Here is a 109,542-nt window from a genome sequence, read left to right as displayed (position 1 = left end):
AGATAACCCAGCTCCCGGTCGGGGGTTACCAGTATAACCCCTCTGGCTCACGAGTCGCTGGCGCCGTCGTCGAGGACCGTCCCGGAGAGCAACCAGTCGAAGACGGTCCGCTGTGCCACCCGGAGGTGGCGGTTCACCGCCGGCTGCGAGATGTCGAGCGAGTCCGCGATGTCCTGGCCGGTGCTCTCGCGCGGCCGCTCGAAGTACCCGCTCAGGTGGGCGGTCGTCAGCACTTCCCGCTGGCGGTCCGTCAGGTCGCCGAGCACGTCGCCGCGAAGCTGTTCGGCGCTCTGTAGCTCGCGGGTCACGTCCTTGCGCGCGACGAGTTCCACCGTCGGGTACGTTCCGCGGATCGCCTCGATCAGCTCCCGGACCTGGATCTCGTGGGAGACGTCGACGACGAGTACCATGCCGTCGGCGTCGACGGTGAGGTCGCGCGGCTGGCCACCGTGTTCCAGCAGCGTGTTCAGGACGGTCTGGTCGGCGAACTCGATCTCGTAGACGCCGGCGGCCCGATCCGTGACGTGGCGGTAGCCGGCCACCGCGACGGCGTCGTCGAGCGCCGCATCCACGCGTTCGGGCGCGACGTCAGCGGTCTCGACGAAGGCGTGGAGTCCCTCGGCGGTCCAGGTGTTGACTCCCTCGAGGCTGATCGTGCAGTCGAGCGACCGGGCCAGCGCCACGAGCGGGCTGGTCTCGTCGTCCAGGCGGAGCTTCAGCCGGAGGACCTCGTCGCCCAGCAGCGACTGCTTGGTCTCGATGCCGTTGATGGCGTTCCCGATCGTATCGCCCAGTTCCGCGAAGACCGGACGCTCCGTCTCGCCGAAGGCCTCGCTCTCGTCTGCGTACACCGAGAGGACGCCGTAGGTGTAGTTCTCGTACACGAGGGGGACGGAGACGACCGATCGGAATCCGCGGAGCAGCGCCGCCTGGCGCCAGGACTCGTCGTGGAGGTCCGTCGACACCCTGGGGACGACGACGGGCTCACCGTTCCCGAGCGTCCGGTGACTCGGTTCGATCGAGTCCGCCCCGATCGCGTCGAGGTACTCCACGCCCTCGCCGGCCCACGTCCGTGACACGACCGCCTCGGTCGCGGCGTCGTACTGTCCGATCCAGGCGAACCGGTAGGCCCCCTCGGAGACGAGCTGTTCACAGACCGCCCGCTCGATCTCGGTGCGGGTCGTGCCGTCGACGAGCGCCTCGTCGACCCCGCGGATCACCTCGTTGATCTTGACCTGCCGTCGTAGCTGGCGGTTCTGGGACTCCAGTTCCGCGTCGCGGGCCCGGAGGTCGGCCTCGCCCTCGACCCGGTCGAGGGCCGCCTCCGCGGAGGTCGCGAACAGTTCGAGGACCCGCCGGAGTTCCCCGTCGAAGCCGGTCGCTTCGGTCGAGATGGCGACCAGCAGTGCGTGGTCGCCGAGGGGGACGACCATCCCGCTCCGGATGCCGTTGCGCGCGAGCGGCGTGGGTTCGGTCCCGTCGAAGACGACCGTCTCGTCGTCGAGGAACGCGGTCCAGACCACCGGATCGACGGTTTCCGGATCCGGGAGTCGGTCGGCGGGGAACAGGTCGGTGAAGCCGTCGGTCGCCCCGGCCCGGACCAGTTCGCCCGCCTCGGCGTCGAACCGGAAGACGCCGACGCTCGCGGTCTCGAGGACGTCCGAGACGGCGCCGACGACGCGCTCACACACCTCGACCTTCGAGTCCGCGCCGATCAGCTGTTCGGTCGACCCCTGGAGCGTGGTGAGCAACTGCTCGCGCTCCTCGCGCTCGATCGAGGCCAGCGCGTACCCGAGGGTCTCTCCGAGTTCGCCGAGCACGGCCTCCTCGCGCTCGTCGAAGGCGTCGGGTCGGTCCGCGAAGACGGTCAGGAGGCAGTAGGTGGTGTCCTCGAAGACGACTGGAATCACCGCCAAGGACCGGACGCCGCACCTGAAGGCCGCCGTTTCCCAGGCGCTGAGGCTGTCGCCGGCCCTGAGGTTCGCCACGACCTGCACCGAGCCGGTCCGGAGCGCCTCGCGCGCCGGTTCGTGCTCGCTGGCGCCGACGGTCGAGATCGTCTCGAGGCCGTCCCCGTCGCTAGCGCCGCTCCTGGGACGCAGCGAGTCGGTCGCCGGGTCGTACTGACTGACCGTCGCGAACCGGTAGGTGTCGGCTTCGGCCAGGCGGTCGCAGACGACGCGTTCGGCCTCCCGTCGACTCGTGGCCCGGATCAGCGACTGGTCGATCTCGCGGATGACGTCGTTGATCCGGTTCAGTTCGTCCAGTTCGTCGCGCTGGCGTTCGATCTCGGCCTCGCGAGCCACCCGCTCGGAGACGTTCCGTCCCATTCCGGCGACGCCGAACACGTCGCCGTCCTCGCCGACGATCGGCCCGCCGCTGAACTCGTGGGGGATCCGCCCGCCGTCGCTGGTCTCCAGTGTGGCCTCGAGGTGTTCGATCCGCCGATTCGCGATCACCTCACCGAGGGCCTCGCGGACCCGATCGCGGTCCTCCGGGGCGAGGAAATCCAGCGGGTTCATCCGTCCGATCTCCGCGTCGGAGTAGCCCGTCAGTTCCGGGACGCGGTCGTTCCACCGGATGAACTCGCCCGCCTCGTCGAACGCGTAGAGCACGTCCGGTACGGCCTCGAAGATCCCCTCGACGAGGGCGCGTTGCTCGCGGAGCCGTCGTTCGCGCTCGCGCTGGTCGCGCACGTCGCGGACGACGCCGACCGAACCCTCGAACCCGCCGTCCTGTGTCAGTATCGCGAGGCGGTTTTCGCAGGGGATCTCGGTTCCGTCGGCCGTCACGACCGTCTGTTCGAGGCTGCTCACCCCCTCGCCGTCGTCGTCCAGCAGTTCGCGGATCATCTTCCGCCCTTCCTCGACGTCGGCTTCGGGGAGTACGGTCGAGACGTGTCGCCCTTCCAGGTACGACCGGGGATAGCCCGTGAGGTCCTCGCTGGCGTCGTTGACGGCGACGAACCGACCGTCGGCGTCCATCAGGTAGATCGCGTCCTCGACGGTGTTGACGATCGTGTCGTATCGCTCCAGCGTCGCCGCCTTCGTCTGCGGGTCACGATCGAGCATGACGCCGTCCCCGTCGATCGCCCCGGTAGCAGCCTCCCGCGTCGGGGCGTCGTCCGCCCTCCCGGACGACGTCCCGTCGACCGCTGCCGCTTCGGCGGCCGCCGCCTCCCGTGTGGCCTGCTCGTCCAGTAGTTCCGGCCCCTCGTGTCCCAGCAGCCGGGGGACGCTCTCGGGGGTGACGATGCCCGTGGCGCCCGCGTCGAGCAGGGCGTCGTCCGTCGCCTGTCGGTCTTCGACGAGGGCGAGGACGGGCGCGTCGCCGGCGGCGGCAGCGAGGCGGTCGATCGTCGCCCGCCTCGCGGCGTCGGTCGGATCCGCGATCAGCACTCCGGCGACGTCGTCGCTGACGGCTTCGATGGCCGCCCGTTCGTCGGTCACCCGCCGGATCGAGAGTGGCGACTCCTCGTCGGCCTCCGGCGAGGGGAGCCACTCCGACGATCCGACCAGGACCAGTGTGTCTCGTTCGCTCATGCGATTGCGCTCGGCGCTCGCGGTCACCTCGCGGAGGGGCGGGGAAATCCTTGCCTGATTCGATAGCCATCGATCGAGCGACAGGCACCGACGCGGGTGCCATCCGGTAATTACCTGACGACGACGTGTGATCGAACAGTCACGCGTCGGGTACGCAACGGCCGTCCCGAGCGGGTAGCGGGGGGTACGGACGCGGGGCTGGACGTGGAACTTAACTGACTGGGCGGAGTCGGTCTACGTGTATGCCGAACCTGGATCTCGACGAGGAGACGATCGAGCGGCTGGACGGGCTCCGCGTCGAAGACGAGAGCTACGACGAGCTCATCAACGAACTCATCAACATCTACCAGGCCGAGGAGCTGACGCTGTTCCGCGGGAGCGACGAGGACTACTGATCGGCCTCGGCCGCCGCGGCCCGGACGGCGTCCCACTTGCCAGACTCCTCCAGATGCGTCTGGAGTTCGTCGGCGTACGCCTGGGTCAGTTCCTCGGCGGCCGCGAGGCGCTCCTCGTCGGTGTCCTCGTCGTCCTCCTCTGAGCCCATGCCCAGCGCGCGTTTGATCCCGTCGACCACGCCGCTCCCGCCGCCGTCGCCCCGACCGCCCGGGGCGCCCGGCCCCGCCATCTGCGCTTCGATCGAGTCGAGTTCGGAGATGATCGAGGGGAGGTCGCTCGTGTCCGAGACCAGGCGCGCTTCCTCTTCGTCTGCCGGGGATTCGATGTCGAACCTGACGGCGGTCATGACGAGACCCCACTGCTGGCGCGAGAACTGAGAGTCGGCGACGCGGTCGACGAACGCCTCGTCGACGGCCATCCGGTCACCGACGATCCTGTCGGTCCAGTGTTCCATGTCCGGGTGGTGGTCCGCGGGGGGCTTGAGCGTTGTCACGGCGCGGCCGCTGGAAGGTCGGTCGGCGTCGAGAAACGTGATCCGCGGCGGACGAGGCGAAGCGGTGCCACCCCCACGTGGCAACTGGGTCCCCACCCATGGTGCGTCGTCCGACGGCCGCGGGTCGTCACACGGTGCCCCCCGGTCGCTGGTCCCACCCCCCGACCGAAGTAGCACGTCAGTCAACCCGCCCATCCCCACTGATAGTATCGCCGGCTATGGACGGGCGTTTATACCAGTGCCCGTCGGTGACACACCACCGGGCGACCACGGGACCCGCGAGAAAACGCGACGGCGAAACTCAGAGGTCTTCCAGGGTGACCGACTCGTCGCCGTCGAGGACGTGGACCTCGGCGTCGCTGCCGGTGCCCGCGACCTCGTTGACGAACTCCTGGGTGTCGATCTCGATCGGCGGGAACGTGTCGTAGTGCATCGGGAAGGCGTGGTCGACGTCGAGCCAGTCGACGGCGATCGCTGCCTGCATCGGGCCCATCGTGAAGTGATCGCCCACGGGCAGGGCGGCCGCGTCGGGTTCGAGGTACGGGCCGATCACGTCGCGCATCTCGGTCATGAGGCCGGTGTCGCCGGCGTGGTAGAAGGTCGACGAGTCGGCGTCTTCGATCTGCGTGGGTTTCGTGTCGCTGATCACGTAGCCAGCACAGGAGCCGCCGCTGGGGGCGTTGAACCCGCCTTCGAGCCCGTTCGTGTGGTCGGCGCGGTGCATCGTCACGTAGGCGTCGCCGAACTCGACCGTGCCGCCGAGGTTGAACCCGGTGACGGCGTCCTCACCGAGACCGTGTTCCTCGGCGAGGTGGCCGACGACCTCGGGCGTGCCGGCGACGGTCGCGTCGGGGAACGCACCGACGTCGGCGACGTGGTCGTCGTGGCCGTGGGTCACCAGGACGACGTCGGGATCGTAGTCGTCCGGGTCGGCGTCGGTCTTCGGGTTGTCGAAGAACGGGTCGATCAGGAGGTCCGTGTCTCCGACCGATACGTGCCAGGTCGCGTGTCCGAGCCAGGTGAGTTCCATTGCACCTCGTCGGTTCGGGCGTAGCACACTTAATGCTACAGAAGCCCGCAGATGCGACCGACTCGTTCGGTCGTCCGCCGGACAGGGAGACGGCGCGAACGCGCAAGCGATGGCCGCTTGTAAACGCTTATCAGGCGGCGTTACGATTCGCGGGACATGAAACGCGTGCGCTTCCGGGACTCCGCGGGTAACGTACGTGGCGGCCGCTGGACCGTCGAGAACGGGGAAGAACTGGTGACGGCCGCGGCCGGTCCGTACGGGCGCATCTCCTTCGGCGACGAGACGTTCGCTCCGGACGACGTCGAGATCCTGCCGCCCTGCGAACCCACGAAGATCGTCTGCGTCGGTCTCAACTACGCCGATCACGCCGCCGAACGGGACTCGGAGATCCCGGATCGACCGCTACTCTTTCTGAAGCCGCCAAACACGGTCACCAGCCACAACAAGGAGGTGACGGTCCCGGCGAACAAGGAGCGCGTCGACTTCGAGGCCGAACTCGCCGTCGTCATCGGCGAGCGCTGCAAGGGCGTCTCGGCGAACGAGGCCCTGGACTACGTCTCCGGCTACACCTGCCTCAACGACCTCTCGAACCGGGACGATCAGGAGGTCGAACAGAACTGGGTCCGCGGGAAGGCCTTCGACGACGCCGCGCCGATCGGCCCGCTGGTCGCCACTCCCGAACACGTCCCCGAGGACGCCACCGTCGAGTGCCGGGTCAACGGCGAGGTCAGACAGCACTCCTCGCGCGACGAGTTCATCTTCTCCATCCCGGAACTGATCGAGGAGATCACGACCTACATGACCCTCGAACCCGGCGACGTCATCTCGACCGGGACGCCCGCCGGCGTCGGGCCGCTCTCCGACGGCGACACCGTCGAAGTCGAGGTCGAGGGCGTCGGAACCCTCCGGAACACCGTCCGCGTCCCCTGACGACGACACACGCTCGTTTTCCCGCTGCGTCCATCCTCGATCCGGAGCCGCCGGTGTCCGGCGTCCGACATCAGAACCCATAAGTTTAGGCTAACCTAATCTCCGTCGAGATGGAGCTGACGCGGCGGGACGCCCTGGCTGCGCTCGCGGGTGCCGGAGTCGTCGGCGCCAGCGGCGCGGCCGTCCTCCGCCGCGACGCCGACGGGGCGACGGGAGAGCCGCCGGCGGCGGAGACAGTCGAGACGGCGACGGCGGTGGCGGAGGTGATCTACCCCGCCGCGGTCTCGAACGTCCCCGAGTTCGTCGAGACCTACCTGTCCGGACGGCTGGAGGCCCGGCCTGAGCACCGGGCGGGAGTCGAGGGCGCTGTCGCCGAACTCGACAGGTTCGCAGACGCGTTCTACGACGTGCCGCGGTACGTCGACCTGGATGCGGACCGGCGACTCACCGTCCTCCACCGGGCGAACGTCGACGAGAACGACCCAGACCCGGACGGCGGCCCCGCGGAGCGCGTCCGCTACTACGTCGTCAACGACCTGCTGTTCGCACTGTACGCCTCCCCCACCGGGGGCGAACTGGTCGGCATCGAGAACCCGCAGGGCCACCCCGGCGGCGCCGACAGTTACCAGCGAGGGCCGAAATGAGCGGTGCGGAATCGGACCCCTCGAACGCCGAGCGGACGCCCGAACCGCGGGCCGACGTCTGCGTGATCGGCGCCGGCCCGGCGGGCGCGCTCGCCGCATACCGCCTCGCCAGCGAGGGCCACGACGTCGTGATCCTCGACGCCGGCCCGCGCTTCGACCCCGACTCGCGGATCGAACGGATGGAGCGGGCGATCAGGCCGGCCCACCCCGACCCGGAGGTCTGGGACATGGGCGGCGAGCGGGACGCCTACAGTTCGGGCGGCGAGCGGTTCTATCCGCTCAACAGCTCGCGCGTGAAGGGCATCGGTGGATCGACGCTGCACTGGCAGGGGATGGTGATGCGAAACCACGAGGCCGACTTCGAGCGCCGGACGCGGGACGGCGTCGCCGCCGACTGGCCCATCGGGTACGACGACCTCAGGCCCTACTACGCCGATGCCGAGGCGGAACTGGGGGTCGCGGGCGCGTCGGACAACCCCTTCGCGCCGCCACGGAACGAACCCTACCCGATGCCCGCGTTCGAGCCCTCCTACAGCGACTCGCTGTTCGCCGAGGCCTGCGAGCGCCTGGGCGTCTCGATGCACTCGGTCCCGAACGCACGCAACTCCGAGACCTACGACGGCCGGGGGAGTTGCGTCGGCTACGGTACCTGCAAACCGGTCTGTCCCTCCGGCGCGAAGTACAGCGCCGACGTCCACGTCCGGAAAGCCGAGGCCGAGGGCGCTCGCGTCATCGACCGCGCCCCGGTTCAGGCCCTGGAGACCGATCGGTCGGGACGGGTCGCCACCGCCCGCTACGCAACGCCAGGGGGATCGGAGTACCGCCAGGCCGCCCGCGAGTTCGTCGTAGCCTGCGGCGGCGTGGAGACGCCGCGGCTCCTCCTGCTCTCTGAATCCGCAGATCACCCCGACGGACTCGCAAACAGTTCGGGACTCGTGGGTCGGTACTTCACCGAACACCTCTTTTGCGGTGCCGGCGGGCTGCTCGACGCCGAGACTCGCCAGAACCACGTCGGCTTCCTCACGAGCGAGTGCCACCAGTTCTACGACGACCCCGGGCAGGCCACCGAGGGAACCGGCGGCTCGATTCCCGGCAGCGACGCCGACCTCGGGCCGATCAAACTGGAGTTCCTCAACTACGCCGGCCCCTCGCCCGTCGAACTCGCGATGGGCGCCGCGGAGTTCGGCGACGACCTGCTCGACTCGCTCCAGGACGCCTACGGCCACAACATCGCGATGGGCGGGCTGGTCGGGCAGTTGCCCAGGAAGGAAAACCGAGTCACGCTCGACACATCCCGGACGGACGACCACGGGAATCCCGTGCCCGATATCCACTGGTCGCTCGACGACCGCACCCGGCGGACGATCCGGCGTGCCAACGAGATCCAGCACGCGATCCTCGACGAACTCGGCGTCGACGTGGGCTGGACGGTCGGCCCGGAGAACACCGGCCCGGCCTTCCACCACATGGGCACGACCCGGATGGGGGCCGATCCGGCCGAGAGCGTGGTGAACCCCCGATTACGGACCCACGACGTATCGAACCTCTCGATCGCCTCTAGTAGCGTCTTCGTCACGCCGGGCGCGCTGAACCCCACCCTCACGATCGCGGCGCTGTCGCTGAAGTGCGCCGAGCACGTCGACGAGCGGCTGTGACGATTCCTCACCCCTCGTTCGCGACGGTTTCGCCGTCGACGAACGCCTCGAGGACACCGTCTGTGTCGCCGCTGCGGGAGAGGACCGTCACGATGTCGTCGGGCCGGATTTCGGTCGTCCCGTGGGGCGTCAACACGCGGTCGCCGCGTTCGATCGCGATGACGAGGGAATCGTCGTCGAGGACGCCCTCCCGGACCGCCGCTTCGAGCGTTCGGTCGACGATGGGTGCCCCCTCTTGCACGGTCACGTCGACGACGTTTGCGTCGCCGGCCAGACTGATGAAGTCCGTCGCCTCGGTCGTCGGCACCGCCTCGTCGGGACCGAACGACCCGTAGGGGCTGTCCGTCTCGGCCTCGACGAGCGTCTCGTCTTCGATCTCGATCCCGAGTTCCGAGAGGGCGCGCGTGATCCGGCGCAGCGCCTCGGTGTCTTCCCCGACGGCGAGGACGTGAAGGTTCCGTCGACCGGTCATCAGCTCCCTGACGTTGACGACGCCGGGGACGGCACAGGCGTCCCGCGCGAGCGACTTCCGCTCCGAGACCGGCGCGTTACAGACGTAGAGATTCGTCAGGTGGCCGTCGGCCCGCTCGAAGTCGACGCCGACCGTGTACCCGCGGATGATCCCGTTGGCTTCGAGCTGGGAGATCCGGTTCCGGATCGTCCCCGGCGAGACGTTCACCTGCTCCGCGATGGTCGGGGCCGACGTGTTCCGGGCGTCACGCATCAGTTCGAAGAGTATCCGACGGTCGATGTCGTCGAGCCGGTAGTCCATGCCCGACGTAGAACGGGGGTGTACTTTACACCGCTGCTGCTCGTGCCGCGAGAATACGCAATTTGTTCAGCTATCAGTAATTGCGGCCCGATATATTACTCATTCCTTAATTTGATCGGAATGGTTATACGTCGATCGGTCCAACCGTCGCCTATGACCGTCCGGATTCGCGCGTACTACGGAGGGACCTAGACCGATGTCCGTACTCGCACACCTCGTCGTGCCGGTCGCGAGCGAGGCCGACGCCGTCGCGACGTGCGAGGCGCTCGAGCCGTACCTCGACGATATCGAGCGGGTCACGGCCGTCCACGTGATCGAGAAGGGCGGCGGGTCGGTCGACAAGGCACCGCTGGAGAAGCGCCGCGAGGACGCCGCCGAGTTCCTCGCGGTCGTCGACACCCGACTGAGCAACGCCGTCGCTGTCGACGACCGGACCGCGTTCGGGACCGACATCGTCCAGACCATCTTCGAGGAGGCACGAGACGCGGGGGCGACCGCGGTCGCGATCCGCCCCCGGGGCGGCAGTCGGATCGTCCGGCTTCTGACTGGCGACACGGCCACGCGACTGGTCACGGACCCGGATCTGCCGGTCCTCGCGCTGCCGAAACCGCCAGAAGGAGAGGGCTAATCCGATGGTGACGAACTCGCGTCGACGGCTGGATCGGAGGGGCGACCGATGAGCGACGAGGAACTCGCGAAGGACCTCGGGCTCGTCTCGGCGATGACCATCGGGATCGGGACGATGATCGGGGCCGGGATCTTCGTCCTGCCCGGCGTCGCCGCGCGAGCGGCGGGGCCGATCGTCGTCGTCTCGTTCGTCGTCGGCGGCGTCGTGGCCATGGTCAACGCCTTCTCCGTCTCGGAGCTGGGGACGGCGATGCCGAAAGCCGGCGGCGGCTACTACTACGTCAACCGGGCGCTGGGACCGCTGTTCGGTTCGATCGCCGGGATGGGCGACTGGATGGGACTGGCCTTCGCCTCGGCGTTCTACAGCATCGGGTTCGGGCAGTACCTCACGACGCTGGTACCGATCCCCAACTTCTTCATTCTGACCGACATCCAGATCGGCGCCCTGCTGGCCGGTACCGCGTTCGTTCTCGTCAACTACGTCGGTGCGAAGGAGACCGGTGGCGTCCAGACCGTCATCGTGACGCTACTGATGGCGGTGCTGGGCCTGTTCGCGATCCAGGGCTGGCTCTCCTTCGACTACGCGACTCTGGTGGGCGACGGCGGCCTCGCGCCGATGGGGTACGGGGCGATCCTGCCCGGAACCGCGCTCGTGTTCGTCTCCTTCCTCGGGTACGCCAAGATCGCGACGGTCGCCGAGGAGCTGAAGAATCCGGGCCGGAACCTCCCCATCGCCGTCATCGGGAGCGTCGCCATCGTGACCGTGCTCTACGCCATCCTGGTGAGCATCATGCTCGGCGTCGTGCCGTGGCCGGAACTGAGCGAGAGCGCACCGCTGACGCAGGCCACGGAGATCGCGTTCCCCGGTGGATTCGCCGGGATCGCCGTCACGATCGTTACGGCGGGGGCACTGCTGGCGACCGCCTCCAGCGCCAACGCGTCCATCCTGGCATCGGCTCGGATCAACTTCGCGATGGGGCGGGACCGGATCGTCACCGACTGGCTCAACGAGATCCACCCGAACTTCGCGACCCCCTACCGCTCGATTCTCGTCACCGGTGGGATGATCGTCGTCTTCATCGCCGCCCTCGGGCAGGACGTCGAGGCGCTCTCGAAGGCTGCGAGCGTCCTCCACCTGGTCGTCTACGCGCTGATGAACGCGGCGCTGATCGTCTTCCGGGAGACCGATGCGCCGGGGTACGACCCCGACTTCACGGTCCCACTGTACCCGATCACCCCGATCCTCGGGATGGGGCTGTCGCTGGGGCTACTCGCGTTCGTCGGGAGCCGCGAACTCGCCCTCTCGGGGGTGTTCGTCGTCGGGGCAGTGATATGGTACTTCGCGTACGCCCGGAACCACGCGCCAGAGGAGGGCCTGCTCTCCGAGTACGTCCGGACGCGCGGGGACGCGATGCCGGATTCCGTGGTCGGCGCGGCCGAGACCGTCGCCCCCGACGGCGACACCGATTCTGAGGGACCGACGGTGATGGTCGCGCTCTCGAACCCGCGGACCGAGCGCGCCCTCACGACGCTCGCTGGCGCGATGGCCAGCGCCCAGGACGGGTCGGTCCTCGCCACCCACGTCGTCCAGGTGCCCGACCAGACCTCGCTCGCGGCCGCCGAGCGCGACGAGGACCTGCTTTCGACCTCCAGGGATCTGCTCGCCGACTCGCGGGCCGATGCCGAAGCCTTCGGCGTGCCCGTCGAGACGCGGACGATCCTCTCCCACCAGGGCGTCGCGGAGGTGTTCGACGCCGCCCGTCAGCACGACGTCGACACGCTCGTCATGGGCTACGGGGGCGCGCAGTTCGCCGGCGGGCGGGCCGAGGGGACCCTCGACGAACTCACGCACGACCTCCCCTGTGACGTGCTGGTGTTCGACGGCGACGAGTTCGACGCCACGGACGTGCTCCTCCCGACCGCCGGCGGCTACTCCTCGGACCTCTCGGCCGACGTGGCCCGCGCTCTCAGGGACACGGTCGACGCCGAGGTGACGGTGCTCTACGTCGCCGACGACGAGTCGACGGGCCGCGAGTTCATCGGCGAGTGGGCGAGCGAGCACGGACTCGACGACGCGTCCATCACTGTCGCGACCGGCGACGTGGAGTCGGCGATCGCGACGGCGGCATCGGACCGCTCGCTCGTCGTGATCGGCGCGACCGAGGAGGGGCTGCTCACCCGGGTCGTCCGCGGTTCGCTGGCGCTGTCCGTGCTCGAGTCGATCGACACGCCGGTGTTGCTGGCCGAACGCCCGCGGCCCCGGTCGCTCCGGGAGCGGCTGTTCGGCTGACCGGCGGTTCGAAAGCAGCGGAAGAGGCGCTCGTCCTCAGACCCCGCCCAGGAGCAGGCCGGCGACGACGAGCAGGCCGAGTGCGGCCACGGAAGCGCCGAGGAAGAAGGGACGGGCGTTCTGTGCGGGCTCGCGGAGTTTCCGCTCGGCCAGGCCCGAACTGATCTTGCTCGTACCGATCTCGACGAGCGCGGCCAGCGCCAGCCAGAGGACGATCATGGCGAGCACGAGGTAACCCCGCGTCGACCCCGTCAGCGTGCCGACGGTGTAGATCCGGCCGGCGAGGTGGCCGCCGGTGAGGAAGAGCGCGAGCGCACAGGCCCGCGAGAGCGTCAGCAGGCGACTCGTGATGTCGGCGAAGGGGTCGGTGTCGATGCTCCCCTCCCGGGCGACCGGGAGGACCCCGTAGGTCATGAACAGGACGCTGCCGGTCCACAGGCCGGCGAACAGCATGTGGAGTACGTACCCGATGGTCAGGTCGATAGACGCCATAGGTGTGGGGTGGTGGCAACGGCTCTTGAAACTGGTGAGTTCCGGCGCAGGCTCGCGTCATTCAAGCAGGCTTAAGAATCGCGGTCCGCTTTCCTCGCGTATGCAACCACGGGACCTGTCGGACCACGCCGTCTACCGGGCCGGCCGGGGGATCGAAGAAGTCGCCCGGGAACTGGGGCTGGATCCCGACGACCTGGTGAAACTCTCCTCGAACGAGAACGTACTGGGTCCCAGTCCGAAGGCCGCAGCCGCCCTCCGCGAGTACGCCGACCGGGCCCACCAGTACCCGAAGGCCTCCCACACGGACCTGACCGCGCGGCTGGCCGACGACTGGGACCTCTCGGCCGAGCAGGTCTGGCTCGCCAACGGCGGCGACGGCGTGCTGGACTGCCTCTCGCGCGCGCTCCTCCACCCCGGCGAGCGCGTGCTCGTCCCCGAACCCGGCTTCGCCTACTACGGCATGAGCGCCCGGAACCACCACGGCGAGGTCGGGACCTACGCGCTCTCGAAGGCCGACGACTTCGCCCAGACCGCCGACGTGGTGCTTTCCGACTACGACGGCGAACGGATCGTCTACGTCACCAGCCCCCACAACCCGTCGGGGTCGGTGATGCCGATCGACGAGGTCGAAGCCCTCGCCGAGGGGACCGACGAGGAGACCCTCGTGCTCGTCGACGAGGCCTACGCCGAGTTCTCGAAGATCCCGTCGGCGGTGTCGCTCGTCCGCGAGCGCGACGACGTGGCCGTCCTCCGGACGTTCTCGAAGGCCTACGGGCTGGCAGGGATGCGCCTCGGCTACGGCCTGATCCCGGTGGAGTGGGCCGACGCCTACGCCCGCGTCCACACGCCGTTCGATACGGGCGAGCTCACCTGCCGCGCCGGGCTGGCGGCACTGGACGACGACGAACACCTGGAGCGAACAGTGAAAATGGTCGAAGACGCCCGTGCGTACCTCGCCGACGAACTCGACGCGCCGACCTGGGAGAGCCACGGCAACTTCGTGCTGGCCGAGGTCGGCGACGGAACCGCGGTCTCCGAGGCCGCCCAGCGCGAGGGCGTCATCGTCCGCGACTGCTCCAGTTTCGGCCTGCCCGAGTGCGTCCGGATCACCTGCGGCACGGCCGAGCAGATGGAGCGGGCCGCGGCCGTGCTCAACGAGGTGAGCGCGGCGTGAGAGTGGTGGTCACCGGCACGCCCGGGACGGGCAAGACCACGGCGACCGAACTCGTCGAGACCGAACTCGAACTCGTCCACCTCAACGAGGTGATCCGCGAGGCTGACCTCTCGGCGGGCCACGACGAGGAGCGCGACAGCGTCGTCGCCGACATGGACGCCGTGGCCGACTGGCTCGGCGACCGCGACGACCTGCTGCTCGATTCGCACCTGGCCCACCGGCTGGACGTCGACCGGGTCGTCGTCCTCCGGTGTCACCCCGAGGAACTCGAAGCCCGGCTCATCGAACGGGGCGAACCGCGGGCGAAGGCCGAGGAGAACGCGGAGAGCGAGGCGCTGGACGTGATCCTCGCCGAGGCCGTCGAGCGCCACGGCGAGGGGTCGGTCTACGAGATCGACGCGACCGACCGCAGGCCGGAGGAAGTCGCCCGCGAGATCGAGCGGGCGATCGACGGCGAGCGCGAACCGAGCGCGGGCGACGTTTCGTACATCGAGTACCTATGACGCTGGATCGATTCAGACCCCTGGCCGATCGGGCCGTGACGCCGTTCGTGAACGCCTCGGCCCGCTTCGGGGTGACGCCCGACGCCGTGAGCGTGTTCGCCTTCCTGCTGGCGGGGGCCGCCGGTGGTGCCTTCTACCTCGGCGGTGGGGGAGGGACGGGCGCTGCGGAACCGCTCTGGTACCTGGCCGGTGCCCTGTTCGTGTTCTGTAACGGGTGGCTGGACCTCCTCGACGGCGCGCTCGCGCGGCGACTCGGGACGGACTCCCGGGCCGGCGACCTGCTGGATCACGTCCTCGATCGCTACGCCGACATCCTGATGATCGTCGGCCTCGCGGCGGGGGTCGACCGCTACCCCCTCGGGCTCGCGGCCATCACGGGCGTGCTGATGACCTCGTACCTCGGGACGCAGGGCCAGGCCGTCGGACTCGACCGCGTCTACGGCGGGCTCCTCGGTCGGGCCGACCGCCTCGTCCTGATCGGCCTGATCGGTCTGGTGGCGGTCTTCGTCACCGACCCCCTCGCCGGACTCACGCCCGTGGGCTGGCTGCTGGTCGTCTTCGCCGTCGTCGGGCACTTCACCGCGATCCAGCGGTTCGTCGGCGCCTACCAGGCGCTGTCCTGACGGGTCGGACGGCGGACCGGACCGGGCGCGTGTCGCCTGGCGTACGATTTATACGCAGGCATGGCTAACCCCTTCTCATGGTCCAGTGTGAGATGTGCGGCGCCGAGACGGGTTCGCCCAACACGGTGAAAGTCGAAGGCGCGGAGCTCGACGTCTGTGACGATTGTTCCGACTTCGGCACCGAGGTCCGCACGGAGAAAAGCTCCAGTTCGTCGACGAAGTACTCGACGAGCAGCTCCTCCGGGTCGGGGAGTTCGGGCTCCGGCAGCGGGTCGAGTTCGAGTTCGTCGGGCGGGTCCTCCGGTGGCGGTGGCGGCCGCCGGCGCGACATGTTCGACCAGATGGACGAGGTGGCCCAGGACTACGACCAGCGCATCCGGCAGGCCAGGGAGCGCGAGGGGCTGAGCCAGGAGGAACTGGCGAACCAGCTCAACGAGAAGGCGAGCCTCATCCGCAAGCTCGAACGCGGTGACACGCTCCCAGCCGACTCGGTCCAGAAGAAACTCGAAAAGGAACTTGACATCGTCCTGACGGAGGGGAGCGCCAGCGCGGACGACGAGGAGTGGGACGGCGGGTCGAGCGAGGGTGAGTACACGCTCGGCGACGTCGTACAGCGGAAGGACTAGATGTGACGCTGGAGGTCCTCGAAGGATAGGTCCGCACCGATCTCCGAGAGCTCGGATTCGAGCCCGTCGATCTCGTCGGTTAGCCGCTCGAAGCGCTCGCTGCGCTCCAGTTCCGCGGTGCTCTTCTCGACTTCGAGCACGTTTCGTTTCAGTTTCTTCGAGGTGAGTTGCTGGTGTTTCTCGCTGTACTCCGAGAGCTTCAACAGCCGCTCGACCACTTCGAGCAGGTCCTCGCGCGAGACGGGCTTGACGAGGTAGTCGTCACACCCCATGTCGATGATGTCGAACCCGGGGTTGACCGCGGTCACCATCGCGACCCGGCAGTCGTTCCCCTGTTCGTTGATGTCCGCGAGCACCTTGTCGCCAGAGAGGTCCGGCATCCGCCGGTCCAGCAAGGCCACGTCGACCGAGATCGTCGGGTCGTGGAGGACGTCGACGGCCTCCTCGCCGCCGTAGGCCGTCACGACGTCGTAGTCATCCGAGAGGTAGTCCGTGTAGAGGTCGGCGAGGTGCCGCTCGTCCTCCGCGACGAGCACCGTCGCCCGCGTGTGGGTCCCTGAAGACACGCCTATCACGCGTGCCTAGTTCCCCGGGGCTCTTAAAACGGACCTCCGGTTCACCGCGCCGAACTCCCACCCTTTAAGCCCGCCGCGGTCGGTCCCCCGCTATGTTCGTTCTCGTCAACCTGAAGGCGTATCCCTGTGACCCGGTCGCCGTCGCGACGGCGGCCCGCGACGTCAGCGAGGCCACGGGCGTCCGCATCGCCATCGCACCGCAGGCTGCACACCTCGACGCCGTCGCCGACACGGGCGTCGAGACCTGGGCCCAGCACGTCAGCCCCGTCGACCACGGCAGTCACACCGGGTCGACGCTCGCGGAGGCCGCCGCCGACGCCGGCGCGGTCGGCACGCTCTTGAATCACTCCGAACGTCGCCGCACGCTCGCCGACGTCGACGCCGGGCTGTCGGCGGCCGAGCGCGCCGATTTCGAGACCATCGTCTGCGCCAACAACCCCGACCAGATCGGCGCGGCCGCCGCCCTCGGTCCGGACGCGGTCGCCGTCGAACCGCCGGAACTCATCGGCACCGGAACCCCAGTCAGCAAGGCCGACCCGGACGTGGTCCGCGACGCCGTCGACGCGGCCGCCGCCGTCGACGACTCCGTGGACGTGCTCTGTGGCGCCGGCATCTCGACCGGCGAGGACCTCGCGGCGGCCCGGGAACTGGGCGCCGAGGGCGTCCTGCTCGCGAGCGGCGTCGCGAAGGCCGACGACCCGAAGGCGGCCCTGGAGGACCTGGTCGAACCCGTGGCCTGATCGGCTCTCGAGGGAACGGTTTTCCTACCGGGACCGCAAGTCTCCAACGAACGATGGTCAGTGGTGAGCGATGACGACGAGGGTCCCGTTCACGCCGCTCGAGGAGGCCGTCCACCACATCGAACGCAAACTCGGCTCCTGGAACGTCCAGTCCGAGGTCGAGACCGCGACCCGGATCGACGTCGACAGACTCCGGGAGGCCACCCTGACGGCCTGCAACGCGCATCCGCTCGCGAGAGCCCGCCAGCGGCCCAACTCCGGGACGGACACCCGGTTCGTCTGGGAGATCCCGACTGGAATCGGGAGGCTCCCGGACGGCGTGATCACCGTCATGGACGGTCCTATCGGGAACGTCTCCCCCTTTTACCGGCAACGGATCGACCTCACCGAGGAGTTGCCGTTTCGCCTGCTCGTGATCCGGGGCGGCGGCGCCGACGGCGGCGACGCGCTGCTCGTCTGCACGAGCCACGTCGCCGCCGACGGCATCGGCTCGCTACGGTTCGTCCGGTCGATCTGCGAGGCCTACCGCGGCGTCTCCCTCGACCCCGATCCGGTAGACACGGAGACCGCCCGGGACGCGATCTTCGACGGACCGGTCACGCCGTCGAGCGACGACCTCGAACTGGTGGGTGACGTCGTCTCCTACCTGGGGAACGCGATCGACCCGCCGACCCGGATCGCCGGGGACGACGGGAGCGGCACGGGTGGCAGCGGCGACCGTGGCGGCGACGATGGCTGGGTGTTCGACCGCCGCCGACTCGACGAGGCGCTGACGGCTCGGGTACTGAACGGGCGGCCGGAGCAGGCCTCGGTCAACGACGTCCTCCTCGCGGCGCTGCACCGCTGTATCGATGGGTGGAACCGCGATCACGGCGAGTCCTCGCGGAAGATCAGTTGTATGATGCCGGTGAACCTGCGCCCGAGCGACTGGTTCTACGACGTGGTGGGCATGTTCGCGGCCTTCGACAGCATCGCGACCCGGCCCTCGGATCGCCGGAAGCCGGCGGCGACGCTCGAGACGGTCGTCGAACAGACCCAGCGACTCAAGGACCGGGACAGATCGACGCTCTTCATCGAGGCGCTCAAACTGGTGCCGCCGGGCACCCCCGTCGCGCTCAAAGAGCAGTTCCCGCAACTGCTGCGCGGGCTCGGCAAACGCTTCCTCGACACGGCGGTGCTGTCGAACCTGGGGCGAGTTCCCGAGCCGGTGCCGCGGCTCGACGACGGGGACCCGGGGAACTTCTGGTTCTCGCCGCCCAGCACGCCGCCGGTGGCGGTCGGCATCGGGGTCGTCACCGTCAGCGGACGGATCTACCTCACCGGCCGCTACGATCGGGGGACGTTCGACGCCGACGCCGCCGCGGCGTTCACCGACCGCTATCTCGATTGCGTGGGAGAACTCGTGGCGTGACCGCCCGCTGCTTCGCTCACTTCACGAATGCGTCTTCGACGGCGGTCACGAGCGCGTTCAGTTCTTCGGCCTCGAACTCGCCGCCGGCCTCCTCCTCGATCAGGTCGGCCAGCCGGTAGGCGTAGTAGCCGCGGCCGGCGTGTTCGATGAAGCCGTGGGTGCGCAGGGTCCGGTTGTGCGCGTATGCCTTCGTCCGGTCGCCGTCGCCGCCGCCCGCGAAGTGGGCGTCCAGGGGCTTGGCCGGCCCCTCCTTCCGGTAGTAGCGCAACATCCCGCGGGTCTTCCCGGGCATGGCCTCGACGGCCCGTCGGAGGCCCTCGACGACTTCCCGGCGTTCCTCCGGGATCTCGCCCGGCCAGGGGTCCTCGGCGTCGAACGAGAAGGTGGCGCCGGATTCGCCGTCGATCACGTCGCCCTGGCCACCGACCGCCGCCATCGCGGCTGCCACGTCGCCGTCGTCGGCCGACTCGTCGGTTCCGTTCCGGTCCGGGTCTCCGGCCGGCCCGTCGAAGAAGTCCGTCGCCACCTGCTGCCCCATCGTCGCGTCGGCGGTTTCATCGTCGCCGGCGTCCGCAGTCGGGGCCTCGGCGTCGTTTGCGTCCGCAGTCGCGGCCTCGGCATCGTTCGCCTCTGCGGTCGGGGGTTCGCCGCCGGATCGCGGTTCGGCCGTCGAGTCCACGACCGTGCCGCCGTCACCGGCGGCGGCCGTCTCTTGCTGGACCTGTGCGGACTCAGCGCCGTCGGCGCCGTCCTCGCCGGCGGCCAGCCGTCGCTTCTGCCGCATCCGTTCCTGCTCGGTCCGGCCGGGGTTGACCCCCTTGACGGTGTCGAGTAGCGCGTCGACGAACTGATCGGCCATCCGCGACATGTCGCGGGCGTCCTGGAGTTCCTTCTCCAGTTCGGCGATCCGGGAGTTCTTCTCGTCCAGTTGCGTCCGCAGTTCCTCGATGCGGTCTTCGGTCCGTTTCTCCTCCTCGCTGATCTCCTCGAGTTCGGAGACGAGGTCGGAACTGACCGATTTGAGGTCCGGACGCTCCACGTCGTCGAGGCCGGGGGTCGCGCCGGCGTCGAAGGTCTTCTTGCGGTGGAACTGGACGCGCTGGATCGACTCGGACCAGTCGTTCATCATGAACGCCTCGCCGTCGTTCAGGTCCTCGACGGCCTCGGCGTACTCGTTGTCGAGGATGCGGCTGACGACCTTCGTGTCGTTGTTCCAGGTGAGCCGGTGCCAGACCAGCCAGTCGCATTGCGTGATGAAGTCCTTCTTCACGTCGGCCGGGCGCTGGCTGATGCCGACCATGCCCAGGCCGTGTTTGCGCCCGCGCTTGCCGATCTTGATGAGCATCTTCCCGCACTCGCCGACGGAGCCCTTCTCCGGGATCCACTCGTGGACCTCCTCGACGAGCATCAGGAAGGGCTGTTTCAGCTTCTTCTCCTTGGCGAACAGCCGCTTGGAGACGGCCGTCAGGAGCTCTCCGGCCTCGTCCTCGTCGAGGAACGAGGAGACGTCGAGGATGATGGGGACGTTCTTCTCCAGGGCCAGCGACGCGATCTTCTCGGCGTGATCGACGGTCACCTGAATGTCACACTCTTCGTCACCGCCGACGTGGAGGATCTCGTACTCCTCCTTGAGTCCGTAGTACTCGCCGTCGATGTCGACGATCATCACGGGGTAGCCCCCGTCGAGCAGCTTCTCGATGATGACGCTCGCCGTGTTCGACTTCCCGCCGCCCGACTTTCCGGTGACGAATCCGCGGCCCGTCAGGATCTCCACGACGGGCAACTCGACCGACTGGTCCGGCGTCTGGCCGATCGGCGGCCCGTCGCTCAACTCGGCGACCGTGATAGTCTCTTGTGCGTCTCCCATCGCTCGTCCGGAGGGAGTAGCTCCGACGACATAATCATCCGTCAGCCAGCCGTCAGACGCGCCCCGCCGGCGGACCCGGCGCAGCGGACCTCGAATGGCGGTTACAGCCGGTCGATCCGTTCGCTCCCGTCCAGACCGCGGCGGAGCGCCCGGTCGACGGCCGACTGATCGAGGCTGAGCGCCGCCAGTCGAGCGTCCGTCTCACCGAGCGCGAAGCCGTCGTTCCGTCCGAAATGGGCCGCCTCGTCTTCTGCCGGCAGTATTGTCCCCGGATCGGGGAGCGTCTGTCCGCCCGCGAGCCGGTCGAGCCGGTCCGCCCACGGGGGCAGCGGATCCGGCTGGACGCCCCCGGGTCCGAAGACGTCGTCCCGCCGGGCGAGCAGGCAGTGGTCGATCGCCTCGCGCGCGGCGGCGAGGTCCTCTGGCGAACGGCCGCCCTCCTTCTCGACGCCGTCGAAGCGCAGCCACTCCCGACCGGTGACCGTCAGCCCCCGGTCGTCGACGACGGTCACGGACAGTGGTTCGGCGAGTTCCTTTCCGAGTTCCGTGACGAGTTCGAGGCCGTCGTCGCGGACGGCGTACTCGACCTCGTGACCGTCGCCGACGATGACGGTTCCGGACCCGGCGAGGACGTGGCCGTCGAGCGACCACTCGACGGACCGGATCGGGTGGGCGAGCAGCGACGTCCGGGTCGTCGCGGTGATCTCCCGGGATACCTCGTCGATCGTGTACTCCCCGGAGCGGGACTCGGTGTGCACGCCGCCGCCGAACCGGCGGCCGTTGAACCCGAACCCGCCCGCACAGGTGACGTGGGGCCAGGAGTCCGTCCCGGATTCGAGGTATTCGCGCTCCCGGATCGAACTCAGCACGACCGGTTCCACGCCCGGCGTCGGCCGGTCGTAGGTGACGTACTCGAGGGTCAGCCGACCGTCCGCGCGGCGCCCGACGCGACACTTCGCGTAGCGGTTCTCGCTCGTCCGAACCGCGAAGACCAGTCGCGGACCGATCCCGCCCCAGAGCCAGCCAGGCCGCGGGACGAGCGCGGCCGGAAGCATCGTCGGATGTGAACTCCCCTCGAACTCCGCCTGTTCGAGGTCGACGACGGACAGCGACCGGTACGCCTGCCCGGCCAGCGGGGCGAAGATCGCACCGGACCGGGCGTAGACGCCCGCTCCCTGTGGACCAGTCGTCCAGGCGAGATCCGCCTCCGCGACGTCGCTGACAGCGCCGACGTCTCCCGTGTCGAGGTCGACGGCCGTGCCGCTGGTGATCGTGCGCTCACCGGACCTGGCGGCGACCGGTGCCCCGCTGTCGGTCACGGGGCGACCCCCGATGGCGAGCGCGTCGGTCGTCAGTTCGACCGCGCTGAGGGTCAGCCCCGACGCGGCCGGACCGAGCGGCACGTCGAGCCCGTCGGTCCCGAACTGGGCTGCCAGCGCACCGCCGCTCATCGGATCTGAGAGCGCGTCGACGAGGAGTTCGACGATCAGCACGAGCGTCGCGCCGATCGCCGCACCGCCGATCCCGCCCGTGAGGACGCCGATGCCCGTCGCGACGACGTACACCCAGGCCGGGAAGTCGATGTCGACCTCGGGATCGTCGGCCTCGACACGCACCGCCAGGTCGCCGTCGTCGAGTTCCAGATAGATCCGGACGCGGAACGAGCCTTCGACGGTAAACGGGAAGCCCTTGGCCGACCCCTCGCCGTCGAAGGTTCCGTCGACCCGGACGTGATCGCCGTCGATGCGAGCGCGCAAGGTGCGGAGGTCGAGGTCGTCCAGTTCAGAGATGCCAGAGGTGTCCAGGTCCACGCTCCGGTTCAGCCGACAGGGTCGATCGAACGCGTTCGGGGAGACGCCGAGGCCGCCGGCGAGTGCCGGTCGCACGATCTCTGCGAGCAGCGTGTCGGCGTCGAGCAGCGCGACCACCGGTTCGGACGCGTCGGCGCTGGGCGCCCCGAACGCGTCTGGATCGCCGGTCGTGTCCGGCTGGGTCGGTAGCGCCAGCGCGAGGCCGCGCACGCCGCTGCGGAGCAGGATCGGCTCGACAGTCGCCGGCGTCAGCGGATCGTCGTCGTCGGCGACAGCGATGGCGTCGGGAGCGAGTTCGACCCGTCCCACGTCCCGTTCGAGGAGCGTCGCGACTTCGCCCTGGAGCTTCCCGCGGAGGAGCGACGGGAGCAGCGCGTTCTCGGTTTCGAGGCGGGTGACGGTCTGGGGCGTGAATCCGACCTCGATGCGCTCGACGCCCGCGTCGAAGTCGAGACCCACCTGCCGTCGGTCGGACTGCCCGCGCGGCGACCAGACGGAGATCGGGTGCTGGACCATGACGCAGCCGTCCACGTCCGCGGCGCTCATTCCGCTCTCTATGTCGAGCGAGGCCTCGCTGAATGGGAGAAACAGCGTCAGCTGCTCCGGCTCGGCCACGGACAGCGAGTCGTCGGCGACGCGCCAGTCGTACCGGGAGACGGCCCGCCGGTGCTGGGGGTCGGTGCCCAGGTGGAGCCACGGCGTGTCGAACAGGAAGTTCACCGTCCCGGTCGAGGACAAAAGCGAGAACGTCTGTCGGACCTGGTGGGGGAACTGCGACGAGCCGGCGGCGTACAGCGCCGCGAGCTGGTCGTTGAACTCCCGCTCGCTGACCTGGACGACCAGATCGTACCCGCCGGTCTCGTACGGGGTTCGCATCAGCGCACCCCCTTGGCGGGCCGCACTGTGAGCGATCGCAACCCGACGCTCGACAGCCCGGTCCGGGCGGGTTCGGGGTCGACGGCGTCGAGAACCGACGCGGGCTCGACGCTCGCATCCTCTCTCGCCAGGGCCGCCTCGACGGCGCCCGCGCGATCCGTGAGGAGTCGCCGACCGCGATCCGCGTCGTCGGCGAGCCATCGTTCCACCGCCGCGCCGGCCCGAACGATGCGCTCGGCGTCTTCCGACGCGAAGCCCGCCGCGGCCAGCGCCGTCGTCCCCCGTTTCTCGAACGCGTCAGCCGGGGCGACGCCGAGGCGGACGTCGACGTCGAAGTCGCTCGCCCGCAGCGGCTCGCGTCCGATGCGGCCGTCGGCGTCGGCTTCGGCTGCGAGCAGCCGGCTCGCGGCCGCGGCGGCGCTCCCGTCACCACCGGTCGCCCGTTCGGGACGGTCTGGTCTCGGATCGGTTTCGGCCCGCTGCTCGGGGGTAGCATCGGTTTCCGAAGGGCTGGGCCGATCAGCGACCGTCGCGTCGATTCGGTACGGCTCCGCCAGGACGGGCGTGTAAACGTCGAAGACCGCGTCGCGATGGGTCTTCAGGAGTGACGTGGTGGGCCGGATCGCCGGGTCGCTCTCGTCGAGCAGGGCCGTCGCCGAGGCGACGATGTCCGTCGCCGTCGCGTCGCCGATGCCGTCGATGGCCGTCAGGTCGCCGAGATCCGCCCGCACCAGCTGCGCGAGCGATTCGAACCCCGCCTCCGCGAGCTGGCGGGCCCTGACCGAGCCCACGCCGTCGAGTCGCTCGAACTCCTCGGCCGTCACGGTCGGTCTCCGACGGTCGCGGCGTTCACGGTGTGGGACTCCGCACGGCACTGACGGTATCGGTGCATGCCGTTGATACGTCGGCAGAGACGATTAATATAGCTGAAACGAACGGTAAACCAATTTAGTCGAACGAGGGCGCGGGGACGGACGGTCGCGAGTCGACGACTGAAACGGGGAGAAGCGATTTACCTGATGGGGGGTAACCACCCCAACAGTGCCGGGCGTGACCGGGTGCACAGACCATGCGACGCCACGAAACCACCGTGGAGGACGACACCGTCTACGTCGAGACCGACGAGGGACTGCTGGAGGTCGGCGCGCTCGACCGGATCGTCGACGCGGTGGGCGGGCACGCCTGGACCATCGAGTACTCCGAGTGGGAGAAAGAGTACTACGAGGACCTCGACACGGGGGACGAGGGGATGATCGTGGACGTCGTCGACATGACGGAGGCGATGACCCACGGCGAATCGTTCGTCGAGATGTTACACACCCACCCCGCCGACCCACCGGCGGGGGTCGAAGATGCCCTCTCGCCGCGGATGGGCCTGTTCGTCGGAAAACTGCTCGAGAACCTCGAGAGCGGGCTCGACTAGTGCGCTCCTCGATGTACGGGTTGCCACCCCGGGTGATCACTATTGGCGGTTGACGGGCTCTTTCTGGGCTACGTCCTCGTGTTCGGTGCGGCGGCGATCGCCTGTATCGCGAGCGCCGGCCGCGCACGGCGTATCGACGACCCCGACACGCGACGCGGCGTCGTCTGGCTCCTCCTCCTGAGTGGCGCCTGGGCGGCCGCCCACGTCGGCTTCCTCCTCGCGCCCTCGCCGGCGCTGAAGACCGCATTTTACATGCTCGGTCTGGTCGTCGGCTTCGCGACCGTCGGGCCGTGGCTCTACTTCTGCTCGGCCTTCACCGGCCGCTCGCTGCACCGGAACGTGACGATCCGCCACACGGCCATCGCCGTCTTCCTGGCGATCGTCCTGGTGAAACTGACGAACCCGCTCCACGGCTACTACTTCACGACCCGGGCCGTCGCGACGCCGTTCCCACACCTCGCCGTCGAGACCGGGCTGTTTCACTGGCTGGTGATGGGCCTCTCCTACGCGCTGGCGCTCGTGGGCTACTTCATGCTCCTCGAGCTGTTCATGCAGATCAGTTACGACACGAAGCCGTTCGTCGCCCTGCTCGGGGTCACGGGCCTGCCGATCGTCCTCGACGTGCTCGGGTACGAGAGCACGTATCTGGTCGACATCACCTACGAGCCGCTCGGTGTGGCCATCTTCGCCGTCGGGTTTTCGTACGTCTACCTCGATCACTTCCGACTCATCCAGCTCGCGGCGGGACACGACGAGCCAGTTGTCCTCCTCAACGAGGACGACCGGATCCGCGACTACAACGAAAGCGCGGCCCAGTTGTTCCCCGTGCTACGGCTGCCGGAGACGACCGGCGAACCGCTCGCCGCGGTGTTGCCCGTCGTCGACGACTCGCTCGCGGACGGGACGGAGATCGTCGAGATGGAGCGTGACGGGAACACGCGCTACTTCCGCCTCACCGAGAACCCGTTCGGCGTCGATCAGGGGCAACTCGGCCGGCTGATCACACTGACCGACGTCACGCACCGCGAGCAGTACCGCCGGGAACTGGAACGCCAGAACGAGCGCCTGGATCAGTTCGCGAACATGGTCTCCCACGACCTGCGGAACCCCCTCAACGTGGCCACTTCGCGGCTCGAACTCGCCCGCGCCGCCGGGGACAACGAACACCTGACAGCGATCGCCGGTGCGCACGGCCGTATGGAGGCGCTCATCGACGACTTGCTCACGCTCGCTCGCCAGGGCCAGCCGATCGACGAAACCGAGCGCGTCGAGTTACGGTCGCTCGTGGAGGCGTGCTGGGACCTCGTCGAGACAGGCGACGCCGAACTCGTCGTCGACGGGGATCTCGTCCTGCAGGCCGATTCCGACCGCCTCCAGCAGCTCCTCGAGAACCTCTTTCGAAATGCGATCGAGCACGGCGGTGACGACCTCACGATCCGCGTCGGCCCCCTCGACGACGCGGCCGGGTTCTACGTCGAAGACGACGGTCGGGGCATCCCCGAAGACGTGCGAGAGCACGTGTTCGAGTCCGGGTTCACGACCAACGAGTCGGGGACCGGGTTCGGGCTGGCGATCGTGCAGGAGATCGCCGACGCCCACGACTGGTCGATCGCCGTGACCGAGAGCGAGGCGGGCGTCCCCGCGAGCGAAGCGAGTGGGGGCTCGGAAGACGACCAGAAGTCGTCTTCCGGCGGGGCGCGGTTCGAGGTGTCCGGCGTGCAGATCGAGCGGTGACCGACGGGGCTCCCCGCCGCTACTCGAACTCGCCCAGCGACGTCTGTCCGGCGCTCGGACCGTCGTCCCCGTCCGCCTCGGAGCCGGCGAACTCGCCGAGTGAGTGGTTCGACTGGTCCGCTGACGAACCGGTGTCGGCGCCCTCGAACCCCGTCAGGCTGGTCTGCTCCGAGTCCGAGAAGTCCAGGTTCGAGACGCGGACGCCGACCTTCCTGACCTCGTCGCCCCGGAACTCCTCTAACAGATCCAGCGCCACGTCCTCGACGAGGGCGCCGTCCTGAACGGGCCCGGGGAGCGATTCGGCCCGCGTGTGCACGTCGAACGGCGGCGTGACCACTTTGATACCGATCGTCTGGTAGAGGGCGTCCTTGCCGCGCGCTCGCTCGGCGACGTCGCCGGCCAGCGCGCGGACCCGGTCGCGTTTTCGCTCCGGATCCGCGGTCGCGTCGGTGAACGCCGACTCCCGCGAGAGGCTCTTCGGCTTCCCGACGGGTTCTACGGGTCGCTCGTCCTCCCCGCGGGCGTAGGACCAGATCTCGCGGCCGCGCTCGCCGAACCGATCGGCGAGCCGGTCCACGTCGGCCTCGGCCAGGTCGCCGGCAGTCTCGACGCCCATCGAGCGCAGTTCCCGGGCCGTCACGGGGCCGACGTTGTGGACCTCCTCGACGGGGAGCGGCGCGAGGAAGGATCGGACCTCGCCGGGTTCGACGACGACGAGGCCGTCCGGTTTGTCGTGGTCGCTCGCGATCTTGGCCGCGCTCATCGCCGGCGCGACGCCCACGCTGGCGGCCACGCCCACCTCGGATTCGATCCGCGATTTCAGGTCGTCGCCGAACTGCTCGGCCTCGTCCCAGTCCACGGTGTCGGTGACGTCGAGGTAGGCCTCGTCGACGCTGACTTCCCGGACCGTGTCGGCAGTGTCGTGGAGCACGTCTTTCACCTCGCTGGCGACCGACTCGTAGTACTCCAGGTCGACCGTGCGGTAGAAGCCCGACTCCTCGGGGTCGGGGATGTCCTCGTCGTCCGGGTCGGCGTCCGCTCTCCGGGGCAGCAGTTCGAGGGCCTGGGAGATGGCCATCGCGCTCTCGACGCCGAACTCGCGGGCCTCGTAGCTGGCGGTCGCGACGGCGCCGTGAGTGTCGCCGGACTCGTAGCCCATGCCGACGACGAGGGGCTCGCCTTCGAGGGCAGGTTCCCGGAGACGTTCGCAGGCGGCGTAGAAGCAGTCCATGTCGACGTGGCAGATCACCTGCTCGCGACGGTCCCGCGCCACGCCCGGCAGCCGCCCGTCCATGACCCGCGGTTCGGACCCGCCCCACCTAAGTCCCTCGCCCGACGTACCTGTCACTCCGACTCCAGCAACGCACCGGGGTTCATGATCCCCTCGGGATCCAGTCTCTCCTTCGCGGCGCGGAGGGCGTCGCGGAACTCGTCGGGGGACTCCGCCTCGTACCACTCGCGGTGGGTGCGCCCGACGGCGTGATGGTGGGTGATCGTGCCGCCGTACTCCTCGATCACGTCCGAAGCGGTGGCCTTGATCTCGCGCCACTGTTCGAGTTCCCGGCCGACATCGGCGGGCGCGAGCAGGGTGTAGTACGGCGCTGGCCCGTCGGGGTAGACGTGCGTGAACCGGCAGGAGAGAAAGCCCGCGCCGCACTCCTCTTGCATCGTCGCGGTGACCTGCTCGGTGATCTCGGCGTGGAGCCGATCGAACTGGTCCCAGGTGACCGCGGACTCGAACGTGTCGACGATCACGCCCATGCTCACCAGCGCGTTGAACTTGTAGGGCGCCTCGAAGAAGGCCGAACGCCACTCCCCGGCGTCGTCGTTCTCGTCGTCCTCGTCACCACCATCGCTCCCGCCGGCCTCGGCGTCGTCCCGGTGTGGCCCCTCGTAGCGCGGACCACTGGAGACGGTCCCGCCACGGGCCTCGGCGATTTCGATGGCCCGGTCCAGTTCGTCGTCGACGGGGTGGTCCACGGACTCGAAGCCCAGCACGAGGACGTGGCTGCCGTCCATCGCGACCTCGTTCATCATGGCCTCGCGGCTGTCCAGCAGGCGGCAGTTCGCCGGGTAGAGCCGGGCCTGGACGATCTCGCGGGTGGCGTCGACGGCCGCGTCGAAGTCAGCGAACCGCACCGAGGCCTTCGCCCGGTGGGACGGGCGAGGCTGGACGCGTACCCAGGACTCAGTGATGGCGCCGAGCGTCCCCTCGGAGCCCAGAACCAATCGGTTCGGGTCCGGGCCGGCGCCGGAGGCCGGGAGTCGCCGCGACTCGAACTCCCCGGAGGGCGTGAGCATCCGGACGCTCTCGACGAAGTCGTCGATATGGGTGTAGACGGTGGCGAAGTGGCCCCCTGCGCGGGTGGCGATCCAGCCACCCAGCGTCGAGAACTCGTAGGACTGGGGGTAATGTCGTAGCTGGAGGCCGTGCTCGCGCAACTGGTCGTTGATCTGGGGCCCCGTCGCGCCGGCCTGGATCCGCGCGGTCCGTGAGTGCTCGTCGACCTCCAGCACCCGGTCCATCGCCCGGAGGTCGAGCGAGCAGACGCCCGCGTACCCCGCGTCGTCGCCGTCCGGGTCACACTCGACGCCCGCGACGACGCTCGTCCCGCCGCCGTAGGGGACGACCGCGACCCGGTTCTCGGTCGCCCAGTCGAGGAGGGCGCGGACCTCATCTTCGGTCTCCGGTTCGGCCACCACGTCAGGCGCGCTCTCGAACTCGCCGCGAAACCCGCGGACGATGTCGCGGTACCCGCTGCCGTAGGCGTGCCTGATCCGGTCTTCGATGGCGGTGGAACAGACGCCGGCGAGGTCTTCGGGGACCGACACGGTCGAGTCGGGGATCGACACCTCGTCGAGGGCGGGCGGGTCCCGGAGTTCGCGTTCGGGGAACCCCAGCATGGTCTCCAGCCGGTCTTTGAGTTCGCGGCGCTCGTCCTCGTCGGGGAACTTCTCGGCGTAGCCCCACCCCCAGAAACTCAGGTCGCGGTCGGACATGGCTCCCGATGTGTCGCGTGGCGTGAAAACTGCACCGGGGACGCGACTGCGTCCTCTCTGGGTAGGGGTACCTGAAAAACCGGATCCCGGGCGTACGTCGGCTGGCCAGCCGTGTTCCGGGAGTCCTGCTCTGTCGCCGATGCCAATTCCCGAACGGATACGACGGTCGTTCCCGTCGGGAACCCCCAGCGTCGTGGGGCTCCACTTCCGTGTTAGTCAGTGCCACACATAACTCTTTCCCCGATCAGCGTTCGGACACGTACCGGTGGGTCAGCGTCGCGCCGCCGAGGCCGTAGAGGAAGCCCGCGGCGTGGGCGAACACGTCGGTGACGGCGCCGTCGTCGACGATGGTCGCGGGGAACAGGACCGAGACGAAACTCACGAGCAGGAGGACGACCAGGCCCACCTGCAGCAGGTGTGGGAGTTCGTCCTCGATCCGTCGCCGGAGCGATTCCGGTGGGCCCGCGAGCTCCCGCCTGAGCCCCCAGAGGCAGGCCGTCCAGCCGATAACGACGAGTCCGCCAACTGCCAGCGAGACGCGGCCGGCGTAGATGAGGTACACCTCGAGCAGCAGCAGCAGCCAGACGCCGAGGCCGACGAAGCCCACGATCCGAAAGCCGTACCGTCGACCGAGGACGGCCAGCAGGGCGACGAAGACGAAGCCGGCGAAGCCGGCGCCGACGCCGGAGAAGCCGCGGCTCACCGGGTCGATCCACGGGTAGAACGCCCCGAGTACTGCGTAACTCGTGAGGCTCACGGCCACGGGGAGGACGAGGAGGAAGCCGGCGAACGTGACCAGGAACCAGCGGCGACGGCCGGCCTGGACGCAGAGGCCGTAGGCCACGAGCGCCGCGGCGACGAACCCGCCGACGTTGCCGAGCAGGTGTGCCAGATCGAGGTGGACGAACGCCCCGGTGTACAGCGCCAGCGGGTCGACCGCGTCGTGGTGGAGGGCCAGCCCCGATCGCGCACTCGGCGGGACGACGACGTGGATCGCGACGAGTGCCACCGCGACGGCAGCGATCAGCGCCAGGTCGACGCCGCGGAGCCGAGTGCCACCGGGGGTATCGGCGTCCATCGCGTGCATCGAGGGACGCGAGGGGCGAAAACGTCCCGGTTCCGGCGACGGGCAGGCCCTCGGCGACGCCCACCAGGGGTGTGGGACCTGCCCGCGCGGGTCGGGCACGATTTTTGTCGCCGGGGAGACTGCCCTCTGTATGGGACTGGACGAGGACGCACTGGAGTACCACCGGGCCGATCCACCCGGGAAGATCGAGATCGACACCACGAAACCGACGAACACGCAGCGGGATCTCAGCCTCGCGTACTCACCGGGCGTCGCCGCCCCCTGCCGGGCCATCGACGACGACCCGACCGACGCCTACACCTACACCGCGAAGGGCAACCTCGTCGGCGTCGTCTCGAACGGCTCCGCCGTCCTGGGCCTGGGTGACATCGGCGCGCAGGCCTCCAAGCCTGTGATGGAGGGCAAGGGCGTCCTCTTCAAGCGCTTCGCCGACATCGACGTCTTCGACGTGGAGTACGACTTCGACGACCCCGACGCGTTCGTCGAAGCCGTCGCGGGGATGGAACCGACCTTCGGCGGCATCAATCTGGAGGACATCAAGGCCCCCGAGTGCTTCGAGATCGAGGAGCGCCTCCGCGAGCGCATGTCGATCCCGGTCTTCCACGACGACCAGCACGGCACCGCGATCATCACCGGTGCTGCCCTCCTGAACGCCAGCCACATCCTCGACAAGGACCTCGACGACCTCCAGATCACCTTCGCCGGAGCGGGCGCGGCCGCGACCGCCACGGCTCGCTTCTACGTCTCGCTGGGCGTCCCGCGCGAACAGATCACCATGTGCGACGAACACGGGATCATCACGACCGAGCGCGAGGCCCTCGACGAGTTCGTCGAGCCCTTCGCCAGTTCGCCAGGGGAGAGCGGCGACCTCGCGGACGCCATGGAGGGCGCTGACGTGTTCGTCGGCCTCTCGGTCGGCGGCATCGTCTCCCCGGAGATGGTCCGGTCGATGGCCGACGACCCCGTCGTGTTCGCCATGGCAAACCCCGAACCCGAGATCGGCTACGAGGAAGCCAAGAGCGCCCGCGAGGACACGGTCGTCGTCGCGACCGGTCGCTCGGACTACCCCAATCAGGTGAACAACGTCCTGGGGTTCCCCTTCATCTTCCGCGGGGCGCTGGACGCCCGCGCGACCGAGATCAACGAGGAGATGAAAGTCGCCGCCGCCGAGGCCATCGCCCGTCTCGCCCGGACCGACGTCCCCGACGCCGTGCGGAAGGCCTACGACGACGAACCGCTCCAGTTCGGCCCCGACTACATCATCCCCAAGCCACTCGACTCCAGAGTCCTGTTCGAGGTCGCCACCACCGTCGCCGAGGCGGCCATGGACAGCGGCGCGGCCCGCCGAGAACTCGACCTCGACGAATACCGCGAGCGACTGGAAGCCCGCCTCGGCAAATCGCGGGAGATGATGCGCGTCGTCCTCAACCGGGCCACGAACGAGCCAAAGCGGGTCGTGCTGGCCGAGGGCGACGACGAGAAGATCGTTCGCGCGGGCCACCAGTTCGTCGCCGAGGGCATCGCCGAGCCCATCCTGATCGGCGACCGCGAGGAGATCTGGCGGTCGATCGACGACCTCGGCCTGGACTTCGACCCCGTCGTCGTCGACCCGGAGGACGACCAGCTCGACCCCTACGCCGAGCGGCTGTACGAACTGCGAAAGCGCAACGGCATCACCCGGACGGAGGCCGAGGAGCTCGTCGAGGACGGCAACTACCTCGCCAGCGTCATGGTCGAGATGGGCGACGCCGACGTCATGCTGACGGGGTTGACCCACAACTATCCCTCCGCCCTCAAGCCGCCGCTGCAGGTCGTCGGCACCGCCGACGACGCCGAGTACGCGGCGGGGGTGTACATGCTGACGTTCAAGAACCGCGTCGTCTTCGTCGCCGACGCCACCGTCAACCAGAACCCCGACGCCGACGTCCTCGAAGAGGTCACGCGCCACACCGCCGAACTGGCCCGCCGGTTCGACGTCGAGCCCCGGGCCGCCCTGCTCTCCTACTCCGATTTCGGGAGCGTCGACAACGAAGGCACGCGCAAACCCCGCGTCGCCGCTGATCGCCTCCGTGCCGACCCCACTGTGGACTTCCCGGTCGACGGTGAGATGCAGGCCGACACCGCCGTCGTCGAGGATCTGCTGACCGACGATTACGAGTTCACGGACCTCGACGGCCCCGCGAACGTCCTCGTGTTCCCGAACCTCGAGGCCGGCAACATCGGCTACAAGCTCCTCCAGCGCCTCGGCGGCGCCGAGGCCATCGGCCCGATGCTCGTCGGCATGGACGAGCCAGTCCACGTGCTCCAGCGGGGCGACGAAGTGAACGACATCGTGAACCTGGCGGCCGTCGCGGTCGTCGACGCCCAGCAGAACGACGACGCGAACGACGGTGAGAGCCTATGAGCGACGACGACCGCAGCGCGACGGGCGCGTCCGACGAACGGAACGTCCTCGACATGGAACTGGAGCCCTGCAGCGAGGAGCCGACGACCGGCTTCGAGCGCGACGGCTGCTGTCGACCCCACCCGGCCGACGGCGGCCGACACGAGATCTGCGCCGTCGTGACCGAGACGTTCCTGGAGTTCAGCGCCCGCCGGGGCAACGACCTCGTCACGCCCCGGCCGGAACTGGACTTCCCCGGACTCGAACCCGGCGATCGGTGGTGTCTCTGCGTCGGCCGATGGCTCGAAGCCGAAGAAGCGGGCGTCGCGCCGCCCGTCGTCCTCGAGGCGACCAGCGACGCCGTACTGGAGGACGTCATGTTCACGACGCTCAACGAACACGAGTACGAGGGGTAGGCGGGGACTGCCTCCCATGGAACCCGCCGGACCGACGCTCGTGACCGCGTGGCATGGGACCAAAATTTTAGGCAGCACCCGTTAGGGCGTCTCCCTACAGGTATCGATATGGCACAGTCGGATACCAAATCGACGGTCGGCCTCGACGGGTTGTTCAGCGTGCTGAGCGACGAGACGCGGCGTCACGTCCTCACGACGATCGCAGAGTGCAGCCCCCGGGAGGCATCAGAGTTCACGCCCGACGAACTGCGAAGCGACGAGAACGCAGCCCAGCGGTTCGAATCGGAACTCTACCACCGCCATCTCCCCAGACTCGACGCCGCCGGGGTCGTCTCCTGGGATCGGGAGGCCGACGCGATCAGGCGCGGCCCCAACTTCGAGGAGATCCGACCCCTGATCGAACTCGTGTCCGAACGCGAGGACGAACCCGCGAGCGAGTGGCCCTGATTCGCGGGCCGAAGCCCGCGTCCGGCGACCGATCGAGGATTCGATCGTGACGAAGGAGGTTCCGATCTAATGTTTTAGGCACACCAGTAATCTGGGTTGCAGCCCAATGGCCGCCGTGCCAGAAAATATCCGCTGTAGCTCCTGTGGGAGCGTCGTTTTCGGGATCGTTTCGACGCTGGCACCGGTCGGCGGAGACGACTGTCCGAGCTGTGGAGGAACGACGTTCGAACTGATCGAGACCGACGACTGAGGCCGGTTCGGCCCCAGCGTCCCCGTTCGAGTATCTGAATCACCGCACGGTATGGGCGGTGCTCGGTGACGTCGGTTCGTCAGGAAGTGGGGTCGGAGAGATTTGAACTCCCGATCGACTGATATCTCCGGTCGCGCCTCGGAACTCCAGAGGGTCATCAGCGCGGTCGATGATCAGTCGGCCGCTCAGTATATCAGTCTGGAGTTTCGTCACCGGGCGCGGTGCCTCTGGAGTCAGTCGCCATGCCGGACTTGGCCACGACCCCGCAGTAGTCGCTTGGATCAGTCTCCCTAAAGGGATTTCGATTCGGTCAGTCCCGATCGGTACTCGCCCAGTCGCAGTCCTGGCACTTCTGGCCGGTGACGAACTCCGTCACCGAGGGCATGTAGCCCACTTCGAGGACGTTCCCGCCGCAGTCGGGGCAGTCCCTGTCTGCCTCGGCGATCGCCTCGGCGTCCATCACGCTCTCGCCTTCGATGATCTCGGCCAGCTTGCCGGGCGTGACCATCCGGCCCTGGACCACGCGGTTGTCGGCCATATCCTCACTCGCGCGGTCACCCCCCTAAGCCTTCCCTTCGACGCGACACTACAGCCAGGGGGCGCGATCCTCCTCCGAGACGGTGTCGGCGCTGGCGGGTCCGACCGAGTCGTACTCGTCGTCGCCGTCTGCGTCGTCGTCCCCGCCGCCGGGCGGCCAGACGTCCTCGACCGACCGCTGCGGGTCGAAGGCGAACAGGAAGGTCATCCCGAGCACGGCCAGCGCCAGCGGCGCGTCGCCGGGGACGAGGCCGAACAGGCCCAGGGGGAGGACCCCGAGCGCGACGGCGCTCCCGAACCGGAACCGGTCGATGTCGACCACGTCGCGGAGCCACGGGCCGAACAGCGCGAGGTGGAGCGCGAAGAGCACCGCCACGAGCGCCGCAGCGGCCGCGCGGACCATCAGCTCGGGGTCGACCTGGACTACGAGGCCGGTGCCCGACGGGTCGACGCTGGCGACGAGCCCCAGGCCGATGATGATCGCCGGCCGGGGGAGGAAGTCGCCGATGCGCGCGCTCGCGGTCTGGGCCGCGACGGCCAGGATCACGAGTGCGGCGAAGCGCTCGAACACCGCCAGATCGAGCACGCCGGCGATGGTCGGCGCCAGCGCTGCCTCGACGACGGCGCCGACGACGAGGACGCTCCCGACGAGCAAGACGGACTTGGCCTGCTCGGTCGGCGAGCCGTCAATGTCGGCGAGGATGACCGCGACGGTCGCGCTCCCGCCGAAGATCAGCAGGCCGACTTCGAGGATGCCCGCCGGATCGGACAGGGCACCGGCGAGGACGAGGGCCGGGAAGATCCCGTCGAGCAGCGGGAGGCACATGACGGTCGCGAGCAGGCGCGTCGCACCGCCCACGCGCTGCTCGATGCGGAGCGCGACCGGATGCTGAGATTTACTCATTCAGTGCGAGCGGCCCTCTCCCGTGGCCATCGGGTGGTGTCCACGATATACCGGGGCGGACCGACGTCGGCCGTCGGCCGCGTCCGTCGTGGCCGCGATCTCCGCCACGCCGAATGTGCGAGTGTCGCAGAATGTGTTGTCCCCACCCGTGACCACGGGCGGTTCGCACGCGACACGCACGTTCGATTGGCTGGCGGAGTGCATACTCGTATCAAGTATTGACGGAGCCATAAACGTTGTGTGGGATACCGCCTCATGCACCACGAATCGTCCAGCCTCGACTGCGACCATTCGGTGAATGGTCCACTATCGGCGCAGATACGGTTCAAACGACCAGTTTCTCGGGCACCAATCGAGAACCGGGGACGGGGCGGATTCGACCTGTGACCGGTCCCCGCGGACGGGGCGTCTCGCAACGTTTTTCCCCCGGCCGGTTCCACGATTTACATGGCGAACGACAACGAGTTCTTCTCGGAGAAACTCCGGGTTCCGGAGGCGCTGACGTTCGACGACGTCCTCCTGCGACCCAAGGAGAGTCGCGTCGAGCCCGACGACGCCGACACGACGACCCGCGTCTCGAAGACCGTCGATCTCAACGTGCCGGTGCTCTCGGCGGCGATGGACACCGTCACGGAGAGCGACATGTCCATCGCGATGGCACGCCAGGGTGGACTGGGCGTCCTCCATCGCAACATGACCATCGACCAGATGGTCACCGAGATCGAGCGGATCAAACGCGCCGACGAGCTCATCATCCGCGACGTGGTCACGGCCAGCCCCGGCCAGACCGTCCGCGAGGTCGACGAGATGATGGAGAAGGCGGGCGTCTCCGGCGCCCCGGTCGTCGACGACGACGACGAAGTGCTCGGCATCATCTCCGGCACCGACATCCGCCCGTACCTGGAGGTCGGCGAGCGCGACGAGGTGACCGAAGCGATGACCGACGAAGTCATCACGGCGCCCGAGGACGTCACCGCCCGCGAGGCCCTGGAGCTGATGTACGACAACAAGATCGAGCGCGTCCCCATCGTCGACGACGGGAACCGGCTCGTCGGGCTGGTGACGATGCAGGGCATCCTCCAGCGTCGCCAGTACGACGACGCCGCCCGCGACGAGGACGGGAAGCTCCGCGCCGGCGTCGCCGTCGGCCCGTTCGAGACCGACCGCGCGACCGCGGCCGACGAGGCCGGCGCGGACGTGCTGTTCATCGACTGTGCCCACGCCCACAACCGCAACGTGATCGACAGCGCCCGCGAGATCGAGTCCCTCGTCGACGCGGACGTGGTCGTCGGCAACATCGGGACCCGCGAGGCCGCGGAGGCCGTCGTCGACTTCGCCGACGGCGTCAAAGTCGGCATCGGCCCCGGTTCGATCTGTACGACCCGGGTCGTCACCGGCTCCGGGATGCCCCAGATCACGGCCGTCGCGCAGGTCGCCGACGTCGCCAGCGAGCACGACGTGCCCGTCATCGCCGACGGCGGCATCCGCTACTCCGGCGACGCGATCAAGGCCATCGCCGCAGGCGCCGACGCCGTGATGCTCGGTTCCTACTTCGCCGGGACCGCCGAGGCCCCCGGCCGGGTCATCACGATGAACGGCAAGAAGTACAAGCAGTACCGCGGGATGGGCTCGGTCGGCGCGATGAAGTCGGGTGGTGGCGACCGCTACCTCAAGGACGTCGAGGAGGACGAAGACGAGGACTTCGTCCCCGAGGGCGTCGAGGCCGCCACACCCTATCAGGGTCCGCTGGAGGACGAACTCCACCAGCTCGTCGGCGGTATGAAGAGCGGGATGGGCTACGTCGGCGCGGAGACGATCCCAGGCTTCAAGGAGCGCGCCGAGTTCGTCCGGGTCTCCTCGGCCGGCCAGCAGGAGAGCCACCCCCACGACGTCGTCATCACGGACGAGGCGCCCAACTACAGCCCCGGCGAGTAGACGCCCCGGCAGCCGTCTCTCAGTTAGAGTCCCTTCCCGTTCGTCTCACACGCCGGACTACAGTACGCGTTCGCCGCGGCGTTCGACGCCGGATGCGCGCTGTACTCCTCCGAACACGTGTCGCAGGTGTACCGCTGGAAGTCGGACATCGGGCGTGACTGCGCGTTATCGACCCAAGTAATTGTCGGCGAACTAGCCACCGAGCTACACCGCGACCAGCCGGTGTACCGCCCCGGAACTGCCCCGGGGCCCGCCCTCGTCGGTCGTCAGGACGTACAGTTCCCCGTCGGCGTCGCGACCGAACGCCAGCAGGAACTCCCCCGGCGGCTCACCCTCGCCGTCATCCAGCGCGACCCGCGAGAGATCCCACAGCCCGCCGTCGTCGGGTTCGCTGGCGGTGAAGATCGTCCCATCGGCCCGATAGTCGCCGAACACGTAGCGATCCGCGAGGGGCCCGATACCCCCGGTGTAGAAGTACCCGCCGATGACCGAGATGCCGCTGATCTCGTCGCCCTCGTGTGCGTACTCGACGATCGGCTCCCGGAGGGGTGACCCGTCGGGCGTCTCGGCCGGACAGTCCTCGGGCGGCGATCCCGGCGCGCCAGCGTCGAAGCAGTGGGCCCCCTCGCGGACGTTCCACCCGTAGTTGCCTCCCGATTCGACGATGCTGACTTCCTCGTACAGGTTCTGGCCCACGTCCGCGACGAAGAAGCGCCCGTCGGTGAACGAGAAGCGCCAGGGGTTGCGGAAGCCCCACGCGAAGTGCTCGTCCAACCCGTCGCGTCCCACGAGAGGGTTGTCGTCCGGAATGCCGTACGCGCGACTGTCGCCTGCCCCGCCGGCGCCCTCACGAACGTCGATGCGGAGGACGCTGCCGAGCAGGTTCTCGGACACGTCCTGCCCGTTCCCGCCCGGATTCCCGTCGTACCAGTCCTCGACGTGTCCCGTCCCGACGTCGTTGCCCCCACCGCCGTCCCCCACCCCGACGTAGAGGAACTCGTCCGGGCCGAACGTGATCGACCCGGCGTTGTGGTTCGCCTGTGGCTGCGGGATCTCCAGTACGATCCGTTCGCTGTCCGGATTCGACCGTCCTTCCGCGTCCACCGCGAACGACGACAGGACGAAGGTGTGACTGTAGTCCTCCGGCATCCCGGACCGCAGCGGCGCGCTGTAGCGGACGAACAGCCGTCTGCGCTCCGCGAAGTTCGGCCCCGTAGCGATGCCGAGCAGCCCCCGCTCGTCGTACCCCGGATTGAGGTCGACCATGCGGTCGGTCAGGTCCAGTACCGGCCGTTCGCGCCGGCCACTCGAACCCACCAGATGGATCTGGCCGGCCTGGTCCGCGACGAAGAACCCGTTACTGTCCGGTATCGGCTCCATCCCCAGCGGCGCCGTGAACCCGGTCGCGATCGCTTCGGTGCCGACGTTCGTTTCCGGCTGTGAGTTACTGTCGAGGAACGAACAGCCCGCGAGCGTGGCGCCCACCGTCACCGCGCCCACGCGGAGGAAGTCGCGTCTGCGTCTCATACCCCGACTTCGGGCGGCCGTCGGAAATCCCTTCGGCGGCCCTGTCGCTCAACGGAACTCAGGTACCGGTGCTCGCGAGTTGCGAGCGCCAGGAATTACGGGCCGAAAGGGAGTGCGCGACCACTGTCGCGCACGTCGACCGACTCCGTCGGTCGGAATTTGAACTACGCCTGGCTGCTTCCTCGCTACGCTCGGACTCCAGCCAGTCTCGTTCAAATCCTTTCTATCGAAATTCGGCGTCGCTCGTGAGTGAGCGACGCCAGGAATTACGGGCCGAAAGGGATTTGAACCCTTGACCGACGGCTTAAGAGGCCGTCGCTCTGCCGGACTGAGCTATCGGCCCTGGCGATTCAAGGTAACGGGGTCGTATTGAAATACGTTTCCTTTCCTGTGTCAGCCTCCCGTCGGCGTCACCCGATTTCAGACCCGAAGCGTGCTTCTATCCCGAGCGCCGTCCTCTCGACGCGAGAGGTGACGATCCGAACGATGAAACGAACGCGGCCGTCACCACAGGGAGCGGTTCGTCACTCGAATCGGCTCAGACTGACCGGGGAGAGGTCCGGGACCAGATCGGTCTCGCCGTCGAGGACGAGGTCCGAGACGATCTCCCCGACGGCCGGGCCGATCTGGAACCCCTTGCCGCTGAAGCCGGCGGCCAGGACGTAGCCGTCGATCGACGGGTGAGTGTCGATGATAGGCTGGGTGTCCGGCGTTATCGTGTAGAGGCCGCTCCAACCGTTCACCACCGAGAGGTCGGAAAAGGCCGGCGCACGGTGGTCGAGGAGGTCCGAAATCTCCAGGACGACCGATTCGTCGTAGTCCGTAGAGTATCTGTCCGGGTCCGAGGGCTCCTCGTCCGTGCCGACCTCCTGGTGGAGTCCGAGTAGCACCTGGTTCGCTCCTTCCCCGCGGAAGTACACGCCCGCCTTCGACCCACCGGGCACGTACTCCATCACAGTCGGGATCGTGTAGTCGGGGGCGTCCTCCTCGGGCGGCTCCGCGACGATGACCTGTCGACGGTACGGCGCTGCGGGTAGCTCCAGCCCGGTCTGGGCGGCGAGCCTCGGGGCCCACGGTCCAGCGGCGTTCACCACCGTCTCGCACTCGACCCGTCCCTCGCTCGTCTCGACGGCCCGCACCTCCCCGTCGTCGACGGCCACCGACTCGGCGGCGACCCCGGTGTGAACGGTCGCCCCGTTCGTCCGCGCGCGCTCGGCGAAAATCTGGGTCATCGTGTACGGGTCGGCGTACCCGTCGCTGGGGCCGTAGATCGCGCCGTGGACGTCCTCGACGTTCAGGTCCGGGACGACGGTAGCGACCTCGGACGGATCGAGAAAGCGAGCGTCGTCGACGCCGTGGCGACGCTGGATACGGATGCTCTCCCTGAACCGTTCTTCGTCGTCCGGGTCCATGAGCAACCGGACGTAGCCGACCTGTGGGAACTCCGCCCTGGTCTCGTCGGCGACCCGTTCGAACGCCCGCAGCGAGTACGCCCGGATGGCGACGTCGAAGTCCGTGAAGTACTGGGTCTCGATGACGCCTGCGGACCGCCCCGTCGACCCGGACGCGAGCGAGTCCTTCTCGAGCACCAGCACGTCCTCGACGCCCGCCTTCGTGAGCGCGTTCGCGATGCTGACCCCGATGATGCCGCCGCCGACGACGACGATGGACGCGTGGTCCTGCATCCTCAGTCGGACCCCGTGACGTCCTCGTCTCGCAGCAGGTGTCGAAACAGTTCCGCCTCGCGCGCTTCGAGCAGCGCGTCCGCGTCCCTGTCGGTCCAGTCGTAGATGCCCTGACCGCTCGACGGCCCGTCGTGGCCCGATTCGACCAGGTCACCGACCGCCTCCGGGGGATTCGGGTCGGCGTCGAGGTCGGGCTGGAGGTACTTCGCGAAGGAGTACATCGTCTCCAGCCCGGCGACGTCGGCGGACTCGATGGGGCCCGTGACCGCGAGACGTCGACCGAGCGAGAGTCGCGTGACCGCGTCGATGGCTTCCGCGGAAGCGACGCCCGACGTCCAGAGGGACCACGCCTCTCTGAGCATCGCGAACTGCAGACGGTTCCCGATGAAGCCGGGTATCTCCTGATCGATGACCACCGGCTCCTTCCCGACGTCGGACAGCACGTCGCACACCCACGGGACGACGTCGTCGTCGGTCTCCGGCCCGGCGCACACCTCGACGAGCGGGATGAGCTGGGGTGGGTACCAGAAGTGGGTCGCCACGACCTGTTGGGGGTTCGAGAACGGTCCGACAAGGTCGCTCACCGGCTGGCCGCTCCCGGACCCGATGACGGTGGGCGGCTCACAGATGTCGTCGAGTTGGGCGTACACCTCGTTTTGAATCTCGCGGTCGGCTGGGACGGCTTCGAGGACCAGTTCAGCCCCGGCGGCCTCGCCCATGTCGGTCGTGGTTCGGATGCGGTCGAGGGCCTCTGCGTGCTCGCCCTCGCTCACGACGCCTCGCCCGACGAACTGTTCGAGGCTCCGGTCGATACGGTCTATGGCCTCGGCGAGACTGTCCTCGTTCCGCCCGATCATCACCACTGGCGTCCCGGCGGTCGCGAACACCTGTGCCATACCGTGGCCGACGTTCCCGTTGCCGATCACGGCGACCGTCTCTATGTCGTCGGGGACGGTCAGCGTACCACCCCCAGGTGTCGAGCGACCCGCCCCGTCGAAACGGTCCGGGAATCGACTCGAGGAGTGCGTTCTCCTGAGACAATTTCTATCATGGACATTGCTATCATCTGCTACCATCTGAAGACGAGTGGCCTGTATAAATAGGTTGGCCTGACGGCGGGTAGATGCCGTCACACGGGCGTACGCGACGTCTCGGCGCGACGCGGCGGGATTTGTGAAAGAGAAAAGGGACGTGTTATAAGTGCTTCCCGACCTGAGCCTCAATTCAAATGAGCAGCGCCATTACGATGGCCTCGATGTCTACGTATGCGATTCTCGGGTGTGGGAGCGTGGGGCACGCGGTCGCGGAGGAACTCGAAACCGAAGGCAAAGACGTCCTCATCCTCGACAAGGACGAGGGCCGCGTCGAAGCCCTCCGCGACCAGGACCTCGACGCGCGCACCGCCGACATCCGCGAGGCCGCCACCGCCGACGACATTCAGGACCGCGACGTCCTCCTGATCCTCTCCTCGGACGTCGAGGCGAACCTGGAGGCCGTCCGCAACGTCCGCGAGCGCGGCGGCGAGCAGTTCATCGTCGCCCGCGCCTCCGACCCCGTCTCGGCGGACGAACTCACCGACGCCGGGGCCGACGTGGTCATCAACCCCTCGGCCGTCATCGCCGACTCCGCGCTCCGGGCGCTGGAGACGGGTGAACTCGAGTTCAAGGCCACCCAGCTCGCCGACGTCATCGAGGACACCGACGACCGGATGGCCATCCTGATCCACCGCAGTCCCGACCCCGACTCCATCGCGAGCGCGGCCGCCCTCCAGCTGATCGCCGACAGTCTCGACGTGACCGCGGACATCATCTATCAGGGCGAGATCGGCCACCAGGAGAACCGGGCGTTCGTCAACCTGCTGGGCATCGAACTCCGCTCCCGCAGTGACGTCGACCTCGAGGACTACGACACCTTCGCGATGGTCGACCACGCCAAGGGCGGCGAACCCGAGGTGGACCACCACGTCGACATCGTCGTCGACCACTTCGAGCCCGAACACGACCACGACGCCGCGTTCGTCGACGTCCGCCCCAACGTCTCCGCCACCTCCACCATCCTCACGAAGTATATCCAGGAACTCGACCTCGGCCTGGACCAGCACGTCGCGACCGCGCTGCTCTACGGCATCCGCGCCGAGACGCTCGACTTCAAGCGTGACACGACGCCCGCCGACCTGACCGCCGCGGCCTATCTCTATCCCTTCGCCGACCACGACACGCTCGAACAGGTTGAGTCGCCCTCGATGTCACCCGAGACGCTCGACGTCCTCGCCGAGGCCATCCGCAACCGCGAGGTCAAGGGCTCACATCTCATCTCCAACGCCGGCTTCATCCGCGACCGCGACGCGCTCTCGCAGGCCGCCCAGCACCTCCTCAACCTGGAGGGGATCACCACGACCGCCGTGTTCGCTATCGCCGACGAGACGATCTACCTGGCCGCCCGCTCGAAGGACATCCGCATGGACATCGGGAACGTCCTCGAGGACGCCTTCAGCGAGATGGGCGAGACGGCGGGCCACTCCACCGACGCGAGCGCGGAGATCCCGCTGGGCATCTTCACCGGCATCGAGACGAACGAGGACAACCGCGACACGCTCCTCCAGCTCACCGAGCAGGCAGTGAAGGGGAAACTCTTCCAGGCGATGGGCGTCGACGGCAGCGAGGGCGGCAGTAACGGGAGCTAGAACCGAGAGTCTCAGGCCGCCAGCTCTTCTTCCTGCTCTTCCTCGGGCTTGCGGAGCCGTTCGATGATGTCGCTGACGAGCACGACGTCGCCGACGGCCTGCACCCAGTCGTAGGGCAGGATGACGCCGCGGTTGCCCGAGACGCGCTCGCCGAAGAGGTCGCGGTTGATGTCGTGCAGCGCCAGGCCGGTGACCTGCACGTCGTCCAGGTCCAGTCGCACGTCCTCGACTTCGCCGACGAAGACGCCGTTGCTCGAGTACACTTCCCGCCCCACGAGGGCAGTAATTTCCTGCGTTGGTCCGTCCATACGAACCCCCAGCACAGCCTCCCTCTTAACTTTTGGCAGGCGTCTGACGGGCGTCAGTCGCCGAGACGCCGCAGTTCGCCGCTGGGGTCGCTCGACCTCGACACCGACCGGTGGAGATACGTCGCTCGCGAACGAGGTTCCCCAGTACGTGACCGACCGGCAGCGCTCACTCCGGGACCTGTACTACGCCGCGGAGACCGCCCTCGTCGCTCCCGGCATCGCCGCCCACGAGGCCGCCCACCTGTTGGCCTGTCGACTCGCCGGCGTCGAAGTCCTCGGAACGAGCGGGCTGAATCCCTTCGCCTCCGAGGCGTATCTGGATCACGAGCGCGTCGAGTCGTTCCCCGCCGACCTCCTCATCGCCGTCGCGCCCCTGCTCTGCAACACGCTCCTCGCGGTCGGTGCGTTCGCGCTCGCACCCGCAGTTTCCTCGCCGGTCGTCGCCGTTCCACTCTACTGGCTCGGTGCGTGCTTTGCACTGACGGCCTTCCCCAGCGTCGGCGATACCGAGACGCTCATGGAGACGGCCGGCAGTCTCCCCCGCACGGTCCGTCCCGCGGGCTACCTGCTGGCCGCGCCGCTGCGGCTGTTCACCGTGATCCCCGGCTCCGCCGGCGTCGCGGGCCTGGTGTTACTGCTGGTGCTCGTTCCCGTTTGACGATCGTGGGAGTCGACGAACAGACGGTACGCCTTCCGGGCCGAAGGTAGCGACCGATTCACTCGGCCGGTTCCGGCGTGGCCGCGGTCGACTCGGTGGCGACGACCGTCCGGTCTGGAAGTTCGGGATTCGGTTTCCGGCCCAGGGTGAGCAGTCGTTCGGTGAGCGTGAGTTCGTCCGTGCCCGGACTCGGCTTCTGGACCTCTTCGTACTCGACGGCGACCCCCTCCGGTGCCGCCGTGATGCGGACGGCACAGAGCTGGTAGGAGGGGTAGAACACCGGCGGGAGGACGCCGATCGGGCCGTCGCGGCGGTGGAGGCGCTTGAGCCACGTCCCGCTGTTGACCAGCAACCGACCGTCGATCTCGTGGGCCGCCGGTCGGTGCGTGTGGCCGTAGCAGAAGAGGGCCGTCTCCGGATTCTCCGAGAAGACCTCGCGAGCGGCCTCTGCGTACGGTCGCTCGGCGTCGACCGTGAGCGCCGTCTCGAAGACGCCGAAGCGGTCGATGGTCTTTCGCACGTCCCGTCTGAGGAAGTACAGCGGGATGCCCACGAGCAGGAGGAGGCCGGTGACGGCGACGTTCACGGCGAGAATGAACCAGAGCGCCGTCCCGGCCGTGCCGAACTGCCCGAGAAACGCCGTGCCCAGGTCGATGGGCGCCGACCAGACGCCCGTCAGCGACAGGCCCGCGAGCACCGCCCCCACGGCGCTGACGTTGAACAGGAGGAGGAAGGGGACCAGCGCGTACCGGATCAGCGGATTCATCTCCCGGTAGAAGTACTTCGAGAGGATCCAGACCGGCATCCGTTCGGTCGGGGTGACCGCCTGGACGTCCTTCAGCCAGTTGTACCGTCCCCGGTCCGATAGCTGGCCGGCCCGACTCGTCACGAGCGTGTTGTAGTAGTAACCAAGCGGCGAGGCGTTGGGGTTGCCCCAGTCCTCGATGCGATTGTTGGGGTCCTGCTGGTGGCCGTGCTCGAAGTAGACGACGCTGTCGCCGACCCGGCGGGTGAGGGACCCATCCTGGACCACGATCACGTTGTAGTCGGCGAACCGGTCGACGTACTCGTCGTAGGCGGCGAGTTCGTGGTCGTGATTGCCGGGCAACAGGGTGATTCGCACGTTCTCGCCGGTCTTGCGCAACTGCTCGAACAGGTCCGGGTACGTCTCCACCAGGTGGTCGAACTTCGCCGTCCCGTCGACGCTCGTGATCTCCCAGAGCCCGAAGGCGTCGCCGTTGATCACGAGTTCGGCGTTCTCGTCGGTCCGTTCGAGTCGTTCGAGGAACCTGAGCAACTCCGGCAGGAACTCCACCTCGCCCAGTTGCTCGTCGCCGCCGACGTGGAGGTCGCTGATCACGTAGTAGACGCGGTCGTCGTCCTCGTGCGACACTGCCACCCTGTGGTGAACGCATACGCAAAGGCCTTTTCGTTGGCCCGGGGGCCAAACCGCGCGCTAGCGCGGCGCGATCACTTCGATCGGGTGGGGGACCTCGCGCTCGTAGAGCGCGTCGAGCTGGTCCTGACAGGAGGTCCCGCTCGCGATCAGCTGTCGATCAGAGACGTCGCCGAGGTCGTCCCGGAGATGCTCGCCGACGTCGACGCTCACCTCGTAGTATTCGCGCTTGTAGCCGAAGCTGCCGGCCATGCCGCAGCACTCGACGTCGGAGGTTCGGAGGATGTACCCCAGGTCCGAGAGGACGGTCTCGGTGTACTCGTCCAGGTCCATCGTCCGCTGCTGACAGTGACTGTGGTAGGCGAGTTCACCGTCGCCGTCGGCTGGCGAGGAGAGCGCGTCGGCGTCGGCGCCGTTGTCGAGCAACCCGTAGACGTATTCCAGCACCTCGTAACTGTTCTCTGCCAGCCGGTCCGCCGACCGTTCGGGCAGGAGGTGCTCGTAGTCCCGGCGGAACATCGCCAGGTCGCTGGGCTCGATCACGACCACGTCCCGGCCGTCGTCGATGTGCGTCACGAGGGAAGCGTGGACCGCCTCGGCCTTCTCCCGGGCCGTCTCGACCATCCCCTGGGAGAGCGGCGCGCGACCGCTCTCGGGGACCGCGGGGATGTGGACGCGAACGCCGAGTGCCTCGAGCGTTCGCACGGCTGCCTTCCCGCGCTCGGGGTCGAAGTAGTCCGTGTACACGTCGGGGTACAGCACCACGTCCCGGTCGGGATCGGACACCTGCGCGCCGCGGGCGCCGTACCACTCCCGTAAGGTCTCGTCGGCGAACTCGGGGAGATCGCGACGCGGGTCGACGCCGAACGCCTGATCCAGCAGCCACTTCCCCGGCCGACTGCCCGCGACCGCGTTGGCGAGGCCGGGCGTGAGCGAGCCGACTTTCGCGAGGGTTCCGACGTTACCGAAGAGCCGCTTCTGGAGGTCCAGCCCGCCCGGTTCCTCGTCGGGGGCCAGTCCCTCGACGAGGAAGTCGAACTCGTCGCTTTCCGCGTCCCGGTTCAGCCGGTCGCGGACGACCGTGTTGATCCACGGGATGTCGATCTCGACCGGGCACTTCGGGACGCAGCGCGAACAGCCGGTACAGAGATCGTTCATGCCGCTCGCACTGTCGAGACCGTGGACGCCCGCCTCCCAACCGGTACCGATGCCGCCGGTGTAGGTCTCGCCGCCGAAGGCGTGCCCGCCGACCGACTGGAAGTTCGAGCAGGCGTTGCTGCAGGCGCCACAGCGGATGCAGTACAGCGTCTCCCGCAGGTCGTCGTCCTCGCGCATCCCCATCCGGCCGTTGTCGAGGAGGATCAGGTGGAACTCCCGTTCCTCGGCGTCGCGGAACTCGTCGGCCTCGAAGTCCGGGATGGGGGTGTCGACCGGCGGCGTCATGAGCGACACGTAAGAGGTGATGTCCTGGCCCGTCCCCGTCTTCCCGATCAGCTCCGTGAACGGCTGGAGGTCGGCGAGGCTCGGCACCAGTTTCTCCACCCCTGCGACGGCGATGTGGGTGTCGGGCGTCGACGCCGTCTTCCGGGCGTTGCCCTCGTTGGTCACGAGCATCAGGGTCCCCGACTCCGCCACGACGAAGTTCGCACCGGTCATGCCGACGTCGGCCTCCCGGATGTGTTCGCCGACGCGCTCGCGGGCGAATTCGGTGAGTTCGTTCGGGTCTCCCGAGAGGTCCGTCTCCAGATCGAAGGCGTGGTTGAACAGCGCGGCGATCTCGTCTGGCGACTTGTGGATCGCCGGCGCGATCAGGTGGGAGGGCGCTTCGTCGGCGATCTGGACCACGAACTCGCCGAGGTCCGTCTCGAAGACCTCGTAGCCCGCTTCTTCGAGGTGGTCGTTGACCTCGATCTCCTCGGTGGTCATCGACTTGCTCTTGACCAGTTTCTCTGCGTCGCGGTCGGCCATGATCCCCTCGACGATCCGGTTCGCGTCCGCGGCCGTCTGGGCGACGTGGACCTGGCCGCCGTTCTCCTCGACGGCTTCGTCCACGCGGTCGATCAGTTCCGGGAGGTTCTCGATGGCCGACTCCTTGATCCCGCGGGCAGCGCTCCGCGCCTCGTCGTAGTCGTCGAAGCGCTGGATGGCGTAGTCGGAGAGCTGGTTGACGTTCCGGGTGTTCCGGCCGACCGTCTCGCCCTCCGAGTTCATCAGCCGCCGCAGCGCGTCGGCCTTCTCGCGGCGGGAACTCATCGGTCCTCCAGGAGCACGACGTGCGTTTCGGAGGGGCCGTGGACGCCCTGTACCAGTGTGCCCATGTCGGCCGTCGCGCTCGGACCGGTCGAGAGGATCTGGGTGTCGGCGCCCGCAGCGAAGTCCTCGCTCAGGCGCTCGTAGGCCGCCGCCATGTCCGGGACGACGTCACTGGCCGCGACGACCGCGACGTGTCGGGGGGTATAGAGGCTGACCAGTTCGTCGCCCGCCGCGCCGGAGGGGATGGTCACGGTCCCGTACTCGGCGATTCCGAGCGCCGCCGGCGTGACGCCGGTGGCGGCCGACTCGAGGTCCGAAGGCGACAGGTCGGTCTCGACCGAGTCAGGGAGAGAGACGCCGTCGTGGGGGATCGCCGTCCCGATGGCGGGGGGTTCGATGGCCTCGGCGAGTGCCTCGCTCGCGTCGGCGGCCGCCGTCCGGTGGACCGTCCCGGGCACGGCGGTCTCGAACGTCGATAGCGAATCTGTACTCATATCCGTTCGTCTCTGGTGCCAGGCACCTAATTGCTTTTCCCCCGGCGGGCGCCCGAATCCGTCCGTTTATTCAGAGCCTGAAACTACTGTCGTATTTATATAAGCACGTGTGATGAAAGGAGGTCCATGGGCGCAAACGACGGCGAGGTGTACGTCCTCCGACCGGACGAGGCGGGCGACACCGACGACGAGGCGGCCTGGGTCAGTCCGCAACCGGTGAGCCGGGTCGTCCTGGGGGCAGTGGCGGACGCCGCGGACGCCGACGTCGACGACTTCGACGACCTCGACGCGTACGTCGACCGCGACGACCTGGCGGCCGTCCTCGACGGCGATGCCGACGAGATCACGTTCGCGGTCGAGGACCACGACGTGACCGTCGACGCCGACGGCGACGTGGACGTCGATCCCGCGGAGTGACGCGGCGGCGAACTGGTCCGCCTGCGCACAGCCAACGCGATTATACGGCACGCTTGCGTACGTATCCGTATGAGTGACGCGAGCGACCCGGAGGACATCGACGCGATCCGCGAACGGAAGAAAGAGGAGTTGAAGGCGGAGCTCTCGGGTGCAGCCGGCGGCGACGAACCGATTCACGTCGAGAGCCGCGACCACTTCGCCGACCTGACGGCCGACGGCGTGGTCCTCGTGGATTTCTACGCCGACTGGTGTGGCCCCTGTCAGATGCTCGAACCCACCGTCGAATCGGTGGCCGCGAACACTTCGGCGACCGTCGCGAAGGTCGACGTGGATCAGCACCAGGCCATCGCCCAGGATTTCGGCGTCCAGGGCGTGCCCACGCTCGTCCTCTTCGCCGACGGCGAGTCGGTCGAACAGGTCGTGGGCGTCCAGGACGAGGGGACGCTCGTGACCCTGATCGAGCAGTACGCCTGATTCGACGTCCAGCAACTCGCCGAGTGCGACCCGTTCGATAGCGACCGGTCTGCATCGCGACGAGACGGCCCATCGACCCGGAGCCACGGGGCCGAGCGACCCCCTGATTTATCACACCGTAAACCGTGACGGCTAGCGTGGTTTACGAGACTGGAAACCGGACGATCGACGACGCCGTCGAGCGGGTCCTCGCGGGCGAACGGCTCGACCGCCGCGACGGACTGGCCCTGCTGGCACAGCCGGTGGGGGACCTCGCGGCCGGTGCGGACTACGTGCGCTCACAGCTGGGCGACGACACCGTCGACGCCTGTTCCATCGTGAACGCGAAGGCGGGCGACTGCGCCGAGGACTGCGGCTTCTGCGCCCAGTCGGTCCACTTCGACACCGGCATCGAGACCTACGGCTTCCTCGATCCGGAAGCGATCCTCGAGGCGGCGAAACGCGCGGAACGGGACGGTGCCCAGCGGTTCGGCATCGTCGTCGCCGAGAAGGGCGTCTCGAAGGAGCACCGCCCCGAGGAGTGGCAGGAGGTGCTGCGCGCGATCAGGCTGGTCCGCGACGAGACCGACGTCGAGGTCGACGCCAGCCTCGGCATCCTCACTCGCGAGGAAGCCGAGATTCTCGCCGACGAAGGTATCAACCACTACAACCACAACATCGAGACCTCCCCTCGCTTCTTCCCGGAGATCGTCGACACCCACTCCTTCGAGGATCGGGTGGAGACGCTCGAACTCGCGAAGGACGTGGGGATGGACCTCTGTGCCGGCGTCATCCTCGGGATGGGCGAGACGCCGACCGATCGGGTCGACGCGGCGATCGCGCTGCAGGATATCGGCGTCTCCTCGCTCCCGGTGAACGTGCTCAACCCCGTCGCAGGGACGGCACTGGGCGAGAAACTGGGTGACTCGGCCGCCATCTCCACCGAAGGGATCGTGAAGACGGTCGCCGTCTACCGGTTCCTCCACCCGAACGCGCGCGTTCGACTCACGGGTGGGCGCGAAGTCAACCTCGACGCCGACGAACAGCACCTGCCCTTCGAGGCGGGCGCGGACGGCATCCTGACGGGCGACTACCTCACCACGGGCGGGCAGTCGCCCGGCGAGGACATCGAGGTGATGGAACGCGCCGGGATGGAGCCCAACATTGCGCAAAACGAGTTCGACGCGGAGGCGGTGAAGGCCCGCGCCGACGGGGACCCGGCCGACGGTGCCGAGAAACCGGAGACTGCAGCGGGAACCGCCACGAGCAACGCGGAACTGGACGATTGACGGGAGACACGACCGCAGGAGTGTCTCCGGAAGAGCGAACGGCGCCCTCGGCGCCGTGAGCACGGATTCGATACACGACAATGGATCACGTGAACTTCGCGGTACTGGGATGCGGTGGTATCGGCCGACGAACGCTCGAAGTCTCCGAAGAGAAGGACCATCTGACGCCGGTCGCGGCGTGTGACCGCCACGGCGTCGCCGTAGATCACGACGGTCTCGACGTCGACGAACTGCTGGCAGCGACGGAAGGTAACATCGACAGCGACCCGGCGGATCGGGCCCGGGCGAGCGACACTGAACCGCGAGCGGACGGTGGGACGGCGGCCTCCGCGACCGGCGACTCCGGCGTCAAACAGACCGGCGAAAACGCCGGCGTCGTGGCCTCCGCGCAGGCCGAGCCGACGGAGACGCCCATCGACGACGTGATCGCCGAGAGTGAGCGCGTGGACGCCGTCCTGATCGCGCTCCCGAACTTCGAGCACGACTTCGTTCCGCGGGTCGCCGACCGCTTCGCCGACGCCGGCTACCAGGGCGTCCTCGTCGACGTGCTCAAGCGCTCGCGGGTCATCGGGATGCTCGACGAGCGGACGGAGACGTTCCAGGAGCGAGGGATCACCTTCGTCTGCGGCGCGGGCGCGACGCCCGGCTTCCTGACCGGTGCGGCGACGGTCGCCGCCCAGTCGTTCGTCGAGGTCGAATCGGTCGAGATCCGGTGGGGCGTCGGGCTGAAGTCCGGCTACGAGGACAACCGCGGGACGGTCAGGGAGGACATCGCACACCTCGCCGAGTACGACATCGACGACGCCCGCGAGATGAGCGACGCTCAGATCGAAGCGGTCATCGACGAGCACGACGGCGTCATCGAGTTCGAGGACATGGAACACGCAGACGACGTGCTGCTCGAACGGGCCGGCGTCTGCGACGCCGAGGACGTGACCGTCGGCGGCGTGCTGGACCTGACCAGCGACGAGAAGCCGCGGACGACGACCGTCCGCGTCACCGGGATTACCTTCGACGGCGAACGGGGCACGAACACCTTCGAGCTGGACGACGACACGAGCATGGCGGCGAACGTCAACGGCCCGGGGCTGGGGTATCTGAAAGCCGGCGTCCGCCGCAACCGCGCGGGCGAGTACGGCGTGTTCGGCCCCGCGGACCTCATGCCAGGGTTCTGATGCGCGGTGACGCCTCCCTCGACGGTCCCGAGGGGTCCGACGCGGGCGGAGACCTTGACCGCGGGTTCGACCCGGTCGCTCGCCTCGGCGAACGTGAGACGAGTGGCCTCCGCCGTGATCTGACCCCGGCCGAGGCCGTACAGCCGCGGACCCGGATCGCCGAGGATCCCGGCGCCGATCGCGTTTCCTTCGAGGGCGACGAGCGGCTGCTGTTCGCGGCGAACGACTACCTGGGGCTGGCCGGCGACGACCGCGTCCAGCGGGCAGCGGCCGAGACGGCCCGCGAGGTCGGGACGGGGTCGGGCGCCAGCAGGCTCGTCACGGGGGACACCACCGCCCATCGCGCGCTGGAGCGTGACCTCGCCGACGCGAAGGGCACAGCGCGCGCGCTCGTCTTCTCGTCGGGCTACGCGACGAACGTGGGCGTGATCGACGCGCTCGGACCGGACGTGGTCTTCTCCGACGAACTGAACCACGCGAGCATCGTCGACGGCTGCCGACTGGCCGGCGCGGAGACCGTCGTCTACGATCACTGCGACCCGGCCGCCCTCCGGGCGCGGATGCGTGAGCGAGCGGAGACGGAGGACGGGGCCACCGGGGAGTCCTGGCTCGTCCTCACCGACTCGGTGTTCAGCATGGACGGCGACGTGGCACCGCTCGAATCGATCTGCGACGTGGTCGAGGCCTTCGGCGCGTGGCTCATGGTCGACGAGGCCCACGCCACGGGGCTCTACGAGGGCGGTGGCGGGATCGTCCAGCGCGAGGGACTGGCCGATCGCGTTCACGTCCAGATGGGGACGCTTTCGAAGGCGCTCGGCAGCCAGGGCGGCTACGTCGCCGGTAGCGAACCGCTGATCGAGCACGTCCTGAACGCCGCGCGCTCGTTCGTCTTCTCGACCGGACTGGCACCGCCGGCCGCCGGCGCCGCCCGTGAGGCCCTGCGGATCGCCCGCGAGGACGACGAACACAGGGACCGGCTCTGGGAGAACGTCGCCCGCCTCCGCGAGGGGCTTGCAGACGCCGGTTACGAGGTGTGGGGGGAGACGCAGATCCTCCCAGTCGTCGTCGACGACCGTGAGGACGCGATGGCGCTGGACGAGCAACTCCGGAAGCGCAACGTCGTCGCGCCCGGAATTCGACCGCCGACGGTCCCGGAGGGCACGAGCAGGATTCGCGTCGCGCCGATGGCGACCCATTCCGACTCGGCGATCGACCGCTGTCTGACGGCGTTTCGCGAGGCCGGTCGTGAGGTGGGCGTGATATGACGCGGGATTTCGCCGTCGTCGGCACCGACACCGGCGTCGGCAAGACCGTCGTCACCGCCGGGCTGGTCGGCCGGCTTCGCGAGGACGGCGTCGACGCCCGGGCGATCAAACCCTGCCAGACCGGGTACCCGGCGGACGACGATGCGGGATTCGTCGTCGAGGCCTGCGACGACGCGGCCGCCGCGAGTTGTCTCCGCCGGCTGGAACCCGCGCTCGCGCCCGCAGTGGCTGCCGACGAGGTGGGTGCCGCACTCTCTTACGACGAGATACTCCGGGGCTGTCGGGAGGAACTCGCCGAAGCCGAGGTCGGTGTTGTCGAGGGAATCGGCGGTCTGCGGGTACCGCTGGCCGACGAGCGGGAGGTCATCGACCTCGTGACGGACCTCGAGGTGCCCGCGCTCGTGGTCGCCCGGTCCGGGCTCGGGACGCTCAATCACACCGCGCTGACCGTCGAGGCCCTGCGACGGCGGGACGTGCCCGTCGCTGGGATCGTGTTAAACGAGTACGCGGGCGAGACCACCGCCGAGCGGTCGAACCCCGACGTGCTGGCACGGATGACGGATCTCCCTGTCGAGACGGTGCCGCCGCTATCGCTGGACGAACCCAGCGCGGCAGTGCGCGGGATCGGTGAGCACCTGCCGCGCTCTCTACTGCCGACAGCGTAGCGTCGTCGCTCGCCGGCGAGACCAGGGGGAAACCGGTGGTCGTGTGCCCCCGGGCGTGTGACACGACGGAGCCAACTGGCTCCGGACATCGGTCGGGTCCGATCCTGTATCCGTCTGCAACCCGCGAAATGGGTTAATTTCGGTCGCGTTCCGTCCCCACCCTTGACAGTAGTTACCATTTATAATCCCCACGCTGCTCTCGACGGAACATGCTCCGGAATCGCGGTCCGCTGTTGACGCTCGACCTGGATCGGCGGGCGGTCGAGGAGACGGACGTCGAATCGGTCCACGAACGGTACATCGGAGGGCGCGGCGTCGGAACACGGCTCGCACACGAGCGGATTCCCTTCGACGCCGACCCGTTCGGCCCCGAGAACAGCCTCTTCTTCTCGACCGGGCCGATGCAGGCCTCGACCATGAGTTTCACGGGGCGGATGAACTGCACAGGATTGTCGCCGCTGACCGACGGCCTGCTCTCCTCGAACGCCGGCGGGTTCATGTCCAGGAACTTCGCGGACACGGGGTACGGCGCGGTCGAGGTTACCGGCGCGAGCGACGACCTGCTCGCGATTCACGTCCGCGACGACGGCGTCGAGTTCGAGGACGTGTCCGAACTGGCGGGCGCGACCGTCTCCGAGACCGTCGAATACTTCGAGGACGAACGCGGGATCAGCGCCGACCAGACGGGCGTGATCGGGCCCGGGGGCGAGAACGAGGTCCGGTTCGCCTCGATCATGACCTCCGAGTCGCGGGCGTTCGGCCGGGGCGGACTGGGCGCCGTCCTGGGCGCGAAGAACGTCAAGGCGCTCACCGTCGGGGGCGACTCCGCACCCGAGATCGAGATCGACGGGATCCAGCGGGACGTCCACCGGGAGGCCGCGACCGACGACCACATCATGAAACGGCAGGGGACCGTCTCCGTGATGGATCTCGCCAACGAGGTGAACGGGCTGCCCTCCTACTACTTCAGCGAACAGCAGTTCGAGGGCGTGGAGGGGATCAACGGCGACGCGGTCGAGGACAAGAAATACAAGAAAGGGACCTGCTCGGCCTGCGCGTTCGCCTGCAAGCTCCCGACCCGGGACGAGGCGAGCGGCGTCGAGACGGAGGGCCCGGAGTTCGAGGTGGCGATGGCCTTCGGATCGAATTCGGGCGTCGACGACGTCGTGGAAGTGATGCAGTCCAACGAACTGTGCGACCAGTACGGGCTCGACGCAATCTCCGCCGGGAACACGGTGGCCGCCTACCTCGCCGCCGAGGACGAGTTCGGCAACACCGACTTGATCCACGAGACCGTCGAGAAGATCGCCCGTCGCGAGGGGATCGGCGACCGACTGGCCGAGGGCGTCGACCGCGTCCACGACGACCTGGGCGTCGAGAACTGGTCGGTCAAGGGGATGGACTTCGCCGCCCACGAGGGGCGTGTCCTCAACGGCCAGGGACTCTCCTACGCGGTCTCGAACCGGGGTGCGGATCACATGTACGCGACGTTTTACTCCGTGGAGTACCCGCTCGTCCCGGAGGAGGAGGCGCTGGACCCCGAGGGCACCCTCGGGAAGGCCGAGGAACTGGTCCATCGAGAGAACCTCATGGCGCTCAACGACTGCGGCGTCGTCTGCAAGTTCTCCCGGGACTTCATGAACCGCGAGCGCTACGAGGCGCTGTTCGATGCGTCGTTCGAGGAGCTGCTCGCGGTGGGCGCTCGCACCGTCACGCTGGAACGGCACTTCAACAATCAGCGGGGCTTCGACCGCGACGACGACCGGCTCCCCTACGACCTGCCGGACCTCGAGGCGGCGCTGGACGAGTACTACGACGAGCGCGGCTGGAACGACGGCGTCGTCCCGGACGACGCGCTCCCGGCCGACTGCGAGTCAGCCGGAGCCGGTTCCTGACCGCTCACGCCCCGAGCGCGAGCAGTCCCTCGACGTCGACGGCGTCCGCGAGGAGGTCACCCATCCGCTCGACCGTCTGCGGGTCGCGGGTGCGGCCGCTCCGGACGACCGCCTCGGCGCGGTCGATGGTCGTCCGGGTGTCACCCTGCACGAGCAGGATGGGCTTTCCGGCCTCCTCGGCGCGGCCCAGGACCGCACCGCTTGGCCGGTGGCCGCCGGTCAGGAGCAGGCACTTCACGCCGGGTGCGCCGAGGGCGGCCGTCTGGATCTCCGAGCGATCGCCCCCCGTGATGACCGCGGCCTCCCGTGCTCGCCGGAAGCCCGAGAGGGCTGCCTCCCGGCCCATCGCGCCGACGAGGAACCGCTCGACGTAGGCGTCGGTCGGCGCCTCGCCCGTGAGGACGTCCGCGCCGAGTTCGTCGGCGAGTTCGCCGACGGTGACGCCCGAGAGTTCCTGCACCTCCGGGATGGCACCGAAGACCGTCACGCCTCGCGCTTCGAGGAACGGGATGGCGTCCTCAGTGAGTTCGTCGAACTCGGCGTCGGAGACGGCGTTGAACAGGACGCCCCCGAGGCGGTCGCCGAAGGCCTCGGCGGCGGCCAGCACCTCGTCCAGGTCCGCCGGTTCGTCGTAGTTCGCGATGAGGAGGACCCGCGCGTCGAGCAGGTCGGCCATGTCCGGGTCGGTCAGGTCGATGATGCCGCCGGTGGTGTACTCGTCGGCGCCCTCGATCACGACCGCGTCCTTCCCGTCCGCGACGGTCGCGTAGTTGTCCGTGACGCTCTCGTGGAGCGCGTCGACGTCCTCCCGGCCCCGGACGGCCTCCTGGACGAAGGTCGGCGAGTAGACGATGGGCTCCATCTCGTGCATCTGCTCGTCCAGGTCCAGTAGTTCGCGGGCCAGCATCGGATCCTGGTCGAGGGTCTTCCCGACCGCGCTCTGCAGTCGGGTTCCCTTCGGCTTCATGTAGCCGACGGTTTTGCCGCCCTCGGCGGCGTGCCGTGCCAGCGCGAGCGCGACGGCCGTCTTCCCTGTGCTCTCCTCGGTCGAACTGACGAGTATCGGATTCATAGCTCCTCCTGGTCGATGGTGAGTCGCACGTCGACCGCCGAGACGCCGTCGGGCGTCGCGACGAGCGGGTTGACGTCCAGTTCCAGTATCATGGGGAAGTCCGTCATCAGCTGCGAGAGCCGCTGGATCGTCTCCACGACACCCGCTTCGTCGACGGGTTCGCGCCCCCGCGCCCCCCGCAACAGCGGCGCGGACTCGACGTCGTCGATCATACTCTTCGCCTCCGGTTCGCTGACCGGCGCGACCCTGACGGTGGTGTCCTCCAGAACCTCGACGAAGATGCCCCCCAGGCCGAAGAGGACGAGGGGCCCGAACTGCGGGTCGCGGTTCGTGCCGACGATGGTCTCGGTTGCATCTTCGAGGTCCAGCAACTCCTGGACCTGCACGCCCAGGATCGTCGCGTCGGACTGGTAGTTGCGCGCCCGCGTGATCAGGTCCTCGTAGGTGTCCTCGGCCTCGGCGGCCGACACGCCGACTTCGACGCCGCCGATGTCGGACTTGTGCAGGATGTCGGGGCTGACGATCTTCATCACGACGCCGTCGCCGTCGTCGAGCCGCTCGACCGCTTCGCGAGCCTCGGTCCGCCCGTCGACGATCTCGCCCGCCGGCGTCGGGATGCCGTAGGCCGAGAGCAGGTCCATCGCCTCGACGCCGAGGCTGTTGGTGTTCCGGCGCCGGGCGGATTCGAGGACCTCGCGGGCGCGCTCGCGGTCCACGTCGAACTCGGTCGGCTCGGTGTAGTCGCGGGCCCGGATCTCGCGGTACTCCCGCAGCGCGTCGAGACTCCGGACGGCCCGCGCGGGGTCGAAGTAGGTCGGGATGCCCGCCTCACTGAGGATTCCCTGGGCCTCCCGCGTGGAGTCGCCGCCCATCAGGGAGGCCGCGACGGGCAACTCGTGTTCGGCCTGGATTTCGACCGTCGCCTCGGCCAGTTCCTCGAACGAGAGGGTCGCCGTCGGACAGGCCAGCACGATGGCTGCGCCGACGTTCGGGTCGGCGAGCGTCACGTCGATGGCCTCCCGGAACCGCTCGACGTCGGCGTCACCGATCACGTCGATCGGGTTGTAGACGTTCGCGCCCCCGGGGAGCGCCTCGGTCAGCCGGTCGATCGTCTCGTCGTTAAAGGAGGCCAGGTCGAGGTCGGCGTCGCCGATGGCGTCGGTCGTCATCACCCCCGGACCGCCCGCGTTGGTGACGATGGCGACCCCGTCGCTCTCGGGCAACGGCTGGCCCGCCAGGATGCCGGCGTAGTCGAACAGTTCCTGGACCGTTTCGACCCGGAGGACGCCGGCCTGTTCGAGGCCGGCTTCGTAGGCGCGTTCGCTGCCGGCCATCGTCCCGGTGTGGGAGGCGGCCGCCGACGCCCCGGCCTCCGTCCGGCCCGATTTCACCATCAGGATCGGGGTCTCCTGGGTCACTTTGCGAGCGGTCCGAATGAACTCACCCCCGTTCTCGATCCCCTCCAGGTACGCCAGGACGACGTCAGTGTGGGGGTCGTCGCCCCACTCGGCGACGAAGTGGCGCTCGTCGAGGACGGCCTTGTTCCCGAGCGAGACCACGTCGCGAAAGCCCACGTCGCGGTCGTTGGCCCAGTCGAGCACGGCAGTCACGAACGCCCCGGACTGGCTCATGAAGGATATCGGCCCGGGCTGGGCGTTCTCCGGCCCGAACGTGGCGTTCATGTTCACGCCCGTGCTCATGATGCCCAGACTGTTGGGCCCGACCAGATTGAGGTCGTACTCGGCCGCGACCTCGCGGAGGCGGCGCTCGCGGCCGGCGCCCTCGCTGCCGGCTTCGCCGAACCCGGCCGTGATCACGACCACGTTCTCGATGCCCGTCTCGCCGCAGCCCTCGACCACGTCGACGGCGATGGCGGCCGGGACGACCACCACCGCCACGTCGACTTCGCCCGGGACCGACCCCACGTCGGGGTAACAGTGGATCCCGAGTACCGAGTCGGCGTTCGGGTTGACGGGGACCACCTCGCCCTCGAAGTCGGCGGCGAGGTTCGACGTGACGGCGCGGCCGACCGACCCCTCGCTCTCCGTCGCGCCGACGACCGCCACCCGGTCGGGCGCGAACATCGTAGCTAGCTCGCCCATCGTCCCCGGGTTCGCCGGCGCGCCTGATATAGTTCCGGAAACCGGTCACGCCGGGGTCCACGTTCCGGAGCGTCGGCTCAGCGATCGACCAGTCGAGTCTCGCCCGCGGTCACCGCGTCGCCTTTCTCGACGGCGAGATCGGCCCGCGTTACGTCAGCAGGCATCACTATGTCCACGCGGCTGGAGAAGGAGATGTGCCCGATCCGCTGTCCCCGGGCGACGGCGTCGCCGGGTTCGACGTAGGGGTGGATCCGGCGCGCGACCGCGCCGGCGATCTGGATCACGGCGTACTCCTCGAACTCGATCCGGACCTTCTCGTTGCGGTCGGACTCCTTGGTGAACGCCGGCCAGTGTTTGCCCGGCGAGTGGGTCACGTCGACGACCTCCCCGGACAGCGGCGCGCGGTTGACGTGGACGTCGGTGAGGTTCATGAACACGCCGACGCGGAGGCGTCCCTCCTCCTCGCGGATGACCGAGACCTTGCCGTCTGCGGGGGCGAGGAGGCCATCGGCGGGCGGGGACCGCTCGGGGTCGCGGTGGAAGCCCAGGGCAGCCCCGCCGGTCAGGAACGCGACGGCGGCGGCACCGAGCGAGAACGGCAACAGAAAGAGCCCGACGAGCGCCGGGGGCAGCGCGTAGCGCCAGGAGCCACGGGCGAAGCGAGCGCACATACCCTCCCGTTCGGTCCCGTGCGAATGAAGCTATCGGACGTCGCGAGGCTTTTGCCCCTCGCCGCCGACGTGGGAACGATGACCGACGACCGCCTCGAGCCGTTCGACGACGACCTGCTCGCGACCGTCGTGGGCCGACACGACCTCGACGAGGCACGGCTCCGGGAACTTCTCGACGCCCACCAGCGACAGGTCCGGGACAACCCGGGCGTCGAGGACATCGTCTACGAGTGGCGCTCGCAGTTCCACGAACAGCCCGTCCTCCAGCGGACCGACGACGCCTACTACCTCCGATTGCGCGCCCACGTCTGGGACGAGTTCGCCGAGGCGCTGGATCTCGCCGAAGTCGACCTCGACGCAGTCCTCGACGCCCACGAGGAACAGACCCGACGGGTGACGGGCGCTGCCTTCGAAGGCGACGAGCGCGCGATGGTCCTCCAACGTCCCGGATAACGCGACAGGATTTTCGGCAGCCCGAAATCGGGTTTTGAAATCGGAAAGATTGTTTTCCGATCGCAGATTTTATACCACATCCGAACCAAGGTAGAATCGAGATGAGCACTGAGAAGACAGTTCTGAAAGAGTTCGGAGAAGTCGAAGACAACAACCTGCGCCTGGAACGGGAGAAGGCCGAGCAGATCGTGGAGGCCCTGAACGACGACCTGGCGGACACGTTCGTCCTCTACCACCAGCTTCGCAAGCACCACTGGAACGTCGAGGGGGCGGAGTTCCGCGACCTTCACATCTTCCTCGGCGAGGCGGCCGAGAACGCCGAAGAAGCGGCCGACGTGATCGCGGAGCGTCTGCAGGCCATCGGCGGCACGCCGGTGTCCAGCATGCCCAACCTCTCGGAGCGGGCCGGCGTCCCCCACGAGGACGGTGACGTCTACCCGATCCGGTCCTCGCTGAAGAACGACCTCGAGATCTACGGCGACGTCATCGAGAGCCTCCGCGAGCACATCGAGCTGGCGACCGAACTCGGCGACCACGCGACGGCGGAGATCCTCCGGGAGATCCTGGTCCAGACCGAGGAAGACGCCCACCACATCGACCACTACCTCGAGGGCGACACGCTCGTCTTCGAGACCAGCGCAGAGTAAGAGACCGGCTCCGAAAAACCGAATCCGCTATTCTTCGCACTCGACGGTGAGATCGGTCGCGATCCAGCCGTCGGTGTTGCCCTCTTCCGTGAAGACGGTCCGCTCGTCGGTCGCCCTGTGGTGTTTGATGCCCGGGACGTCTTCGGTTGCCGCCACCTCGTCGACGGTATCCGGCGCGTGACTCATTACCGGAGCTTAGGCGGGCCTAAATCTAAAAGGGTTTTGGTTGGCCTAGACGTGCCGATCGATCGCGGCCGTCTCGGCGCCGGCGTCCGGTCGCGTGGGCTTAAGGCCCGAGGGCGTCAAGGAGACGTATGAGCGATTCGACCGGTGACGAGGACCTCGCGCGGCTGGCGGCGGACCTCGCGCGGTCCCTCCGGCGACTCCAGCGGGAACTGGAACCCGACCGCAGGGGGCCACCGCGACCGCCGACGCCGCGTGAACTCCTCCGGTTCACCGACGAAGTGGCGATTCCGGCCGCGATCCTCGTCCTGGAGACGAACGTCCGGGCACTCAGACTGCTCCAGCGGGCGATCCGCCTCGCCGATCCGGAGCGCGATCAGGTGGGCGAGGGCGCGAGCCAGGTGCGTGACCGCGCGGTCGACCTCAGTCGAACCACCGTCGAGAAACTGGACGACGTGCTTGCGGACGTCCAGGGGGCGCTCGAAGGCCGCCCATCGAACGACGAGGCCGAGCGCGTCCTCGCGGAGGCACGGTCGCTGCGCGACGAGATCGACGAGCGCCTGGCGGCCGCGGACTCGTCGCCGCCCGAGGGTGGCGCCGGTGCTGAGGAACTCGACGCGGGCGCCGACGTTCCCGTGGACGTGGACGCCGAACTCCGGTCGATCAGAGACGACCTCGACGACGAGGATGGCGACGGCGAAGACGACGACCCCGACTGACTGGCGCCACCAGTCTACGGACCGACGGGTCGGCTACCGAGGACTCGGGAGCACTACCTTGCCAATAATGCCGAACATAGCAGGTTTTATTTAACGCACTGTCGTACGGTAGAATAGCAATGCCCGGGAACGGGAGTACTGAGGGGACGCGGATCGAACTGTTCGCCCGATCGTCGCTGCCCGAGGTCGCGGCGCGGCGTCGCGACGAGGTGGCCGGCCGATTACAGCGCCTGGCCGACGACGGGCACGTGGACGACGTGGCGATTCACTCCTGGGAGAAGAAAGTGCCGCTGGCGGACGCGAGCGAGTCCGACGACCGCCACGACCGTTTCACCGCCTGGGCCGAGGAGACCGGCGTCTCCCTCGCGCCCTTCTTCGACGTCCGGTCCTGTTACTCGATGGAGACCGGCGAGCGCGGCGAGTGGCTGGTCCGCCCGGTGCTCTGTCTCGCCGTCTACCGCGAGGGCGACCTCGACGCGATCTACCCGCACTCGACCGGCGACGGCTCACGGTCCGTGCTCGACTGCCTGCGCGCGATCGAGGCCGCCCGGGGCCGCATCTCCGGGGCGGTGGACGCGGACCGCTCCGAGCCGCGGGACGCCGTCGAAGTCTCCGACTGAGCGGGGCGACCCTGGAGGGTCCGGACCGGCCACGGACTTCACCCCCTGCCATGTGACACGTTCCCAAACAGCTATGCCGATCGGGAGCGTCACGGACCCAATGACCCGAGCCACGCGAGCGGAGCTCTTTTGCCGGGACTCCGTGCCGATGGGGGCCGCAACCGAACAGTCGCGGGTGCTGGGACGCCTGCGGTCGCTCGCCGAGGCGGGCGTGCTGGCGGACCTGACGGTCCGGACCTGGCCCGACCGGGTGACCACGGGGGACGACCTCGCGCGGTGCGAGTTCGCCCTCTGCCGGGAGTTCCAGGCCTGGGCCGACGACCGCGACGTCCGCCTCGCGCCGGCGTTCGAGAGCCACGACTGCCACAACAGCTATACGAACACTCGCTACACGACGACCGTCCTGCCGGTCATCTGTCTGGCGCTCTACGACGAGGACGACCTGCTCGCGGTCTACCCCCACTCCGGCCCGCACGGCGTCAGGACGGTGCTCGACGGTATCTCGGTTCTCGAAGCAGAGAGCGAGCCGATCGCTGCGCCGCGGCCGGCCAGTAACCGGCCGCCTCGCGTCTGAGCGGACTCCCGAAACTACTCCGCGAGTTCGAAGCTCCGATACGAACTCTCTTCGAGCGGAGCTCTCACTGGGAGAGTTCGAACCTTCGCATCCGGCTCTCGGTTCGGACGGCGTCCTCACTGAGAGAGCCGGAAGCGATACCCGTCCCACTCCTGATCCGCATCCTCCGGCTTGAGCCCGACGCCTGGTTCACGTAGTTCCTCGACGTAGACCGGCTCGACCGTGTCGCCGGTCTCGACGTCGGCGTTGTCCGCGACCTGGCCCAGCGCGCGGACCGGCGTGCCGTCGACGTCGAACTCGACGAACGCCAGCACGTTCGGTTCGCGGACGCCGGGCGGCGTGGCCGTGCTCTTGGTCCAGGTGACGACCTCGCCCGTGCGGTCGCTGAGGTCGATCGTCTCGGTCGGTTCCTCGCCGCAGTCCGGACAGCGCGGGTGCGTCGGGTACGCCAGGTGTCCGTTCGGACAGCGCATCGCTTCCATCGTCATTGTCCAGCCTCCATGATCGTGGTGATGACGCAGTTGCCGAACCCGCCGACGTTGCAGGCCAGGCCCGTCTCGGCCTCGACCTGGCGGTCGCCGGCTTCGCCGACCAGCTGCTCGTAAATCTCGTAGCCCTGTGCGACGCCGCTGGCCCCCAGCGGGTGCCCCTTGGACTTCAGCCCGCCGGAGGTGTTGATCGGGAGTTCCCCGTCCATCTCCGTGCGCCCCTCCGCGACGTGCTGCCAGGCCTCGCCCTTCGGGGCGAAGTCCAGGCCCTCCATCTGGAGGAACTCGAGGATGGTGAACATGTCGTGCAGTTCCGCCACGTCGATGTCCTCGGGGCCGAGGCCGGCCATCTCGTAGGCCTCTTTCCCCGATTCGACGACGCCGCCCATCGTCGTCGGGTCGTCGCGCTCGTGGACGACGTGGGTGTCGGTCGCGCCGGCGACGCCGGAGACGACGACGTACTCGTCGGCGTACTCCTCGGCGACCTCGACCGGGCAGAACATGAGCGCCGAACTGCCGTCGGTGATCGGGCAGAAGTCGTACAGTCGGAGTGGGTCTGCGATGATCGGACTCTCCAGCGCGTCTTCCTCCGTGATCGTCTTCTGGAACTGCGCCTTCGGGTTCCGGGTGCCGTTCTCGTGGTTCTTCACCGCCACCTTCGCCAGGCTGTCCCGCGGCGCGTCGAACCGCTCGAGGTAGTGCCGCGCGGCCAACCCGGCGAAAGAGGGGAGCGTGATCCCGTGTTTGTACTCGGCCGGATGGGTACACGACGCGATGATGTCGGTCGCGCCGCCGGTTCCCTTGTGGGTCATCTTCTCACCGCCCACGAGCAGGGTCATGTCGCTGACGCCCGAGGCGACGGACTGCCAGGCGCCGTATATGCCGGCCCCGCCGCTCGAACTGGTCTGGTCGATCCGCTTCGTGTACGCCGGCATGAGGCCCAGGTCGTGTGCTAGAGCGTTCATGACGCCAGTCTGTCCCTCGAACTCCCCGCTGGCCATGTTCGACACGTAGACGTGCTCGACGTCGTCCGGGTGGACGCCCGCGTCCTCGAGACACGCCTCGCCCGCCTGGGAGAGCAACTCCCTGATCCAGGCGTCGCGCTGGCCGAACTTCGTCATCGACCCACCGATGATTGCAACCTCCCGTTCCATATCACCTGAAACTGCCACGGGCGGTATTGTAAATCTGGCTGAACGGGCGGTATTCGAGGTCGCTCCGGCGGTCCCGCCGTTACCGTCCCTGCCTAGAAGTCGCCGTTCACGACGTCGCTGACGGCCTGCCGGTCGAACAGCTCGCGATCCACGTCGTAGAGTTGCCCTGCGGCGCGTTCGGTCAGCACCATGTTCGTGATCGGGCCCTGGTAGAGCGAGCCGCCGCGGTAGACGTCGCCGCTCTCGACCGCACGCAGCTGACTCGCGGTGTCGTGGTTCTCCATGAACGAGACGACGATGTCCCGGAACTCGGCGGCGGTCTTGGCCTCGTTTCCGCGAATCAGCAGGACGTCGGGGTCGACCTGCAGGAGCGTCTCGTAGTCGATGCGACCGCGGTTCTCGTGGAAGTCCTTCACGTCGGTCGTGGCGAGGGCGTCCTCGACGCCGAGGTCGCGCCACTGCTTGAAACTGGTCCCGTCGCCGATCAGGTAGGGCGAGAACCGCTCTGGCTCGTCGACCGGCTGGGGCCAGAGAATGGCGACCGACGGTCGCTCGCTCTCGGCTGGCACGACGTCCTCGACCTCGGCCTGGAACTCCTCGTGCAGCGAGGCGAACGCCTCGTAGCGGTCCTCGCGCTGGAAGACCTGCGAGAGCTTCTCGAAGGCCTCGTAGAGAGTGTAGTAGCGGTAGTCCTCGTGGAAGTCGTAGCCCCGCGAGAAGATGCTGTTCCCGAAGAAGGGCGTCCCCGCGGCCTCGACTTCGTCGATCTTCTCCTGGTTCCAGTTGTCGCTCCGGCTGACGATGAAGTTCGGGTCCATCACGAACACGTCGGCGTCCTCGCCCATGGCCAGGAACTCCTCCTGGTCGAGTTCGCCCTCCCAGAGGGCGACCATGTCGCTCTCGTCGACGCTGACGCCCGGGATGTCGTCGTAGTACTGGGTGTGATACCGCGAGGTGAGGTAGACTCCTTCCGGCGGATCGACGCCGAGCGCGACGGCCATGTCGGCCCAGCTGCCGTTGTTGGCGACCCACGTCTCGGGCACGCCGTCGAACTCCACCTCACCCACCGGCTCCATGGAGACCGTATAGGGGTCGGTCTCCACGGATTCCTCGTCGTCGAACGCTGTACAGCCGGGGAGCAGACCGCCCCCGGCGATCGCCGCGCTCGTCTGGAGTACCGTCCGTCTCGTCTGCGTGTCGCTTGCCATATTTTTAGGCCAGCCTAAAATTACAAAACCGCTTCGGTTCGCTCCTCACAGCTCCCCCATCGAATCGCGTCGGCGCATCAGGTAGAGGAAGTAGGGCCCGCCGAGCAGGCCGGTGACGACGCCGACGGGGATCTGTGCGGGCTGGAGCGCGAGGCGGGCGCCGACGTCGGCGGCGACCATCAGCGCCGGCCCGGCGAACAGACAGCCGACCATCAGCTGGCGGTAGTCGGTGCCGACGACGTTGCGGACGACGTGCGGGACGACGAGGCCGAAGAAGCCCACGATCCCCGCCACGGCGATCGCGGCGCTGGCCGCGAGGATGCCCACGCCCGAGAGGAGGAGTCGGACGCGCTCGACGCGCATCCCGAGCGACCGCGCGGTCGTCTCCCCGAGCAACAGGACGTTCAACTGGCGGGCGGCGATCAGCGCCAGCGCGACCGAGGCGACGGTCGGGAGCAGCGCGATCCGGACCTGTGCCCACCCCACGCCGGTGAGTGACCCGGTGATCCACGCCATCGCCGACTGGACGGTGCCGATGTCGTCGGCGAAGAAGTACAGTCCGCGCTGCAGGGAGTGGAAGATCATGTTGACGACGACGCCCGCGAGGACGAGCCGAAGCGGGCTCGTGCCCCCTTTCCAGGCGATCGCGTAGACGAGCAGGAACGCGGTCGCCCCGCCCAGCACGGCGACGAACGGGAGGAAGGGCGCGAGGCCGCTGAAGACCACGAGGGTCAGGAGGACGGCGAAGCCCGCGCCGGAACTCACGCCGAGGACGAAGGGACTCGCGAGTTCGTTCCGCGTCACCGCCTGGAAGATGGCTCCCGAGACCGCGAGCGCCGCGCCCGCGAGAATCGCCACGATCACGCGGGGCATCCGGATGGTCCAGACGACCAGGCTCCGGGTGTCTAGCTCTGGAAGGTCCCCGTCCAGCAGGAAGGCGTTCCAGACCGCGGGGTCGAGGAGCACGTTCCGGTCGAACACCGCGGTGATCGTCTCCGACCAGGTCATCGGGTAGGAGCCGTAGCGCACCTGGAGCAGCGCCGCGACGGCCGTGACGAGCGTACAGGCGAGACAGAACCCGACGAGCGAGCGCGTCACCCAGGCACCGCCCACGCGGCTCTCCCCAGCAGATGCGACGCGATCCGACGTTCCCATTACTTTAGGTTGGCCTAAACCAACGCAAAGGGGTTACGATTTCCGGCGGGTCGTTCAGAGGGGTTGTTTCGGGAGGATCCGGACGTCGGCGTCGGTGGTCACGGCGGCGTCGACGTCGAACACGTCCGCGAGCAGTTCCTCGGTGACGACCTCCCGCGGCGGGCCCCAGTCGTAGACGCTCCCGTCCTCCAGCGCGACGACGTAGTCCGCGAAGCGGGCGGCCTGTTCGATGTCGTGGAGGACGACGCCGACGGTCACGTCCTCCCGCTCGTTCAGCGACCGGATCACTTCCAGAACCTGCAACTGGTGGTGCAGGTCCAGGAACGTCGTCGGCTCGTCGAGCAGGAGGACGTCCGTCTCCTGGGCGAGGACCATCGCGATCCAGACGAGCTGTTTCTGGCCGCCGCTGAGGCTCCCGACGTGCTGGTCGCGCAGGTGATCGATCCCGGTGAGGTCGATGGCGCGCTCGACCGCCGCCCGGTCGTCCTCGGAGACGGACTCGAAGAACCCGCGGTGCGGGTAGCGACCGTGGTATATCAGCTCCTCGACGCTGATGCTCTCGGGCGAGGCGTGCTCCTGGGAGAGGAAGCCCAGTTCCTGTGCGAGTTCCTTCTGGTCGTATTCGTGGATCGACGCCCCGTCGAGCACGACCGATCCGGCCGACGGGTCGAGGTGGTTCGAGAGGGACTTCAGCAGCGTGCTCTTCCCGCTCCCGTTGGGGCCGACGAGGGCTGTGATCTCCCCCCGCGGCAGGTCGATCCGGTCGCAGGTCACGACCGGTTCCTCGCCGCTCGAATACCCGACCTCGAGATCCTCGGCGAACAGGTGGCTGTCGGCCGCGGCCGCATCGTCCACCGACGATCGGATCTCTCGCGACCGATCGACCTGGCCGGCGTCGGTGTTAGCGCCCACCTCGGGTCACCTCGCCGTGCCGTGTCCGACCGACCGCCTCGTTCATTGCCAGCAGGTTTAGGGCGGCCTAACTTGAATCTTCCCACCCGGGACCGGAGAGGGGTTCAGAAGTCCACGTGGTTGGCTACGACGGCGCCCACGGCGTCGTCCAGCGACGGGGCGTCGTCGGCTTCGAGGGTCCAGTCGTAGACCGAGTCGACGTAGCGCATGGTCTCGATCCAGTGGGCCAACATCGCGTCGAAGGGTTCGTCCTCGGGCGCGTCGACGTCGGGGTAGTTGCGCCTGAGGACGACCGTCTGCTCCCGATGGGGTCTGGCGTCGAGGTAGCCGGCCTCCCACTCGTGCCCGCCGTCGCTGTGTTCGTAGACGCCCACGACGAGGTCGCTGTTGGCGACGAGGAGTTTGAACTTCGAGGTCCAGTAGGTCCAGACCTCGAGTACCTCGTCCATGATCACCGCCTCGATGTGGTCGTCGAGGCCCGCACGGACCTCGTCCAGGCGCTGGCGCTCGGCGTCGTCGTAACTGCCCAGGACGAGCGCGCTCGGTCGGTCGACGACGTCGCCGAGTCGCCCCCCGTGGATCGCGTCCTGCACCGCCTCGAAGTCCTCGTTCGTGAACTCCTCGCCCGGGTACTCGCTCGACCGGTCGAGGATCGCCCCCGGATCTGCCATGCGCGTGCCGTACGCAGGACCCCGGTAGAACTCTGTTGGGTCTCCAATGCCCCGCCGGCGATCCGTCGGAGCCGAAATATTATCTCGCTGGAACGTGATACTATGAACGAACGATGGGGCGGACGATCGACCTCTCGGGTGACTCGCTCAAATTCGTCCTCTACGCGTTCCAGTTGGGAGCGGTGGTGCTTGCGCTGCTGTTCGTGGTCGGTCCGTTCGGCAGTTCCACCGACCTCCTGCTCGCTCTCCTGTTCGCGGTCCTGATCCTCGCGATGGCGGTCGGTCTGTGGCGGGCGCGAACTGGCGAGGACGGCGCGACGCACCTCGGGTCCCTCGAAGACGTCACGTACGATCCATACGCGGACCCCGGGCAGGCGGCCAAGGATCGGTGGGAGAAGGCCGTCCGTCGGCTCCACGAGGGGAACGACGAGCGCAAGTGATGACCGATCGGCGACTCTGGCGAGGGACTCCCCGTCGCGCCCGACCCGTTCGGTCGCGGCCGAAGAGGTTTTGTCGCCCGAGATGGTAGTTCGAACCGAGATGTCCCTCCGCTACGACGCGGGCGACGACGCCGGGCCGACGCCGACGGAGGTCCTGTCGGCCGTCGACCAGCCCAGCCGAAAGAACATCGTCGGCACCGTCGTCGGCCACCCGAAGGGGATGCCCTCGTTCAAGGAAATCGACCACATGAACCCCTCGCTGGCCAGTTCCACGGTCTCGGAGCACCTCGACCGTCTCCGGGCCGCCGGCGTCGTCGACGTCGTCCGCTGGACCGCCGAGGGTCGGGACGCCACGGCTCCGAAGGCATTCTACTACCTCACCGACGCCGCCCGGGAAATCCTCGACCGGAACGGCGTCTTCGGCGAGGACGGCTACCGGTCCGTCTACGAGCAGGTGACGCTCCCGGAAGAGATCGAAACTCACCTGCACGCAGAGCGACCGGCGGTCGACGCCGCGACGGTCGACCTAAACTGATTTTCAACGCGCCCGCCTCGCGGCTTGCCACTCCCGCCCCCGCTCGACGTTCCGCGGCAGCTCGCGCGCGTAGACGCCGCCCTTCTCGAACCGGTCCGCGAGTTTCCACTCGGGGACCGTCTCCGGTTCGTCGGACTCGGTGACGCCTCGATCGGCCAGGTGCGCGCCGAAGGCGGTGGCCAGGGCCGCAGCTTCGTGTTCCGTCGGGACGGTACCGTCGAACTCGAGGGTGGCGAGCAGGTGCTCGATGTCGAGTTGGACGAGACCGCCGTTGAGGGTGTTCGCGTCGACGTTCACGGTTATCATAGAGGGATGTTGCCGTGGTCCTTGGGGGGCGTGTCCTCGCGCTTGCGCTCGAGCAGTTCGAGGTCGTCGATCAGTCGTTTGCGCGTCTGCTGGGGCTCGATCACGTCGTCGAGGTACCCGCGTTTCGCGGGCCCGTAGGGGTGGGCGAACTCCTCGCGGAACTCGTCTATCAGTTCCTGCCGGCGGGCGTCGGGGTCGTCGGCTTCTGCCAACTCCTTCCGGTAGAGGATGTTGACCGCGCCGCGCGGGCCGAGGACGGCCATCTCCGCGCCGGGCCAGGCGTAATTGACGTCGCTGCCAAGGAACTTCGAGGACATGACGATGTAGGCCCCGCCGTAGGCCTTCCGGACGACGACCGAGAGCAGTGGCACCGTCGCCTCCGCGTACGCGTAGATGAGTTTCGCGCCCCGGCGGATGATACCGTTGTGCTCCTGGTCGGTACCGGGCATGAACCCGGGGACGTCGACGAGGGTGACGATGGGGACGTTGAAGGAGTCACAGAAGCGGACGAACCGGGCGGCTTTCTCGGAGGCGTCGATGTCGAGCGTCCCGGCCGAGACGCGGGGCTGGTTGGCGACGACGCCGACGACCCGGCCGTCCATCCGACCGAACCCGGTGACGACGTTGCGCGCGAAGCCGTCGTGGACCTCGAAGAACGAGTCCTCGTCCACGATCCGGTCGATCACGTCGTTCATGTCGTAGGGCTTGCGCGGTTCCTCGGGGACGATGTCGACGAGTTCGTCACACTGCCGGGTGGGGTCGTCCCAGGGCTGGACCCGCGGCGGGTCGGCCATGTTGTTCTGCGGGAGGTAGGAGAGGAGTTTGCGGATGTCGTCGAGGGCCGCCTCCTCGGACTGCTCGGCGAAGTGCGCGACGCCGGACTTGGTGGCGTGGGTCTTCGCGCCGCCGAGTTCGGCCTTCGAGACCTGCTCTCCGGTGACCGTCTCGATGACGTCCGGGCCGGTGATGAACATGTGGCTGGTGTCCTGGACCATGAACGTGAAGTCCGTCAGCGCGGGCGAGTAGGTCGCGCCGCCGGCACAGGGGCCCATGATCGCCGAGATCTGCGGAATCAGGCCGGAGGCCTCGGTGTTTCGGTTGAAGATCTTGGCGAAGCCCACGAGGGAATCGACCCCCTCCTGGATGCGCGCGCCGCCGGAGTCGTTCAGGCCGACGACGGGCACGCCGTTCTCGATGGCCTTGTCCATCACCTTGCAGATCTTGTCGGCGACGGTCTCGCCGACGGAGCCGCCGAGGACGGTGAAATCGTGGGCGAAGACGAAGATCTTCCGCCCGTCGACCTCGCCGTAGCCGGTGACGACCGCGTCCCCGGGAAACTGCTTCTCGTCCATGCCGAAGGCCTGCGAGCGGTGTTCGACGAACGCGTCGACCTCGCGGAAGGTCCCGTCGTCGAGGAGGTAGTCGACGCGCTCGCGGGCGGTCATCTTTCCCTTCTCGTGCTGGCGCTCGATGCGCGCCTCGCCGCCGCCGAGTTCGGCCTCGCGGCGACGCTCGCGGAGTTCTTCGATCGCCGATCGCGTGTCTTGCTCGGAATCGGGTTCCTCTTGCTGACTCATCTCACCACTCCATCCCGCCGTTGACCGCCAGGACCTGTCCGGTCATGTACCCGGAGTCCGGACCGGCCAGGAAGCGGACGATGCCGGCGACGTCGTCGACCGTCGCGAAGCGGCTGAGCGGGATGCGGTCGAGGATCTTCTGCTGGACGCGCTCTGGCACCTCGTCGAGCATGTCGGTCTCGACGAACCCCGGGGCGACGCAGTTGGCGGTGGAGCCGGAGGACGCCAGTTCGAGCGCGAGCGTGCGCGTGAAGCCGAACAGGCCGGACTTGGTCGCGGCGTAGTTGGCCTGCCCGTAGTTGCCCTGCTGGCCGACGACCGACGAGATGTTGATCAGGCGGCCGTCGTCGGCGCGTTTCAGGTCTTCGAAGAAGGCGTTGGTCGCGTTGAAGACGCCGCCCAGGTTGACGTCCATGACCGTCTCCCAGTCCGACTTGGTCATGTTCTCGAACTTCTTGTCGATCGTGATCCCGGCGTTGTTGACGAGCACGTCCGCCGGGCCGTAGAGTTCCCGAACGCGGTCGGCCATCGCGTCGACTTCGTCGGCGTCGGAGACGTCGGCCTGGAGCGGGACGCCGTTGCCGCCCGCCTCGTCCACCGCGTCGGCGACCTCGTGGGCCGCCGCCTCCGAGGACCGGTAGTTGACGACGACGTTCGCGCCGTGGCGGCCCAACTCTTCGGCGATACCGCGGCCGATACCCCTCGATGCACCGGTTACCACACAGGTCTGATTTTCGAGCATGGTTACTGAACTCCGGGGTGGCCGCCGTACCCGGCCCCTCGTCTGTCAACCGCCAGACTGTGCGGCCACGCCCCTGTCTTCACGTATCTGTGCCCATGCACTCGCAGATAATAGTTCCCCTTATACTACGTTATCCAGAACTACCTGTGTATAAGGACCTTCCCCGGATTCGGCGCGGCGGCCGGGCGAACACGACAGGTATTTTAGGGCGGCCTAAAGAGATGGAACAAGGCAATGACCGAGGACGTTTGCGTAATCGTGCCGACGATTCGGGAGTTCGAGTGCATGCGGGCGTACTTCGAGAACGCACGCGACCACGGGTTCGACCTCGACCGCCTCCACGTGACGCTGGTCACGGAGGACTTCTGTGACACCGAGGAGATGCGGGCGATGCTGGACGAAGAGGGTGTGTCCGGCCGCGTCTTCGACGGCAGCGACCGCGAGGCCTGGTTCGAACGCCAGGGCCTCTCCGAGTACGCAGACCTCATTCCGGCGGCCAGCCACGCCCAGACGAGTTTCGGCCTCCTCTACCTGTGGGCCAACGACTTCGAGTACGGTCTGTTCATCGACGACGACACGCTCCCCCACCCGGACTTCGACTTCTTCGGTAGCCACTTCGAGAATCTCGCCTTCGAGGGCACCGTCGAGTCGGTCGGCTCCGACGAGTCCTGGGTGAACGTCCTCTACCAGAACGTCGACGAACACGGACTCTATCCCCGTGGCTATCCCTACAGCGCGATGGACGAGGAGATCGAGATCGGCGAGGCCGAGGTCGACGACGTGGTCGCTTCGCAGGGGCTCTGGACGAACGTCCCCGACCTCGACGCGGTCCGCATCCTGATGGACGGCGACCTGCAGGGCCAGGCCCAGACCCGAACCTCGACGGACGACTACGACGGCAACTTCGTCGCCGAGCGCGGCGACTACCTCACCGTCTGTTCGATGAACCTGGCCTTCCGCCGGGAGGTCGTCCCCGCGTTCTACCAGCTCCCGATGGACGACAACGAGTGGGACGTTGGCCGGTTCGACGACATCTGGAGCGGCCTGTTCCTCAAGCGCGCCTGCGACGTGCTCGACAAGCGCATTATCAACGGCTACCCGCTCTGCGAGCACAACAAGGCACCCCGCTCGACGTTCGGCGACCTGAACAACGAGGTCCCCGGGCTGGAACTGAACGAACACGTCTGGGAGATCGTCGACGAGGTCGGCGGCGACGCCGACACCTACGCCGGCGTGATGGCCGCGATGGCCGACGCGCTCGCCGAGGGCGACTTCGACTACGAGAACGACGCCTTCCTGAACTTCTGCGGCGAGTACATGCGCGACTGGCTCGCCTGTCTCGAGGAGCTCCAGCCCGGCACCGTCACGGACCCCGTCCCCGCGACGGCGGACGACTGAATCGGCAGGTATAAGTGTTTTAGGCAGACCTAAATCCATATATGAAGGACACACGCGACACCGACGGACGGCTCGTATCGCGGCGGCGGCTCCTCCAGAGCGGTGCGGTGGCGGGGACCGCCGCCGTCGCGGGGTGTGGACTGTTGAGCGACGATCAGGCGACGGCCGACGCGGAGGACACGGGCGTCTCGCCCGAGTGGATCGGATCGGGGCCCGGTGAGTTCGGCGACCGGCCTGAACCCGGTGGCACCTCGATGGGTGACATGCCCGACCTGAGCGGTGAGATCACGGTCTACTCCGGTCGTGGCGAGAGCCTGGTGAAGGACCTCTTCGATTACCTCCAGGAGACGCGGTACCCGAACCTGACGATCGACACGAACTTCGCTCCTGCGGCGGACCTGGCGGCGACCATCCGGGAGGAAGGCGGAAACAGCCCGGCGGACGTCTTCTTCACCGTCAACGCCGGGACGCTCGGCCAGGTCAAGAGCATCGACGCGACGCAGGCGCTCACCTCCGAGACGGCCTCGCTCGTCGACGAGGCCTACCGCGATAGCGACGACGAGTGGATCGGGACCTCCGGCCGTGCGCGAACGGTCCCGTACAACACGGACCGACTCTCGGCGTCGGACGTCCCCGAGAGCATCATGTCCTTCCCGGACCTCAGCCAGTACGAGGGAGAGATCGGCTGGGCGCCGACCTACGGGTCGTTCAAGGCGTTCATCACTGCGATGCGGATCATCGAGGGCGAGGACCCGACGCGCCAGTGGCTGCAGGGGATGCAGGACCTGAACACACAAGAGTACAGCGACGAGGCCCAGGTCGCCCGCGCCGTCGCCGACGGCGAACTCGCGATGGGGCTGACCAATCACTACTACATCCAGCGCGAACTGGCGGTCAACCCCAACGAGCCCCTCGGAACCGCGTTCACGCGCAACGACGCGGGGACCATCTTCAACGTCGCCGGCGCGGCCCGCCTCCAGTCCTCGGGGAACCCCGAACTGGCGGACCTGTTCGTCCGGCACCTCCTGTCGGCGGAGGCCCAGGAGTACTTCGCCATCAGGACCTTCGAGTACCCGCTAGTCGACGGTGTTAACCCCGTCGGCCGATTGCCCTCGGTAACGGAGCTGTCAGTTCCGGACATCGACCTCTCCCAACTGGCCGACCAGGCCCAGTCTGAGGATCTGCTGGAGGAGGTGGGTGTCCTCTGAACGCGATCTATCTGCCATGGTAACGGGCACGGACGCGGCGACGGCGGACGAGGGCGTCACCAGCGGCCGGTCCGGACGCTCGGTCGGCCTGACGCTGCTCGCCGGCGCCGTGGCCGTGCTCGTACTCCTGCCGCTGACCTGGCTCTTCATCGCCTCGAACCGCATCGGGTTCGCGAGCGGGCTCGAGATCGTCACCCAGCCCCGGACGATCCAGGTCGTCGTCAACAGTATCGTGATGATGACCGCCGTGACGGCCATCTCGATCCTGATCGGCGTCCCGCTCGCCTACCTCACGGTCCGCACGGACCTGCCCCTCCGACGCCCCCTCACGGTCCTGCTCGCCCTGCCGCTCGTCGTCCCCAGTTACATCGGTGCGATCACGTTCGTCTCGGCGTTCGGCCCGCGCGGGGAGTTCCAGGAACTGCTCGCCCCCCTCGGCGTCGAGCAACTCCCCAGCATCTACGGCCTGACGGGCACCGTCATGATCATCACGCTGTACACGTATCCGTACGTCTTCCTGACGACCAGGGCCGCCCTGAAGTCGATCGACACGACGCTGTTCGACGCCGCCCGGACGCTCCGACACGACCGGTGGGAGGCGTTCAAGCGCGTCACCGTCCCGCAGATCAAGCCCGCCGTCGCCGCCGGCGCGCTGCTGGTCGCCCTCTACGCCCTCTCCGATTTCGGGACGCCACAGATCATGCGTTACGACGTGTTCACCCGGGTGATCTACGTCGAGTTCCACTCCTTCGGCAACGGGCCGGACATGGCCGCCCTGCTCTCCTTGAAACTCGTCGTCCTGACCGTGTTCATCCTCGCCATCGAGTCGCGGGTCCGGGGCGGGGACAACATCGGGACGGAGGGCGGCTACGTCGGCGGGAGCGACCCGTCCCTGCACCTCGGGAAGTGGCGCTGGCCCGCCGCACTCGCCTGTCTGGCGTTACCGGCGCTCTCGCTCGCGGTCCCCGTCGGAATCCTCCGGATGTGGCTGGTTCGTGGTACCGGGACCGGTGCGTACAACATCGATCTGGTGAGCATGAGTCTCAACTCCGTGGGCGTGTCGGGTGCGGCCGCGCTGCTCGCCACCCTGTTCGCGCTCCCGGTCGCGTACGTCGCCGCACACCGCTCCTCCCGGCTGACGTCGGTCGTCGAACAGGCCACCTACGTCGGGTACGCGGTCCCGGGCGTCGTCATCGGCCTCGCGCTCGTCTTCCTGGGCGCGCAGTACGGCGGCGTCCTCTACCGGCAGGGGCTGCTCGCCTTCCCACTGTTGATCTTCGCGTACGTCGTTCGGTTCATTCCACAGGCGGTCGGCTCGACGAGGGCGGGCTTCCTGCAGGTAAGCCGGTCGCTGCCGGAGGCGGCACGGACGCTCGGGCAGTCGCCCGGGCAGGCGTTCCGGTCCGTGACGCTGCCGCTGGTCGCGCCGAGCCTGCTAGCTGGCGCGGCCCTGGTCTTCCTGACGACGATGAAGGAACTCCCGGCGACGCTGTTGCTCCGCCCGCCGGGGTTCAACACGCTCGTGACCGCCGTCTGGCGGGCCGAGCGCTCCGCCGAGTTCGGGCTGGCCGCCATCCCCGCGATCGTCCTGCTCGTGGTGTCCGGCCTCTCGATGTTCGTCCTGCTGAAAGTGGAGGGATACGATGTCGAATAGCTCACTTACGTCCTCGACCGATCGCACAGACGCAGAGACCGACGCCGCGGCCGACGACGACACCGTCCTTCAGCTGGACGGGGTCGAGAAGGTCTTCGGTGGGACGCGCGTCATCGAGGACCTGGACCTCCGGGTCCGCGACGGCGAGCTGCTGACCCTGCTGGGGCCCTCGGGCTGCGGAAAGACGACCACGCTGCGCCTCGTCGCCGGCCTCGAACGCCTCGACGGCGGGACCGTCCGGCTGCGCGACGAGGCGGTCGCGACCGCCGAGAACGCGGTGCCGCCCGAGGAGCGCGACGTGGGCGTCGTCTTCCAGGAGTTCGCCCTCTTCCCGCACAAGACCGCGGCCGAGAACGTCGCGTTCGGGCTGAAGGATCTCGACGCCGACGCGCGCGACCGCCGTGTCGACGAATTGCTGGAACTGGTGGGCCTGACCGAACACCGCGACCAGTACCCCGAGGAGCTATCGGGCGGACAGCAACAGCGGGTCGCGCTGGCCCGTTCGCTCGCCCCCGAGCCCTCCGTCCTCCTGCTCGACGAGCCGTTCTCCAACCTCGACGTCGACCTCAGGGTCGAGATGCGACAGGAGGTCCGCCGCATCCTCAAGGAGACCGGCGTGACGGCCATCTCGGTCACCCACGACCAGGAGGAGGCCATGTCCATCAGCGACCGGGTCGCGGTGATGCGTTCCGGGCAGATCGAACAGGTCGGGCGGCCGGAGGACGTCTTCCAGCGGCCCGAATCCAGATTCGTCGCGAGCTTCCTCGGCCACGCGAGTTTCCTCTCGGGCCACGTCGACGGCGACACCGTCGAGACCGGCGTCGGGGCGATCCCTCGCGAGCGGATCAACGGGCTCGCGGAGGCCTACGACGGGTCGGACATCGACGTGCTGGTCCGTCCCGACGACGTGCGGGTCCGCCCGGTGGACGGGCACGGGGCGAACGGGACCGTCGTGAACCGGCGCTTCCTCGGGCCGACGATCCTCTATCGGATCGAACTCGACAGCGGCGACGTGCTCGGCTGCATGCACAACCACGCCGACGAGGTGCCCCTGGACGAACCCATTCGAGTGGAACTGGCCGCCGACCACGAACTCGCCTGGTTCCCCCGTGGCGCGCGGCGCGTGGCAGACGGCGGGCAGCCCGCCGACGATGGATAACCGGCGCTTCACGGTCGCGCTCGTCTGCCTGGCGGTCCTCGCCGGCCTGCTCACGTTCGCCATCGCGGTGACCGTCTTTCCGCACCACTCCTCGAACCACGACGAGGGCGTCTACCTCCAGCAGGCCGAACTCCTGCTCGACGGGCAGGTCCAGATGGAGAGCCCGGTCCCCGAGTCCGTCCATCCCTGGTTCTTCGTCCAGGACGGCGAGCGTCTCTATCCCAAGTACTCGCCCGTCCCCGCCGGAATCTTCGCACTCGGGCTGCTCGTCGGGATCCCCCGACTGGCCCTGCTGGTAGTCGCGACGCTAAACGCCGGCCTCCTGGGTCTGGTCACGAGGGAGGCCTTCGACGAACGCACAGGACTCGTCGCCGTCTCCCTGTTCGTCGCGTCGCCGCTCTTCCTGCTCGACTCGGCGGTCTTTCTCCCCTACGCGCCGACGACCGCGCTGAATCTCGCGTTCGCCTACGGGTACCTGCGCGCCTGTCGCGCCGACGACGTCGGGTCCCGTCGTCGCTACGCCGTCCTCGCCGGCGTCGCGGTGGGATTGGCCTTCTTCGCCCGGCCGTTCACCGCCGTGCTGTTCGCACTACCGTTCATCGCCCACGCGCTGCTCACGCTCGGGGCGTCGTGGCGGCAGCGATCCGGCGACGACGGGGGCGGGACCCGTCGCCTGCTCGGCGTCGCGCGGTCGGTGCTCGAACGCAACGGGATCGTCGCGGGCCTCGGCCTCGCGTTCGTCGGCGTCGCGCTCGGCTACAACTGGGTCGTGACCGGCGATCCGCTTGTCTTCCCCTACGAGGCGTTCGCGCCCCGGGACGGCCCCGGCTTCGGCACCCGCAGCATCCTCGGCTACGAACGGGAGTACACCCCCCAACTCGCGCTCGAAGCCAACGCCCGCGTCCTCTGGCAACTGGTGACGAACTGGTCCGTCGCGCCACCGGTGGGCGTCCTCGCCGCCCTGCTCGGCGTCGGGGCGTTCGTTCGATCGGTCCTCGAATCATTCCCGCGCCGCGTCGCACCCGACGGCCTCTCGGACCGCGGAGCCCAGGCGCTGCTGGCCGGCCTCTTCGTCTCCGTACCCGTCGGGAACGTCTTCTTCTGGGGGAACCTGAACGTCCTCGCCGCGCTCGAGGACCCGACCGACGGGCTGATAATGATACTCGGGCCGTACTACCACTTCGACCTCCTGGTCCCGCTCTCGGCCTTCGGCGCGGCGGGAGTACTCCTGCTCGCCCGGCGGCTCTACGGTTTCGTCCGGGCCCGAGCCTCCCGGCGAGCCGCTCGTGGCTCCGTCGCCCTCGCACTGGTCGTCTTGCTCGCCGTGGCCGGACTGGCCCAGGCGGCGGCGCTCGGACCGGCGCTCGACCGCAGCCAGCCCTACACCGAGCGATACGAGCAGGCGTACGAACCGATCGAGAACGAATCGTTCGAGAACGCCCTGGTGTTCGTCCCCACGCCGTACGGCGACTGGATGAACCACCCCTTCCAGTCGCTGCGCAACGACCCCGGCTTCGACGGGCCGGTCGTGTACGCGCTCGACCGCGACGCCGAAGCGAACTTCCGGGTGCTGGATACCTACCCAGACCGCCAGCCCTACCGCTACACCTACCGCGGCGAGTGGGACTCCTCGTTCGACGGCTGGAACGACGAGATCCACCCGACGCTCACCCCGCTCGAGGACCGGACAGGCGACCGCCACCGGGTGACGCTCGAGGCGGGTCGGATCCGGAATCCGATCTCCGCGAGCGTCCGCCTCGCCGGACCGACCGACGCCGTCACCTACGAGGTCGACGCGCTGACGGAGACCGTCGCCGTCGACTGGGTCGTGGCCGACGGGCGCGCACGCGTGGTCGACGAGAATCTGACGCGACTGAGCGATCGGGAGTCGGTCCGCTTCGGGGCGCCGACGACGCTCGTGCTGACGGTCACCTTCTCCCAGACCGGTGGCGCCACGCTCACCTATCGGCAGGAAGTTGCGGTCTCCCAGACCAGCGACGGGGTCCGTCTCCTCTGGCCCGGGAAGACGAGCGTCTGTCGGCTGGTCACCGAGTGCGGGACCGAAGGGACGTACGTTCGCGGGGCGGACGACTACGTCACCGGCGTCTCGCTGGTACAGAATCTGTCGACGGAAAACGCTACCCGGTCGCCCTGATGCGGGCCCTCAGCGGAACCGCTCTTCGAGACAGACCGTGACGATCGACTTCGCGATGGCGTACCCGCCGCTGATGGGATCCAGTTTCGTCTCGCCGGCGCGTTCGCCGTACTCGATGGGAATCTCGCAGACGTCGTACTCGCGCATCAGCGGTCGGATCAGCAACTCGGCGGAGAGGCCGGTGTTCTCGGTCCACTCGATCTTCTCGATCAGTTCGCGCCGGTAGGCCCGCATCCCCGTCGTCGTGTCGTGGACGCGGTCGCCCATGAGGAGGCTCGAAAGCGCCGCGAAGGCGTGGTTTCCGAAGCGGTTGAACGCCGGCATCGTCTCCGCTCCGTAGTAGAGTCGATCGCCGCTGACGACGTCGTAGCCCTCGTTGATCCGGTCGAGGAAGTCGGGCAATCGCTCCATCGGGTAGGTGTCGTCGCAGTCCGTGGTGACGATCACGGGGTTCTCGGCCGCGAGCAGTGCCTCCCTGACCGCGACGCCGTACCCCTGGGGCTCCTGTTCGATCACGCGGGCGCCGTGGTCGCGGGCGATCTCAGGCGTCCGGTCGTCCGAGCCGTCGACGCAGACGACCTCGGCGCGTCCCCCGGTCACGTCGTCGACGTCCGCTAATACTGTGCCGATCGCTTCCTCCTCGTTGTAGGTCCCCATAACGACGCTCAGATCGTCGAACGTGAACCGATCCTCGTCCTCTCGGTGTCGCTGCTGACTCATTGGATACGGGTCGGAACGGCAGCATCTTGAACTTTTAGGTTCGCCAAAACTAGGGGGCGATCGCGTCTCCGAGCGACGCCCGTGCGGACGTGTCAGCGCGGTCCGACATCTCCTTTTGTGTTCCTCGGCCGTTCGTTGCACCATGACGAAGTTCCTCCTCTACGGCGGCAAGGGCGGGGTCGGCAAGACGACGTGCGCGGCCGCGACAGCGTTGCAACTCGCCGGGCGCGGGGAGCGGACCCTCATGGTTTCGACGGACCCGGCGCACTCGCTGGGCGACGCGTTCGGTGTTTCGCTCGGTGGCGAACCGACGTCGATCGAGGAGAACCTCTGGGGCGTCGAGGCCGATCCGGAGCGAGGACAGGAGGCCTACCAGGGGATCGTCTCGTCGCTGGCGGCCGAGTTCAGGGACGCCGGCATCTCCCTCACCGACGAGGACGTCGAACGCCTGTTCCAGGCCGGCTTCGTCCCGGGGAGCGACGAGGTGGCGTCCCTGCAGTTCTTCCTCGAGTACGGCGGCGACGAGTGGGACCGCGTGGTCTTCGACACGGCGCCGACCGGTCACACGCTTCGGCTGCTGACGCTGCCGGACGTCCTCGAGGAGTCGCTGTCGACGGCGGTGAAGGTCAGGGGCGAGGTCAGACGACTCGTCTCGACCGCCCGGAGCATGGTGATGGGTCCGGCGGCGTTCTGGCGGACCGGCGACGAGAACGACGAGATCACCGCATTCCGCGATCGGATGCACCAGGTTGCCGAATTACTGCGTGACCCCGAGCGCACGGACTTCCGTGTCGTGCTCCTCCCCGAAACGCTCGCGATCGACGAGACTCGACGGCTCGTCGACCGACTCTCCGAGTTCGAGGTCCCGGTCGAAACGCTGCTCGTCAACAGGGTCCTCGAATCCGTCGACGGTGACTGCGCTCGCTGTCTGGAGCGGCGCGACAGCCATCTGCGCCAGCTCGACCGCATCCGCGAGGAATTCCCGAATCGGGAGATCCAGACGCTTCCGGACCTGGGGCCCGAAGCCTACGGACGGGACGCGCTCGAACGCCTGGGCGATCGGATCGAGATCTGATCCGGGCAGGCGCTCAGTCCGACTCCTCCGACCGAACCGTGAGCACTGGCACCGGCGACGTCCGGACGACCTTCTCGGTCACGCTCCCCAGCAGGTAGCGATCGAGTCCGGTCCGGCCGTGAGTGCCCATCACAACGAGATCGATCCCGTTGTCCTCGACGTACGTGAGGATCGCCCGGTGGGGCTGTCCCTCCGCGACCATCCCTTCGACTGTGCCCACGTCAGCGGCCCGTGCCTGGTCGGTCACCTCCTGGATCGCCCGCTTGCCCGTGGCTTCCAGGGAATCCAGCACGTCCCCAGTGGTCGCCTCGTCCGTCGGCGGCGCCTCGATCACGTAGAGCACGTGCAGGGTCGCGTCGTACCGCTCGGCGTGGTCGATGGCGTGATCGACCGCTGCCCGTGCCGCGTCACTGCCGTCGGTCGGCACGAGGATCGAATCGTACATACCCGACCGTTCCACCTCGCGGAGTAAATGAGTGGCGTCCGCTCACCGAAATCGGTTCGACGGAGAGAATATGCGAGTTACGGGCCCGCCATCCGCAAGATCTAACTCGATCTTCGATATAGCGACATACAGTTTATGTGTCGGTGCCGGGGCGGGGTATGTAATATTTTATACTAAACTAACATGATGATAAAGGCGCGAAAACGGCCTCAGACCAGCGAGTAGATGTGTCGCTCGTAGGTTTCTCGGACTCTACTGCCCCAGTCGTGCGTGTAGGTGTCGATGATGTCCGAGGCCACGTCGCCACGCAGGTACTTGACGATGCCGCGGTCGCCGGTCCGATCCCGGAGATGCGTGGTGAAGAAGTGCCGGAAGTAGTGGGGCGTGACGTTCTCGTCGGCGCCGCCGCCGGTCCGGTACCAGCCCATTCGTTCAGCGTTGGAGGCGACGACGTGGTGGACGGTGTCGATCGTGACTCGCTCACCCCAGTTGCGGCTCGTGCTCACGAACAGCGGCTCGGCCGGGGACGCTGGATCCGGTCGCACGGCGAGCCAGCGTTCGAGCGCCGCTTTGAGCTCCGAATCGACCGGGACGACGGTCGCTCGCTTGCGCTTGTTCGAAGCGGATCGTCGTTCACCGTTGATGGTCTCGTCTCGCGCCGGTTCGTCGTCGACGTAGATCGAGTCCGGCCGGCCCTGGAGCTGGGGTCTGACCGTCTCGAACCCGCTGGCGTCCAGTGAGAGGCCCTCGACGTTCACGTCGCGGACGTCGAGATTACAGAGCTCCCCGGACCGCATGCCGGTCTTGAGCAGCGTCGTCACGATGGCTTCGTCGAGCGGGTGGGCGATCGTGTTCACGAAGCCCCGCATCTCCTCGATCGAGAGGTCGCGTCTGGTGGGGTCGGTGTGGATCGACTCGTCCATCTCCTCGATCACCACGGTCATCGGGTTGGACTCGAAGACGCCGACCTGGACCATGTAGGAGTAAAACCGGTGGAGATAGGACGCGTACGTTGCGATCGTACTCTCGGCGTGTGCGCCCCGGAGCGTGTGGATCCAGGACATGCAATCGCGGTAGGACGCGGCGTCGAGGCCATCCACGTCGTTCGCAGTGAGGTACCGCTCGAACTGCCGGAGCACGCGCGCGTAGGAGTCGCGCGTCCGGGTCGACTTGCCCTGGAACTCGATGTCCTGCAGGAAGTACGCAACCGGATCGTCCGGCCGTTCTGCCGTCTGTGCCTGGCTCATACGTCCTCCAGAACGTACCCGCCGCGACGGGGACTGTGCTGAATTCGCGGACTCTCCTGGAGCGTCCGCTCTAGCTCCGACTCGACGTCGTCGGTCACGCTCGTCACGAGTTCTTCCCACGAGAGACACTCGGCGTCGCGTAGCGCTGTGACGACCTCGGATTCCAGGTCCGCACCGCTGTGGTCGGCCTCGGCGCCAGCCTCGTCGTCGAGACCGCCTTCGAAACCGCGTCGGCCGGCCTGCACCATCGAGCGAACGAACTCGCTGAGACTCATGTCCATGCGGTCGGCCGCTCGCTCCCACTCGGATTTCTGGTAGGCCGGCACGTAGGTCCGGACACTGGTTCGCGACGTGTCGACGTCACCGTCGGCGGACATGTTTCGACGCTCGCACGCCGGGCCCAAAAGTGTATCCCCAGATTCGAGAATAAACTATCTTATTTGGGTCTGTGCTACTGCAAGAACGCGGTGATGATAAGAATATTTGGTCTGATAGTACCCTAATACCAGTGGACGATACCCACCAGCCAGAATATTAATCACAGCGTGGAACAATGGTGTGCGTTAGACCGGAACTGGGTGCGGGGCCATTTGCCGACCCTGACCCCTGGGGTCGACGTGGTGAAGTTGCCCTTCTAGATCGGTGCCGGGTTTCGGTGCTCGAGTAGGGGTCCGTTTCCGGTCACGCTCTAGATTATCGAAGCCATCGGCTCGAGATGACCGGCCACCATCGACTCCTGTCGCAGTCGAGTTACTGGGAGGCCAGAGAAGCGATCGGAGTTCGACGCGGACTGCTGGAATTGCTCCGTCCGTCGTGAACCAGTCGCGTAAATCCCATGTCGCTATAGGTTAGCGACCCTCGTCGAACGCAGATTTGTGTCACCACTCAATCACTTCTGGTCGCTCTTGGGGGTGTGTCACTCCGCCGAGAATTCGCCGGTAGTCACGGGGGCGCTACAGATCACACAGCCCTTTTCGATGAGGGTGTCTCGCATCGCGGCGTTGACTTCCAGGGACTCGCCGCACTCTTCGCAAACGAACAGATACTCTGCGGCCCCGTTGTCGACCATCCGTATCGGTGTCTATGTGAGAGAGGGTTAAATGAACCTCTCTGTTTCCAGCCGAACGGGAATTCCCTCGGTCCCATCCCCAGCGGGGAAATCCCGGATTTCGCACGGCCTGTGGATCTGTGTATTCCGTATCACAGTACGCTGGAGGGCGGAAACGGCAGTTACTCGGTTAGCGGTACTCTGGCTGGATCGGCCGGCACACGTTCTGGGACGGACAACTATTAATCGGCAACCGCTGTAGTGGGGGTGCGAACAAAATGGCTCTGGATCAGCAGACGTCGTTGTCGGCAGACGAGACCGATCGGGTTCTCGCCCGCCACGAAACCGGGGTGCTGTCTCTCGCTCGTGACGACGAGCCGTACGCGATTCCGATTTCCTACGGCTACGATAGCGACCAACGGCAGTTCTATCTTCGACTCGTCTCGACGCCGGGGAGCGAGAAACGGCAGTTTCTGGGTTCCACACCGAAGGTGCGCCTCGTCGTCTACGAGAACGAAAACGGGGTGTACCGCAGCGTCGTCGCAGTCGGCACGCTCGAAGAGATCCCACGGTCCGAGTTGACGGTCGAACACCTGGAGCAGTACGGCGACGCGAAACGCCCACTGTTCGAGATCTGGGGCGAGTCGAAACGGGATCTCGACGTTCGGCTGTATCAACTCGTTCCGGACGAGCTGAGCGGCCGACGCGTCGAAATCGACGAGACGCTCGAATCGGCCTGAGAGGGACCGATCGAACGCCGACGGCGCCGTCTCGATCCGCGGGACCGGTACTGGGGGAGTGACTGAGGCGGGGCGTCCGTACGAACGACCCAGGGAGCCCGAGCGGCCGACCGATTTCTGGAGGCTGTCCCACACAGATATGAGTCGGTCACCCGAAGGTGAAATCATGAACCGTCGACGTAGGGGGGAGACGGACGGCCAAGGCCGATGAACGGGTTCCTCCGGCGATACCTGTCCGTCGTCGTACGGTTTCTCCCGTTCGCCGTCGCCTTCCTCAGGGACCGCCGACGGTATCTGCTGTTCGGCGGGCCGCGACGACTCGACGAGTCGGCCCACCGTCGCCGCGCCGAGCGGATTCGCGATACGATGCTCGAACTCGGCCCGGCGTTCGTCAAAGTCGGCCAGGTGCTCTCGACGCGTCCGGACATCGTCCCGCCCACCTACGCGGACGTCTTCGCGACGCTCCAGGACGAGGTACCGGAGGACGCGGGCGGTGATCCGCGGTCGATAGTCGAGGCCGAACTCGGGGACGACCTCGATCTCTCGACGCTCGAGACCGTCGCGGGCGGATCACTCGCGTACGTCTACACCGTCCGGTATCGCGGCGAGCGGATCGCGCTGAAAGTCCGTCGTCCCGGGCTGAAACCCGTCATCGAGCGCGACCTCCGGGTCGTTCGGGCACTGGTCCCAGTGATCGGCGCCTTCGTCCCGGACCGGCAGGCGTACTCGATCCGGAACGCAGCAGACGACTTCGAGGAGATCATCCTCGACGAACTCGACTTCGATCGCGAGCGAACGGTCATGGCCGACGTGCGCGAGAACCTCGCCGACGACGACGGCGTCACCGTCCCGGCCGCCCACGAGGAACTGTCGTCGGAGCGAATACTGGCGATGGAGTACCTGCCCGGGCGCAAGATCACCGACGAGGACGCCTTCGAGGAGCTGGACGTGACGCCACACCAGATGGCGGAACGGATCGCGACGGTCTATCTGAAGATGGGGCTCGTCGACGGCGTGTTCCACGCCGACCCACACCCGGGGAACCTCGCCGTCACGGCCGACGGCTCGCTGTTGCTGTACGATTTCGGCATGAGCGAGCGCCTCCCCGAGACCGTGCAGGCGGACCTCGTCTCACTCTATCGCGCGCTCGTCCGGCGTGACGTTCACGGGCTGGTCGACGCCCTGATCGCACTGGACGTGCTCGAACCCGACGTCGACCGCGCCGAGGTCGGGCGCGTGCTGGAACTCGTGGTCCAGAATCTCGAAGGCCGCCCGGAGATCACCTGGCGGGCGATCGTTACCGAGTTGACGACGATGCTCCGTGACTTCCCGTTCAGAATCCCGCCGGACGTGATGTTGCTCGTCAGAGTCGGCACCGTCGGTGAGGGCGTCTGTCGACAGCTCGATCCGGAGTTCGACTTCCTGGTCGTCATCCGTCGGTTTCTCGTCGAGGAGGGGTTCATCGAACACGAACTCCAGGCACTGGCGGAGGAGACCTGGACGGACGTCCAGCGGTCACTCCCCGCCCTCACGCGGCTCCCCGCGAGGCTCGATCGAACGCTGGACCGCCTCGAACGCGAGGAACTGGTCGTCCGAACGAACCCTGTGGACGGCCAGTCGCGAGGGGACCGAAATCTCGGGTACGCCGTTCTCGCGGGCGCACTGGCTATCACGGCGGCGATCCTGACCGTCCAGAACGGTCCGTTCGCGGCCCTCGCGGGTGGGCTCGGTGCCATCTTCCTCCTCGCGTATCTGGTGGCCCGCCGAGTCACCTGACCGCCGCTGTTTCCAGGGAGTGAGAACGAGGGATCGCCTTTTGCTGGGGGTGCCCTAAGTACCGAACATGTCCGAGACGACACTGTACGAGCGACTGGGCGGGCGAGACGGCATTCGAGCCGTCGTCGACGACTTCTACGACCGGCTTGTCGCCGACGAACGGCTCGGGCCGTTCTTCGAGACCGCGGATATGGAGCAGTTGCGCCGGACGCAGACGGATTTCCTCTGTGAGGCCGCGGGCGGACCGGAGACCTACGACGCGCCACCGGTCCGGGAGGCACACCTCGACGTCCCCTTCGAACCGGCGGACATCAACCGGGCGGTCGCCTTGCTCATGGAGAGTCTCGACGCGTTCGAGGTTCCAGAGGACGACGCGGCGGCAGTCGTCGAGGCCGTCGCCGCCTACGAGGACGAGTTACTGGACGGGCCCCCGGAGTGACCTGTACACTCAAGTGACTCCCGGGGAAACGCTCGATACCGATGTCGTCCGGGATCAGAGCGACGGTCACATTTTCGACGCCCGACATCTGTCCGATCGTCGAACACGCGACAGCGGCAGGGGCGACGGTCGATTCGGTGGTGACCAGCGTTCGTCCATCCGCCGACGCCCGGAGTGCCACGGAGTTCGCTATCGACGAGGCGGTCGAAACCGAGACCGATCTGACGCCGGTGTTCTCCCACGGATCGACCCAGCGGTACCGTCTCACCCACGAGGACGGTGTGTCCTGCCCTTGCGAGTGTCTCGGACAGTTCGGGTGTCCAGTCACCCGATACGTCGCCAGGGAGGGGCGGCTCACGGTCGTGTTCCACGCCGCCGACTACGACGAACTCCAGACCGTCGTCGCGGAACTCCGCGATCGGTTCCCGGACGTCGACATCAAGCGGTTCGTGCGAGCGCCGGCCGGCGAGTCCGACCAGGACACGGTACTCGTCGACCGGAGCAAGCTCACCGAACGACAGTTGCAGGTCCTCGAACGAGCCCACGAGATGGGGTATTTCGAGCATCCGCGGCGGGCCAACGCGACCGAGATCGCGGCGGAACTCGACATCGACCCGTCGACGCTCCGGGAACACCTCTCCGCGGCGGAGACGAAACTGCTCGGAGACGTGCTCTGACCGGGATCGCCCGACCGCCAGATGCCGAACCGGTTCGGCTCACGTATAAACCCGCCCCGTTATCCGGGCTATCGGTTCCTCACCCCCGAAGCCCTCGGCAGTAGTATGAGCCAATCACCGTCCGCAATTGCGACCGGGAAGTTCGGCGACGAGACCGCGACAGACGCGACGGCCGTCGACCGCGCGGCCGAGATCCAGCACGTCCTCGACGCCCTCGACGACACCGACTGCCGCGCCATCCTCGACGCGGCCAGCGAGGACGCGCGCTCGGCGAACGAACTGTCCGACGCCTGTGACCTCCCGCTCTCGACGACCTACCGGAAACTCGAACTGCTGACCGACGCCGGACTGCTCGAAGAGCGAACGCGGCTCTCCGCGACCGGCAAGCACAGCAGCGAGTACGTCCGGGCCGTCGACGACGTGGTCGTGTCGCTCGGCAGCGACGGCGGGTCGGGGCTAGAAGTCACCTGCCTGGCCCGGTCCCCCGGCGACCGCTGACCGTCTGCTCCCGTTTCTCCCACTCCGCTCGGTGGGGCTCGTTCACTTCGCAGGCCTCGACACCCGGACCGACGGCTGTGGCGTTCCGTCGTTATTGTCTTGTGAAATATACGCAATACTAATTACCGCGGCGCTCGTAGGTCGACGCATGCGCGCAGTGTACGCGACCGACCTGTCGGCGGCGATCGAGGCGGCGATGGGCACCGAGACCTGTCTCGAGTGTCTCGAACGATACGGGATCGGCACTTTTGATCTCGTCACCGTCACGAGCCCGAACGTCACGGCGGGAATGCCGGGAAGCGACGTGAGTCGGCGGACGCGCGCCGCGCTCGATCGGCAGCGTGGCCTCCTCGAGGCAGAGGGATTCGAAGTCCAGACCCACGTCGTACGGGGGACGCCACACCGGCGAATCAACGGACTGGCCGAGCGGGTGGACGCCGATCTGGTGATCGTCGGCTCGCGGGGACAGAGCCCGCTCGAACGGCGATTGATCGGCAGCACGGCGAAAAACGTGGCGCGGTCGACCGTCCGCCCGTTGCTCGTCCAGCGGATCGTCGAGCGCGAGGACGACCACGAGGTCGCCAACGAACACCTCTTCGAGCGTGTGCTCTACGCGACGGACTTCTCGGAGAACGCCGAACGCGCCTTCGACCAGTTCGACAGGCTCCAGACCGCCACGAAGGAGGCCATGCTGGTCCACGTCACCCCACCGGCCCGTCGTGCCGAGAGCGACGCCGTCAGCGACGCTGGGGAACGGCTGGCTGCACTCGCCGACGACCTGCAGAACAGGGGGATCGAAACACAGACCCAGGTCAGGGAGGGCGTCGCGACCGAGGAGATCCTGGCTGCAGAAGCCGAGTTCGAACCGACGACGATACTGCTCGGGACGCGGGGCCGCAGCCCGATGCGGCGCCTCCTGCTGGGTAGCGTCTCGGAAGACGTCACCGCGCGGGCGAACGCGAACGTGCTCCTCGTGCCGCCGAGGGCCGTCCGCTGATCAGTCCCCGTTCTGCCTGAGGTCCTCGTCGAGGAGTTCGCCCCGGGTGTGCCAGGTCCGCGGGCGACAGCAGATCACGAGCGCGACGATGTACAGCACCGCCACGATCCCGGAGACGACGGTTCCCGGAATCGTCCCGACGGCCGCGCTCTGGGGCCAGGGTGTGTTCGCGAAAGCCGTCACCCGGAGCAGCCACGCGCCGTTGAGCACGGTGAAAAGCGGGAAGTAGACCCGCCGGAGACGGTGGGCGATGGCCTCTTCGGTCGAGATTTTCACCGTGGGGGTGCGGTAGTCGTCGGCCAACTTCTCGCGCCACTGGGCGTCTTCGAGATCGGTCTCGGGGTCGAGACCGATTGCCCAGACGTGTTCCTGCAGGTAGCGCACGCGCGAGCGCCACACGTCGTACGCCCGGTACCGTCGCGCCTCGATCACCAGGAAGAGCACGACAGCGGCGTGACCGACGAGGATCACGTAGTGTGGGTTGGCCTCGCTGGAGAACGCCCACGTCAGCACGGCCGCGATCAACAGGACCGCCCAGTTGGTGGTCTTGTCCAGACGCTCGCGCCACAGCGTCATCCGGTGGATCTCACCGCGGTAGAGGTGCGCCATGGCCGAACTCGGGCCCATGTCGCGGTCGAGCAAGCCCTCGCCGACTCGGGCGTCGGGCGGGTGTGCACCGTCCGGTGCCGCCGCGCTATCCGACGGCTCGTCGTCCGCCTCGTCCGTCGGCGGCTCGTCACCGTCGCTCATTTCGATCCCTCGCGAGCCGAGACATAGTGTGGTGAAAACTGTCCACTGATATCAGTACTCTGGACCGGGTGCGAAAAACGGGTGTCGGTTTCGTCGTCTCGGTCGCTGATTCAGTCACCGGTCAGGGCGTCCTGACTGGCGGCGCAGTTGTTCGGGCCGAGTTCGAGTTCGAAGGCCTCCTCGTCGTCGGCCGTCTGCTGGCCGAGGTTCGTCGCGATGATGTCCTCGTAGTTGGCCGGCCGCGGCGGCATGTCCGAGAGGATCAGGTCGACGAACTCGTCTTCCGCCATCGTCAGCGCCTCCATGTCGTCCTCGAGTTCGCCGATGGGCGCGGTGTAGGTCCCGTCCGCGGCGGGTTCGGCGGCGTCGCTGAAGTGCGCGCCGCCGACGAGGACGTCGTCGTCGAGCGTCAGGACTCTCGTCTGGAGCGTCTCGTAGAGCTGGCGGGCGGCGTCGGGCGCGCCCTCGTCACCCTCTTCGAGGTCCGGCCGGGCGACGCTCTCGACGAAGAGCCCGTCTCCAGTCGCCAGCAGGCTCCCGCCGAGCAGATACGAGGTCATCCCGCTGGTGTGGCCGGGGGTGTGGACCGTCTCGACCGTGGCCGCACCCACCTCGTAGGTGTCGCCGTCCGAGGCGGTCTCGAGGTCGTCGATATAGGTGACGACGCGCTGACGTGCCGCCTCGGGGATCACGCCGGTGACGCCGCGCTCGTCGAGCGCGCGGACGCCGCTGATGTGGTCGGCGTGGATGTGCGTGTCGAAGGCGTACGTCAACTCGGCGTCGAGCGCGGCCGCGTCGTCGAGGTACCGGTCCGTGAACGCGCGTAGCGGGTCGACGACGGCCGCTTCGCCGTCGGAGACGAGCAGGTAGCCGAGGCAGCCGCTGGACGGTCGCTGGTACTGGTAGAGGTCGCCGGGCCCGTCGTAGCGCGAGACGTCTTCGCGCTCGTAGATTCGCGCCCAGCCGTTCATCCCGTCGTCGAGGTGGACGACGTCCCGACCAGCTTCGGCCAGTCGGCCGGCGACGTACTCGCTGGCACCACCCTTCGCACAGAGAACGACCAGCGGGTCGCCCTCGGGAACCTGCTCCAGCAGGTCGTCGTCGACGTCGTCGTCCAGGAAGTGGAAGTAGGGCACGTTCGCGATCTCGACGGCGTCACCGTCGATGTGCCACTCCTCGAAGTCGCCCTCCATTCTCGCGTCGAGGATCGTCACTGACTCGCCGTCGTCGATCTGCTGCTTCAACTCGTCCGGCTCGATCTCGTCGACCTCGACGTCCGGTGTCGGGAAGTCGTCTGGTTCCATGTACACTCACCGGTACGCGCCTGACGCCCATATATCTTGCGTATCTTGTGCAATACTACGAGGCCTGTCTGCACTATGGGGACAGTCGAGCGTCGAATCGGCGGGAAAAACGAGTCTCCCTCAGCTGCGATTTTGCACGAAAAACGCAATAACGAGTAGATAGCTGCGCGGTACTCAGGCCTCGGTGGCGACGGGGCGCTCGCCGGCTTCGCGGCGGAGTTCGCGGACCGCGCTGTAGGAGACGGCGCCGCTGACCAGCAGCGCAGCCCCGATGATGATCACCAGGCTCACGACGTCGAGGATCGGCAGCTCCAGCACGCCGCCGATCTGCCGGACGGCGACCGCGACCGCTCCGAGCAGCAGCATCACGCCGAAGTACACCTTGATTTCCTCCTCTTCGACGAGGGTCGTCGCCGCCGCGCCGAGGCGCGCACCGAGTGCACTGCCCGCCAGTAGCGGGACGACGATGCTCAGGTCGACCGCGCCCGACTGGGCGTAGAGGAAGGACCCGATCCCGCCCGAGAAGACGATCTCGAACAGGTCGGTCCCGACCGCGACCGGCACCGGAACGCCGATCAGGTAGAACAGCGCGGGCATGCGGATGAAGCCGCCGCCGACGCCGAGAAAGCCCGACAGGAGTCCGGTCGCGAACGCGACCGCGAGGATCATCCACAGCGAGACCGTGAACCCGCCCCGCAGGGACATCATCGGCGGGATGCGGTAGGACTGGATCTTCTGTGCGATCTCGGGGATGTCTGCGTCGTCGACGTCCGCGTCCTCGTCCACGTCGTGTTCGAGACCGCCGCCCCCGGAGCCCTTGAGGGACTCACGCGTCACGAACGCCCCGATGCCGCCCAGCAGGAGGACGTACGCGACGCTGACGACGGTGCCCGCCAGTCCGATGTGCTGGAGGTACTCCAGCCCGATCTTGCCGACCTCGATCCCGGCCGTGGTCCCGGCGATCATCAACACGCCGAGCTTGTAGTCGACCTGTCCGAGGTCCCGGTGTTTCAGGGTCGCGATGACCGACGTCCCGAAGACGAAGGCCAGCCCGGACCCGACCGCCACGTTGGGCTCGTAGCCCATGACCAGGAGCGCCGGCGTGACGAGGAAGGATCCGCCCATCCCGAAAAAGCCGAAGAGGATCCCGATGAGCAGGCCGAACCCGGCGAACGTCCCGAGCAACGTCACGCTGACGCCGAACAGTTCCATCATCTATCGGCACCTCCGTTCTCGGCCGCGGAACACCGCATGAACACGGCGTCGAGGACCGCACACTGCCCTTTCAGCACTCGAGTGAACGCCGGACCGACGACCGTCTCCAGACCGCCGTAGCCGACGTACAGCAAGAGCGCCTCGAAGAGCACGATCCCCACGAGGACGACCGCCTGCGCGTTCCCGCCGAGCGTCTCAATTCCGAACATCACAACTCACCAGTGTCAGCAGTCTTGTTGTCCGCGTGGAATTCTGCACGTAAGATCGTAGTCGGAGGGGGTAGATAACGGTTTTGGGTTTTCTATACAATACTATATCGCCATAACCGACCGATACCGATGGATAAGTTATGGGTAGCTACGCGCGTCGAATTGGCGCCACCGAGAGCGATTTCGAAGGGGGCGCGGTCGAAAAGTCGGCGCGTGGAAGACAGCGGTGCGCGGAAGACGGAGGAGTGGACTGGACGGCAGAAAGGCGGCGTCAGTCGGCCGTGGTCGGGCCGGCGTTCGCATCGGTCAACCGCGAGCGCAGCCGGCCCTGCGCGTACGCGCCGATGAACATCCCGGCGACGGCCCAGAGGATCGGCCAGTTGCCGATGCCGACGCTCGCGTAGGCGGCGCCGGGACAGATCCCGGAGAGCCCCCATCCCGCGCCGAACACCACGCCGCCCACGACGACGTTCCGGTCGAAGGACTTCACCCGCCGGACGTACTGTTCGCCCGTGAGCGGCGCGTCCTCGAGGAAGTTCGTCGCGAGGGCGAAGACGACACCCGACACGACGGCGGCCCCGCCCATCACGAACAGCAGGCCGAGGTCTTCGAGCTGGAGGAAGTCGAGGACGACCTCCGGACGGGCCATGTGGCTGTACCCGAGCCCGAAACCGAAGATCAGTCCGCCGACGAGGATGCTCAGGTAGAACCCGGGGGTGCGCTCGCTCACGGCGACACCCCGAGAGCCTGGACGAGTTGCGCGGTCCCGATGGCGACGGCCATGAACGTCGCGACGTTCACGATCGAGGTCCCCGAGAGCGAGCCGACGCCACAGACGCCGTGGCCGGACGTACAGCCCTTGCCGAGGCGCGTGCCGACGCCGACCAGGATCCCGCCGAGGAACAGGCGCCACCACTGGACGTCCGTGGTCCAGGCGCCGCCCTGCCAGAAGACGGCGTAGACCGCGCCGCCGAGCACGATGCCGACGGTGAACACGACGCGCCAGTCGCGCGTACTCACGAACGGGAACTTGTTGAACTGGGGGACCCTCGAGACGTACGAGAGCGTCGATTCGAGGAACGTGCTCGCGCCCGCGATGATGCCGGTCGCGAGATAGATGAACGCTGCGCCACTGCCGATGAGCAGTCCGCCGATCAGATACCGCGCGATGCCGTTGGGGAAGAACTCGGCACCGATCATGGGCGGTTCACCCCGCCCGAGCGGGCTGCCGTGACGGATCGATTACTGGGCATGTCTCACCGAACCGTACCGCCTGCTCGGCCAAAAGGATTTGCATAGCGAGTCGAGATCTGCACAATACTATATCCGCCATATCGGCTGCAACATCTCAATTAGCACCTTTTTCTGTAATCGGCAGTTCCAGTAGTGGGTACAACCGACACAATTATCAAGGCCAGGCATAGTATTGTACCGTGACGACACAACATGAGCTTCGAATCAGAAGTCACCGAGACGCTCGACGTGAAGGGACTCTCTTGCCCGATGCCGGTCGTGCAGACCAAGCAGGCGGTCGACGAGCTCGAGGCCGGCGACGTCCTCGAGGTCGTGGCCACAGACTCCGGGAGCATGAGCGACATCGACGGCTGGGCGGACGGGACCAGCGGCGTGTCCCTGCTCGACCAGGAAGAACGCGAGGACGGCGGTGAGAGCGTCTACGTCCACTACGTGCAGGTGGAGGAATGAGCACAGAGACAGACGAAACCGCCGACGCCGACGGTCCGGAACCGGACGGAGACCTGGCCGAGCTCGAGGCGCTTCGCGCACGCGTCGACGACCTCGAAGACCAGCTGGCCGGCGTCGAGACCGAGGTCGACGACGACCAGAAGTCCATGGTGATCATCGCGACGAAGGGGACGCTGGACATGGCCTATCCCCCGCTGATCCTCGCCTCGACGGCCGCCGCCTTCGGCTGGGACGTGACCGTCTTCCACACGTTCTGGGGGCTGGAGATCCTCCACGAGGACCACTCCAAAGACCTCCAGATGAGTTCGGTCGGCAACCCGAACATGCCGGTCCCCAACGCCATCGCCTCGCTCCCGGGCATGGACCGCGTGACGACGAAGATGATGCGAAAGCGCATCGCCGACAACGAGACGGCGAGCATCGACGAGCTGTTACAGACCTGTTTCGACATGGACGTCGAGATGCAGGCCTGCCAGATGACCGTCGAGCTGATGGACTACGACGAAGACGACTTCTACGACGACGTCACCGTCGGCGTCGGTGCCGCCACGGCGCTCGAACAGATGGCCGACGCGGACATCCAGCTCCTGGTCTGAGCCGCCACTCCTTCGGCGGTCTGTGCCACTCCCGCGAGCGCTGATGAGTGTTGTATGGAACATACATAACTCTTTTAGCGTCACGCCGACTACGTACACCTATGCCAGACTCGATGGCGGAAATGTTGCGCCAGGACATGGAGTGTGAGGGGCTCCTGGAGTGTCTCCACGGGCTCAAGGATCTGGACAGAGAGTGTTTCGAGACGCTCGCGAAGAGCGACGAACGGCTGACGGTCGACGAGATCGCCGACCGGGTCGAACGCGAGCGCTCGACGGCCTACCGGTCGATCCAGCGACTGCTCCAGACCGGCCTCGTCCAGAAAGAGCAGATCAACTACGAACAGGGCGGGTACTACCACGTCTACTACCCCGCCGATCCGGAGGAGGTCACCGACGACATGCAGCGACTGCTCAACGACTGGTACGCCCAGATCGGCCAGTTGATCCAGGAGTTCCGCACGAAGTACGAGGACGAGACGGCCCCGACCACGCCCTCGGAGCCGTGAGACCGCACGCGACGCTTCGCTGACGGGAGTCGACCTTCCTCCGCACAGGCCACCCATCACCCACTGGTGTCGCGATCGGTCTTACAGAGTTTTGGGAATTGCGCACACTATTATATGCCTGCTCGGCGTAGCAGTAACTGGACCCATGACAGGCTATGCAATCGTTCTCGCGTCCAGAGAGCTGTCCCGCGTACAGGCGGTCAGTACCATCGCGTCCATCGCGGCGGCCTCCGACGTGCCCGTCGAGGTGTTCGCCACGATGGAGGGACTGTTACCCTTCGAGAAAGAGACCGTCGAATCCGGCGACTTCGACGTCGGACCCGTCGGCGCGCGGATGCTGGAGGCAGAGGACGTGGACGTCCCGCTGTTCACCGAACAGTTCGCCCAGGCCAAAGAGATCGGCCCGCTGCGGCTCTACGCCTGCGAGATGGCGATGGATCTGATGGGCCAGGACCTCGACGACTACGTCGACGTGTTCGACGAGTCGCTCGGCGTCTCGGGCTTCCTGAATCGCGCCCAGGACAAACAGGTCGTCTTCGTCTGAGCATCGATCGTTCGAATATCACACACCATACACAACACAATGAGCGAAACCGAATACGAACCCGACGTCACGATCGACTCGCGCGGCGCAACCTGCCCCGGTCCGCTGATGGACCTCATCGGCAAGGTCAAGGAGGCCGATCCGGGGACCGTCATCGAACTGCAGACCTCGGACAGCGGGTCCAAGGGCGACGTTCCGGAGTGGCTGGACGAGGCCGGCCACGAGCTGCTCGAGGTCGTCGAGCACGACGACTACTGGAGCATGTACGTCGAGATCAACTGAGCGGCCCACCGTAGTTCCATCATGACTGAACACATCGTCGTCGTCGGCGGCGGCACAGGCGGCACCGTGCTCGCAAACCGGTTAGCCGAGAAGCTCGGCCCGGAACTCGAGCGCGGTGACGCCCGCGTCACGCTCGTCTCCGACGACACAGACCACGTGTACAAGCCCACGTTCCTCTACGTCCCCTTCGGGAAGAAGACGGTCGAGGACGCGAAACGCCCGCTAGAGGACCTCGTCCACCGGTCGGTCGACGTCGTGTTCGACCGGGTGACGGGCGTCGACACCGACGGCAAGCGCCTCTCACTGCGCGAGCGCGGCTCCCTGGCCTACGACCAGCTCGCGCTGGCGCTCGGCGCGCAACTCGTGCCCGAGGAGGTGCCGGGTCTCGCCGACGGCGGACACCACTTCTACGGGCCGGACGGGGCCGAGGCGCTCCGCGACGAGATGGCCGACTTCACCGAGGGGCACCTCGTCCTGTCGGTGATCGGCACGCCACACATGTGCCCGGCGGCGCCCGTCGAGTTCGTGCTGATGGCCGACGCCTGGTTCCGCGAGCGCGGACTGCGCGAGGACGTCGACATCACGTACACCTACCCGATCCAGCGGGCACACGCCATCCAGAACGTCGCCGACTGGGCCAGCGAGGCCTTCGCGGAACGGGACATCAACGTCGAGACGTTCTTCAACGCCGACGAGGTCGACCCCGAGGCGGGCGTGCTCCACTCGATGGAGGGCAAGGAACTCGACTACGACCTGCTCGTGGGAATCCCGCCGCACGCGGGCAGCGATCTCGTGACCGACGCGGGGCTCGGCGACGACGGCTGGGCCGACGTGGACAAGCACACGCTGGAATCCGACCACGCCGAGGACGTCTACGTGCTGGGCGACCTCGCGGACGTGCCCACGAGCAAGGCCGGCAGCGTCGCCCACTACGAGGCCGGCGCAGTCGCCGACCGGATCGCCAGCCACACACGCGGGGAGACGCCGACCGCGACCTACGACGGCAAGACGGTCTGCTTCATCGAGAGCGGGATGGACGAGGCGACCTTCGTCGACTTCGAGTACGGTACCCAGCCCACGGTCAGGGAGCCGTCGAAGCCGGTCCACTGGGCGAAACTCGGCTATAACGAGTCCTACTGGCTGACCGCCAGGGGACTGCTGTGAGGTGACGAGTATGGCAGAACAACAGCAAGACGGAACCAGCGCGGCCGGTGAAGCGTCCGCCGAGCCGGCCGAGACCGAGGGTGACCTCCCCCCGGAAGTAAAGGCGGCCGTCGCCGAGCAGCCGGAGGAAGTGGCGCGCTTCCTCGACAACCTCGGAGCGGTCAACGACCTACTGGACGGGACGGCCGTCGCCACCGCCGCGATGGACGACGAGATGGTCCAGAACCTGGCGGCGACGGGGACGAACCTCGGCGCGGCCGCGGACGGACTGGCGACGCCCGAGGCGGCCAAACTCGGCGAAGCGGCCGGCGAGAACGCGGGGGACCTGGCCGAGGCCATCGAGACGCTCGCGCGCCTCCAGCGGTCGGGGACGCTCGACGACGTGCTCGCGCTGGCCGACACGCTCTCCCTGCTGACGGCCGCGATGGACGACGAGATGGTCACGAATCTGACCGCGACCGGCTCGCGGCTGGGCGAACTGGCGGACACGGCCGCCGACGACGACGTGGCGGGGTCGCTCGAATCGGTGCTGGAAGCCCTCGGCGAAGCCGGCGACCAGCCGCCCGAACCCCCAGGTGTCCTGGGGATGCTCAGGGCGATGCGGGACCCCGACGTGCAGGCCGGGATGGGCTTTCTCCTGGCGGTCGCCGGTGCGCTCGGTCGCGACCTCGGCGAGGAGTGAGGCCGCTTTTTCCCGTCGCCGGGATCAGTCCGGAACGCGACCGCTCACGACGACGAACGAGCCGTCGCCCCAGCCCTCTCTGACGGGATCGGGCAGGTCCATGCTCGCCGGATCGCTGAAGAGCGTCTGGAGGGCGGCCCAGTCGACGAAGCCCGCCGCCGCCATCGCGTCCAGCAGGTCCGGGACCGCGACGAACGTCGCGTCCTGGTAGAAGGGGTTCGAGCACTGCTTCTCGCGATACCGTTCGCCGAGCGGGCCGTCGCGGGCGACGAATCCGACGGCGAGCGTCCCGCCCGGGCCGAGGACGCGGTGTGCTTCGGCCAGCGTCCGTTCCACGTCGTCGACGAAGCAGATCGTCGTCACGAGGACGACGGTGGACACGCTGTCGTCTCTCAACGGCAGGGACTCCGCGACGCCCTGGATCGGGGTGACGCCCCGGTCGCGTGCGCGCCGAAGCATCGCGGGAGACGGGTCGACGCCGAGCCCGACGTCGAGCGGGGCCGCGAACTGCCCGCTCCCGACGCCGACCTCCACGGCCCGGTCGGGTTCGATCGTCGGCAGCGGCGCCCGCACGGCCGCCAGTTCCGACTCGTAGGCGGCCTCGTGCGTCTCGAACCACCGATCGTACCGGTCGGTGTGGTCCTCGAAAGGTTCGACGACGGGCATCGTCAGGCGGGTCGCGAACGCTCGACCAGGGCACGGCCCCGGTCGCTCACCCGACAGGTGTCGAAGCCCTGGCGCGCGAGGAGTCCACGATCCTGGAGGGCAGCTGTCGTTTCGAGAACGGTGCCCAGGTCAGTCTCGAGCGCGACCGCCAGACCAGCCGGCGATCGGTCGCCCTCGCCTGCGAGCTCGGAAAGGAGCGTCCGCTCGAAAGCCGTGAGCCGGTCGGTCATTCCAGTTTCCCCTCCAGGACCTTCGCGGCCGTGAGCACGGGGTCCCACACCGGGCTGAACGGGGGTGCGTACGCGAGGTCGAGATACGAGAGCTGGTGGGCCGTCATCTCGGCGTGCAGCGCCGCGGCGACGGTGTCGATGCGCTTGGCGACGCCCTCGCGGCCGACCATGCTCGCGCCGAGGACGCGGCCGCTCTCGCGGTCGCCGACGATCGTGAACTGGATCTCCGAGCCGCCCGGGTAGTAGTGGGCGCGCGAGGGGGCCGTGATCGTCACCGAGACGGGTTCGAAGCCCGCCTCGCGGGCGGCATCCTCGTCGATCACGCCCGTGCGTGCGACTTCCAGATCGAAGGCCTTGACAGCGGCCGTCCCTGCGATTTCGCCGACCGGCGTCGGGTCGCCGGCGAGCGTCTGGCCGATGGCCCGTCCCTCCCGGTTGGCCGTCAGCGCGAGCGGGACGTGATCGGGCTCGCCGGTCACGACGTGGGTCGCCTCGGCGCAGTCGCCGGCCGCGTAGACGTGGTCCTCGCTGGTTCGACCGTACTCGTCGGTCGCGATGGCACCGGTCGGACCGAGTTCGATCCCCGCGTCCTCGGCGAGTTCAGTGTTGGGCGCGACGCCCACGCCGACCAGCGCGAGGTCCACGGGGACGTCCTCGTCGCCGGCCGCGATGGCCGTCACCCGCTCGTCCCCGCGAATCGCTCCGACCGGGGTGTCGAGGTGGAGGTCGATGCCCTGCTCACGGAGGTGGTCCTCGACGGTCGCGGCTGCCTCCGCACCGAACGGCTGGAGGGTGTGTGGCAACATCTCGAACACGTGAACGTCGAGGCCGCGCTCGGCGAAGGCCTCGGCCATCTCGATGCCGACGTACCCACCGCCGATGATCCCGACCGACTCGGGGGACTCGGCGTCGGCGTAGACCGAGGCCGCCTCGCGACGATCCACGGACGGCGTCTCGACGCCGAGCGCCCGCCGGATCTCCGCCCCCGCGTGCATACTGTGGAGTGTGAACACGCCGTCGCGTTCCATCCCGTCGAGCGGTGGTTCGACGGCGCGCGCGCCGGTCGAGATCAGGAGGTCACCGTAGGACTGCTCGAACTCGCCGTCGGGGCCCGCGACCGTCACGGTTCGGTCCTCCGGATCGATGGCCGTCACCTCGTGGTGTGTCCGGAGGTCGATGCCGCGCTCTTCGACGAACGCCTCGGGCGTCACCGAGACGAGGTCCTCGAGCGTCTCCACGGCGCCTTTCACGTAGTACGGGAGCCCGCACGCGCCGTACGAGACCCATTCACCCCGCTCGAAGACGACCACGTCCCGCTCCGGTGCGTCGCGTTTGAACTTGCTCGCGGCACTCATTCCCGCCGCGTCTCCGCCGACCACGACTACTGGCGCTGTCATACCCGAATCTTGGACCGCCACCGTAATAAAGAATTGCGAGTTTTTCACAATATAAGAGCCGGAAAAGTCACTTGCAGTCGCCCCAAGAGATTGCAAATTTGACCGCCATTACCGGACGAAATGGTCGATCACCGGCGGACTCGATGCGGGGCGCGATGTGGCTCGTTATTGTACATTGAAAACAACTACGGCCCCAGACACCTGGCCGTCGTGCAGGCGACACCCCGGAAAATCGACAGATAGCGGTCACAGGACGCAGTATGGGGGCCACTGACGACAGGATCGTCGACATCGAAGCACAGCGACGGCGGAAAGAACGGTACCTCGGCTACCGAGGCCCGGCGGGCGGACTGCCGATCAGTTGTAGGCCTCGATCAGGCCGGCCAGGTCGTCTTTACTCTTGACGCCGACCAGCTTTTCGGCCGGTTCACCGTCGGCGAACAGCAGGAGCATGGGGACGCCCTGGACGCCGTACTGGGCAGCGAGTTGCTGGTTCTGGTCGACGTCGACCTTCGCGATGGCAGCCTCGGTCTCGGCCGCCAGTTCCTCGATGGTCGGTTCCAGCATCTTGCAGGGCCCACACCAGTCCGCGTAGAAGTCCACCAGCACGACGTCGTACTGGTCGACGGCCCCCGAGAGATCGTCGGGAGAGCCGACGTGAATCGGCTCCGAGGGGGTAACAGAACCGCTCTCGTCGGTGGATTCGCGAAGTTCCTCGATCTTCTCTTCCCTGATGTCGTCGATGGATGGGTTCTCGCTCATCGAGCACACGTACGTCCCGACCGTACTTAGGTGTTTTGTACACTCTATACAATATTGTGGATTCGGCCGTCCGGTTGGAGTGCAGGCCTCAAACGCAGATGCCGACATATGGTCCAATTGCGCCGGATCCTGAGAGGAACCATGTTGTGCCCTGTACCCACAACATACAATAGCGATGGCGCCGTAGATCCGGGTATGGACCGAAACGTCGGCGGCGTTGATCGGGCCGTTCGGATCGCGCTCGGTGTGCTCGTCGCGGTCGCGGGTGCGGCGGCCATCGGTGGCTACTGGCGCGCGGGAGCCGCTGTCGGCGCGTTGATTCTCGCAATCGGCGCGGTGCTGGTGATCACGGGGACCACCCAGCGCTGTCCGATCTACGCTGGCGCCGGGATCGATACGTGCGAAACGGAACGGTGAGAGCTGGGGATGTCCCGGGACATGTCGCTCGTGCCGACGGCGTTGCGTACCGCCATCGACGGCCGCGATGAGACCCTCGTCGATCGACTCCTGGAGCTGCTGGCGTTCGACACCTCGAATCCACCCGGCGAGACGGGTGCGATCGTCGACTACCTCGATGCGGAGTTCCAGTCGCTCGGCATCGTGACCGAACGGATCGTCACCGACCCCGTCAAACCCAATCTTCTCGCGACGATACCCGGGTCGTCGGACCGAACGCTGCTGTACAACGGGCACGTCGACACCGTTCCCTACGACGCGACGGCCTGGGAGCGCGATCCGCTCGGTGAGCGCGACGGTGAACGGATCTACGGCCGCGGCGCGACGGACATGAAGGGGCCACTCGCCGCCATGCTGGACGTCGCCAGTGCCTACGCCGAGTCAGACACGGAACCGCCGGTGACCCTGGAGTTCGCCTTCGTGAGCGACGAAGAGATCGCCGGCGAGCCCGGCCTCCCCGCGCTGCTCGAGAGCGATCGCATCGACGCCGACTGGTGCGTGATCGGCGAGACCACCTGCGAGGGCGGCCGCCACTCCGTGACCGTCGCGGACAAGGGGAGCGTGTGGCTGACGCTGGAGAGCGAAGGTGAGGCTGCACACGGTTCGCGCCCGATGCTCGGCGAGAACGCGATCGACCGGCTGTGCGAGGCCATCGAACGCGTTCGCCGCGAGTTCGGAACGGAACAGTTCGAGCTAGACGCCGAGGTCGCGGCCATCGTCGCGGAGTCGGTGAAGTACTACGCCCCGGCGATGGGCGAGGCCGCCGCTCGCGAACTGTTCGAGTATCCCACGATCAACCTCGGGACCATCGAGGGCGGCGAGAGCGTCAACAGCGTCCCGGCACGGGCGCGCGCTCGCCTGGACTTCCGCCTGACTGCGGGCGTCGAGACTCGTGACGTGCTCCAGGACATTCGCGACTGCGCAGACGACTGTGAGGGAGTCCGGATCGCGGACGTCTCCTGGAGCGTCGGGACGTACGAACCGCTATCCAGTCCGCTCGTCTCGGCGGTAACTGAAGCCGCCGCGGCCGTGTCCGGCGATCACGTCTACCGCCGGAGTGCGACCGGCGGGGGCGACGCCAAGAAGTTCCGGCGGACGGGGATTCCGACGGTGGAGTTCGGATTCGGCACGGACACCGTTCACGCCGTCGACGAGTACACGACCGTCGAGGCGCTCATCGAGAACTCGCTCGTGTACGCGTCGCTCCCGTACCGACTCGTCGGCGGCGGCGAACCGAGCTCTGTCCCGGACCAGTAGCCGCGCTTGCTCCGCGCCCAGTTCCAGAACGCCCGCGTCACACAGATTCGAGCACCGGTCGTGAGGGGGATTTTCGAGATTGTTTATCCATAATCGAGTAAACGATCGCCGATTCTGCTGCCACCTCCCGGACTCGTAAACCGTATTTCGCGATACAGAAACGGAGAGGTTCGTTCGGATTCCGTATCGATTCAATCGGAGTTCTGGCGAGATTCACAGATCGAGGTGTTAGGTAGACAACCATACCGAATCGATAGCGACGCCACCACCGGAACGACTGCCGGGTGGACCTGTTTCGGTACGCGGTGACGCCGGGCCCGTTCTCCTGTCTGCTCGGAACGTACCGGACCGGGCGAACCGACAACCGTTGGGGCTAACCGGTTCGTGAGAACTGCCGAAGTCGACCACGATCACGACTCGACGGTGCCGAATTCGGGTCCCTGATTCGTCTCCGTATGTTTATGTCTCCGAGTCGCTACGTCACTACTATGCGCTACGCGGAGATCGTCGTCAATAAGCTCGAGCCCACGTCGCCGACCGAGGAACTGCTGGCGGCGTCCGAGGACGTCACCCGCGAGCAACTCCATCACCTCGATCTGCTCGACGACGGCACGGCCACGACCCTCTACGAGATGTCCGGTGACGTCGATCGAGTCAGGGAGATCGCCGCCGACGACGACGCGCTCATCGACTACCAGATCTCCGAGGGCGAGGAACGCATCACCGTCTACGCCCACTTCGAGCCGACCGACACCCTCACCGAATTGCTGGAGCTCGTCCGCACGCACGAACTCATCCTCGACATGCCCCTCGAGTACACCGACCGTGGCGACGTCCGGGCGCTCGTTATCGGCCAGGCCGACACCTTTCAGGACGTTCTCGCCCGCATCCCCGACACCATCGACGTCGAACTCGAGCGGATCGGCGACTACCGGCCCGAGTCCGAACGCCTGTTCGCGCAATTGACCCAGCGCCAGCAGGAGACGCTGCTGGCCGCGCTCGAAATCGGGTACTACGAGACGCCGCGCCAGGCCTCCCAGCGGGACGTCGCCGACTACCTGGACCGCTCGGACGGGACCGTCGGCGAACACCTCCGGAAGGTCGAGTCGGCCGTCCTCTCCGCCATCGCACCGCGCTCACCCGCTACTCGTTTCGACTGACGGCTCAGGGGGCCAGTTCCGTCTCCAGATCCGCGCCGACGAACAGGTCGGCGGCTCGCTCGGTCGCCGCGGACCGCTCGGCCGCGTTCTCGAGCAGGACCGTCTCGCTCGGGAACAGGCGCTCGCCCAGTTCCAGGCCGTGATCCCGCGCCGTCGAGCCCGTGACGGTCAGGTACACGCCGATCCCCGTCTCCGCGATGGCCGCCTCCTCGATCGTGCCCTCCTCGGGATACGTGAACTCGACGTCTTCGATGACGTCGGTCCCGAGCACGGCCTCGACCAGGCGCTCGTACCGCGGCGAGATGCAGATGTCTCCTTCGTAGGCATCGACCAGCGAGCGGTCGAGGTCGGCGTCGTACGCCCGGCGGAGGTCCGGCGTCGCGAGCAGCGTGTGCCAGACCGTATCGCCCAGGCCCGAGACGACGCGGACGTCGGTGTCCCGGGGGTCGATCCGGTCGTTCACGTCGGCCAGTTCCCGCAACGGTTCGGGGTCGAGGCCGACGACCTCCTCCAGGACGAGGTCGGCGCTGTCGAACCCGAGGGCGAACTCGTGCGTCCGGAGCGCGCGGAACGGTTCCTCCCGGCCGACGAGCTGGAGGTCGAAGTCATCGAGCGGGAGGGTGAGGCTGTCGAAGACGATCCGCCGGGGCATCCCGGCGCGGTCGTCCCGGAGGAGCGTGTACTCGGGTGCCGAGGGTTCGTCCGTGTCGCTGTAGGCCGCGAGCCGGTCGTAGACGTCGGCGTCGGCCTCCTGGTTATCCTTGGTGATCGCTTTCTCGTACTGGAGCGTCGAGATGACGTCGTCGGCGAGGGCGGCCGTGTCCGTCCGGGCCGCGAGCCGTTCGAGGACGGCCTCCAGCGGCCGCCCCTTCCGGGGGACGGCGACGCGGACAGTAGTCATTGGGAGACAGGTCGCCGTCCGAGAGTAAAACGCGTCCGGTTTTCAGTCGCTGTCGGCCGCGCCCAGCACGTTGCTGAGCTGTTCGCGCCACTCCTTGAGTTCCACGATGTCCGATTCGATGTCCTCGACGCGGTCGTCCACCTGATCGACGTCGTCGAGTTCCGATTCGAGGTCGTCGATGGCGCCCTGGATCTCGGCCACGTCGTCGTCGACGTCCTTCACGTCGCCCTTGAGCGACTGGAGGTCGCTCTGGATCCCCTCGACGCTGTCCTCGAGCGAGGCGACCTGCTGGTTGTTGTCCTCGATGTCGCCCTCCAGCCCGCCGATCTGGTCTTCGAGGCTCGCGACGTCGTCCTGCAGGCCCTCGATGATGTCCTGACCGGTCCCGTTCTCCTCGAGGAACTCTTCGAGGGCGTCGACGTAGGCGTCGAGTTCGCTCACGTCGGTCTGGAGCTTCTCGATGCGGGCCTCGACCGCGCCGCCGGGGCCCGCGTCGCCGCCTTCGATCTCCAGTTCCTCCCGGAGCACGTCGAGGTCGTCGTCGTCCACCTCGCCCTCCTGGATCTCCGTCGCCAGGGCCGCGGCCACGCTCTCCGCGTCGAGCGTCGTGCCCGTGGCCGGCTCGGCGGCCTCCGTCTCGGCTTCCTGCTCGACCTCGGTTTCCGCAGCTTCCTCCTCCGCGTCGTCCTCGGCGTCGGCCTCCCGGGCCTCGGCTTCTTCGTCCGCATCCTCGTCCTCGTCGCCGTCGTCGGCCTCGGCCTCGTCCTCGGTGTCGGCCTCCTGGGCCTCGGCCGCCTCCTGGCGGGATTCTTCCTCGGAGTTCGGGTCCGTGAGGTCGAGCGTTCCGATGTCCTCGTCTTCTTCCTCGTCCTCGAGCCCGGGGACGGAGTCGGCGTTCCCGGAGATGACGTCGCGCACGACGTCGCTCCCGCTCCCGCCGACGACGCCGTCCTCGTCCTCGAGCGGTGGGTCGACCTCGTCGATTTCGGGCTCGGTGAGGAACTGCTCGACGTTGTCCGTGCCCGTCGCGCGGATACCGTAGACGGTAGTGTACTGCTCTTCGGCCTCGATCTCGCGCTCGAAGGTGATCTCGTCGTCCTCGATGGTCCAGTACTCGCTGCCGTACTCGGGGTGGAAGCCCAGATCCTCCACCGCCACGTTCTCCGGGACGTCGTCGACGAGCCTGACCGTCACCGGCTCCGTCCGGTCCGAGTCGATCCGGAACGCGATAGCGGGGACGGGAAACGCGTCGGCCTCGAACGTCTTGATCACGGTAACCCCGTTCGAGGCGACGGTCACCTCCTCGTAATTTTGCGATTCGCTCATGTTTACTGTTCGAGTTACCAACGGTATTAAAGCTACGTACCGTTTCTCGACACGTGCGAAGGAGTCACACACCGGCCGGGTGTGCGACTGTTACCGGCCGATAATCGCCGATTACAGGTCGACCCGGTCCCCGATCTCGACGATTTCGACCCGATTTGGGTGGTCGTGACTCCTGACGTGATCGTGCAGCGCGGTGGGGTCGGCCGTCAGTCCCTTCCACATGTCCCAGTGAGTGGGGAGGAGCCGATCCAGTTGGAGTTGCCGGGCGGCCTCGCAGATCTCGTTCTCGTCGCTGTACCACTTCGTGTACTTCGGTTCGCGGGTCTGCTTGTCCGGGAGCATCCCGTCGGAGCCGAAGGCGAGCACGCCGAGGTCGATGTCGTACGCCTCGCCGATGTCGGCGAAGGACTCGCCCGGTCGCGCGTCCCCGCCGTGGAAGAACGTGCCGGCGTCGTGTTCGAAGACGTACGACACCGGGTGGGTCGCGTCGGGGTCGTTCGCGGCTTCGACGTGGATCCGTAGTTCGCCGACCTCGAATGTGTCCCCTTCGCTCACCTCGTGGAACTGCGACTCGTCGACGTCCCAGCGGTCGGTCCAGTTCGCTGCTTCGGTGACGGCCAGCGAATCGTCCGGCCCGACGTAGTCCGCGCCGGTCTCGGCGAGGATCGGGGCCTGACTCGGGCCGTCTACGTGGTCGGAGTGCTCGTGGGTCGCGAGGACGGCGTCGGCATCGCGGACGTCGGTCGGGTCGAAGGGCACGGGGATCATCCGGACCGTCCGCGGGGGATCGCCGGTCCCGAGGTAGGGGTCGACGAAGACGGTCGTCCCGTCGGCCGCCTTCAGGACGAACCCGTTACAGCCCAGATACCAGAGCGCCAGCCCGTCGGGATCGGCGTCGGCGACGGCCGCCGGCAGCCAGTCGCCCCAGTCGCTGTGTACCATGTGCGTGGCTGCGCCGGGCCGGCAAAAGAGGATTTCGACCGCGGGCTTCGCCTCAGTCCTCGCAGCAGCCGCCGGCCTTCTGGCCGAAGTCGACGCGCAGCGGCTCCGAGATGGCCTCGTTGACTTCCTGAAGGCGCAGTTCCAGTTCGTTCTGGGCCTGGAGGAAGTCGGCCATGACGGGGATGTCGTGGAGCGCTTCCTGTTTGGCCTGTAGCTCGCGCAGGTCGTCCTGGGTCGCGTCGCCCGTCTGTCGGGCCAGCATGAACTCCTCGCGGAACTGCTCGAACTCGCGGATCTTCTCCTGGGCCTCCTCGTGGCTCTCCACTGCCTCCTTGGCTTCCTCGAAGCGCTGGTAGGCGGGCAGGTCGGCGATCGCCTCACCGAGGTCGCGGCTCAGCTGATCGACTGTCGACTTGGCGGTCTCGCCGGATTCCGTTTCGATGCTCATCGCCGTGGGCTACGACCTTCAGCGGTTTCAACCTGCCGAACGCCACCGCGGCGGACCGCACACGCGCCGACCCGGGTCCCCGAGCCACGACGCCGCGGAGCGAGGGGTACCAGTATCAATAACAATACTCTCAGAGACAGGGATATATTCGATCAGACATATACACCATCAAGAGGTGTATGGATCGGTGATAACTCCGTCTGCGTTCTCCCGCCTACTGATATTATTATCGATTTCGATTGTCATCGCTGGCGCCGGGACCGGCGCCGCGGTGGCCGTCGAATCTGGCGGCGGGAACGCGACTTCGTCCGCGGACGCGGACTATGCCATCACCGGTGCAGGAGAGATCGTCGCTACCGATCAATCGGGCGACACCGGAGCGATCGAGGACACCGGTGCGACCGGGGAAACCGATGATGCTGGCGAACCGCGGCCGACGGTGGACGCGACCGTCGAGCGGGTCGGCGCCACCGACGCGCTCCGGTACGATCTGTCGATCACGGACCTCTCGGCCCTCGAGCGCGTCACACTCGTGGTCGGTCGGGACGCGACCGTGATCGAAAGCGAGGGGCTGTCCGTGCGAAAACGCGGTGGACGGACCTGGCTCCGACCGGCCGACGGGGCAGATAGCGCGACGCTCGGCATCCGGACGACGGTGTCCGGCGCCGACCGACCCCAGGGGAGCGGCGAGTTCTTCGCGACCGACGAGTGGGTCCTCGGTCCGGTCCCGCTGGTCGAACTCCGCTGGGGGACCGCGGGCGAGCGGGAGCGGACGCTCCCGCTGGGCGACGATCTACTCGGGTCGTCGGAAACCACCGCGGGCCAGCGCTACGCGCTGGTCGGTGAGCAGCGGACGACGACCGTCTCGGCCGCCGACGGGCAGATCCGGATCGTGCAGCCGGCCGACACGACCACCAGGGCCGGATCGGACGAACTCACCGCGGCCCTCGCCGCGGCCGCCGAACGCCTGGACGTGGGCGACCGCGGCGACGACGTATTGCTGTTCGCGCTCGGCTCGCCCGCCCGGCGCGGCGGCGAGTCGTTCCCCGGCCGGGACGAGGGCTGGGTCCACGCCGACGCCGGGCTCGACGACCCCAACAGCGTCTGGTTCCACGAGTACGTCCACACGCGCCAGGAGTTCGTCCTCACGGACGGGATGCACTGGTTCCGGGAGGCCAGCGCGGAGTACTACGCCGCGCGGCTGGCCTACGAGCAGGGCCGGATCACCGAATCGGAGATGCACACGCACCTCGGCGGCTCGGCGGTCCACGCCACGCTGGCCGATCCGGCGACGTGGACCGACCGGTCCGTGCCATATACCAAGGGCGCGCGCGTGGTGTGGTTGCTCGACGAGAAGATCCGTCTCTCCACCGACGGCGAGCGCTCGATGGTCGACGTGGTCCGCCGACTGAACGAACACGACGGACCCGTCAGCCGGGGCGACTTCCGGGACGCCGTCGCAGCGGTCGCCGGACACCGGATGGACGGCTGGATCGATCGCTACGTCGACAACGGGGTCCCGGTCGCCAGTTTCTACCCGAACGAGCCGGCCCGGTCCGGGCCGTTCGCCGCCGTGCTCTCGCTCCCGGTCGGGGCCAGGCGCGCGGTCTCGTTCCTCGGCGTCGCCGTCCTGTTGAGCGGATTGGTGTCGGTGCCGCTCTACCGGTATCTCGACCGACTCGAACGGGAGGACCCACCGAGCCGGCCGGTGTAGAAGCTGCCCGGCGGAGCGGCGACGAGTTCCGAAGCGTCGGCGTTTTACGCGCCCGGCGGTAATCCGGGTGCAATGAGCCAGGACTCGTCGGAGAACTACTCGGAGGGCGACCTCCGGGGCACGGGGATGTCCCTGAAACACGACCGGGAGTGGGACTACGAACTCGACCGCATCACCGAGGCCGTCGCCGAACGCGACGCCGAGACGGTCGGCCTCCAGTTCCCCGAGGGCCTCAAACGCCGCGCCAGCGCCGTCACCGACGACCTGCGCGCCGAGTTGCCCGACGACGTCACCGTCATGACCTCCGGCCAGCCCTGTTACGGGGCCTGCGACCTCGACACCTACATGATGCGCCGGACGGACGTCTTCGTCCACTTCGGCCACAGCCCGATGAAGGAGTCGGAGAAGATCATCTACGTCCCGCTGTTCTCGAACGTCGAAGTCACGCCGATCATGGAGGAGTCGCTCTCGGAACTGGCCGACCCCGACGACGACCCGGACGTCGG

112 protein-coding genes and 2 tRNA genes (1 of these 114 running past the window's edge) are annotated in these 109,542 nt (G+C 67.7%); 58 read left to right on the top strand and 56 right to left on the bottom strand.

The features are described 5' to 3' along the window. Positions 1-47 precede the first annotated feature (47 nt). Positions 48-3,542, bottom strand: coding sequence for a PAS domain S-box protein (locus tag U5918_RS01485; protein ID WP_335998941.1), 3,495 nt, complete (start codon positions 3,540-3,542; stop codon positions 48-50). A 242-nt stretch (positions 3,543-3,784) separates the two neighbouring features. Between U5918_RS01485 and U5918_RS01480 the strand changes: the two genes are divergently transcribed. Continuing rightward, positions 3,785-3,937 carry a DUF7557 family protein gene (locus U5918_RS01480; protein ID WP_335998940.1) on the top strand — a complete coding sequence of 51 codons (153 nt, stop codon included), beginning with the start codon at positions 3,785-3,787 and terminating at the stop codon, positions 3,935-3,937. Here the strand turns inward: U5918_RS01480 and U5918_RS01475 are convergent. Both U5918_RS01475 and U5918_RS01470 read right to left on the bottom strand, forming a co-directional pair. Continuing rightward, positions 3,931-4,392: a DUF5799 family protein gene (locus U5918_RS01475; RefSeq protein WP_335998939.1), complete on the bottom strand. Its 462-nt coding sequence runs from the start codon at positions 4,390-4,392 to the stop codon at positions 3,931-3,933. The two genes, U5918_RS01480 and U5918_RS01475, sit on opposite strands and share 7 nt — an antisense overlap. Before the next feature lie 340 nt (positions 4,393-4,732). Beyond that, the gene (locus tag U5918_RS01470; RefSeq protein WP_335998937.1) at positions 4,733-5,461 is read right to left on the bottom strand and encodes a metal-dependent hydrolase; all 729 of its coding nucleotides are present in this window, start codon (positions 5,459-5,461) and stop codon (positions 4,733-4,735) included. Between the two features lie 156 nt (positions 5,462-5,617). Here U5918_RS01470 and U5918_RS01465 point away from each other — a divergent pair, with 156 nt between their 5' ends. From U5918_RS01465 to U5918_RS01455, 3 genes are all read left to right on the top strand, one after another. After that, on the top strand, positions 5,618-6,391 hold the full coding sequence (locus U5918_RS01465; RefSeq protein WP_335998936.1) for a fumarylacetoacetate hydrolase family protein: 774 nt from the start codon (positions 5,618-5,620) through the stop codon (positions 6,389-6,391). Positions 6,392-6,501: 110 nt separating this feature from the next. Next, positions 6,502-7,035, top strand: a complete 534-nt coding sequence (locus U5918_RS01460) for a gluconate 2-dehydrogenase subunit 3 family protein (protein ID WP_335998935.1) — start codon at positions 6,502-6,504, stop codon at positions 7,033-7,035. After that, positions 7,032-8,690: a GMC family oxidoreductase gene (locus U5918_RS01455; RefSeq protein WP_335998934.1), complete on the top strand. Its 1,659-nt coding sequence runs from the start codon at positions 7,032-7,034 to the stop codon at positions 8,688-8,690. The genes U5918_RS01460 and U5918_RS01455 overlap by 4 nt, the downstream gene beginning before the upstream one ends. A 7-nt stretch (positions 8,691-8,697) precedes the next feature. On the opposite strand, the gene U5918_RS01450 is transcribed toward U5918_RS01455, so the two are convergent. Continuing rightward, the gene (locus U5918_RS01450; RefSeq protein WP_335998932.1) at positions 8,698-9,462 is read right to left on the bottom strand and encodes an Lrp/AsnC family transcriptional regulator; all 765 of its coding nucleotides are present in this window, start codon (positions 9,460-9,462) and stop codon (positions 8,698-8,700) included. Positions 9,463-9,658: 196 nt separating this feature from the next. Here U5918_RS01450 and U5918_RS01445 point away from each other — a divergent pair, with 196 nt between their 5' ends. Then, positions 9,659-10,090, top strand: coding sequence for a universal stress protein (locus tag U5918_RS01445; protein ID WP_335998930.1), 432 nt, complete (start codon positions 9,659-9,661; stop codon positions 10,088-10,090). A gap of 48 nt (positions 10,091-10,138) precedes the next feature. Then, positions 10,139-12,379, top strand: a complete 2,241-nt coding sequence (locus U5918_RS01440; protein ID WP_335998929.1) for an amino acid permease — start codon at positions 10,139-10,141, stop codon at positions 12,377-12,379. Between the two features lie 36 nt (positions 12,380-12,415). Here the strand turns inward: U5918_RS01440 and U5918_RS01435 are convergent, their stop codons facing one another. After that, positions 12,416-12,871, bottom strand: coding sequence for a transporter (locus U5918_RS01435; RefSeq protein WP_335998927.1), 456 nt, complete (start codon positions 12,869-12,871; stop codon positions 12,416-12,418). A 100-nt stretch (positions 12,872-12,971) separates the two neighbouring features. On the opposite strand from U5918_RS01435, the gene hisC reads away from it, so the two are divergent. From hisC to U5918_RS01415, 4 genes are all read left to right on the top strand, one after another. Further along, positions 12,972-14,045 carry a histidinol-phosphate transaminase gene (gene hisC / locus U5918_RS01430; protein ID WP_335998925.1) on the top strand — a complete coding sequence of 358 codons (1,074 nt, stop codon included), beginning with the start codon at positions 12,972-12,974 and terminating at the stop codon, positions 14,043-14,045. Beyond that, positions 14,042-14,548, top strand: a complete 507-nt coding sequence (locus U5918_RS01425) for an adenylate kinase family protein (RefSeq protein ID WP_335998923.1) — start codon at positions 14,042-14,044, stop codon at positions 14,546-14,548. The genes hisC and U5918_RS01425 overlap by 4 nt, the downstream gene beginning before the upstream one ends. Next, complete coding sequence (locus U5918_RS01420; protein WP_335998921.1) at positions 14,545-15,171, top strand: CDP-alcohol phosphatidyltransferase family protein; 627 nt, start codon at positions 14,545-14,547, stop codon at positions 15,169-15,171. Before U5918_RS01425 ends, U5918_RS01420 begins: the two co-directional genes overlap by 4 nt. A gap of 77 nt (positions 15,172-15,248) precedes the next feature. After that, complete coding sequence (locus tag U5918_RS01415) at positions 15,249-15,797, top strand: multiprotein bridging factor aMBF1 (RefSeq protein ID WP_335998920.1); 549 nt, start codon at positions 15,249-15,251, stop codon at positions 15,795-15,797. Here the strand turns inward: U5918_RS01415 and U5918_RS01410 are convergent. Continuing rightward, positions 15,794-16,363, bottom strand: a complete 570-nt coding sequence (locus U5918_RS01410; RefSeq protein ID WP_335998918.1) for a response regulator transcription factor — start codon at positions 16,361-16,363, stop codon at positions 15,794-15,796. The genes U5918_RS01415 and U5918_RS01410 overlap by 4 nt on opposite strands. A gap of 101 nt (positions 16,364-16,464) precedes the next feature. On the opposite strand from U5918_RS01410, the gene tpiA reads away from it, so the two are divergent. Both tpiA and U5918_RS01400 read left to right on the top strand, forming a co-directional pair. Further along, positions 16,465-17,112, top strand: a complete 648-nt coding sequence (gene tpiA, locus U5918_RS01405) for a triose-phosphate isomerase (protein ID WP_335998917.1) — start codon at positions 16,465-16,467, stop codon at positions 17,110-17,112. A 70-nt stretch (positions 17,113-17,182) separates the two neighbouring features. Beyond that, the gene (locus U5918_RS01400) at positions 17,183-18,523 is read left to right on the top strand and encodes a hypothetical protein (RefSeq protein WP_335998915.1); all 1,341 of its coding nucleotides are present in this window, start codon (positions 17,183-17,185) and stop codon (positions 18,521-18,523) included. 16 nt (positions 18,524-18,539) lie between these two features. On the opposite strand, the gene U5918_RS01395 is transcribed toward U5918_RS01400, so the two are convergent. The 3 genes from U5918_RS01395 to U5918_RS01385 form a co-directional block, all read right to left on the bottom strand. Next, positions 18,540-20,390, bottom strand: a complete 1,851-nt coding sequence (locus tag U5918_RS01395) for a helicase HerA domain-containing protein (RefSeq protein ID WP_335998914.1) — start codon at positions 20,388-20,390, stop codon at positions 18,540-18,542. Between the two features lie 101 nt (positions 20,391-20,491). Next, positions 20,492-23,077, bottom strand: coding sequence for a hypothetical protein (locus U5918_RS01390; RefSeq protein WP_335998913.1), 2,586 nt, complete (start codon positions 23,075-23,077; stop codon positions 20,492-20,494). Next, positions 23,077-23,901 carry a helix-hairpin-helix domain-containing protein gene (locus U5918_RS01385; RefSeq protein WP_335998911.1) on the bottom strand — a complete coding sequence of 275 codons (825 nt, stop codon included), beginning with the start codon at positions 23,899-23,901 and terminating at the stop codon, positions 23,077-23,079. The genes U5918_RS01390 and U5918_RS01385 overlap by 1 nt, the downstream gene beginning before the upstream one ends. Positions 23,902-24,146: 245 nt before the next feature. On the opposite strand from U5918_RS01385, the gene U5918_RS01380 reads away from it, so the two are divergent. Together U5918_RS01380 and U5918_RS01375 are read left to right on the top strand one after the other, a co-directional pair. Continuing rightward, positions 24,147-24,500, top strand: coding sequence for a hypothetical protein (locus tag U5918_RS01380; RefSeq protein WP_335998909.1), 354 nt, complete (start codon positions 24,147-24,149; stop codon positions 24,498-24,500). Between the two features lie 42 nt (positions 24,501-24,542). Next, complete coding sequence (locus U5918_RS01375; protein WP_335998908.1) at positions 24,543-26,234, top strand: ATP-binding protein; 1,692 nt, start codon at positions 24,543-24,545, stop codon at positions 26,232-26,234. A gap of 19 nt (positions 26,235-26,253) precedes the next feature. Here the strand turns inward: U5918_RS01375 and U5918_RS01370 are convergent, their stop codons facing one another. The 3 genes from U5918_RS01370 to U5918_RS01360 all read right to left on the bottom strand — a co-directional run bounded on the left by U5918_RS01370 (position 26,254) and on the right by U5918_RS01360 (position 30,312). Then, complete coding sequence (locus U5918_RS01370; protein WP_335998907.1) at positions 26,254-27,528, bottom strand: DNA polymerase Y family protein; 1,275 nt, start codon at positions 27,526-27,528, stop codon at positions 26,254-26,256. Between the two features lie 50 nt (positions 27,529-27,578). After that, positions 27,579-29,234 (bottom strand): FAD-binding oxidoreductase, encoded by a 1,656-nt coding sequence (locus U5918_RS01365; RefSeq protein ID WP_335998906.1) that lies wholly within the window; start codon positions 29,232-29,234, stop codon positions 27,579-27,581. A gap of 244 nt (positions 29,235-29,478) precedes the next feature. Then, positions 29,479-30,312: a hypothetical protein gene (locus tag U5918_RS01360; RefSeq protein ID WP_335998904.1), complete on the bottom strand. Its 834-nt coding sequence runs from the start codon at positions 30,310-30,312 to the stop codon at positions 29,479-29,481. Positions 30,313-30,451: 139 nt separating this feature from the next. On the opposite strand from U5918_RS01360, the gene U5918_RS01355 reads away from it, so the two are divergent. From U5918_RS01355 to U5918_RS01345, 3 genes are all read left to right on the top strand, one after another. Next, complete coding sequence (locus U5918_RS01355; protein WP_335998902.1) at positions 30,452-32,725, top strand: NADP-dependent malic enzyme; 2,274 nt, start codon at positions 30,452-30,454, stop codon at positions 32,723-32,725. Further along, positions 32,722-33,120, top strand: coding sequence for a DUF2237 family protein (locus tag U5918_RS01350; protein ID WP_335998900.1), 399 nt, complete (start codon positions 32,722-32,724; stop codon positions 33,118-33,120). The genes U5918_RS01355 and U5918_RS01350 overlap by 4 nt, the downstream gene beginning before the upstream one ends. A gap of 108 nt (positions 33,121-33,228) precedes the next feature. Continuing rightward, entirely contained in the window at positions 33,229-33,567 is a 339-nt protein-coding gene (locus U5918_RS01345; protein ID WP_335998898.1) for a DUF7344 domain-containing protein, read from the top strand. A 337-nt stretch (positions 33,568-33,904) separates the two neighbouring features. Here the strand turns inward: U5918_RS01345 and U5918_RS01340 are convergent. The 3 genes from U5918_RS01340 to U5918_RS01330 all read right to left on the bottom strand — a co-directional run bounded on the left by U5918_RS01340 (position 33,905) and on the right by U5918_RS01330 (position 35,258). After that, positions 33,905-34,082 (bottom strand) — tRNA-Trp (locus U5918_RS01340). A gap of 45 nt (positions 34,083-34,127) precedes the next feature. Then, a complete protein-coding gene (locus U5918_RS01335; RefSeq protein WP_335998897.1) occupies positions 34,128-34,355 on the bottom strand; it encodes a DUF5795 family protein in 228 nt (75 codons plus the stop codon). Between the two features lie 48 nt (positions 34,356-34,403). After that, positions 34,404-35,258: a DUF5794 domain-containing protein gene (locus U5918_RS01330; RefSeq protein ID WP_335998894.1), complete on the bottom strand. Its 855-nt coding sequence runs from the start codon at positions 35,256-35,258 to the stop codon at positions 34,404-34,406. A 447-nt stretch (positions 35,259-35,705) separates the two neighbouring features. Between U5918_RS01330 and guaB the strand changes: the two genes are divergently transcribed. Then, complete coding sequence (gene guaB, locus U5918_RS01325; RefSeq protein ID WP_335998893.1) at positions 35,706-37,193, top strand: IMP dehydrogenase; 1,488 nt, start codon at positions 35,706-35,708, stop codon at positions 37,191-37,193. A gap of 23 nt (positions 37,194-37,216) precedes the next feature. On the opposite strand, the gene U5918_RS01320 is transcribed toward guaB, so the two are convergent. The 5 genes from U5918_RS01320 to U5918_RS01300 form a co-directional block, all read right to left on the bottom strand. Continuing rightward, on the bottom strand, positions 37,217-37,342 hold the full coding sequence (locus tag U5918_RS01320; RefSeq protein WP_335998891.1) for a hypothetical protein: 126 nt from the start codon (positions 37,340-37,342) through the stop codon (positions 37,217-37,219). A gap of 55 nt (positions 37,343-37,397) precedes the next feature. Continuing rightward, complete coding sequence (locus U5918_RS01315) at positions 37,398-38,720, bottom strand: PQQ-dependent sugar dehydrogenase (protein ID WP_335998890.1); 1,323 nt, start codon at positions 38,718-38,720, stop codon at positions 37,398-37,400. Between the two features lie 269 nt (positions 38,721-38,989). Next, positions 38,990-39,063: transfer RNA gene (locus tag U5918_RS01310), tRNA-Lys, on the bottom strand. Between the two features lie 181 nt (positions 39,064-39,244). Then, on the bottom strand, positions 39,245-40,405 hold the full coding sequence (locus tag U5918_RS01305; protein ID WP_335998888.1) for an NAD(P)/FAD-dependent oxidoreductase: 1,161 nt from the start codon (positions 40,403-40,405) through the stop codon (positions 39,245-39,247). Positions 40,406-40,407: 2 nt separating this feature from the next. Continuing rightward, positions 40,408-41,481, bottom strand: a complete 1,074-nt coding sequence (locus U5918_RS01300; RefSeq protein ID WP_335998886.1) for a 3-hydroxyacyl-CoA dehydrogenase family protein — start codon at positions 41,479-41,481, stop codon at positions 40,408-40,410. Positions 41,482-41,633: 152 nt separating this feature from the next. Here U5918_RS01300 and U5918_RS01295 point away from each other — a divergent pair, with 152 nt between their 5' ends. Then, a complete protein-coding gene (locus U5918_RS01295) occupies positions 41,634-43,088 on the top strand; it encodes a DHH family phosphoesterase (protein ID WP_418771143.1) in 1,455 nt (484 codons plus the stop codon). A gap of 11 nt (positions 43,089-43,099) precedes the next feature. On the opposite strand, the gene U5918_RS01290 is transcribed toward U5918_RS01295, so the two are convergent. Further along, positions 43,100-43,396: a PRC-barrel domain-containing protein gene (locus tag U5918_RS01290; protein ID WP_335998884.1), complete on the bottom strand. Its 297-nt coding sequence runs from the start codon at positions 43,394-43,396 to the stop codon at positions 43,100-43,102. A 148-nt stretch (positions 43,397-43,544) separates the two neighbouring features. Here U5918_RS01290 and U5918_RS01285 point away from each other — a divergent pair, with 148 nt between their 5' ends. After that, positions 43,545-44,054: a hypothetical protein gene (locus tag U5918_RS01285; RefSeq protein ID WP_335998883.1), complete on the top strand. Its 510-nt coding sequence runs from the start codon at positions 43,545-43,547 to the stop codon at positions 44,052-44,054. 58 nt (positions 44,055-44,112) lie between these two features. Here U5918_RS01285 and U5918_RS01280 read toward each other — a convergent pair whose 3' ends face one another. From U5918_RS01280 to U5918_RS01270, 3 genes are all read right to left on the bottom strand, one after another. Further along, on the bottom strand, positions 44,113-45,447 hold the full coding sequence (locus U5918_RS01280; protein ID WP_335998881.1) for a metallophosphoesterase: 1,335 nt from the start codon (positions 45,445-45,447) through the stop codon (positions 44,113-44,115). A gap of 63 nt (positions 45,448-45,510) precedes the next feature. Beyond that, positions 45,511-47,703 carry an LUD domain-containing protein gene (locus tag U5918_RS01275; protein WP_335998880.1) on the bottom strand — a complete coding sequence of 731 codons (2,193 nt, stop codon included), beginning with the start codon at positions 47,701-47,703 and terminating at the stop codon, positions 45,511-45,513. Further along, on the bottom strand, positions 47,700-48,197 hold the full coding sequence (locus U5918_RS01270) for an LUD domain-containing protein (protein WP_335998879.1): 498 nt from the start codon (positions 48,195-48,197) through the stop codon (positions 47,700-47,702). The genes U5918_RS01275 and U5918_RS01270 overlap by 4 nt, the downstream gene beginning before the upstream one ends. A 126-nt stretch (positions 48,198-48,323) precedes the next feature. Between U5918_RS01270 and U5918_RS01265 the strand changes: the two genes are divergently transcribed. From U5918_RS01265 to U5918_RS01235, 7 genes are all read left to right on the top strand, one after another. Continuing rightward, positions 48,324-48,614: a HalOD1 output domain-containing protein gene (locus tag U5918_RS01265; protein WP_335998878.1), complete on the top strand. Its 291-nt coding sequence runs from the start codon at positions 48,324-48,326 to the stop codon at positions 48,612-48,614. Between the two features lie 69 nt (positions 48,615-48,683). Then, complete coding sequence (trxA, locus tag U5918_RS01260) at positions 48,684-49,088, top strand: thioredoxin (RefSeq protein ID WP_335998877.1); 405 nt, start codon at positions 48,684-48,686, stop codon at positions 49,086-49,088. 137 nt (positions 49,089-49,225) lie between these two features. Then, on the top strand, positions 49,226-50,356 hold the full coding sequence (gene bioB, locus U5918_RS01255; protein ID WP_335998875.1) for a biotin synthase BioB: 1,131 nt from the start codon (positions 49,226-49,228) through the stop codon (positions 50,354-50,356). A gap of 80 nt (positions 50,357-50,436) precedes the next feature. Further along, the gene (locus U5918_RS01250; RefSeq protein ID WP_335998873.1) at positions 50,437-51,531 is read left to right on the top strand and encodes a saccharopine dehydrogenase family protein; all 1,095 of its coding nucleotides are present in this window, start codon (positions 50,437-50,439) and stop codon (positions 51,529-51,531) included. Then, positions 51,531-52,796, top strand: coding sequence for an aminotransferase class I/II-fold pyridoxal phosphate-dependent enzyme (locus tag U5918_RS01245; RefSeq protein WP_335998871.1), 1,266 nt, complete (start codon positions 51,531-51,533; stop codon positions 52,794-52,796). The genes U5918_RS01250 and U5918_RS01245 overlap by 1 nt, the downstream gene beginning before the upstream one ends. Beyond that, positions 52,793-53,461, top strand: a complete 669-nt coding sequence (gene bioD / locus U5918_RS01240; RefSeq protein ID WP_335998870.1) for a dethiobiotin synthase — start codon at positions 52,793-52,795, stop codon at positions 53,459-53,461. Before U5918_RS01245 ends, bioD begins: the two co-directional genes overlap by 4 nt. A gap of 209 nt (positions 53,462-53,670) precedes the next feature. Next, positions 53,671-55,356, top strand: a complete 1,686-nt coding sequence (locus tag U5918_RS01235) for an aldehyde ferredoxin oxidoreductase family protein (RefSeq protein WP_335998868.1) — start codon at positions 53,671-53,673, stop codon at positions 55,354-55,356. 4 nt (positions 55,357-55,360) lie between these two features. Here the strand turns inward: U5918_RS01235 and U5918_RS01230 are convergent, their stop codons facing one another. The 3 genes from U5918_RS01230 to U5918_RS01220 all read right to left on the bottom strand — a co-directional run bounded on the left by U5918_RS01230 (position 55,361) and on the right by U5918_RS01220 (position 59,201). Next, complete coding sequence (locus tag U5918_RS01230; RefSeq protein WP_335998866.1) at positions 55,361-56,428, bottom strand: phosphotransacetylase family protein; 1,068 nt, start codon at positions 56,426-56,428, stop codon at positions 55,361-55,363. Then, positions 56,425-58,530 carry an acetate--CoA ligase alpha subunit gene (gene acs, locus U5918_RS01225; RefSeq protein WP_335998865.1) on the bottom strand — a complete coding sequence of 702 codons (2,106 nt, stop codon included), beginning with the start codon at positions 58,528-58,530 and terminating at the stop codon, positions 56,425-56,427. The genes U5918_RS01230 and acs overlap by 4 nt, the downstream gene beginning before the upstream one ends. Before the next feature lie 77 nt (positions 58,531-58,607). Beyond that, positions 58,608-59,201 carry a protein sorting system archaetidylserine decarboxylase gene (locus U5918_RS01220; protein ID WP_335998864.1) on the bottom strand — a complete coding sequence of 198 codons (594 nt, stop codon included), beginning with the start codon at positions 59,199-59,201 and terminating at the stop codon, positions 58,608-58,610. 78 nt (positions 59,202-59,279) lie between these two features. On the opposite strand from U5918_RS01220, the gene U5918_RS01215 reads away from it, so the two are divergent. Both U5918_RS01215 and dpsA read left to right on the top strand, forming a co-directional pair. Continuing rightward, positions 59,280-59,654: a DUF8048 family protein gene (locus U5918_RS01215; protein WP_335998863.1), complete on the top strand. Its 375-nt coding sequence runs from the start codon at positions 59,280-59,282 to the stop codon at positions 59,652-59,654. 101 nt (positions 59,655-59,755) lie between these two features. Beyond that, positions 59,756-60,301: a DNA starvation/stationary phase protection protein DpsA gene (gene dpsA, locus U5918_RS01210; RefSeq protein ID WP_335998862.1), complete on the top strand. Its 546-nt coding sequence runs from the start codon at positions 59,756-59,758 to the stop codon at positions 60,299-60,301. A gap of 27 nt (positions 60,302-60,328) precedes the next feature. Here dpsA and U5918_RS01205 read toward each other — a convergent pair whose 3' ends face one another. Next, the gene (locus U5918_RS01205; protein ID WP_335998861.1) at positions 60,329-60,487 is read right to left on the bottom strand and encodes a hypothetical protein; all 159 of its coding nucleotides are present in this window, start codon (positions 60,485-60,487) and stop codon (positions 60,329-60,331) included. A gap of 128 nt (positions 60,488-60,615) precedes the next feature. Here U5918_RS01205 and U5918_RS01200 point away from each other — a divergent pair, with 128 nt between their 5' ends. From U5918_RS01200 to U5918_RS01190, 3 genes are all read left to right on the top strand, one after another. Next, on the top strand, positions 60,616-61,203 hold the full coding sequence (locus U5918_RS01200) for a DUF7547 family protein (protein WP_335998860.1): 588 nt from the start codon (positions 60,616-60,618) through the stop codon (positions 61,201-61,203). Positions 61,204-61,322: 119 nt separating this feature from the next. Next, positions 61,323-61,823: an HTH domain-containing protein gene (locus U5918_RS01195; protein WP_335998858.1), complete on the top strand. Its 501-nt coding sequence runs from the start codon at positions 61,323-61,325 to the stop codon at positions 61,821-61,823. A 100-nt stretch (positions 61,824-61,923) separates the two neighbouring features. After that, positions 61,924-62,397: an HTH domain-containing protein gene (locus tag U5918_RS01190; RefSeq protein ID WP_335998857.1), complete on the top strand. Its 474-nt coding sequence runs from the start codon at positions 61,924-61,926 to the stop codon at positions 62,395-62,397. Positions 62,398-62,513: 116 nt separating this feature from the next. Here the strand turns inward: U5918_RS01190 and U5918_RS01185 are convergent, their stop codons facing one another. From U5918_RS01185 to U5918_RS01160, 6 genes are all read right to left on the bottom strand, one after another. Further along, positions 62,514-62,885, bottom strand: a complete 372-nt coding sequence (locus tag U5918_RS01185) for a Zn-ribbon domain-containing OB-fold protein (protein ID WP_335998856.1) — start codon at positions 62,883-62,885, stop codon at positions 62,514-62,516. After that, complete coding sequence (locus U5918_RS01180; protein ID WP_335998854.1) at positions 62,882-64,039, bottom strand: thiolase family protein; 1,158 nt, start codon at positions 64,037-64,039, stop codon at positions 62,882-62,884. The genes U5918_RS01185 and U5918_RS01180 overlap by 4 nt, the downstream gene beginning before the upstream one ends. Positions 64,040-64,131: 92 nt before the next feature. Then, entirely contained in the window at positions 64,132-65,247 is a 1,116-nt protein-coding gene (locus tag U5918_RS01175; RefSeq protein ID WP_335998852.1) for an ABC transporter substrate-binding protein, read from the bottom strand. Positions 65,248-65,292: 45 nt separating this feature from the next. Beyond that, positions 65,293-66,402, bottom strand: a complete 1,110-nt coding sequence (locus U5918_RS01170) for a FecCD family ABC transporter permease (RefSeq protein ID WP_335998850.1) — start codon at positions 66,400-66,402, stop codon at positions 65,293-65,295. Between the two features lie 54 nt (positions 66,403-66,456). Next, on the bottom strand, positions 66,457-67,314 hold the full coding sequence (locus U5918_RS01165) for an ABC transporter ATP-binding protein (RefSeq protein ID WP_418771142.1): 858 nt from the start codon (positions 67,312-67,314) through the stop codon (positions 66,457-66,459). 104 nt (positions 67,315-67,418) lie between these two features. Then, complete coding sequence (locus U5918_RS01160) at positions 67,419-67,985, bottom strand: DUF8170 family protein (RefSeq protein WP_335998848.1); 567 nt, start codon at positions 67,983-67,985, stop codon at positions 67,419-67,421. A 113-nt stretch (positions 67,986-68,098) separates the two neighbouring features. Here U5918_RS01160 and U5918_RS01155 point away from each other — a divergent pair, with 113 nt between their 5' ends. Further along, positions 68,099-68,425 carry a DUF8000 family membrane protein gene (locus U5918_RS01155; RefSeq protein WP_335998847.1) on the top strand — a complete coding sequence of 109 codons (327 nt, stop codon included), beginning with the start codon at positions 68,099-68,101 and terminating at the stop codon, positions 68,423-68,425. Positions 68,426-68,525: 100 nt separating this feature from the next. Next, positions 68,526-68,960, top strand: a complete 435-nt coding sequence (locus U5918_RS01150; protein WP_335998846.1) for a winged helix-turn-helix domain-containing protein — start codon at positions 68,526-68,528, stop codon at positions 68,958-68,960. A gap of 3 nt (positions 68,961-68,963) precedes the next feature. Here the strand turns inward: U5918_RS01150 and U5918_RS01145 are convergent, their stop codons facing one another. From U5918_RS01145 to U5918_RS01135, 3 genes are read right to left on the bottom strand one after another with little or no spacing between them, the layout of a single operon-like run. Beyond that, positions 68,964-69,266: a DUF8022 family protein gene (locus U5918_RS01145; RefSeq protein ID WP_335998845.1), complete on the bottom strand. Its 303-nt coding sequence runs from the start codon at positions 69,264-69,266 to the stop codon at positions 68,964-68,966. After that, positions 69,263-70,843, bottom strand: a complete 1,581-nt coding sequence (locus U5918_RS01140) for an acyl-CoA carboxylase subunit beta (RefSeq protein ID WP_335998843.1) — start codon at positions 70,841-70,843, stop codon at positions 69,263-69,265. The genes U5918_RS01145 and U5918_RS01140 overlap by 4 nt, the downstream gene beginning before the upstream one ends. A gap of 1 nt (position 70,844) precedes the next feature. Continuing rightward, positions 70,845-71,585 carry a beta-ketoacyl-ACP reductase gene (locus U5918_RS01135; RefSeq protein WP_335998841.1) on the bottom strand — a complete coding sequence of 247 codons (741 nt, stop codon included), beginning with the start codon at positions 71,583-71,585 and terminating at the stop codon, positions 70,845-70,847. 234 nt (positions 71,586-71,819) lie between these two features. On the opposite strand from U5918_RS01135, the gene U5918_RS01130 reads away from it, so the two are divergent. From U5918_RS01130 to U5918_RS01110, 5 genes are read left to right on the top strand one after another with little or no spacing between them, the layout of a single operon-like run. Beyond that, on the top strand, positions 71,820-72,983 hold the full coding sequence (locus U5918_RS01130) for an alpha-1 4-glucan-protein synthase (protein WP_335998839.1): 1,164 nt from the start codon (positions 71,820-71,822) through the stop codon (positions 72,981-72,983). A gap of 41 nt (positions 72,984-73,024) precedes the next feature. Continuing rightward, positions 73,025-74,191: an extracellular solute-binding protein gene (locus tag U5918_RS01125; protein ID WP_335998837.1), complete on the top strand. Its 1,167-nt coding sequence runs from the start codon at positions 73,025-73,027 to the stop codon at positions 74,189-74,191. Positions 74,192-74,207: 16 nt separating this feature from the next. Continuing rightward, a complete protein-coding gene (locus U5918_RS01120; protein WP_335998835.1) occupies positions 74,208-75,845 on the top strand; it encodes an ABC transporter permease in 1,638 nt (545 codons plus the stop codon). Beyond that, on the top strand, positions 75,835-77,004 hold the full coding sequence (locus tag U5918_RS01115; protein ID WP_335998833.1) for an ABC transporter ATP-binding protein: 1,170 nt from the start codon (positions 75,835-75,837) through the stop codon (positions 77,002-77,004). Before U5918_RS01120 ends, U5918_RS01115 begins: the two co-directional genes overlap by 11 nt. Beyond that, positions 76,997-79,159, top strand: a complete 2,163-nt coding sequence (locus U5918_RS01110; protein ID WP_335998831.1) for a DUF7846 domain-containing protein — start codon at positions 76,997-76,999, stop codon at positions 79,157-79,159. The genes U5918_RS01115 and U5918_RS01110 overlap by 8 nt, the downstream gene beginning before the upstream one ends. A 9-nt stretch (positions 79,160-79,168) precedes the next feature. Here U5918_RS01110 and U5918_RS01105 read toward each other — a convergent pair whose 3' ends face one another. Then, on the bottom strand, positions 79,169-79,879 hold the full coding sequence (locus U5918_RS01105; protein ID WP_335998829.1) for a dolichyl-phosphate hexose transferase: 711 nt from the start codon (positions 79,877-79,879) through the stop codon (positions 79,169-79,171). Between the two features lie 142 nt (positions 79,880-80,021). Between U5918_RS01105 and U5918_RS01100 the strand changes: the two genes are divergently transcribed. Further along, positions 80,022-80,954, top strand: a complete 933-nt coding sequence (locus U5918_RS01100) for an ArsA family ATPase (RefSeq protein ID WP_335998827.1) — start codon at positions 80,022-80,024, stop codon at positions 80,952-80,954. Between the two features lie 13 nt (positions 80,955-80,967). Here the strand turns inward: U5918_RS01100 and U5918_RS01095 are convergent, their stop codons facing one another. The 4 genes from U5918_RS01095 to U5918_RS01080 form a co-directional block, all read right to left on the bottom strand. Continuing rightward, positions 80,968-81,399: a universal stress protein gene (locus U5918_RS01095; RefSeq protein WP_335998826.1), complete on the bottom strand. Its 432-nt coding sequence runs from the start codon at positions 81,397-81,399 to the stop codon at positions 80,968-80,970. Between the two features lie 209 nt (positions 81,400-81,608). Next, on the bottom strand, positions 81,609-82,646 hold the full coding sequence (locus U5918_RS01090) for a tyrosine-type recombinase/integrase (protein ID WP_335998825.1): 1,038 nt from the start codon (positions 82,644-82,646) through the stop codon (positions 81,609-81,611). Then, positions 82,643-83,023, bottom strand: a complete 381-nt coding sequence (locus U5918_RS01085; protein WP_335998823.1) for a DUF5805 domain-containing protein — start codon at positions 83,021-83,023, stop codon at positions 82,643-82,645. The genes U5918_RS01090 and U5918_RS01085 overlap by 4 nt, the downstream gene beginning before the upstream one ends. Before the next feature lie 539 nt (positions 83,024-83,562). Then, positions 83,563-83,715: a DUF7560 family zinc ribbon protein gene (locus U5918_RS01080; protein WP_335998822.1), complete on the bottom strand. Its 153-nt coding sequence runs from the start codon at positions 83,713-83,715 to the stop codon at positions 83,563-83,565. Between the two features lie 257 nt (positions 83,716-83,972). Here U5918_RS01080 and U5918_RS01075 point away from each other — a divergent pair, with 257 nt between their 5' ends. From U5918_RS01075 to U5918_RS01050, 6 genes are all read left to right on the top strand, one after another. Further along, positions 83,973-84,434, top strand: coding sequence for a pyridoxamine 5'-phosphate oxidase family protein (locus tag U5918_RS01075; RefSeq protein WP_335998821.1), 462 nt, complete (start codon positions 83,973-83,975; stop codon positions 84,432-84,434). A 207-nt stretch (positions 84,435-84,641) separates the two neighbouring features. Further along, entirely contained in the window at positions 84,642-86,210 is a 1,569-nt protein-coding gene (locus U5918_RS01070; protein ID WP_335998820.1) for an ABC1 kinase family protein, read from the top strand. A 67-nt stretch (positions 86,211-86,277) separates the two neighbouring features. Further along, positions 86,278-86,649 carry a truncated hemoglobin gene (locus tag U5918_RS01065; RefSeq protein ID WP_335998819.1) on the top strand — a complete coding sequence of 124 codons (372 nt, stop codon included), beginning with the start codon at positions 86,278-86,280 and terminating at the stop codon, positions 86,647-86,649. A gap of 41 nt (positions 86,650-86,690) precedes the next feature. Further along, entirely contained in the window at positions 86,691-87,326 is a 636-nt protein-coding gene (locus tag U5918_RS01060) for a helix-turn-helix domain-containing protein (RefSeq protein WP_335998818.1), read from the top strand. A gap of 105 nt (positions 87,327-87,431) precedes the next feature. Beyond that, positions 87,432-87,824, top strand: a complete 393-nt coding sequence (locus U5918_RS01055) for a helix-turn-helix domain-containing protein (RefSeq protein WP_335998817.1) — start codon at positions 87,432-87,434, stop codon at positions 87,822-87,824. A 148-nt stretch (positions 87,825-87,972) separates the two neighbouring features. Beyond that, the gene (locus U5918_RS01050) at positions 87,973-88,821 is read left to right on the top strand and encodes a universal stress protein (protein WP_335998815.1); all 849 of its coding nucleotides are present in this window, start codon (positions 87,973-87,975) and stop codon (positions 88,819-88,821) included. Here the strand turns inward: U5918_RS01050 and U5918_RS01045 are convergent, their stop codons facing one another. The 6 genes from U5918_RS01045 to U5918_RS01020 all read right to left on the bottom strand — a co-directional run bounded on the left by U5918_RS01045 (position 88,822) and on the right by U5918_RS01020 (position 93,499). Next, complete coding sequence (locus U5918_RS01045; RefSeq protein WP_335998814.1) at positions 88,822-89,571, bottom strand: DUF2270 domain-containing protein; 750 nt, start codon at positions 89,569-89,571, stop codon at positions 88,822-88,824. Positions 89,572-89,681: 110 nt separating this feature from the next. Further along, on the bottom strand, positions 89,682-90,875 hold the full coding sequence (locus tag U5918_RS01040; protein WP_335998812.1) for an MBL fold metallo-hydrolase: 1,194 nt from the start codon (positions 90,873-90,875) through the stop codon (positions 89,682-89,684). A gap of 174 nt (positions 90,876-91,049) precedes the next feature. After that, positions 91,050-92,090, bottom strand: coding sequence for a sulfite exporter TauE/SafE family protein (locus tag U5918_RS01035; RefSeq protein WP_418771141.1), 1,041 nt, complete (start codon positions 92,088-92,090; stop codon positions 91,050-91,052). Beyond that, complete coding sequence (locus U5918_RS01030; RefSeq protein WP_335998810.1) at positions 92,087-92,299, bottom strand: DUF7512 family protein; 213 nt, start codon at positions 92,297-92,299, stop codon at positions 92,087-92,089. Before U5918_RS01030 ends, U5918_RS01035 begins: the two co-directional genes overlap by 4 nt. A gap of 271 nt (positions 92,300-92,570) precedes the next feature. Then, positions 92,571-93,029, bottom strand: coding sequence for a DUF6691 family protein (locus U5918_RS01025; protein WP_335998808.1), 459 nt, complete (start codon positions 93,027-93,029; stop codon positions 92,571-92,573). After that, a complete protein-coding gene (locus U5918_RS01020; protein WP_335998806.1) occupies positions 93,026-93,499 on the bottom strand; it encodes a YeeE/YedE family protein in 474 nt (157 codons plus the stop codon). Before U5918_RS01020 ends, U5918_RS01025 begins: the two co-directional genes overlap by 4 nt. A 246-nt stretch (positions 93,500-93,745) precedes the next feature. Here U5918_RS01020 and U5918_RS01015 point away from each other — a divergent pair, with 246 nt between their 5' ends. The 7 genes from U5918_RS01015 to U5918_RS00985 all read left to right on the top strand — a co-directional run bounded on the left by U5918_RS01015 (position 93,746) and on the right by U5918_RS00985 (position 97,777). After that, positions 93,746-94,003, top strand: coding sequence for a sulfurtransferase TusA family protein (locus U5918_RS01015; RefSeq protein ID WP_335998804.1), 258 nt, complete (start codon positions 93,746-93,748; stop codon positions 94,001-94,003). Beyond that, the gene (locus U5918_RS01010) at positions 94,000-94,599 is read left to right on the top strand and encodes a DsrE/DsrF/DrsH-like family protein (protein ID WP_335998803.1); all 600 of its coding nucleotides are present in this window, start codon (positions 94,000-94,002) and stop codon (positions 94,597-94,599) included. Before U5918_RS01015 ends, U5918_RS01010 begins: the two co-directional genes overlap by 4 nt. Before the next feature lie 101 nt (positions 94,600-94,700). Then, on the top strand, positions 94,701-95,105 hold the full coding sequence (locus U5918_RS01005; RefSeq protein WP_335998802.1) for a helix-turn-helix domain-containing protein: 405 nt from the start codon (positions 94,701-94,703) through the stop codon (positions 95,103-95,105). Positions 95,106-95,250: 145 nt separating this feature from the next. Continuing rightward, positions 95,251-95,649 carry a DsrE/DsrF/DrsH-like family protein gene (locus U5918_RS01000; protein ID WP_335998800.1) on the top strand — a complete coding sequence of 133 codons (399 nt, stop codon included), beginning with the start codon at positions 95,251-95,253 and terminating at the stop codon, positions 95,647-95,649. A gap of 39 nt (positions 95,650-95,688) precedes the next feature. Then, complete coding sequence (locus U5918_RS00995) at positions 95,689-95,931, top strand: sulfurtransferase TusA family protein (RefSeq protein ID WP_335998799.1); 243 nt, start codon at positions 95,689-95,691, stop codon at positions 95,929-95,931. A 21-nt stretch (positions 95,932-95,952) separates the two neighbouring features. Further along, complete coding sequence (locus U5918_RS00990; protein WP_335998797.1) at positions 95,953-97,095, top strand: NAD(P)/FAD-dependent oxidoreductase; 1,143 nt, start codon at positions 95,953-95,955, stop codon at positions 97,093-97,095. A gap of 10 nt (positions 97,096-97,105) precedes the next feature. Beyond that, positions 97,106-97,777, top strand: a complete 672-nt coding sequence (locus U5918_RS00985; RefSeq protein WP_335998795.1) for a helical membrane plugin domain-containing protein — start codon at positions 97,106-97,108, stop codon at positions 97,775-97,777. A 24-nt stretch (positions 97,778-97,801) separates the two neighbouring features. On the opposite strand, the gene U5918_RS00980 is transcribed toward U5918_RS00985, so the two are convergent. From U5918_RS00980 to trxA (U5918_RS00965), 4 genes are all read right to left on the bottom strand, one after another. Continuing rightward, the gene (locus tag U5918_RS00980; RefSeq protein WP_335998793.1) at positions 97,802-98,443 is read right to left on the bottom strand and encodes a class I SAM-dependent methyltransferase; all 642 of its coding nucleotides are present in this window, start codon (positions 98,441-98,443) and stop codon (positions 97,802-97,804) included. A 2-nt stretch (positions 98,444-98,445) separates the two neighbouring features. Further along, a complete protein-coding gene (locus U5918_RS00975; RefSeq protein WP_335998792.1) occupies positions 98,446-98,673 on the bottom strand; it encodes a hypothetical protein in 228 nt (75 codons plus the stop codon). Beyond that, entirely contained in the window at positions 98,670-100,070 is a 1,401-nt protein-coding gene (locus tag U5918_RS00970) for an FAD-dependent oxidoreductase (protein WP_335998791.1), read from the bottom strand. The genes U5918_RS00975 and U5918_RS00970 overlap by 4 nt, the downstream gene beginning before the upstream one ends. A 357-nt stretch (positions 100,071-100,427) precedes the next feature. Beyond that, complete coding sequence (gene trxA / locus U5918_RS00965; RefSeq protein WP_335998790.1) at positions 100,428-100,832, bottom strand: thioredoxin; 405 nt, start codon at positions 100,830-100,832, stop codon at positions 100,428-100,430. A gap of 195 nt (positions 100,833-101,027) precedes the next feature. Here trxA (U5918_RS00965) and U5918_RS00960 point away from each other — a divergent pair, with 195 nt between their 5' ends. From U5918_RS00960 to U5918_RS00950, 3 genes are all read left to right on the top strand, one after another. Then, complete coding sequence (locus U5918_RS00960) at positions 101,028-101,249, top strand: YgaP family membrane protein (RefSeq protein ID WP_335998788.1); 222 nt, start codon at positions 101,028-101,030, stop codon at positions 101,247-101,249. 9 nt (positions 101,250-101,258) lie between these two features. Beyond that, the gene (locus U5918_RS00955) at positions 101,259-102,545 is read left to right on the top strand and encodes a M20 family metallopeptidase (RefSeq protein WP_335998787.1); all 1,287 of its coding nucleotides are present in this window, start codon (positions 101,259-101,261) and stop codon (positions 102,543-102,545) included. A 488-nt stretch (positions 102,546-103,033) separates the two neighbouring features. Then, entirely contained in the window at positions 103,034-103,705 is a 672-nt protein-coding gene (locus tag U5918_RS00950) for a helix-turn-helix domain-containing protein (protein WP_335998785.1), read from the top strand. Between the two features lie 4 nt (positions 103,706-103,709). Here U5918_RS00950 and U5918_RS00945 read toward each other — a convergent pair whose 3' ends face one another. The 4 genes from U5918_RS00945 to U5918_RS00930 all read right to left on the bottom strand — a co-directional run bounded on the left by U5918_RS00945 (position 103,710) and on the right by U5918_RS00930 (position 107,322). Beyond that, positions 103,710-104,606 (bottom strand): phosphoribosyltransferase HisG-related protein, encoded by an 897-nt coding sequence (locus U5918_RS00945; RefSeq protein ID WP_335998784.1) that lies wholly within the window; start codon positions 104,604-104,606, stop codon positions 103,710-103,712. Between the two features lie 42 nt (positions 104,607-104,648). Beyond that, positions 104,649-105,932, bottom strand: a complete 1,284-nt coding sequence (locus tag U5918_RS00940; protein WP_335998782.1) for a hypothetical protein — start codon at positions 105,930-105,932, stop codon at positions 104,649-104,651. A 111-nt stretch (positions 105,933-106,043) separates the two neighbouring features. Beyond that, a complete protein-coding gene (locus tag U5918_RS00935) occupies positions 106,044-106,874 on the bottom strand; it encodes an MBL fold metallo-hydrolase (protein WP_335998781.1) in 831 nt (276 codons plus the stop codon). A 52-nt stretch (positions 106,875-106,926) separates the two neighbouring features. Next, positions 106,927-107,322 (bottom strand): YlbF/YmcA family competence regulator, encoded by a 396-nt coding sequence (locus U5918_RS00930; protein ID WP_335998779.1) that lies wholly within the window; start codon positions 107,320-107,322, stop codon positions 106,927-106,929. 271 nt (positions 107,323-107,593) lie between these two features. On the opposite strand from U5918_RS00930, the gene U5918_RS00925 reads away from it, so the two are divergent. Next, the gene (locus U5918_RS00925; protein ID WP_335998778.1) at positions 107,594-109,036 is read left to right on the top strand and encodes a M61 metallopeptidase family protein; all 1,443 of its coding nucleotides are present in this window, start codon (positions 107,594-107,596) and stop codon (positions 109,034-109,036) included. Positions 109,037-109,108: 72 nt separating this feature from the next. Further along, positions 109,109-109,542: the beginning of a diphthamide biosynthesis enzyme Dph2 gene (gene dph2, locus U5918_RS00920; RefSeq protein WP_335998776.1), read on the top strand. It continues 622 nt past the right edge of the window; the window shows 434 of its 1,056 coding nt (coding positions 1-434); its start codon is at positions 109,109-109,111; its stop codon lies beyond the right edge, outside the window.

This window comes from Halorientalis sp. LT38, from assembly GCF_037031225.1.
GTDB classification, from domain to species: Archaea; Halobacteriota; Halobacteria; order Halobacteriales; family Haloarculaceae; genus Halorientalis; species Halorientalis halophila.
This window is presented reverse-complemented; position numbering and strand designations above follow the sequence as displayed.

What these genes read in the sequence shown, in the direction of transcription:
- U5918_RS01485 (WP_335998941.1), bottom strand. Translation starts at nt 3,542, where the DNA reads ATGAGCGAACGAGACACACTGGTCCTGGTCGGATCGTCGGAGTGGCTC.
- U5918_RS01480 (WP_335998940.1), top strand. Translation starts at nt 3,785, where the DNA reads ATGCCGAACCTGGATCTCGACGAGGAGACGATCGAGCGGCTGGACGGG.
- U5918_RS01475 (WP_335998939.1), bottom strand. Translation starts at nt 4,392, where the DNA reads ATGGAACACTGGACCGACAGGATCGTCGGTGACCGGATGGCCGTCGAC.
- U5918_RS01470 (WP_335998937.1), bottom strand. Translation starts at nt 5,461, where the DNA reads ATGGAACTCACCTGGCTCGGACACGCGACCTGGCACGTATCGGTCGGA.
- U5918_RS01465 (WP_335998936.1), top strand. Translation starts at nt 5,618, where the DNA reads ATGAAACGCGTGCGCTTCCGGGACTCCGCGGGTAACGTACGTGGCGGC.
- U5918_RS01460 (WP_335998935.1), top strand. Translation starts at nt 6,502, where the DNA reads ATGGAGCTGACGCGGCGGGACGCCCTGGCTGCGCTCGCGGGTGCCGGA.
- U5918_RS01455 (WP_335998934.1), top strand. Translation starts at nt 7,032, where the DNA reads ATGAGCGGTGCGGAATCGGACCCCTCGAACGCCGAGCGGACGCCCGAA.
- U5918_RS01450 (WP_335998932.1), bottom strand. Translation starts at nt 9,462, where the DNA reads ATGGACTACCGGCTCGACGACATCGACCGTCGGATACTCTTCGAACTG.
- U5918_RS01445 (WP_335998930.1), top strand. Translation starts at nt 9,659, where the DNA reads ATGTCCGTACTCGCACACCTCGTCGTGCCGGTCGCGAGCGAGGCCGAC.
- U5918_RS01440 (WP_335998929.1), top strand. Translation starts at nt 10,139, where the DNA reads ATGAGCGACGAGGAACTCGCGAAGGACCTCGGGCTCGTCTCGGCGATG.
- U5918_RS01435 (WP_335998927.1), bottom strand. Translation starts at nt 12,871, where the DNA reads ATGGCGTCTATCGACCTGACCATCGGGTACGTACTCCACATGCTGTTC.
- hisC (WP_335998925.1), top strand. Translation starts at nt 12,972, where the DNA reads ATGCAACCACGGGACCTGTCGGACCACGCCGTCTACCGGGCCGGCCGG.
- U5918_RS01420 (WP_335998921.1), top strand. Translation starts at nt 14,545, where the DNA reads ATGACGCTGGATCGATTCAGACCCCTGGCCGATCGGGCCGTGACGCCG.
- U5918_RS01415 (WP_335998920.1), top strand. Translation starts at nt 15,249, where the DNA reads ATGGTCCAGTGTGAGATGTGCGGCGCCGAGACGGGTTCGCCCAACACG.
- tpiA (WP_335998917.1), top strand. Translation starts at nt 16,465, where the DNA reads ATGTTCGTTCTCGTCAACCTGAAGGCGTATCCCTGTGACCCGGTCGCC.
- U5918_RS01400 (WP_335998915.1), top strand. Translation starts at nt 17,183, where the DNA reads ATGACGACGAGGGTCCCGTTCACGCCGCTCGAGGAGGCCGTCCACCAC.
- U5918_RS01395 (WP_335998914.1), bottom strand. Translation starts at nt 20,390, where the DNA reads ATGGGAGACGCACAAGAGACTATCACGGTCGCCGAGTTGAGCGACGGG.
- U5918_RS01390 (WP_335998913.1), bottom strand. Translation starts at nt 23,077, where the DNA reads ATGCGAACCCCGTACGAGACCGGCGGGTACGATCTGGTCGTCCAGGTC.
- U5918_RS01380 (WP_335998909.1), top strand. Translation starts at nt 24,147, where the DNA reads ATGCGACGCCACGAAACCACCGTGGAGGACGACACCGTCTACGTCGAG.
- U5918_RS01370 (WP_335998907.1), bottom strand. Translation starts at nt 27,528, where the DNA reads ATGGACGGGCGGCTGCCGGGCGTGGCGCGGGACCGTCGCGAGCAGGTG.
- U5918_RS01365 (WP_335998906.1), bottom strand. Translation starts at nt 29,234, where the DNA reads ATGTCCGACCGCGACCTGAGTTTCTGGGGGTGGGGCTACGCCGAGAAG.
- U5918_RS01360 (WP_335998904.1), bottom strand. Translation starts at nt 30,312, where the DNA reads ATGGACGCCGATACCCCCGGTGGCACTCGGCTCCGCGGCGTCGACCTG.
- U5918_RS01355 (WP_335998902.1), top strand. Translation starts at nt 30,452, where the DNA reads ATGGGACTGGACGAGGACGCACTGGAGTACCACCGGGCCGATCCACCC.
- U5918_RS01350 (WP_335998900.1), top strand. Translation starts at nt 32,722, where the DNA reads ATGAGCGACGACGACCGCAGCGCGACGGGCGCGTCCGACGAACGGAAC.
- U5918_RS01345 (WP_335998898.1), top strand. Translation starts at nt 33,229, where the DNA reads ATGGCACAGTCGGATACCAAATCGACGGTCGGCCTCGACGGGTTGTTC.
- U5918_RS01335 (WP_335998897.1), bottom strand. Translation starts at nt 34,355, where the DNA reads ATGGCCGACAACCGCGTGGTCCAGGGCCGGATGGTCACGCCCGGCAAG.
- U5918_RS01330 (WP_335998894.1), bottom strand. Translation starts at nt 35,258, where the DNA reads ATGAGTAAATCTCAGCATCCGGTCGCGCTCCGCATCGAGCAGCGCGTG.
- guaB (WP_335998893.1), top strand. Translation starts at nt 35,706, where the DNA reads ATGGCGAACGACAACGAGTTCTTCTCGGAGAAACTCCGGGTTCCGGAG.
- U5918_RS01320 (WP_335998891.1), bottom strand. Translation starts at nt 37,342, where the DNA reads ATGTCCGACTTCCAGCGGTACACCTGCGACACGTGTTCGGAGGAGTAC.
- U5918_RS01315 (WP_335998890.1), bottom strand. Translation starts at nt 38,720, where the DNA reads ATGAGACGCAGACGCGACTTCCTCCGCGTGGGCGCGGTGACGGTGGGC.
- U5918_RS01305 (WP_335998888.1), bottom strand. Translation starts at nt 40,405, where the DNA reads ATGCAGGACCACGCGTCCATCGTCGTCGTCGGCGGCGGCATCATCGGG.
- U5918_RS01300 (WP_335998886.1), bottom strand. Translation starts at nt 41,481, where the DNA reads ATGGTAGCAGATGATAGCAATGTCCATGATAGAAATTGTCTCAGGAGA.
- U5918_RS01295 (WP_418771143.1), top strand. Translation starts at nt 41,634, where the DNA reads ATGAGCAGCGCCATTACGATGGCCTCGATGTCTACGTATGCGATTCTC.
- U5918_RS01290 (WP_335998884.1), bottom strand. Translation starts at nt 43,396, where the DNA reads ATGGACGGACCAACGCAGGAAATTACTGCCCTCGTGGGGCGGGAAGTG.
- U5918_RS01275 (WP_335998880.1), bottom strand. Translation starts at nt 47,703, where the DNA reads ATGAGTTCCCGCCGCGAGAAGGCCGACGCGCTGCGGCGGCTGATGAAC.
- U5918_RS01270 (WP_335998879.1), bottom strand. Translation starts at nt 48,197, where the DNA reads ATGAGTACAGATTCGCTATCGACGTTCGAGACCGCCGTGCCCGGGACG.
- U5918_RS01265 (WP_335998878.1), top strand. Translation starts at nt 48,324, where the DNA reads ATGGGCGCAAACGACGGCGAGGTGTACGTCCTCCGACCGGACGAGGCG.
- trxA (WP_335998877.1), top strand. Translation starts at nt 48,684, where the DNA reads ATGAGTGACGCGAGCGACCCGGAGGACATCGACGCGATCCGCGAACGG.
- U5918_RS01250 (WP_335998873.1), top strand. Translation starts at nt 50,437, where the DNA reads ATGGATCACGTGAACTTCGCGGTACTGGGATGCGGTGGTATCGGCCGA.
- U5918_RS01245 (WP_335998871.1), top strand. Translation starts at nt 51,531, where the DNA reads ATGCGCGGTGACGCCTCCCTCGACGGTCCCGAGGGGTCCGACGCGGGC.
- bioD (WP_335998870.1), top strand. Translation starts at nt 52,793, where the DNA reads ATGACGCGGGATTTCGCCGTCGTCGGCACCGACACCGGCGTCGGCAAG.
- U5918_RS01235 (WP_335998868.1), top strand. Translation starts at nt 53,671, where the DNA reads ATGCTCCGGAATCGCGGTCCGCTGTTGACGCTCGACCTGGATCGGCGG.
- U5918_RS01230 (WP_335998866.1), bottom strand. Translation starts at nt 56,428, where the DNA reads ATGAATCCGATACTCGTCAGTTCGACCGAGGAGAGCACAGGGAAGACG.
- acs (WP_335998865.1), bottom strand. Translation starts at nt 58,530, where the DNA reads ATGGGCGAGCTAGCTACGATGTTCGCGCCCGACCGGGTGGCGGTCGTC.
- U5918_RS01220 (WP_335998864.1), bottom strand. Translation starts at nt 59,201, where the DNA reads ATGTGCGCTCGCTTCGCCCGTGGCTCCTGGCGCTACGCGCTGCCCCCG.
- U5918_RS01215 (WP_335998863.1), top strand. Translation starts at nt 59,280, where the DNA reads ATGACCGACGACCGCCTCGAGCCGTTCGACGACGACCTGCTCGCGACC.
- dpsA (WP_335998862.1), top strand. Translation starts at nt 59,756, where the DNA reads ATGAGCACTGAGAAGACAGTTCTGAAAGAGTTCGGAGAAGTCGAAGAC.
- U5918_RS01205 (WP_335998861.1), bottom strand. Translation starts at nt 60,487, where the DNA reads ATGAGTCACGCGCCGGATACCGTCGACGAGGTGGCGGCAACCGAAGAC.
- U5918_RS01200 (WP_335998860.1), top strand. Translation starts at nt 60,616, where the DNA reads ATGAGCGATTCGACCGGTGACGAGGACCTCGCGCGGCTGGCGGCGGAC.
- U5918_RS01195 (WP_335998858.1), top strand. Translation starts at nt 61,323, where the DNA reads ATGCCCGGGAACGGGAGTACTGAGGGGACGCGGATCGAACTGTTCGCC.
- U5918_RS01190 (WP_335998857.1), top strand. Translation starts at nt 61,924, where the DNA reads ATGACCCGAGCCACGCGAGCGGAGCTCTTTTGCCGGGACTCCGTGCCG.
- U5918_RS01185 (WP_335998856.1), bottom strand. Translation starts at nt 62,885, where the DNA reads ATGACGATGGAAGCGATGCGCTGTCCGAACGGACACCTGGCGTACCCG.
- U5918_RS01180 (WP_335998854.1), bottom strand. Translation starts at nt 64,039, where the DNA reads ATGGAACGGGAGGTTGCAATCATCGGTGGGTCGATGACGAAGTTCGGC.
- U5918_RS01175 (WP_335998852.1), bottom strand. Translation starts at nt 65,247, where the DNA reads ATGGCAAGCGACACGCAGACGAGACGGACGGTACTCCAGACGAGCGCG.
- U5918_RS01170 (WP_335998850.1), bottom strand. Translation starts at nt 66,402, where the DNA reads ATGGGAACGTCGGATCGCGTCGCATCTGCTGGGGAGAGCCGCGTGGGC.
- U5918_RS01160 (WP_335998848.1), bottom strand. Translation starts at nt 67,985, where the DNA reads ATGGCAGATCCGGGGGCGATCCTCGACCGGTCGAGCGAGTACCCGGGC.
- U5918_RS01155 (WP_335998847.1), top strand. Translation starts at nt 68,099, where the DNA reads ATGGGGCGGACGATCGACCTCTCGGGTGACTCGCTCAAATTCGTCCTC.
- U5918_RS01150 (WP_335998846.1), top strand. Translation starts at nt 68,526, where the DNA reads ATGTCCCTCCGCTACGACGCGGGCGACGACGCCGGGCCGACGCCGACG.
- U5918_RS01145 (WP_335998845.1), bottom strand. Translation starts at nt 69,266, where the DNA reads ATGATAACCGTGAACGTCGACGCGAACACCCTCAACGGCGGTCTCGTC.
- U5918_RS01140 (WP_335998843.1), bottom strand. Translation starts at nt 70,843, where the DNA reads ATGAGTCAGCAAGAGGAACCCGATTCCGAGCAAGACACGCGATCGGCG.
- U5918_RS01135 (WP_335998841.1), bottom strand. Translation starts at nt 71,585, where the DNA reads ATGCTCGAAAATCAGACCTGTGTGGTAACCGGTGCATCGAGGGGTATC.
- U5918_RS01130 (WP_335998839.1), top strand. Translation starts at nt 71,820, where the DNA reads ATGACCGAGGACGTTTGCGTAATCGTGCCGACGATTCGGGAGTTCGAG.
- U5918_RS01125 (WP_335998837.1), top strand. Translation starts at nt 73,025, where the DNA reads ATGAAGGACACACGCGACACCGACGGACGGCTCGTATCGCGGCGGCGG.
- U5918_RS01120 (WP_335998835.1), top strand. Translation starts at nt 74,208, where the DNA reads ATGGTAACGGGCACGGACGCGGCGACGGCGGACGAGGGCGTCACCAGC.
- U5918_RS01115 (WP_335998833.1), top strand. Translation starts at nt 75,835, where the DNA reads ATGTCGAATAGCTCACTTACGTCCTCGACCGATCGCACAGACGCAGAG.
- U5918_RS01110 (WP_335998831.1), top strand. Translation starts at nt 76,997, where the DNA reads ATGGATAACCGGCGCTTCACGGTCGCGCTCGTCTGCCTGGCGGTCCTC.
- U5918_RS01105 (WP_335998829.1), bottom strand. Translation starts at nt 79,879, where the DNA reads ATGAGTCAGCAGCGACACCGAGAGGACGAGGATCGGTTCACGTTCGAC.
- U5918_RS01100 (WP_335998827.1), top strand. Translation starts at nt 80,022, where the DNA reads ATGACGAAGTTCCTCCTCTACGGCGGCAAGGGCGGGGTCGGCAAGACG.
- U5918_RS01095 (WP_335998826.1), bottom strand. Translation starts at nt 81,399, where the DNA reads ATGTACGATTCGATCCTCGTGCCGACCGACGGCAGTGACGCGGCACGG.
- U5918_RS01090 (WP_335998825.1), bottom strand. Translation starts at nt 82,646, where the DNA reads ATGAGCCAGGCACAGACGGCAGAACGGCCGGACGATCCGGTTGCGTAC.
- U5918_RS01085 (WP_335998823.1), bottom strand. Translation starts at nt 83,023, where the DNA reads ATGTCCGCCGACGGTGACGTCGACACGTCGCGAACCAGTGTCCGGACC.
- U5918_RS01080 (WP_335998822.1), bottom strand. Translation starts at nt 83,715, where the DNA reads ATGGTCGACAACGGGGCCGCAGAGTATCTGTTCGTTTGCGAAGAGTGC.
- U5918_RS01075 (WP_335998821.1), top strand. Translation starts at nt 83,973, where the DNA reads ATGGCTCTGGATCAGCAGACGTCGTTGTCGGCAGACGAGACCGATCGG.
- U5918_RS01070 (WP_335998820.1), top strand. Translation starts at nt 84,642, where the DNA reads ATGAACGGGTTCCTCCGGCGATACCTGTCCGTCGTCGTACGGTTTCTC.
- U5918_RS01065 (WP_335998819.1), top strand. Translation starts at nt 86,278, where the DNA reads ATGTCCGAGACGACACTGTACGAGCGACTGGGCGGGCGAGACGGCATT.
- U5918_RS01060 (WP_335998818.1), top strand. Translation starts at nt 86,691, where the DNA reads ATGTCGTCCGGGATCAGAGCGACGGTCACATTTTCGACGCCCGACATC.
- U5918_RS01055 (WP_335998817.1), top strand. Translation starts at nt 87,432, where the DNA reads ATGAGCCAATCACCGTCCGCAATTGCGACCGGGAAGTTCGGCGACGAG.
- U5918_RS01050 (WP_335998815.1), top strand. Translation starts at nt 87,973, where the DNA reads ATGCGCGCAGTGTACGCGACCGACCTGTCGGCGGCGATCGAGGCGGCG.
- U5918_RS01045 (WP_335998814.1), bottom strand. Translation starts at nt 89,571, where the DNA reads ATGAGCGACGGTGACGAGCCGCCGACGGACGAGGCGGACGACGAGCCG.
- U5918_RS01040 (WP_335998812.1), bottom strand. Translation starts at nt 90,875, where the DNA reads ATGGAACCAGACGACTTCCCGACACCGGACGTCGAGGTCGACGAGATC.
- U5918_RS01035 (WP_418771141.1), bottom strand. Translation starts at nt 92,090, where the DNA reads ATGATGGAACTGTTCGGCGTCAGCGTGACGTTGCTCGGGACGTTCGCC.
- U5918_RS01030 (WP_335998810.1), bottom strand. Translation starts at nt 92,299, where the DNA reads ATGTTCGGAATTGAGACGCTCGGCGGGAACGCGCAGGCGGTCGTCCTC.
- U5918_RS01020 (WP_335998806.1), bottom strand. Translation starts at nt 93,499, where the DNA reads ATGATCGGTGCCGAGTTCTTCCCCAACGGCATCGCGCGGTATCTGATC.
- U5918_RS01015 (WP_335998804.1), top strand. Translation starts at nt 93,746, where the DNA reads ATGAGCTTCGAATCAGAAGTCACCGAGACGCTCGACGTGAAGGGACTC.
- U5918_RS01010 (WP_335998803.1), top strand. Translation starts at nt 94,000, where the DNA reads ATGAGCACAGAGACAGACGAAACCGCCGACGCCGACGGTCCGGAACCG.
- U5918_RS01005 (WP_335998802.1), top strand. Translation starts at nt 94,701, where the DNA reads ATGCCAGACTCGATGGCGGAAATGTTGCGCCAGGACATGGAGTGTGAG.
- U5918_RS01000 (WP_335998800.1), top strand. Translation starts at nt 95,251, where the DNA reads ATGACAGGCTATGCAATCGTTCTCGCGTCCAGAGAGCTGTCCCGCGTA.
- U5918_RS00995 (WP_335998799.1), top strand. Translation starts at nt 95,689, where the DNA reads ATGAGCGAAACCGAATACGAACCCGACGTCACGATCGACTCGCGCGGC.
- U5918_RS00990 (WP_335998797.1), top strand. Translation starts at nt 95,953, where the DNA reads ATGACTGAACACATCGTCGTCGTCGGCGGCGGCACAGGCGGCACCGTG.
- U5918_RS00985 (WP_335998795.1), top strand. Translation starts at nt 97,106, where the DNA reads ATGGCAGAACAACAGCAAGACGGAACCAGCGCGGCCGGTGAAGCGTCC.
- U5918_RS00980 (WP_335998793.1), bottom strand. Translation starts at nt 98,443, where the DNA reads ATGCCCGTCGTCGAACCTTTCGAGGACCACACCGACCGGTACGATCGG.
- U5918_RS00975 (WP_335998792.1), bottom strand. Translation starts at nt 98,673, where the DNA reads ATGACCGACCGGCTCACGGCTTTCGAGCGGACGCTCCTTTCCGAGCTC.
- U5918_RS00970 (WP_335998791.1), bottom strand. Translation starts at nt 100,070, where the DNA reads ATGACAGCGCCAGTAGTCGTGGTCGGCGGAGACGCGGCGGGAATGAGT.
- trxA (WP_335998790.1), bottom strand. Translation starts at nt 100,832, where the DNA reads ATGAGCGAGAACCCATCCATCGACGACATCAGGGAAGAGAAGATCGAG.
- U5918_RS00960 (WP_335998788.1), top strand. Translation starts at nt 101,028, where the DNA reads ATGGACCGAAACGTCGGCGGCGTTGATCGGGCCGTTCGGATCGCGCTC.
- U5918_RS00955 (WP_335998787.1), top strand. Translation starts at nt 101,259, where the DNA reads ATGTCCCGGGACATGTCGCTCGTGCCGACGGCGTTGCGTACCGCCATC.
- U5918_RS00950 (WP_335998785.1), top strand. Translation starts at nt 103,034, where the DNA reads ATGCGCTACGCGGAGATCGTCGTCAATAAGCTCGAGCCCACGTCGCCG.
- U5918_RS00945 (WP_335998784.1), bottom strand. Translation starts at nt 104,606, where the DNA reads ATGACTACTGTCCGCGTCGCCGTCCCCCGGAAGGGGCGGCCGCTGGAG.
- U5918_RS00940 (WP_335998782.1), bottom strand. Translation starts at nt 105,932, where the DNA reads ATGAGCGAATCGCAAAATTACGAGGAGGTGACCGTCGCCTCGAACGGG.
- U5918_RS00935 (WP_335998781.1), bottom strand. Translation starts at nt 106,874, where the DNA reads ATGGTACACAGCGACTGGGGCGACTGGCTGCCGGCGGCCGTCGCCGAC.
- U5918_RS00930 (WP_335998779.1), bottom strand. Translation starts at nt 107,322, where the DNA reads ATGAGCATCGAAACGGAATCCGGCGAGACCGCCAAGTCGACAGTCGAT.